This window comes from Hymenobacter sp. GOD-10R (genome assembly GCF_035609205.1).
In the GTDB taxonomy this organism is placed as follows: Bacteria; Bacteroidota; Bacteroidia; order Cytophagales; family Hymenobacteraceae; genus Hymenobacter.
In genome coordinates, this window is the sequence record NZ_CP141184.1 from 3,259,076 (window position 1) to 3,373,887 (window position 114,812).

Sequence of the window (114,812 nt, forward strand, 5' to 3'; positions counted from 1 at the left end):
GGGAGCCATATCAGCGGCGGCGCTGTCGGTAGCGCTTTCTACGGCGTCGCCTGCTTTTTCAGTGGCGTTAGCAGCATCAGTAGCGGCGCTTTCGGCGGTGTTTTCAGCATTTTCCTGCGTCTTCTCGGAGCAAGAAGTTAGAGCTAAAGGAGCGAAAGCAGCAAGAATCACGAGCGATTTGAAAGAGAATTTCATGATAGGTAATTGATTGTTGGTGAATGGATCTGGCTTTTATACGCCTTTCCATAAAAGGTAACCCTGCTGTGCTGCTTAGCTACCTAGGTCCTAGGAGCCGTATACAGCTAGCAAAACCACGCAGGGCGTGGGCCTGCCCGTAGCTCCTTGCGCGTCAGTAGCTACGGGAGCCGGCGCGCCCCCAACATCGATATGCCTGATTGTTCGCTAAGTAAGTTGAGCGCTAGTGTCGTTTTGCTCGCCTGGGCGTTGCTGCTATCCGCCTGCTCCGATTTTCCCAAGGACCCCGCGAAAACGCTGAAGAAAGTAGAAAACGGAACACTGGTGGTGGGCTATTCCGAGAACCCACCGTGGGTTGTTCAGGGGAGTCCGGAGCCAACCGGTATCGAGCCCGCGCTGGTGAAAGCCTTTGCCCAAACGCTGCACGCCCGCGTGCAGTGGCGCAAGGGTACGGAACAAACGCTGTTTGAAGACCTGGAAAAGCGAAAGATAGATTTGCTGATAGCGGGCCTGACCGATGAGAGTCCGTGGAAAAACGAAAAAGCAGGTTTCACCCGCCCATTTGTTGAACACCGGAAAAAGAAACACGTTATGGCGACCATCCAAGGAGAAAATGCCTTCGTCGTGCGCCTAGAAGAGTTTCTATACCAGCGGGAAGCCGCTATAGCCCAGCGCACGCAGCCATGAAAAAGCTAGCCCAGTTTGAGTTTCCGCCCGAGTTGGTGCCGGATTTTGAGAAGGCCAAGCGCCTGGAGTGGATTACCATTGCCTACTTCATCTCGTCGGCCCTGGTAATTTTTCTGGCCATGGGCAACTCGCAAACGATGAAAACGGCCTGGTACGACGATGTATTGAGCCTCACGCCGCCCATTGCCTTTCAGGTGGCGTCGCGGGTGTTTATGAAAGCCCCCAACAAGCAGTTTCCCTACGGCTACCATCGTGTGGCCAACATTGCCTACTTGTGCAGCGCAGTAGCATTATTCGCCCTCGGCGCCTTTCTGGTGATTGATTCCACCCTGTCGTTGGTGAAAACGGAGCACCCCACCATTGGCACCGTCATCGTGGGTGGGCACCAGATCTGGCTAGGGTACCTGATGATTGCGGCCTTGCTGTGGAGCACGATACCGTCGGTGATCCTAGGTCGGAAAAAGTTGCCGCTGGCTAAGCACTTGCACGAGAAGAACTTGTACACCGATGCCGACATGAACAAAGCCGACTGGATGTCGGGGATTGCCGCCATGCTGGGCATTGTGGGCATCGGGCTGGGCTGGTGGTGGGCCGACTCCGCGGCGGCGCTGCTGATTTCCGTTGATATCGTGCACGATGGCTTTACCAGCCTGAAACAAGCCGTGTTCGATCTAATGGACCAGATCCCCAAAACGGTAGCCACTGAGCAGCCTGATCCGCTGCTGGAGCAAGTGCGCGAAACGCTCGCAGGTCAATCTTGGGTAAAGGATTTCTCATTCCGAATGCGCGAATGCGGGCACATTTACCTAGGAGAGGGTTTTGTGGTGCCCGCTCAGGAAGAAAATTTGATCCAGCATATTGCTAACACCGCCCAAACTATTGAACAGCTCAACTGGCGCATCCAAGAGTTCGTTATTACGCCCGTGCCGGAGCTGCCTGATGATGAAAGCGCCTAGGTGGTAAGTACATTCTGGGTGACTTTGTACGGTAATGAAGCTGATACCTAGGTAGGCGCCGGGAGCTTGTAATTCGCCGATTGCTGGCTATGTAACTGTTTAGTGGAATGCTAGTTGTCTTGTAAAAATTAGGTAAGGAACATATCGATAGTACCCGGCCCCAACAGTAAAACTGTGTAGAGCCGGTAAAAACGCTGTAGTATTGGAGCACAACTTCTTCTCCATCTGTTGGCCCGAAACGGGATACGAAACGGCGATTTCCTTATGATTTTTTCTACGCGCTTGTCGCTCGTCCTGGGGCGAGTGGTTCCGGTTGGGCTGCTTGGCCTAGCGTTGGTCGGCTGCCAAAGCCAGTCTTCCTCCAAAACGACTTCCACGCCAGCTACTACGGGCGAAGCCACTGCCACCGCACCGACCGAAGCTGCTGCCTCTGGCATCACTACTGCTACCATCAGCAACTACTTGCAGGCCGTTTCCTCCGACGAAATGCAAGGCCGTAAGCCATTTACGGTAGGAGAGGAGCGTGCCACCCAATACTTAGCCGACCAGTTCAAAAACCTAGGTCTGAAGCCCGGCCCTGACGGCAGCTACTTCCAGCCGGTGCCCATGGTGGAAATCACGGCCACGCCTTCGGCTACCATGCAAATCAAGGGCAACGGCCAAAATCTAGCTTTCCAATACAAAACCGACTTTGTGGCCTTCACCCAGCGTGAGCAGCCGCAGGTGGCCGTCACGAATTCGCCGTTGGTATTTGCCGGCTACGGCGTAGTAGCCCCCGAGTACAAGTGGGATGACTACGCTGGCCTCGACGTGAAGGGCAAAACCGTGGTGGTGCTGGTGAATGACCCTGGCAACGCCGCTAACGATACCACCTTCTTCAAAGGCAAGGCCATGACCTACTACGGCCGCTGGACCTACAAATACGAGGAGGCCGCCCGCCACGGCGCGGCCGGTTTGCTCATCGTGCACGACACAAAGCCCGCCGCTTACCCCTGGTCGGTGGTGCTCAGCGGGGCTATTAGCCCGAAGCTGCGCGCTCAGCTGCCCGACAAAGGCGCCAGCAAGTGCGCGCTGGAAGGCTGGCTGACGCTCGACGCGGCCAAGAAGCTGTTCCAAGCCGCTGGTCAGAACTACGAGCAGCTCTACGCGGCGGCCAACAAGCCCGGCTTCAAAGCTAGGCCGCTCGGCGACCTGAAGCTGACGGCAAGCATCCAGAACAAGCTCCGCCGCCAAACCTCGAAAAACGTGCTAGCCGTGCTGCCCGGCACCACACGCGCCAACGAATACATCATCTACTCGGCCCACTGGGACCATTTTGGGGTGGGCAAAACCATTGCTGGCGATTCCATCTACAACGGCGCCGTAGACGATGGCACCGGCCTGGCCGCCCTGCTCAGCATCGCCGAAGCCTTCCAGAAAGCCAAGGAGAAACCCGCCCGTAGCATCATATTCCTGGCCGTGACGGGCGAGGAGCAAGGCTTGCTCGGCTCGGCTTACTACGCTCAGCATCCGCCATTTCCGCTGAATAAAACCGTGGCCGACCTGAACATGGACATGCTCTGGCCTTATGGCGAGATGAAAGACCTCACGGTTATCGGCTACGGCCAATCGGAGCTGGAAGAATACGCCCGTGCTGCGGCCAAGGAGCAAGACCGCTACGTGCTGCCCGACCAAACGCCAGAAACTGGCATGTTCTACCGCTCCGACCACTTCAGCTTCGCTCACGTGGGCGTGCCCTCGCTCTACGCCAGCGGCGGCTACGAAAGCCGCACCCGCGGCAAAGAATACATTGCCCAGCAGCGCCAGCAGTTCACCAGCGAGCATTACCACAAGCCCTCCGACCAGATAGACCTCAACTGGGACCTAGCCGGCATCGCCCAGGATGCGCAGCTGTACTACCGCGTGGGGCAGCGGCTGGCGGGCGAAACCACGTTCCCGCAGTGGAAAGCGGGTTCGGAGTTTAAGGAAGCGCGGGACAAGAGTATGGCGGGGCGGTAACCCTAGGTAGTACATGACAACAGAGGAAGTAGTACAGCAATTAACAGCACCTGACATTGAAGAGCAGCTTAACATTCTGAGAGACATGCCGCATTTGAGCGCTGTGCCTGAGGTGTATCGTATCCTCGTCGCTAATCTTGCTAGTGCTGATAGCAGAGTAGTTTTTCTTAGTCTGGATTTGCTCATTAAACGGTACCGCTCGCAACTACAGGAAGCCGCTGACACCTTTATCCCGCAGTTTATTCACCTTCTATCTACCAACGACGGTCCCGTTGTCGACCGATGTATTTGGGCGTTGAGCGTCACGGGAGAGAAAGCATTGCATGCGCTAATTACCTGCATTATTACGGCTACAGACGAACGCCGTAAAGAAGCGTGCATATGGGCCCTAGGCCGGAATGCGCACCTTCGACTTCAGCCCAAAGTAGTAGTGGACACATTACGCACGCAGCTACAAGAGGCAAATCCGCGGATTCGATATGCTGCCGTGAATGCACTCATGGATATGAGTCCGCTACGTCCTTTTGAGCGACTAACAAGTACTGAGTACGACTTTGAACCACTATATGGCGAGCTACAAGTAGTTGCACAGACCTTGGCTGAAACGCAGCCTGACTATTCGGAGTGGATGGAGCAGTACCTAGAACTACTTCGTGACCGTAAAACTTACGACGGGTAAGAGTATGCTGCTTCGCGTCCCAGAGGATTCCGCCATCCCAAAACAACCCTCCGCCGAGAATCAGCATCTGTGCGGCATGAAGAAACTTGTATTACTCGTGCTCTTTCTCGTTGCTTCGCACGCGGCCCGTTGCCAAGCTGTTACTACTTCGCTACCCGATTCCGTTAAGACGTTTCTCGATAAAAGTCTGACGCTACTGGAGACGTATTCGCTGGAACGCGCCTCTGTCGACTGGCCCCAGCTGCGCCAGACGGTGTACCAAAAAGCCCAGGGTGCCCAGTCGGTGCACGATTTGCTGCCGATCTATCCGTATGTGTTTGAGCAGTTGAAAGACGACCACGGCTGGCTTACCTATCAGGGTAAAACGTATAAATGGCGTAACCCGGCGCGCCCTGTCTATCCCAATGCCGTCGTGAAGGCAGCGCTGGCAAAGAGGCCCGGCCTTCGGGTGAAGATGCTGCCGGGCAATATTGGTTACGTTCAACTGCCGGGCATCAACGGTAGCCTCCAGCAGATGCGCGACGCGGCCAAGGTGGTGCAAGACTCGCTCTGCCGCATTAATCCGGACAAAGCCACCGCCTGGATTATTGACCTGCGCCTGAATGACGGCGGCGCGATGGCACCCATGCTGGCCGGAATGGCGCCCTTGCTCGGCGACGGGCACCTAGGGGGCTTCGTTGACAAAGACGGTCAGCCCGACCAGCAATGGTATCTGCGCCAAGGCAATTTTTACCTGGACACGCTGCAAGTGACGACCCTGCAAAACCGCTGTCCTGTTCGGAAGACCAACAAACCCATTGCCGTGCTGCTCAGCGGCCTAACGGCTAGCTCCGGCGAAATCGTGGCTATTAGCTTAAAGGGGCGAGCTAGCACGCGCTTCTTCGGCGAGCCTACGTATGGCGCCACCACCGCCAACGAAAGCTACCGGATCAGCGGCACCACTTACCTCACCATTGCCGGCACGCAGGAAACCGACCGCAACCGGGTCGTGTACCGTTCCAACGTCGCCCCCGACGTGCTTGTCACCGGCGGCGACAACTTCAGTGACCTAGGTAAGGATGCCAAAATAGCCGCCGCTTTGAAGTGGTTGAAGAAAGTAAAGTGACAAGAGCAGTTAGGAATGTTGAGCAACCAGTTGGAGCTTCAGAAGCTAGCTTACTTCGACGAGGTGCCGTTGCTCCTTAAGGAGCAACGGCACCTCGTTATTTCTTCACCCAGGTGGTTATCTTGGCAAAACCAAACGTAGCCTGGGCGTAGTACGTGGCGCTAGGTTTCGCATAAGCTCGGCAAATCAAGGTTATCTAACGGACGGATGAGACTTTATCGAATTAGTGTATGTGCTTTAGTACTAAGCTGTACGGCGGTGATGCCTGCCGCTGCACAATCGCAGCCCATCACGGGGGAGCTAGGCCGGCTTTATGTAAGCGGGCAGCTAGATGCTGTAATTTCCCTGGGCGATAAGGACCTTCGTGCGCACGGCGAGCAGAACGGAACTAGCATGTTCGTAGGACGAGCGTACGCCGACAAACAACAGTTTCAGACGGCCATTCCTTATTTGACTAAGAGCCTTGCTTCTACGAGCAGCTCGGCCGATGTGAAGGCCTGGAGCGAGGCCTACCTAGGTACCTGCTATTACGCCTTGCAGGAGTACCCGAAAGCCAAGCAGGCCTTCGAACATGTGGTAGCCGCGGCGGCCACCAAAAACGTGACGGCTTATGCGACCAAACGGCTAGGCATGCTGCGCGCCCAGGAAATGGCGGCCAATTGGAAGCTGATCGAGACCGCCCACTTTCGCTTTCATTTGCAAGCGCCCGAAAACCTAGGGGTTGCGCCCGAAGCTTATGCAGCGGCGCATGAGCAAGCCTATGAAACGGAGAATCGCTTTTTCCAGGCGACGCTGCCGCGTAAGATAGAGTACTACGTGTGGGATGAGCGAGCCGCCGCGGTTCAGGTTTTAAGCCAGAACCTAGGCTTCACCGTGTCGGAGTTGCTTACCATCCATGCGTTGAAGAACCAGACCAAAGGTCACGAAACGGCCCACATGCTCGTAGCATACGGCCTGCGCCCTGGCCCGCAAAGTCGCCTCATCAACGAGGGTATTGCCGTGTGCTTCGACCAAAGCCATCGTAACCGCTTGCAGGAAGCCCGCCAAGCGATTCGCGGCACGGTCGATATCTGGAAGATGTGGGAGCAGCCTCAGACCTACTCCGATGAGCAGCTTTACCCCGTCGGCGGCGCGCTGCTGGAGTACCTGCTGGCCCACGCCCCCGAAGCCGATGTAAAGCAACTGCTACGGGAGCAAACCCCGCAGCTCGGGCGCAAGCTGTTTAGCAAGCAAATTGCCGAATTTGAAAAGGAGCTAGCGAAGCCCGACCCGACGCTGGCTGCTAAGGCGGCCTCCTTGCCCAATACCACGCCGGCTGCCCCTGTAAAGCTCACCGCGGCAGCTGTTAATGCGGCAGTGGAGCGCAACAACACGGCTGATAAGTTCTACAAGGTCCTAATCTTGGTGAACGGCGTGCCCGTGACCGGAACGCAGTTACAGCAGATCAACCCGCAGAAAATTCGCGACGTGAAAGTGCTGAAGACCAAAGAAGAACTGCAAGCCTACACGGAAGTAGAGCTGAACGGCATTGTGCTGGTGCAGGTAGAAAGCTAGGTGCTGTGCATAAGGCTTTGGTAGAAAGAGTATTCAGGCCTCTATAAACGTAACTGCCTGCCCGGCGCTACGAAATGAAGCGCCAGGCAGGCAGCAGATAAGAAGCACAGGGTCTTCGTAAGGCTACAGCTGGCTGACCAGTTCCCGCCAAGCTTCCTGCTCGGGGATGCCAGGCTTGCGCTTGCCGAAGAACAGCAACAAGTTGCGCCCTTGTGCGTCGTACAGTTCCAGGGAGTGCACAAGCCCTTCGGTGGTCGGTTTTTTCACGAGCCACGTTTCGGCTATGTCTTCCAGCTTCAGGTGCAGGTTGAAATCGGGGTCGAGCACGTTGAACCACGGGCCAGTTGCTACTAAGCGTTTCACCAGACCCGTGTGGATCTGGATGCAGCCGCGGCTGGCCACGAACAGCATGATATTCAGGCCCGCCGCTACGGCGTTTTCCAGGCCGCGCACGATGGCGTCGTTGTCGAGGCGCTGCACCAGTTCGGGCGGACCTAGGCGCAGGGCTTGGGTGCGGCTCACCCCAAATTGGCGCAGCAAGCCGAAGAAGTCGTGGGTGTCCTGCAAAGCGCGCCAGCCTTCGCGGAAGCCGGCCACGTCGATATCCGCGTCCGGGACTTCGAGGGCGGAAGTGGGAGCGGGCTGCGTAGCTAGGTCGCTGGACTGCTCGGTGGCGCGGTAGCGGCTCACTAGCTCATCGTAAGCCGCGGTGTTGCTGTCTTCAGTGAGGTAGATTTTGTGCACGGCCTCGCCGTCGTCGGCGAAAAACTGCAAGCTGCGGCGGCCATTTTCGTCCACGGCAAAGCCGAAGTGCCAGTGGCTCATGAACAAGCGCAGGTCGATGTCGTCGCCCAGCACCAAGCCCATGGCGCCTTTGATGGACACTTTCTGGTAAGAACCCTTGCGCTCGTGTACCACGCTGTCGTTGCGCGTGAGGGCCATCACCCGACCTAGGTTCGGAACTTCGGCGAGCAGGGCGGCAAAGTCATCGGTGAGGCGCACCACGGCAGCGTCGGGCTGGCCGGTGCACTGGGTGGCGAGCAGCTCGGCCTCGCTGCTGCCGAGCTGGCGAGCAGCGTCGCGGATGCGGATTTTGGGGTTGTCGAGCTTGAACTGGGTCCAGCGTTCGGCGAGCGAGGTGGCGGTGGAAGGCAGATCGGTGATGGCCATAAGCAAAGAAAGAATGAGAAAGCGAGAGAAGGTACGAAGCCCGCGGTTAGAAAGTCGGTTAGCGGGGCACGGGTACGATGAGCGGAAAGCCCAGGCTAGGGTGGGCAAGCAGCTCCACCGAGATGTCGAAAGCGTGCTGGATGTGGTCGGGCGTGAGCACCTGAGCGGGCGGACCATACGCCACCGTTTGGCCCTGGCGTAGCAGCAGGACTTGGTCGGCGTACTGGGCGGCTAGGTTGAGGTCGTGGAGCACGGCGATGACCCCGAAGCCGCGCTTTACCAGGGCTTTAGCCACAGCTAGCGTGTGGTGCTGGTGGTTGAGGTCGAGGCCCGTCAGGGGTTCGTCGAGCAAGAGAAAACCACCTTCGGCCTCCCACACTTGGGCCAGCACGCGGGCTAGCTGGGCTCGCTGCTGTTCGCCGCCCGAAAGCGTGGGGTAGCTGCGTTCGGCTAGGTCGCTCAGCCCTACGGTAGCCAGAGCCTGCTGCACCACAGCGTGGTCGTGGGCGCTCGGCTGCCCGCGGAAATATGGGTAACGCCCCATGAGCACCAGCTCGCGCACCTTAAAAGCCAGCGCTAAGCTGTGCTGTTGGGTAAGCACGGCGCGGTGGCGAGCAAGCTCGGCGGCGGGAATATCGGTCAGCGGCTGGTTGTCAAACCACAGCTCCCCCCAGCTCGGGGTAAGGTCGCCGCTGAGCAGGCGCAACAGCGTGGATTTGCCGGCGCCGTTGGCACCCACCACGGCCAGCAGCTCACCCGGCCAGGCGGCAAACGACACATCCTGCAGCAATAATTTGCGGCCGACTTGGTAACTCAGGTGTTGGACGTTGAACATGGATTTGAGAAGAAAGTGCTGCGTATTTAGTAAGGAGAGGAAGTCGGCTAGTTGATTGATAGCTAGGTCTGTCAGTGGCGTACGCGCGAGGTATAATGCATGCCTTCGGATACTTGCCTACGCCAGCCGGAGCCGCTTCTCCCGCAGCAAAATCCAGAGAAATACTGGGGTGCCAAGCAAGGCGGTGAGAATGCCGATCGGCAGCTCAGCTGGCGCGACGACGGTGCGCGCTAAAGTGTCAGCTAAGGTCAGGACCAAGGCGCCACCCAGCGCGGCGCCGGGCAGCACCACGCGGTGGTCGGGGCCGGCCGCCAAGCGGACCAGGTGCGGCACTACCAAGCCCAGAAACCCAATGCTGCCCGCCACGGCCACCGACGTACCCACAGCCAATGTCGCCAGCACGATGAGCTGGCGCTTCAGGCGCGTAACCGGCAGACCTAGGTGCGCGGCTTGATCCTCCCCCAACGCCAACAAGTTCAGCTGCTTCCCTAGGCGCGGCAACAGCAACAGGGGCAAAGCGAGCAGCGGCAACACACCGATCACCGTAGGCCAGCTAGCACCTCCTAAGCTACCTAGGCCCCAAAACGTGATGCTGCGCAGCTGCTCATCAGTGGCGGCGTAGGTGAGCAGGCCCGTTAGAGCGCCAGCGAGGGCATTAACGGCAATACCGGCGAGCAGCATGGTGGCAACCACGGCCCGGCCTGCTTCTTTCGAGAGTTGATAGACGAGCAGCGTCGTGCCGCAAGCCCCGGCGAAGGCGGCCACGGCGAGCGTGTAAAAACCTAGCCATTCGCGCAAAGCCGACAAAAGCGTGACCTCCAGCACAATCGTCGTAACGGCGGCCAGCGAGGCCCCCGCCGACACGCCAATCAACCCCGGATCGGCCAGCGGATTACGAAACAAGCCCTGCATGGCCGCGCCCGCTAGCCCCAACGCCGCCCCGATGAGGACGCCCAGGCACACCCGTGGCAAGCGAATAGCCCACAACACCGCTTCTTGCTGCGACTCGAAAGCTAGCCCGCTACTCAGGCCTAGCTTGTGGAGCAAAATGCCCACCACCGCCGGTACCGGAATGTGCACGGCGCCCGCGCCCGCGCTTACCAACACGGCTACTACCAATAGCCCAACCAGAAGGGGCAGCAACAAGCGTCGGCGCAGCTCCACCGGCGGCGTGGCGGGTGGGGCAGTGGTCGTGGGAGAAGGAAGCTCGGCGACAGCAGGCATGGAAAGGAAGAAGAAAGTGGAGCGATGTAGCGCGGACTTTGTGGTCCGCGCCTGGGGAAACGGGGGTGCAGAGTGGCAAGCGCAGACTACAAAGTCCGCGTTACTACCTTACTGGCTCAGCTGGCGAGCTAGCTCGGACGTGGCAAGACCTAGGCGGGGACCAAAGCCGGAGAGTAGCTGCCCGTCCATTTCCACCACGCGGCCGGTGCGGCCGGCGGTTGTTTGGGCAATGCCGGGCACTTTCAGCAGGCCCGCCTTGCCACCTAAGCTTTCTAGACCGCTATCGAAGAGCAACAGCACGTCGGGGTTGGCGGCCACTAAGGCCTCGGCAGTCAGGGGCTTGAAGTCGGTGAAACCCGTGGCGGCATTCTGCCCCCCGGCGAGGCCGATGACTTTTTCCAGCGGCGTGCCCTGGCCCGCCACCATCATGGTGCCGGTACCGCGGGCGTAGATGAAGAGGACCTTAGGCGATTTCGCGGGTTTGTGGGCCTTGGCTAGATCGGCGTCAAGCTGCTTAAGCAAAGCGGGCGCCTTGGCCGACGCCTGAAATGCCGCGGCCACCTGCTGAATCAGCTTCTTGGTGCCCGCTACCGAGTATTCCTGCGGAAACAGCTGCACCGTCACGCCCGCCGATTTCAGCTGGCTGGTCACCTCCGGCTTCAACGATTCGGTGGTGCCCACCACGATAGTCGGGGACAAGGCCAGCACACCTTCGGCCGAAATGTTACGGTTGTGGCCCACCTTGGGCAGCTTGGTAAGGGCGCCTGGGTAAGTACTGGTCACGTCGACGCCCACCACCTGGCTTTGCAAACCTAGCTGGCAGAGAATTTCGCTGATGGTACCGTTGAGCGACACGATGCGCGGCGCGGGTGCGGCCAGGCTGCGGAGCCCCACGAGGAGGAGCAACAGCAACAGGCTGGCTTTGGAGAGAAAAGAAGAACGCATTTTCATATTCGGAAAAGAGTAGTGGCCCATAGTGCCGGCAGCAGGCAACCCGAGGCATAAAAGCTAGGTGCGTCGGGGCGCCGCAGGTTACCCGCGCCGGACTTTTGACGGTTATTGCAGATTGCGGCTGCCGTCGGGTTGGTACAAGTAGCGGAAAGAGTAGTAGCCACTGGGCGTGCTGAGCGTGGGCGAAGCAGGCGCGTCTTTGTAGTAGCTGGTCACTTCCATCTTGGCGTATTTGCCAGTAGCCGTGCGAATTACTAGTACTTTACCGGCAATAGGCGTCACGAGGTGGGTGGTGGAGTTGTAGTTATACCAGCCCTGGCCTGAGCCCGTCGGAATGGCTTTCGTGGCCGCAGCATCAACGGCAAACGCGGTTTCGGGCACTGCCTTCAGCTCGTCGAAGAGGCCGGTGTACACTTGCGCGCCGCCTTGACCGGGGCCGCTTGCGCCCCCGTTAGTTAGGATGGTTGTGCTGCGAAAGGCCACGTCCCATTTGGTGCTAGCCGAGTCGGTGTAAGGCACTTCCTTGTTGTCGGCTAGGCTGTAGAAGGTGAAGTGCTTGGCCGTGCCGGGCTGGCCGGTGCTGGTAGTGGCGGCCGGCTGCGGGGCTAGGCTGCCCACCTTTTGGGTTTCCAGCGCGGGCGTTACGGTTTCTTCGTTATCGTTGTCGTCATTGCAAGCGGTGAGGCTCAAAGACGAAGCGGCCAAGAAGGCGAGGGCAGGGCGGAGAAACAGGTGTCTCATAGAAGGAGTGAAGAGAAAAGGAATGGACAGTTTGTTCGTTGCGCTGAGTAGCGCGGCCTCTGTAGTCCGCGCTTGATATGCCTTATCGCATTCGTTTCCAGGCGCGGACTACAAAGTCCGCGCTACAGCCTCTTAGCGCGTTTTGCCCAGGGCAAGGGTGAGGCTAGCGTAGGCGAGGCGGCCGGGCAGGGTGCTGATGTAAGTCGGGTTGGTGTAGCCGAGCACGTTATCGAGGCCGGCTTGCAGGGTGAGGCGCTGATGGAAGGTTTTGGCCGCGGCCATGTTCACGAGCCAGTAGCCGGGCACGTACTCGTTATCCGCATCCAAGATGGCGTTGCCGTTCGTGTCGCCGAAGCCGTAGCGGCCCCGGTAAATTCCCCGCAGGCTCGCCGACCAGCCGGCCTTCGGGTTTTCGTAGAACGCCTTGAGATTGAAGGAGTGGCGCGAGCGATTATAGAGGCCTCCGTAGTCTTGCGGCTGCACGCGCTTGGTTTGCTGCGTTTGCGGGTCTTTGCGAAATACTTCACCAGCTTCGATGTTGTTTATCACCGATTTATCCTTGGCAAACAGCAGCTGGTAGCCGCCGCTCAGCGTCAGTTCGGGGCGCAGCTGGTAGCGGGCGTCTACCTCCGCACCTTGCGTGAAAGCCCGCGTCACGTTGCGGTAGGAGTACACCGATTGGCCGTTGGTTTTCAGCGCCACCACGGCCGTTTCGATCAGGTTGCGCAGGTCGTTGCGGAAAGCGTTGGCGGTGAGTTGCAGCTTAGCGGTCGGGTCGAGTTGCACCCCTAGGTTGTAGGCCAGGGAGCTTTCGGCAGTGAGGCCGCTGGCTTGGGCAAGCACCGCGTCGTAGATCACCGGCTGCCTGGTCTCGGGGTCGGTTGCTAGTTGCCCTTGCGCGGCAAGTTGGGCTACTTTCGCCTGTACTTGGTTGGTGCCAAACACGCTGTAGCCGACTGTCGGATTGGAGAAGTTAAGGTACAGTTGCCGGAAGTCGGGTGCCCGGTAGCCGCGCCCCGCCGACCCCCGCACCGCTAGCCGCGACCGCAGCTGGTAGCGCGCCGAAAGCTTCGGGCTCAGCTGCCCCACGTACTGGCTGTGCCCATCATAGCGCACGCCCGTCACCACATTCAGGCGCGGCGTGGGCGACCAGTCGTGTTGGGCAAACACGTAGTGGGCGCGTAGCTGCTGCTGTTGGTCGTAGCGGGTGGCTTCTACAGCTTCGAGCACGTAGCCGGCACCACTGGTGAGCACCTGCGTAGGCCGAAGCTGCCAATCAACTTGCACCTCGGGCCGGGTAAAGGTTTGGTTGAAATACGTGGCGTCGTAGGGGCTGCCGTCGGCGCGGTAGGTGTATTCTTCGCGGGTGCGGTAGCCGCTGTGATAGAAGCGGGCCGTGGCGAAGAGCTTGTCAGAAAAGCGATGGGTGAGCACCGGATTCAAGTTGTAGTCGTGCTGGCGAGAGGCGTAGCGCACCACGGCCATTTCGCCAGTTTCGGCTGTCACGCGTAGGTCGCTTTTCTGGCTTTCTGTGTAGTAGCGGCCGCTCAGGCTCAAGGTGGTACGCGTGCCCAGCTGGTAGCTCAAGCGGCCCTGGGCGGTGTAGCTGGCGAAGGGTGGCACCGTCGGGCTTTCTGCATGATCTAGGGTATAACCCGCCGAACTGTAGCGATTTACAAACAGCGTGAGACCTAGCTTTTTGCCCTTGGCGTTGAAGGTGCCCCCTAGGTCGGCGGTGCGGTTGGTGCCGTAGCGCAGGCGGATGTCGCCGCTCGTGCCCGGTTGCGGCTTCTGGGTGATAATGTTCACCACGCCCGCCAGCGCCTCCGAACCCCACAAAGCCGACGCCGGACCTTTCACCACTTCCACCCGCTGAATGTTGCCGACCGCCACGCGGGAGAGTTCGAGCGTGCCGGCCGTGCGCCCAATCAGCGGCTCGCCGTCCACCAAAATCAGGGTGTACTCGGGATTAAGCCCTTGCAACTGGACGCCCTGGCCGTGGTCGTTGACGGTGGTGAGGCCGGTTTGTTCGCGCAGCACGTCGCCCAAGCGCAGGGCACCCATCGCCTTAATCTGTGGCTGGCCCACAACCAACACCGGAATCGGCACGTCGGTGATGCTGCGCTCGGTGCGAGTGGCCGTGACCACCACCTCGCCTAGCTGCCGGGGCTGCAACCGCAACGTGCTATCCTGCAAAGCAGCTGGCGCTTGGGCCAGTGCCTGCGTCAGCACGAAAGTCGAGCAGCTAAGCAGTAAGCAAAACGGAGTGCGGCGCATACAGGTGAGCGTAGTTTTAGCGTGGAGCGAAAGCAACGGCGGGGGTAAAGCCTCTTCGTCGCGTTGCACTCGTTTAGGTATTTGTTTAGATAAATTCTAAACAGTGCTCAAATGTATAGCTCGTACCCTAGGCTCCAAACTTTATTTAGAATAATTTTAAATAAAGTTTCTTTTGCTTGCCGTCGGCGTTTACCTTCGCCTCACTGATTTTGCTCCACCACCTGTTCACGGTTTGCGAATCGCGAATTCCGAACTCCTAGCCCCGTTTTTGCCATGCGCAAACACAACGGTATGCGGCCTCAGGATGTGGTAGTTCTGCTGAAAATTTCAACATTAGCTACGACTCCCTGGCAGGGTAAAGACCTCGCTGCCGCCTTACTGATTAGCCCCGCCGAAATTTCCGACGCCCTGCGTCGCTGCCAGTACGCGCGCCTGCTCCAGCCCGACGGGCGCACGCTGCATCAGCGAGAGTTGCTCAAGTTTCTGTTCTACGGCTTGCCGTTCGTATTTCCTGCCCACCCCGGCAGCATCGTGCAGGGTACGCCCACCGCGCACAGCGCCATGCCCGCAGTGCAAGCCGAGGAATCTCTATTGCCCTACGTGTGGCCAAACCCGGAGGGAAAGGACATTATACAGGGGTTGGCGGTGGAGCCGCTTTATCCTAGCCTCCCGCAGGTAGCCGCCCACGATGCTGCTTGCTACCAGCTGTTTGCCTTAGTAGATGTGCTGCGGCTGGGAAATCAGCCACAACGGCAAACCGCTCGGCTCCTGCTCCGAGAGCGGCTGCTAATCGTGTAGCGCGGACTTAGTAGTTCGCGTATAATAATGCCGCGTAGGTAGGGTATAAAAGCCAGCGCAGCCTTGGCAACTTACCCTACGGGGTAGGTTGCCAAGGCTGCGCTACGCGGCTGATAGGCTAGGTTAGCCGGTAGCTAGCAGCTCATGGTTGATGAGCGCACCGGCGGTGGTGCCGCCTGCCACGGCAATACTGACAGTCCGCATCATCGTGGTGGCGTCGCCTGCGGCGTAAATGCCTGGTACGGTGGTTTTCTGCATGCTGTCGACCACAATACGTCCTACTTCGTTGTGGTCACAACCCAGCAGGCGCGGTAAATGGCAGTGCTGCTCAAACTCTGGGCGGGCGTAAAAAGCGGTGAGCGGCACTTGGCGGCCATCCGCTAGCCCGATGTGCGTAAGGTAGCCGTTATGGTGAATAATTTCCTGCACGGGCGTTTCCTCCACGGCGATCTGGCGGGCAGCCAGCTGGGCGCGTTGCTCGGGCAAAAAGCTAGCTTCGCCGTTGGTGAAGATGGTCAGCTGATCGGTCCAGTTGCGGATGAGTTGGCTCCATTCCATAGCAACGGGGCCATTGGTTAGCATACCCGTCGGTTGACCGCGGTACTCGTAGCCGTGGCAATAGGGGCAGTGAATCACCGAAATTCCCCAACTTTCCACAAAGCCCGGAATGGCGGGCATCAGGTCGCGCACGCCGGTGGCAAATAGCAGCTTGCGCGCCTGGACTTGCGCGCCCGTATCCGTGGTAACGGTGAAGTGATTATCCTCGCCCGTCACGTCTACGGCGGCTTCATTGCGAAACTGTACCGTGGGGTAAGCTAGGACCTGCGCCTTGGCCTGCGCCGCAATGGCGGCCGGCGTGCTGCCGTCCTGAGTTAGGAAGTTGTGCGAGTGCGGCGTTTGGTAGTTGCACGGCTTACCAGTATCCAGCACCAGCACCTGCTGAATGGCGCGGCCTAGCGCCATTGCTGCCGACAATCCCGCGTAGCTTCCCCCGACGATAACCACATCAAACTGTTCTTGATTTTTCATAGTGAGGAATTTGTGTGTCGCAAACGTAAGTCAAATGTCTCAAAAATGAGACATGCAAAAACAAAAAAATATCAAAGGCCAATTCCCTTACTAAATGAGAACCAAGCAAACTGCTTAAGGCTGTTCTTCGCCACGGCTCCAAAGGAATCCGCATTGATGGTAGCCGCCACCACGCCGCTAAACAGCATCATCACCCACTCCGCCGTGATGTGTGGACTAATGGCGCCTTGTTCCTGAAGCTTCGCAATAACCGCCCGGTAGCGGTTGTACATGGTGTCGTACTCGGCGCAGTCGGCGTTGTGCGTCGAATGGTGGTGCTCGGGTCGGGTATGCAGCTTGCTGAAAAATGAGTACTTCGCGCCGCACTCCACGCCGGCGTACAGCATCCGTTCGAGTTGCGTGAGCGGGTTGTCGGAGCTGTTCAAGGCCTCCGTCATGGCTAGGTTGCAGCTGCGCCGCATCTCCTGCTCGCAGCACGTTAGCAATTCGTCGCGTCCCTTAAAGTAGCGGTGCAGTGTCCGCCGAGTGACGGAGGCCTTTTCCGCTACTTTCTCCAGCGGCGCCGAGTAATCCTCGTTGAACACGAGAATAGCGGCTTCGACGATCTGTTGCTGGGTGTCTTGCATCATTGTGGACTACAAAGCTAGGTAAAAAGTCTCAGATGTGAGACGTGTTTGAATGCTAACACTTGGCTAAGCATCCACGCTACTTGCATTCCGACTGTCGTTCACTGGCATTAAATTGCGTTTTCTACCTAGCTATTATAATTCGTGCTTGCCCCTGACCCGACATTAGCAATAATGCTTAGCGCACTGTCTGCCTTTTGGAAGCAGCAGGCTATTACATGCCCACCGGTAGAATTGCCGTACGTGCAGGCAATAGCAGAGGCCAATAAAGTCATACTGCCACCGGACTTTGAACAATTATATCGTACTGTTAACGGTACGCCCGACCTCTACCCTAATTTTCTTGATGATAGGTACTGTTCTTTTCTCCCCGTGGAAGCACTTCGTACCGAAGAAAAAGAGGTATTAGTGATTGCCTGCAACACCGCAACTCTGAAAACAGAGCGAGTAACCGTGTTCGTTGACTATATGCACCGCAGTTGGGAGTACGGGTTCATTGTGAATGATAATGAGAATTATCAGATTGGTATTATACCAACTAATGACGTATTCAAAGTTATAACTACTTCGTTAGCAACTTTCTTGGAGTGGTACATAGCGGATGCAGATGTTCTCTATGACTATAGGTATCCTGATGCATGAGGAAGCTTTCAATAGGATCTACAACCTAGGGTCCACGGCCTTACTCTCTAATGTCAGCATACCAAACGCGCACTGATGCACCATCCGCAGTGGCTGGCCCACCACCAGGTGATCTAAATATTCCACACCCAGAACAAATTTCCGTGATTGGACACGCCTGCGTGCTTAGACTTGTCCTCAATGTTTGCAAGAAAGTTGAGGCGATACTGCTCGCCGGCTCGCGCTTGTTGCTATGAGGTTACCTTTGCCCAAACTACAACCCAACCGACCTTGTTGCTGGAACTCGCTGCAACAGGGCATTTCTGCTCATCAAGTGAGGCTAGAAATAGTATTCTCCGGGCTCCTTTTGCTTACGCCACCTTATGGAACACATCTTAGATAATCCTATCTGGAACGCGCTAACAACTGGCAACAAACACCTAGCTGTTGGCAACGAGCAGGCTCGCTACCTACCCAAAGATATCGGTGCCTTCGCGGGCCTGTCTGACTACTCGGAAAATGCCTTTGCCAGGCTACACGAAATATCCCCGTTCGGAGCGCCTGCGGTACTCTTCACGGCTGATACCGCCATTCCTGCCGGCTGGAAGCTGTTGATGCAAAAGGAGTTGTTGCAGATGGTGTATGAACAGCCGACGACTCCTGATCTGGGTCCTACGGAAGTAAAGGCCTTGCACGACCAAGACATACCGGCTATGATTGCCCTCACGGCCCTAACCAATCCTGGCCCTTTTCTGGCCCGCACCATCGCGTTTGGGGGCTACCACGGCATCTTCCAAGACGGGCAGCTAGTCGCCATGGCCGGGCAGCGGCTGCAACCAACGCCCTACACCGAAATAAGCGCGGTGTGCACCCACCCCGATTACCTCGGGAAAGGCTATGCTGGCCAGCTATTACGGCACCAGATAGGCATTATTCGCGCAGCAGGAAACACGCCATTTCTGCACGTATTTGCTGATAACACCAACGCCTGCGGTTTGTACGAAAAGCTAGGTTTTCAAACGCGCAAGCAGTTGCAGGTGTACGTGCTCGAAAAACAAGCGTACTAATGTGGCAAGGCAGAATGGCTACAACCTAGGGTCCACGGCCTCACTCTCCAGCGCTAGCACCCCGAACACGCACTGGTGCACTGCCCGCAGCGGCTGACCTGACACGAAGCGCTCTAAGCCTTCCACGCCCAGGGTGAATTCGCGCAAAGCTAGGTTGCGCTTGGCTTTCACGGACCGTTCGCGCAGGCGCTCTAGGTTGCCGGGCAGGAGGTAGTCGGGGCCGTAGATGATGCGCAGGTACTCGCGGCCGCGGCACTTGAGGGCAGGCTGCACCAGGCCCTTGCGACTAGCGGGAATGAAGTCGTAGGGCTTCACCACCATACCTTCGCCGCCGGCCGCCGTGAGATCAGTCCACCACTGGGTGGCGGCTTCCACGTCGGCTAGGTCATCTAGGCGTACCACCCGGTAGGGCGTGGCGCGGAGCAGGCCTTCGTCGGCGCGGCAGATGGCGCGCAGGGTTTCCATGTGCCAAGCGTGGTCTTTCCCAAAATACGTGTGTCCCTCGGTGGCAAGCAGGTGGAAAGGAGCTAGGCGCAAATCGGCGAGGCTCTCCACCGGCCAGCAGTAGCGGCGGTAAGCCTCGGCGTACTGCTCAGCGGCGGTTTGGCGAGCCGTGGTGCGAGCTAGCAATTCCTCAATCCCGTCGAGGCCGCGGGAGCTAGCTTGGCTAAGCACGGCCGCGGCTTCGGGCAGGGCAGCCGTGGCCGCTGCGGCGACAGCAGCGTATTGGTCCTTGATCAACTGCTGCGCCTTGGCCGACCACGGCAGCAACTCGGCATCGAGGCAGAGCCAGTCGGTGTGGAACTGGTCCCAAAAGCCGGATTTTGTCAAGGCTTCTTGCAGGCGAGCTAGGAAAGCGGCTTCCAGGGTCGAGTCGTTGAAGAAGTTGCGGCCCGTGCGGGTATAGCAGCGGCCGGGACCTTCCCCAATTACGCCGAAGCGTCGCCGGGCGGCTTCTTCGTCGCGGGCCAGCACTACGACTACGCGGCTGCCCATGTGCTTTTCCTCGCAAACGACGCGTTCCACACCCTGACGCCGGAAGTAGTCGAAGGCTTCGGCGGGGTGCTCCAACATATCGGGCAGGGCGCTGGTCTCCGAAGGCGACATCGTCGGCGGCAGGTACAGCAGCCACTTCGGATTCAGCGCAAACCGCGACATCACCTCCAAGGCCGCCACGGCATTCTCTTCCCGAATGGTCACCGACGGCAGCAAGCGCGTCTTAATAATCTGCTTGCCAGTCACGTCGCGGATATCGAGTACGTCGTCGTGCTGCTGTTGGGCCGTGAGTTGGCTAGTGCCTTCTTGACTTTGGGCATTGGCTTCGGCCAACTGGCGTAGGTAGTCCAACGGGCGCACCGGCTCGCAGTACACCTGGGCGGCGGGCACGCTTACTAGCTCGCGCTCGGGGTAGCGCAACGCCGTGAGGCGACCACCGAACACGCAACCCGTGTCGATATCAATGGTGTTATTGAGCCACTCGGGGGCGGGCACGGGCGTGTGGCCGTACACCACCATGGCGCGGCCGCGGTACTCGGCGGCCCAATTGTAGCGCACTGGCAGACCAAACTCGTCGATTTCGCCCGTGGTCTCGCCATACAAAGCAAAGGCGCGCACAGCTCCCGAGCCGCGGCCCTGCATTTCTTCGCGCATGCCAGCGTGGGCTACCACCAGCTTGCCGCCATCCAGCACGTAGTGGCTCACCAGGCCATCAATGAACTGCCGCACTTGGTTCTTGAACGTATCCGACTCGCCGGCAAGTTGGGCCAGCGTTTCGGCGAAGCCATGTTGCTCGTTCACATGCTTACCATAGAGGTGGCGGAGCAGCTTACTATCGTGGTTGCCGGGTACGCACAGGGCTAGGCCATCCTGCACCATGCGCATTACCAAGCGTAGCACGGCAGGCGAATCGGGGCCGCGGTCAACAAGGTCACCCAGGAATAAAGCCCGCCGACCAGCGGGAGCCGTTACGCGGACCCCTAGGTCACGGGCGTCTTGCGTGGGTTCGGTTTCGACGGTATAGCCGAGGTCGGTGAGCAGCTGCACTAGCTCTAGGTAGCAGCCGTGCACGTCGCCGATAATATCGAAGGGACCGGTATCCTGTTTGCGGTTGCTGTAGAGCGGGTCGCGCACGATAGTCTGCACTGCGTCAATTTCCTCGGTATTGTGCAGGTGATAGATGTGGCGAAAGCCTTCCTGTTTGAGGAATTTAAGGCTGCGGCGTAGCTGCTGACGCTGCTGCGGTACTACGTGCCGACCTAGGTGTTGCCGCTCCGCGCGGGCGCGGTTACGGTTTTCGGCCACGTAGTCGGGCACGTCGAGGATGATGGCGGCGGGCAGCACGTGGTACTCGCGGGCTAGCTGAATGAGGCTCTTGCGGGCTTCGGGCTGCACGTTGGTCGCATCGACGACGGTGAGCAGGCCGCGCTTCAAGCGCATGCCTACTAAGTAGTGCAGCAGCGCAAACGCATCGGGCGTGGCTGTTTGGTCGTTTTCGTCATCGGATACTAGGCCGCGACAGTGGTCCGACGACACGATTTCCGTTGGCTTAAATAAGCGGCGGGCAAACGTACTCTTCCCCGAGCCGGAAGTGCCGATGAGTAGGACTAAGGAGAGTTCGGGAAGCTTAATAGTGGTGAGCGACATTGGACTAGTAACGTGTAATTTCGCCTAGATGATAAGACTTTATTTGGATATCGACGGGGTGTTGCTGACGACCAAACATACACAGGCTGCGGTTGGCGTCGATGCATTTATTGATTTTGTTACGAGCAACTTTGATTGCTATTGGCTGACAACCCATTGCAAAGGAGATAGTGCCACTGCCTTACGCTATGTCGCGCGGTTTTTGGAGCCTACTATCGTTGAGAAACTTAGCAAAGCGGTTCAGCCAACCAATTGGGATGCGCTAAAGACCGACGCTGTTGATATGCGTTCCGATTTCTACTGGCTAGATGATTGCCCCTTACAGGTAGAAGTAGCACAGATGCGAGCCAATGGTGTCGATGCTAGACTGATCTTGGTTGATCTAAATCGCACTGATGAGCTTCTCAAAATTCAAATGCATTTGCAGGGAATACACCAACTAAATGATTGATAATCATATGTCACAACCGGGCCGATGGTGCGGTTCGTGTCACTGTGAGATGATTGCGCATTCTCCACGAAGCCACTATTAAACAATTAGGGTAAGATCTCTGGTTAGAACTTAGATAGAGTTTCTCAATTGCAGAAAGCGTAAGCCTTAGGCATAGGATTAACACAATTTAAATCAGTAAAAACTAGATGGATACTCCTTTAATAGTTGAGCAGATTTACGCCACTCCGATTGAAGAAGTCTGGCAAGCGCTAACGGATAAAAACAAAATGCGCGTATGGTATTTCCCTCAATTGCAAGCTTTTGAGCCTGTGGTTGGCTCCCAGTTTGTGTTTACCCATGATGGATCACCTTATCAGAAAGAATGGCGGGTGACGCAAGTCGTAGCGGGAAGAAAACTAGCCCATAGCTGGGTGTATCAAGGGTACCCCGGCTGGTCTGAAGTAATCTTTGCCTTAGTGGCGGAAGGCGATAAAACCAGACTGACGCTTACGCATACTGGGTTGGCTAGCTTTCCGCACGATCCTCACTTTGCACGACATCGGTTTGAAGATGGCTGGCACCGAATTATTGGAACCACCCTGAAAAATTACCTCGGTAAAAATCACAATTAACACCTTGGTGATGGAATCCGTATGGTTCGTTTCCCCGTTTGAGAGGAGGGAAGCTATAGCCTAAGCGGTAATGAATTGTACATCGGAAGATTTAGCCGAAATTGTTTTCAAGAAATTAGAAAACGCCAAAACAGATTATCCGCATCCTAGCGCAGGAATATTAAATAAGCTGTTTTCGGATCTGTTTTTTGCCAGCCTGAAAACCGAAGAAGGGCAGCTAACGAAAGTAACCATCACGTTAATTGATCCGAAAGATCCGGACCCGAGTCCGCCGGAGCGCATTGTAGCGCACCGGTGGAACTATATCAACTTTGAAGAACGAATTCCCTTCACGGTTAAGAATTTAGTGAAGCTCTCGAAAGCGGCCGACCCGCTCAGTTCTTCATTGGCCGTGTACTACGAGAATAACTCGCTTTTTATTTGGGGAATGATCGACCAGGCGATTCATTATCAAAGCTTCCTGAACTACGAAGGCGATTCGGAACCCGAGCAGCCCGGACTTTTCCAGGCCACCATTGCAGACGTAGGAAATATCTACGTCATGTTCGATTACGAATTAATTGCTACGCTCAAGCAAAATGTACTGATTAGTAATTATATCGATGTTTTCCGGCAAGGACCAATTAATGGTATTTTGAAAAAAAGCGCGGAACTCTACAAAAAAGAAATTAGAAGCTACGTGCAACAAGAGTTTCCCGGTGAGAAGCTAGAGGAGTGGGAAAAGTACACGGAAGATTCTATAAGCGAGGCTATTTCGCGTATTCTGCTGGTCATGCAAGAGTACCAACACGGGGGCGCTTTCCTGATAACCGCCAATGCGTTGCGCTCTGGTCTGAGCATCAAGCATGCGTTATCTTACGATCGGTTGTTCAAGACGATTACCAATAATATAAAATTGGAAGTTGCCAATTACACGTATACCAACGCTATTGTTACGGAATTCTTGGAACCCGAAAAGGATACTATTCCAACGGCCGCGTATTTAAAAGAGAATATTGCGGATTATGAGAAAAAAGAAGCATACGACGAGCTAAAAGGTACTATTCGATTTATTGCTTCTTTGTCGTGCATTGATGGGTTGGTAGTATTTGACCCTGATTTAAAAGTAAGAGGGTTTGGAGCTGTTATAAAAGTTAAATCGTTGCCGGAGGAAGTATTTGTTTCTAAAACAGCAACGGCTTCGCAAAGTGCTCTTTCGTCTATTACGCCCAATCATTTTGGCACCCGCCACCGGTCGATGTTCTCCTATTGCTGGAATAACATGGGCAGTCTAGGTTTTGTGGTGTCGCAGGACGGGGATATTCGAGCTATTACGCGCGTCGATGATAAACTAGTTATGTGGGAAAACATTAAAGTGCAGCGCTTTATTAAAAGCGAAAAGCTGAACCGCTCGATGCGGCTCAGAATTCGAAAATAAACGACAGGGTTTACTGCTCGAAGATGGCGAGTTGGGAAGGCGCGCCCACTTCCGAGCCGATCGGACCTAGGGGTTCGATCCATGCGCGGTAGCCGTGCCGCTCGGCTACGCCGTTGGCCCACTCCGCAAACTGCGCCCGCGTCCACTCGAAGCGGTGGTCGAGGTGGCGAAACTCGCCGGCGGAGAGCTGCGCGTACCGTTGGTTGTAGTCGGCGTTGGGCGTGGTGATGAGCACGGCGCCGGGGCGGGCTCGGGCAAATACCACTTGCTCAAACGCAGCTAGGCGGCTCTCGTCGAGGTGCTCAATAACTTCTACGACGGCCGCCGCGTCGTAGCCTACTAGGCGCGGGTCGTGGTAGAGCAGAGAGCCCTGCGTGAGGGTGAGCCGCTCGCGCTGGCGCGGTGGCATCTCCGCTACGTGTAGCCGTTCTTGCGCCCGCTGCAACTCCTGCCACGATACATCCAACGCTAGAATGTGCTCGATTCGTGGGTTCTTGAGCAGGCGCCGCACCAGTTTGCCTTCGCCACAACCTAGGTCTAGCACACGTTGCGCGCCCAGCTGGCTGATTGCCTCGGCTACGCGGTCTAAGCGCAAGTCGTGAAGGTTTTGCTTCGGGGAAGCTGGTGTGTGTGCGTCATTGACTACGCTGGTTGGCGTATACGTATCTGTCGTTTCTCCCGCAGGCAGCGCTTCCGTGGGAAGATCATCCGTGGGTGCGCTCTCGCCTTCCAGCAGGCGTTCGAGCGTCGGGTTCACGTACTGGGCTAAGTTGCGCAAGTAACGGCGCGTAATAAATTCTCGTTGGGGGTGTTGCGGGAGCCAGGTGGCGCCGCGGTGCAGGAGCTTTTCGGCTTCGGCCTCGTTGATCCAATAGTGTTTGTCGCCACGGTCGAGTACGGGAATGAGCACGTAGAGATGGGAGAGTAAGTCGCGCAAGCGCACCGCCGGATGGCGTAGACGTAAGGTAAAGTAGCGGCTATTTCCCCAGGCAGGCACGGTTGGGTCGAGCAAGTGGGCTTCCGTTTCCACTTCGTAGCCCAGGGGTGCGAATAGCCCTTGCAGTTGCTCGGCGCTGGCGGCGGGTATCACTGCCACAGTAGCTTCTAGGGGCAACAGGGCGTCGGGTAGGTCGGGGCGGTCCTTACAGGTGCCGTTCATGGCCGTGTTGAACGCCTTACTCAGGGCAGTGCTGAGGAAGGAGGACGCCACGTAGGGCCGGTCGTTGACGTACTGCTCCAGGGCAAATCCCTCGCCGGCCGGTCCGCGGTGGTTGCGCACCAGCGCAATCGGGTCGATGTCGAGTAGCAGGGCCGCGGTGCAGCGCTCGGAGCTAGCTTCGGGGTAGAAAATATGGGCTTGCCCGGCAGCGATGTCAATGGTTTGCAGGCGGGCCGGATTCTTGTGTAACAAATAACCTAGGTCGGTAGCAGGCTGGTGGGTAGTGGTGATGGTAAGCAGCATTTCTGGATAAAAACAATAGAATAGGAAGTTGCCTTGAGGGGCGCGCCACAAGATACGGAAGTCGCAAACGTGAAAAGTTGACTTGTAAGAAAATCCTGGAAGCTACCTTTGCCCCAAAAACCTTATCAGCAGGGCCAAGTATAGGACCTTATTATTATAGTGTGTGCTCTGAATTCGTGTCTATGAAATTACCTTTCTCCCGGGCCACAGTGGTAATTATGGGTCTAGGGCTTGGGCTGACAATAGCGTCGCGCAGCCACGCGCAAACCGCCGATAAAAAGACGACAATTAGCGTGTATGGCAGTACTCTACAGTATCATGGCGACCTAGGCTCAGAGTGGTTTACGCGCAACAAAATAGAGTACGGCGGTGGTCTCACCTTTAGCCGCTACCTAGTGAAGGGAGTAGACCTAGGGCTGGCGCTAAGCTACGGCAACCTGAAGTTCAACGCTGATCCGCCCAAAAACGAGCAGTTCTATTTGGAAGGCCAAGCGGTGCGGGGCTTTGCGGCCAGCGTAGCGAATGTGGGTGTTCCCATCAAGCTGAAGCTGAACAATGGTACGTGGGCCTTGAAGGAAGATGCCTTCTTTGCCCCGTACCTGCTAGTGCAGCCGGGCGCGTTCTTGGCCCGCACGAGCCGCCGTTTTGCCGACGAGTTAGCGCCCAACTCCACTGCCGATATCTACGCCTTCGACGTGATGGCCGCGGCCGGAATCAAGCTGCAGTTTTCTCCTGGCTTTTCTGTGTTCGTGCAAACGGGCCAGCATTACTCCCTCAGCGACCGGATTGATGGGGTAGCGCTGGCGGGCAACTATAGCGACCGGTACCTGCAGCATACCGCTGGCCTGAGCTTTGGCTTAGGCAAGGTGAAAGACGAAGACCAAGACGGGGTGCCCGACCGTAAGGATAAGTGCGCCAGTACGCCGAAGGGCGTAGCCGTAGACCTGAACGGTTGTCCGCTCGATGGGGATGGGGACGGGGTGCCGGATGCACAAGATAAATGTCCCACCGAAAAAGGTTTAGTTTCCCTGCAAGGCTGCCCCGATTCTGATGGTGACGGTATTACCGACAGGGAAGATACATGTCCTGAAATACCCGGCCGCGTTCAACTGCAAGGCTGCCCGGACTCTGACGGTGACGGAGTAATTGACCCCAACGACAAGTGCCCCCGTACGCCCGCTGACACGCCCGTTGATGCCAGTGGCTGCCCACTCGACCGCGACGGTGACGGCGTACCCGACCGTTCCGACCGATGCCCCGACCGTCCTGGCTCGGCTGCAAATAAGGGGTGCCCCGGAGTAACACCGCAACCTAGGCTCAACCCAGGCCCTAAGCGAAAGCTACCCCTGATGCCTGCTAAGTATGGGGCCGCCGCCAAATGGCGGGTACCAGTTGCGGCCGGTAAGAAAGTCCCTCTACGTCCTTTGCCCGCTCGGAAGGTGGTCCCCGCGCAAAAATGGCCGGCTTCTAAATGGTCGAAGCCGGCGAAAGTGGGGCCTGTGAAGAAGCTAGCTCCGAAGAAGCAATGATGCAGATACAACGAAAACGGCACGCCAGGTAGGCGTGCCGTTTTCGTTGTATTAGGACTGTAAACAAACTTCTAAATAAGACGGCGGCTTAGTTTAGCCATACGGTGTACAGCAGCTCGAAGCGGTGTGGGGCGTAGGCATTGTAGTAAGGAGCTTCGCCCTGAAAACCTAGCACGTGTACTAGGGGTAGGCCTTCTAGGTGAGAGTCAACGACGCGCACCGGATAAAACTGGCCTTCCTCGGGCCAGTCGCCCACGTGGTTGCCAGGACGCTGGCTAGCATCTAGGCAGCGGGCGTACTCAATGACAGGCGCATGGCGCGTGGCTTCGGCGAGCGTGAGGTTGGCTACTTCGTGTGGCATGAGGTGAAGATATAGATTTCTACCGGATAGCAAGCGCAATTGACTTGCCAAGTGGAGCTACCGGTTCACTGCGTTCTAGGAGAGTAAACCCCCTAGCCTTCGAACGGTTCCCGAAAAGCTACAAATCCATGAAATACTAAACTGGGGACTGCTTTGCTATACTAAGATCCTTCCTGTGTACGCTAACCTTAGAAAGATGCCTTTTAGCAGGCGAAATGCTATGCTGGTCTGCTACTCTCACTTATATGACTAAAACTATTTTAATTATTATAATATAAATAGTAATATACTTAAGTTTGAGTCTTGCATTACCTCTTCTGACAGTTCGGTGCCATGACAGACAGAGTTTTCTACGCGCGCACCACCCGAGTTCACACACCTTTTGCCCTTTTTCATGCCCTCATTCGAAATAGGCGATTTAGTTCGCCTTAAATCCGATGACAGTGGTGAGTTGCTGCAAGTAATGCTCATCGACCCAACTGTCGAAAAATCCATTAAGTGTCTGCCACATGCACAGTTGCACCAAGGCCTTCGCGGATTTCTCTCCTTCTCCGACCATTATCCTGATGAGTTGGAACACGTAACACCTCCTGGTAACTAAAAAAGGCCCGTCTTATAGACGGGCCTTTTTTAATTGGTGCAATAAACGTCTGCCATGGTGGTCGCAAACGAAACGAATTTGACTTATTTTAAGTCTAAAAGCCTTCCTAGTATAACTGTCGGACGCTTATATAATGTCACAAAATAGTAGTGGCTTGAGCACAGGATGAGCTTATATATGCTTAAATGTTAGCTCATAACGCTATACGGAACGGAATAGTCTATAATTAATAGAAGAATAATAGTGGTCACAAATGGGCACCACCCGGCATTGGCTGTGCTGCTGAGCAAGGCTACATTTGAGTACTAATCTGGCTCATGCCTGTTTCCTATGACTACTACCTATACTACTGCACCCGGCACATCGTCTTCCCAGCAAGGCTTGCTCTCCGTCTTAGCGCTTATGTTGGTTGCTCCTAGTGTCCTAAAGCCTGCCAAAGCGTAACGCTTTCTCCTGCATCATACTTGCTGCCTCCTGAACGTATAGTAGATACGTGACGATCTGGGGCAGATAACCGTTTGCCGCATTGCAATTAGCATCCTAGCTCATGTGCCCTTTGAGCTAAAACTTACTACCATACCACACAAAACCCCGCTGCCAAAAGCAGCGGGGTTTTGTGTTTTTAAATAAAGAGGAATACTGCCCTAAGTTAGGGCATCAGCACTTTGTCAATCACGTGAATCACACCATTGCTTTGTAGCACATCGTAGGTCGAGATAGTCGACACATTGCCTTTCTCGTCTTGCAGTACGATATTCTTGGGACCATTCATCATGGCTTTCAGCGTACCGCCACTCACCGTTTTGAGCGAGGCGGTGCCTTTACCGGCCTTAATAGCCGCCATGATCTTGTCGGCGGTCATGTTGCCGGCTACTACGTGGTAGGTCAGGATCTTGGTTAATGTTGCTTTGCTCTCCGGCTTTACTAATGTTTCCACCGTGCCAGCAGGCAGCGCACTGAAGGCTGCGTTGGTAGGAGCGAATACCGTGAACGGACCTTTACCTTGCAACGTCTCTACCAAGCCAGCGGCTTTCACGGCGGCTACCAGTGTGGTGTGGTCTTTCGAGTTAACGGCGTTTTCAACGATGTTCTTGTTTGGGTACATGGCCTCACCACCTACCATCACGGTGCCAGGAGTCATCTTGGCTTGGGCGTTAGCCGATTGTACAGTGGCGCCGCCAAGGAGGGTGATGAAAGCGAGAGCAGACAGATACTTTTTCATGTAAGAGGGGGAAAGAAGGGTTAAGAGTAAGTTGCTGGCATCTACGCCACAGCTCAACCGTTCGGATTTATAGCCAAACGAAAATATTTTTACCCAACTAGGCATGAGTGCCGCCGATCTTCTTCCAAACCCCTCATCTTCAAAGCGCTGCTCTATGAAGTGCTACTGTCTATTTTCTAACCTAGGCCAGTCAGAATCATGTGACTGTTGCAAAATGCCAGAAGGGCGCAAAAGGGCCTACTTATACTGCCCCTTTCTGGCTTCTGAATACGTAAAAAATAGTCTATTGCAGAGGCTCACCTAAGTAGATACTGACTTTTGCAACAGCCACATCATGCTATGGGACAGACCCTAGGTTTGAGCCCTTCGTGTTAGGGAACAATTACGCTGCGGAAACCACGAACTCAACGTAGTCCCGAGAACTGCTGGCGTTTTCAGCGCGGCTGCACAAAAAAATGATCCGAATTACATTCGGCGGTTTGATCAGGATATAAAGAGGATGTGCGAGTTGGCTATGTTCAGTATGGTGCCGGAGCAAGTATTAACGGTATAGCGTTAAGTTGGTACTGATGAATGTGATGTTTGCCTAGCGCAAGCACAAGATGAAACCGAACACTGGTTCCTTATCTGATTGCACGCGAGCGTTTAGGTTATCGGGTCCTTGAGTATTTATAAACAAATGTAAATACCGTTGAAAAACAGGATTTAAACAAATGAATAAAAGTAGAAAGGTTAGCCTTAGTAAATTCTTAAGCAAGTATTTACGACACGAGCCGGAGATGCTAGGTTTACACCTGAGCGAAGGTGGCTGGGTAGCAGTAGCTGATTTGTTGGAAGCCTGCCAGCGGCATGGGCAAGCGTTAACCCATTTGGAGCTATCGGAGATTGTGGCTGATAGTGACAAAAAACGCTTTGCTTTCGATGCCACGGGCACGCTAATTCGGGCGCAGCAAGGACATAGTGTGTCCGTTGATTTGCAGCTAGCTCCCGCTACACCACCGGCGGTTCTGTACCATGGCACTGTTGGGGCGGCGTTAGCAGCTATTCGGCGCGAAGGATTGCAGAAGATGAACCGACACCATGTGCATCTTTCCCCCGATGTAGAAACGGCTCGTCGGGTAGGAGCACGCCGCGGCAAGCCGGTTATACTAGCAGTAGATGCTGCGGCTTTGCATAGCGCGGGAGCTGTATTCTACGAGTCGGGGAATGGAGTTTGGTTGGTAGACCAGGTGCCGCCTTCCTACTTACGGGAGCTGACCGACTAACCTTAACCTAGGTTGCCTGAGTGCCCGCAATTCAGCTAGTTCTTTAACCGGGGATCAAAGGGGTGAGGCTCCACGGCAATTACTTGTAGCTGGGCATGGTCTGGGTGCAGCGGATTGAATAGATAATTCCACTCCGTTGGCGAGTGCGCCGATGGCACGCGCATCAGCCAGTACTTCCCCTGCTCAATCCACTCGCGGGTAATGAGGGCTAGCTCCTGCGGGTAAGGCATAGCTGCCCAGTTCGGCGGCAGATCAGCCACCGCTACCGTCTTCACGGATGCATCGGTGGGAACTTCCAGGGTGAGGGCAAAGTAATTTTTGGGCAGCGTTGAGGCATTGGCTAGCACCTCCAATTTTGCCAGGGAAAGGTGCTCAGAGGTGTAAAGAATACGGGTGCCTTGCTCGTGCCAACGGCCATTGTGGAAGAGGCCGCCCTGGCCTGTCGTATCCAGAATATATGGGTGCTTGCCTAGTCGGTACAGCCGCATAGGGGAGCTAGGAGTAAATACCGTACTGAATGCGTCCAAGTAAGTCGCGCACCTGGTCGCGCCCGATAGCGGAGGTGAGCAGGTCCTTTGGGCGAATGCCACCTAGGGCCACATTGTCGGTTTCGAGCCAATGGCGGAAATCCTCTTCATCCTCAAATACCTCTAGGCCCTTGGCCATCACAGCAGAAAGCTGGATCGTCTTCTCGGCTTCATCGCGGGTAAGGGCACGTTTGCTTTGCTCCCGGCGAGCTAGGGTACTCTCCGAAATGGACAACAACTCACTGATCTCCTTATTAGAGAACTGCATCCGCCGCTGTAAGGTCCGTAGTGCTTGCACGGAAAGGCCTTTTACAGCGACCATCAGCAGGTCCAACTCGTTGTGAACCAACTGTGGAATAACGTTGCCGCCGCCCATCAGCTCGACCATCGTGGCAACTGGGGTTTTACGAATGGCTGTCATTTGCGTGTTTTGAAACTGTCATTTGAAGGCAATATACGGAACAACGGCGACTTGTTACGGATGATTCAAAAAAGAGCTAAAAGAGTGGAAAGCTAGGTTAGTGTCATTTCTATGGTGTTGCTTTGTGGAGCGGCGGCTTTCTGCTTTTATCCGTTTATGGCCGCCTACTTGTTTCTCATGGAAGCTCAAGACCTCATTACTTGCACAGCTGACTTTGTCCGCGAAAAATTTTTACACGAAGGCTCCGGCCACGATTGGGAGCACATCCGGCGGGTGTGGCAAACCAGCCGGGCCCTGGCCATCCGTGTGCCCGGCGCCGATTCCCTCGTAACGGAGCTAGGGGCCTTGCTGCACGACGTGGCCGATTGGAAATTTCATGGTGGAGATGAGGAAGCAGGCCCGCGCGAGGCCCGGCGCTGGCTCCTGAGCCTAGGTACCGCCGAGGACGTCATCCAGCGCGTAGAGACGATTATCCGTGAAATCAGCTTCAAGGGGCTAGGGGTTCCCACGCCCATGAGCACGCCGGAAGGGGAGGTGGTGCAGGATGCCGACCGTCTCGACGCTATCGGGGCTATTGGGGTGGCACGGGCCTTTGCCTATGGTGGTCACAAAGGCCGACCTTTGCACGACCCCAGCGTGCCGCCTGTGCAGCATGACTCTTTCGAGAGCTACAAGAAGAACAATGGCCCTACCATCAATCACTTCTACGAGAAGCTGCTGCACCTGCGGGAGCGGCTGCACACGGCGGCGGCTCGCGAGGTGGCCGAGGAACGGCAGCAGTTTATGGAGGCCTTTCTAGCTCAGTTTCTCAGAGAGTGGGAAGGGGAAGATATAAAGTAGCTCTCATAATAATTCTACTAGCGTAAGCTTTTTCTACAAGTAGACGAGGCTGAGCTCAGGAAGAAACCTTACCTCACTAAAGCGCAGCCGGCCCGGCTTTTGCGCAGGGTGCGCGTCACCTCCCTACCTTTGACGCTTAATGAACCTACGCTTACTCCTAACCCGGTTGGTATTGTCGCTTACCGTTCTGCTGACAGTGGCTTCCTGCCGGACCTGTCCTATTGCTTCCTGCCACACCCGGAAGGTGCATTTGCACGACGGGGCCAAGTACCGTGGGCAGCCGCTGTGGAAAAAACAGAACCCCGCTATTGGCGAAAAAATCAAGGTGCACACCCAGAAAACTGATCGCCACAAAACGGACAAAAGCAAGTCGCTGAAGTAGGCCGGAGCTAGGTAAAATCGGGGTTTTTTCGTATCTTGCGGGCTTCTCGCAGTACTTAATTCACCGGTGCCGAAAGCTCCTTACTGGGAGCCTAGGCCGACTCAGATTTCTCTATGGCGGAAGGCGAAAAGATCATTCCGATTAACATTGAAGACGAGATGCGTGGCGCCTACATCGATTACTCGATGTCGGTTATCATCTCCCGGGCCCTGCCCGACGTGCGCGACGGCCTGAAGCCCGTGCACCGGCGCGTGCTCTACGGCATGAGCGAGTTGGGCGTATCCTATAACAAATCGTATAAAAAGAGTGCCCGTATCGTAGGGGAGGTGTTGGGTAAGTATCACCCGCACGGTGACTCCTCCGTGTACGACACGATGGTGCGTATGGCCCAGGACTGGAGCCTACGCTACCCGCTCGTCGATGGCCAGGGTAACTTCGGTAGCATCGACGGCGACTCGCCGGCGGCCATGCGTTATACCGAAGCTCGGTTGAAGCGCCTTGCCGACGAGCTCATGGGCGACTTGGACAAAGAGACGGTTGACTTCCAACCCAACTTTGACGACTCGCTGGAAGAGCCAAGCGTGATGCCGGCCAAGTTTCCAAACCTGTTGGTAAACGGTACTTCCGGTATTGCCGTGGGTATGGCTACCAACATGGCACCCCATAACCTGACGGAAGTGGTTAACGGCATTATCGCTTACCTCGATAATACCGACATCACCATCCCAGAGTTAATGGAGTACATCACCGCGCCGGACTTTCCAACGGGTGGCACCATCTACGGTTACGAGGGCGTCAAGCAGGCGTTCGAAACCGGCCGTGGGCGCATCGTGGTGCGCGCTAAAGCGCACTACGAAACCACGCCAACGGGTAAGGAGCAGATCGTCATCACCGAAATTCCCTATATGGTGAATAAGGCGTCGATGATCGAAAAAACGGCGGCTCTCATCAACGAGAAGCGTATTGAAGGTATTGCCGACTTACGCGACGAGTCGGACCGCGACGGGATGCGCATCGTGTATGACCTGAAGCGCGACGCCATGCCCAACGTGGTGCTCAACCAGCTGTACAAGTACACGCAGTTGCAATCCTCGTTTGGGGTGAACAACGTGGCGCTGGTGAAAGGCCGGCCCATGACGTTGAACCTGCGCGACCTGATTCAGCACTTCGTGGAGCACCGCGAAGAAGTAGTGGTGCGTCGCACTCGCTTCGAGCTAGCAGAAGCGCAAAAGCGGGCCCATATCTTGGAAGGCCTGCTGATTGCCCTCGACCACCTAGATGAAGTAATTGCCCTGATTCGTAGCTCGCGTGACCCTGAAGTGGCACGCGTCGATCTGATCGAGCGCTTCAAGCTGAGTGAGGTACAAGCCCGTGCGATTCTGGACATGCGTTTGCAGCGCCTCACGGGCCTGGAGCGCGACAAGATCGTGAAGGAATACGACGAACTCACCCGCCTGATTGATCATCTCAACGATGTGCTGGCTTCCGCTGAGCTGCAACGCCAGATCATTAAGGATGAGCTAACGGATATTCGGGAGCGGTACGGTGATGCCCGCCGCACGCAGATTGAATACGCCGGCGGCGACTTCTCGATGGAGGATATGATAGCTGACGAGAGCATGGTTATCACCATCTCGAGCGAAGGCTACATTAAGCGCACCCCGCTGGACGAATATCGTTCGCAAGGTCGGGGAGGTGTTGGTTCGCGCGGAGCGGCTTCCAAGCAGGATGACTTCACGGAGCACCTGTTCGTGGCAACTACGCACGAATACCTGTTGTTCTTTACCGAGCTAGGTCGCGTGTTCTGGCTTAAAGTATACGAGGTGCCGGAAGGAGGGAAGAACGCCAAAGGGCGCCCGATCCAGAACCTCATTGAGATTCCACGGGAAGACAACGTGCGCTCAGTACTGAACGTGCGTGGTCTGCGTGACCCCGATTACCTGGAGAACACCTATCTGATGTTCTGCACGGAGCAGGGTACGGTAAAGAAGACGCCATTGGAGGCTTACTCGCGTCCGCGGACGGCCGGTATCAATGCCATCACCATCAATGAAGGTGACCGGTTACTGGACGTGCAGCTCACCACGGGCAATAGCGAAGTGGTTGTGGCGTTGCGTTCAGGTCGGGCGGTGCGTTTCCACGAAGGCAAAGTGCGTTCTATGGGCCGCAGTGCCGCCGGGGTGCGGGGCATTACGCTAACCGATGAAAATGATCGGGTAGTTGGAATGGTCTGCATTTCTGACACAAGCCAGGAGCTACTTGTTGTATCAGAGAATGGTTATGGCAAGCGTTCCGAGCTAGACGAGTACCGCATCACCAACCGCGGTGGTAAAGGAGTACAGGCCATGAAAGTCACGGAGAAAACCGGGGCGTTGGTGGCCATCAAGGATGTAAACGACGGCGATGATTTGATGATCATCAACAAGTCGGGTATCATGATCCGGTTGCGCGTGGCCGACCTGCGTACCATTGGACGGGCTACGCAAGGCGTGCGTCTGCTTAAGATCAATGAGCGTGATGAAATCTCCTCAGTAGCTAAAGTGGCCGCCGAAGAGAAAGATCCAGAAGATGAAACGCTGGACCTAAACCCAACGGATGCAGGTCCCGATGCTACCCCAGATGCGGACGTAGCAGCGCTCACCGATCCAGATGCGCTAAGTGCAAACTAGCTAGCGTAAGGAGTATTTCGGGGATTGGTAGTAGTATTGCAGGACGAAACCTGTCGGCTACCAATCCCCAACTTCTCCGACATAAACGTTCTACAAGCTGAACTAAACCGGCAATTATTGCCGTTAGGGCAGCAATTCCACTCACTTCACCTGTTCTTCAGTCACAACCTCATGAAGAAGATTATTCTGACCTTGGCCGCTGCGGCCGCTTTACACACCGCCTCAGCGCAGAACTCAGCCGTTACCAACGCACAGCTTTTTGAAAAGCAGGGTACCTTGGATAAGGCGCGTACTGAAATCGACAAAGCTATCACCAACGAGAAGACGTCGGGTAAAGCAAAGACTTGGTACACGCGCGGTGAGATTTACGAAGGCATCGCCGGTAGCCCAATTTATAAGAAAACCGTAACGGATGTAGATCCGACTAAGGTTGCTATCGAGTCGTACAAGAAAGCCGTTGAGGTAGAAGGCAAAGACAGCGAATTCGGCAAGCAGGCTACTACTAAGTTAGAAGGCCTGAATAAGAATGCGTATGGTATGGCGTTGAACGCTGGCGTGGAAAGCTATAATGCCAAGAACTTCGACGAGGCTATCAAGGCGTATCGTCAGGCTCAGGCGTATATGCCGCAAGACACGACGGCCTATGTATATGCCGCCTATGCAGCGGAAGGTAAACAAGACTTTGGTACTGCTAAAGAAGAGTACAATAAGCTGTTAGCTATTCCAAACTACAAAGCTTCGCCGCAGGTTTACGAGCGTTTGCTCCAAATCGCTCGTCAAGAGAAGAATGATGCAGATGCTTCCAAAGTATTGCAGCAAGCTTTACAAGCGTATCCTAACCGGAAGTCGTTTGTACTAGAAGATTTGAACCAGTTGATTAGCTCGGGTCAGGATAAGCAAGCTATTGATAAGCTGAACCACGCCATTGAACTGGATCCTCAGAACTCAAACCTGTACACAGTGCGCGGCTCAGTTTATGATAAACTGAAGCAGCCTGAACAAGCACTGGCTTCGTACCAGAAAGCGGTTGAAGTAGATCCTAAAAATTTTGACGCGCAGTTTAACGTTGGTGTGTATTACTTCAACAAAGGCGCAGACATTCTCAAAAATGTCAATAAAATGAACCTGGCCACATACCAGAAACAAGGCAAAGCCAAGGAAACTGAAGCCAAGAAGTATGTACAACAAGCCGTTCCTTACTTCGAAGCTGCTTTGACTGCAAACCCAAATGATCGTGCAACGATGGGCGCCCTGCAGAAAGCCTACACCCAACTAGGTCGTTCGGCAGATGCTGAGAAGATGAATGCAAAAATGAGTTCTGCAAAATAATCGAGCTGTCAATAGCTAGGAGTGAAGTAAAAGGACCCGCGTATGATACGCGGGTCCTTTTTTACAAAATCTACTTAACATAATATAAATTATAAGACAAATGGCTACTTAGGAAAACCCAGCGCCTGAAGCCTGTGAACTTCGTGCTCTGTTACCCATTAACGGTCAGATCTGCTCTTGCTATGTAATCGTGGTGATGATCAAAGCTCATGTAAAGAAGCTCCTATGAGCAGTTCCTTGCCAGGATTGGCAAGTGAATAGACAATTATGGCTTAAACAGCTTAAAATAACTTAGCGAAAGATTATATCAGTTGGTTGGTTGCTGGTTGTTGGGTCTGGTATAAAAAGTTCTTTAAGAATGATGGCCAGTTGTTTTAATTAGCAGTTTGTCACCTTAATCAATGTGGTTGTCTTGCAGGCTCAAACAGCCGTTGTACTCTGTTCTCTTTTTATACTTGAGCCAAGCTCATCTTATCATTTGTCTCCTTCAAGTAAATGTAAATAAGAATCATCTCCTAAAAAGAATCTGGTGCCAGGGTTCCTGAGTGTTTATTGTACAGGGTACTCGTTCATCTAATATCAGAACGTGTTGCACAATCGGCCTTGACCATTTTGGCCACGCAACAATCGAGCGCTTCGCGGTAACCTAGACTATTCAAAAAGAGCAAAGTGCCAGTCTTCTAATTTAAGGTGGTGTAGCTGCTGTGTATTACTATCTTGAATTAGAAGCTTAATTATCTGGTTTAGATACTTTAGATGAGTCTAGAAGAGCTATAATACCCTCAAAAGAAACTTGTACTCCTACCCTGTCACCCAGCCCCAGTAATATGATTGGTATTGTTAATATAACGAGCAATTAGTTATATACAATCACATTAAAAGTAATACAGAGTATAAAAAAGTACAAAAACAATATATACTTTCGTACTTTTTTATACTATTTACCACTTATATATACTTTTATTGTTTATACTCGTATACTCATCCTCTATTACTCACCTTAATTATTGTTGTACCTCCATGCCTAAAACCATAGACTACCCGCGCACTAGTTACACAGGAGCTTGGGAAGTAGCCGAAGTAGTAGATGATACAGGGGGCAAATGCGCCATAGATACCTGTGCGCGCAAGCTTAATCGGAAAGTCAGTGGCTCTTTCAAAGCTATTATTGGCTCTGCCGTTAAGTTCGGGCTAGTAACTAGCAAACGTGAACTACTAACTACCACTAACTTATTTCGTCGGATCAAGCATGCTTATGACAAGCAAGAAGAAAAGATATACCACCGCGAAGCCTTCTTAAATCCGCCTTTATTCACGCAGATCTGTCGGAAGTTTCGTAATAGAGAGCTTCCGATTCATATGTTCGATGTGATTCTGATTCGGGAGTTCGGTGTGGAAGAAATCAACGCTCAGAATGTAGCAAAAGCCTTTGTTGATGGTGCTCGGATGGTAAGCATTCTTGACGAGCGTAACATCATGGCAGATATTGATCAGCTAGCCGCTCAGCAAGCCCCGCGTCGAGAATTGGCTAGTACCGAGATGCCCCTAAATGCACTCAGGCCGCCACTTGCAAATGCAAGTACAAGCGTGCTTAATAATGCCAGCAACGTAGTACAGGCTCACCAGGCATCGGCAGCACCTGCTAACCCTCAACCCAAACCCTCGCCTACTCCTATCACTGCACCAGATTTTGTGCCGCCACTTAGAGGCAGAGATGCTATATCTAGCTTATTTGGACTAGATACGGATGATATAGATGAAGAAGAAACAGTTTCTGAATCCCTGGAACCGACGAGTCCTCAAGCATCTTCAGTACAACGAACGCAACCTAGCATTATAGACTCACCGAATCTGCCAGAAACACCTGTTCCTAGCACACCTGTAACACAGGTAAGGCAAATAGATACCGGATCTACGATAGAATCTACTCGCAGTGACAACAGACTCAATGGGGTTAGCACGTACTCAGTGCATATTACAGGCCCAGGTATTGACTCTAACTTAATGATTCAGGACACAGACGATCTTGACATTGTAAATATTCTGCTGGAGAAGATACGAAAGCAGTTAAACCGCTAATTGATAGCGGCAACATACAAAAAGAGGTGGGCACCCCTACTCGGAGTACCCACCTCTTTTTGTATTTGTTTATATATTATGTTAAGCAGAATTCCTACCTATGCTTCACTACTGAGATGTACCATTTTCCATCTTTTCGCTCGCGACCTAGGTAAAAACTGTCGATTAAGTCGATCTGTAATTGCTGCTGCCAGCGGGCAGGAAGCTCACTTAGACTCCGCCTGTCAGAGAAAGTAGCAAATGGAAGCCGTTCTAAGGGCAGCGAATCGGTGGGTATACGCCAGAGCGGAACGGCCTGCCCAGCGGCCCATACTTGCTTTACATGCATCTCTTGCATACTATACCACGGCATTCCCGCTATTGCCGGAAGTTGGCGCACATGGCGCAGGTGATGCAAACCGGCCTCCTCGCGCCGAGCTTCCCACAGTGGATAGGCTGGTAGCAGCAGCGTAATCAGCAGTGCTACCAACGTGAGTGACCCTCCTACTACTACAGGAGGACGAAGTTGCTGCCCTCCCCCACGAACCACCAGCACGGCCAACAGTCCGCATAAAACTGTGCCGATACTGAACCGCAAGGTTGCGGGTCCGAACCCCGGGAGTTTAGCCAGAGCCATAGCAACGGGTGCGGCCACACAAACCAGCGTAAACACCCCTACCCAAAAACGCAAGAGTCGCCGGTCGGTGCGGGTTGCCTGCTGCTGCGCGAAAGCCGTTTCCCAATATCGCAGTATCCCGGTTGCTAATAAGGCCAGCGGTGGCAATAAAGGCAGCATATACCGCTCCTTTTTCTCCGGTACCAAGCTCAGCAACACCAACGAGGACAGCAGCCAGCCGAGCGCCAGCGCATAAGGTAAAAACGGCGTTAGCCGGCGCCGGGCGTATGGCACCGCTAGGGAGGCCAAGGCAGCAACCACCCACACCCCACTGAAAACAAAGAAATTCCAGTAGTACCACGGCGGCTGCACATGCCGCTCACGCCAAGCCGTTACCTCCGTTTGAGCCACCGCCAGCGCAGCCGGCTGCACGTGATAAAGAATATACAGGGGCCAAGCACACCCCACTCCCAAGGCCACAACAGCGGCCAGTAGCGCTCCGCGGCCGTGCGTGCGCATGCCGGCTCGCGCTTCATTCAACCGGGAGGCATAACACCCCACAAACGGAAGCAAGCCCCCATAGAGGGCTACCGGGCCTTTACTCAAAATAGATAACCCCAGCAGCAAACCAGCCCCGGCAAAGCTAGCATACCCCGCACCCGTACTCCGCCAGCCCCGCACCAGCAGCCATAGAGCACCCACTAGAAAGCTGTTCGCAAAAATATCCCACTGTCCTTCGCGCCCAGTTGTGATGATGAGCAAACTACTCGCGAGCACCAACGCGCTGAGCCACGCCGTCCGACCAGGGTCTGCTCGTTCAGCCGGACGACCGGCCGTTAGTTCGCGTACCAACCCCCAAAAGAACAGCACGAGCAGCGTGGCGATTATCGCGGCGGGTAACCGCAACAAGGCAAGGTTTTCCGTGGGGCCTACTACTTCTTGCACCGCCGCCACGGCCCAGGTGGGCAGCGGCGGCTTGGCCAAGCGCAGTTCCTGGTTCATGGTGGGAATAAGCCAGGAGCCCCCCGCTACCATCTCCCGAGCTGCCACAAAATTGCGCGATTCCATCAGGCTGACTTCTGGGGCCGAGCCGTGCACAAAAAAACTAAAGCCACATACAGCGAGTACGGAAACTAGCCGACCAAGCGCCCACTTGCGCGCTCCAGGTTGAATCAAAGACACAGGAAAAACAGCTAAACCACCATCATCAAGCCGTCACCCGACGACCCACGACAGCAAGTAACAATTAAAAACGACGATGGTCTACGCAGGAAACTGTACGGCCCCTCCCCGCTCTACTCCTGCTCCACGGGCCGGCCTAGCTGCGTGAGTAGCTCCGGAACGTTGTCTACTTCAATGGCATCTGGGTGGCAGCGCACGAGCCGGGCCACTGCCTTTGCCGAACGACCACCGAACACAACTACCTGCAGCCCGGCTGCTTGCGCCTGCGTAGAGCGTTCGGGCGTAATCACGTCTTTACTGACTACCACGGCTTGCATCTTCTCTCGGATAGCCCGTTGTAGGCCCGCGTCGAAGTTCTGCGTGATTTCGAGGCCCAACGGCACCTGGGGCAACAGCGTACGAAGCTGCCGCAAAGTTGCGGGGCGGCCACTCAAAACCAGGAGACGATCAGGCGGAATAGAATACGTGCGCAGCAAACGAGCCAGCGCCCGCGCCAGGACGGGCGAACGGGAAGGCGACCTAGGGGCGGCGCATACCTCATCTTCGTGCAAGTCCACGTGAATTGCGGGGGCTTGCGCCCCACTCGGTAGTTGATCGAGCACCGTTTGTAGCCGCATCAGGTGCTCATCATGGAACAAATCGTAGATCATCCCGCCCCGGTATGCTAACTTTTCCAACTCAGCGGCGGTGTATTGGCTTACGCACCCCTCACCCGTTGACATAGAATTTAGGGTTGGATCGTGGTACACGAAAGGGACACTGTCGCGGCTCAGGCGCACGTCTATTTCGATGCCGTCGGCCCCACGGGCTAATGCCCGCTGCAACCCCGCTAGGCTGCTCGGAGGCAAGGGGTTAAACGGATTAATTGGCGTAAAAAAACCGGAACCAGCGTGACCCAATACCATAATAGGCCGCGCCGGCACCTGGCGGGACGCGCCTGGGTCATCACCCAGCAGGTGCTTGTGCCCGCCCAAGCCAACCGTTGCTAGCAGACCGGCTACCAATAACTTATTCTTCAGTAGCATGTTTTTCTCGCTTTGAGGCCCTATCGAAGCTCAACAAAACCTTTGCTGGCCCCACTTAAACTGACTTTCGGGCCAGATAGTTATTTCTCCTACCTTTGGCGCCCCACCCGCGGTGGGGTTTCTTTTCAGTGCTTGTCTCTTCTTTATGCCTTCTATTCTGGTCACTGGCTGCGCGGGTTTTATTGGCTCACACGTCTGCGAACGGCTCTTAGCGGATGGATACCGCGTTGTAGGGCTCGATAACTTTGATCCGTTCTACGACCGCGCCCTAAAGCTGGCCAACATGGCTGGTTTCGCGCATCATCCGCGCTTCAGCTTCCACGAAGTAGAGCTCCAGCGCGGCGCCGAAGCCCTGGCCGACGCCCTGCCTGCTGAACCGATCGACCTGGTCGTGCACCTAGCTGCCAAAGCCGGCGTGGGTCCCTCGGTACGCCAGCCCATAGCGTACCTGGAGAACAATGTTATTGGTACTACCCACCTACTGGAGTGGATGCGCCAGCGTGGGATTGGTAAGCTGTTCTTTGCTTCCTCCTCGTCGGTGTACGGCAACACGCCCGAGCGGCCGTTCCGCGAAGACATGCCCTTGCTGCAAGCCTGCATTTCACCTTATGCCGCTTCCAAGTTAGCCGGCGAGCAGCTGACCGCCACCTACCACCATCTCTACGGCCTCGACGTGCTCAACGCACGCTTCTTCACCGTGTATGGCCCGCGCCAGCGCCCCGACCTAGCAATTCACAAGTTTGTGCGTTTGATGCGGGCCGGACAGCCAATTCCAGTATTTGGCGACGGCACAACCGCGCGTGATTATACGTTCGTGGCTGACACTGTGGATGGCATTGCCCGCGGCGTGCATTACCTACTCACGAGTACCAACGTGTACGAGACCGTCAACCTAGGCAACAACAGTCCCGTCACCCTGCTTGACCTCATTCAAGCCATTGGCGACGCCCTAGGTGTTACGCCACAGCTCCAGTTCCAACCCATGCAGGCCGGGGACGTGGACGTGACCTACGCTGCAATCAGCAAGGCTCGCCACCTACTCGGCTACGCTCCCCAGACCTCTCTGGCCGACGGTCTAGCCCAGTTCGTACAATGGGAACGGACCCAGGCGGTGAATGCCGACTAGGTTTCCAGGATTTCCTAACTAGGTATAGCTAATTAACACAACGCGAAGGGCCGCCAACTGTATTGTTGGCGGCCCTTCGCGTTGTGTCCTATCGCTTCTCTTGGCTTTCTTAGCGAAACTACTTTTCTATTTCCTCGACCTTCAGACCTTTTATTTCGCGGCGCAGGAGGACCACGTTGCGGGCGTACACCACCAGGCCCGGCACGTTACCCAGGATCAACACGATATCGACCGGACGGCGCAGCAAGGCGTAGGTTAAGATCAGGGCCGAGCCAATGAGACTTACCACCCAAAAGCCCAGCGGCAGCACCGACTCTCCCTTTCGCTCGGAATACAGCCATTGGTAAACGAAGCGCAGCAAAAAGATGGTTTGCCCCACGGCTCCTAGCACGAGCACTCCCCGTGGAATGCGGCTATTCAGCATGGTTTGCAGACTAAAGAACGAGGTTCCCATCACAAACCACCCGAGCATAGCGAGGGGAAATACGTACGCGCCGGCCCGAAACAGGCCATTCAGTTTGCGCCATTCGCCCAGCAGTTGCAGGTTGCGGATGTAGATAGCATAGCTGATCAGCTGCGCGCTCAGAATTACCGGGTCGTGGCGCAACATACCGTACACGATCATCAGAAACGACGACACCAGGCTAATCTGCCAGAACAAGGTGGGCACCAGCACACGCTTGGCCCGCTCGCTTTGAATCCATTGCAGAATGATGCGGCTGGAAAACAGCAGCTGCGAGGTCAAACCAATGGCATTGGCGACCAGAGAAACATCTAGCTTCATGGTGAGCAGCCCTTACGCGGCTGGGTTGGCGCTGCCCCCGCGGTGCTGCTCCCCAATTTCGTAGTTCTTCCAGCGCGAGCGAATCCAGCGGAAGCCGAACGTATCCACCAGCGGCTTCCAGGCCCGGTTCCACAGGTTGTACTTGGCCGTACCAGCGAAACGCGGAAAGTGCTGCACCGGAATCTGCTTCACCTTGCCGCCTTGTAATTGGATTAGCGCCCCTAGGAAGCGGTGCATGCCATGAAAAAGCGGAATACGGCGCGCGTACTCAATCTTCATGATCTTCAAGGGGCAGCCCGTGTCCTGAATGCCGTCGTTGATAAGGGTACGGCGCACGGTATTGGCAATCTTCGACGATAGTTTCTTCACCACCGTATCCTGGCGCTTGGCCCGAATGCCGTTGACCATGTCAAACTGCGGAAAGAACTCGAAGAAGCGCAAGAAATCCAGCGGCGTAGTCTGAATGTCGGAATCGATGTAGCCTAGCAGCGTAGAGCGGCAGTGGTCGATGCCCGCCTTGATGGCTGTGCTCAGACCACTGTTCTTGGCCAGGGAAATAAACTCGTAGCGACTATCCTGCCGGCAAATGTCGCGCAGCAAGGCCAAGGACTTGTCCGTGGAGCCATCATTGACAAACAGCACCGTCGTAGCCACGGGTGTTTTCTCGAGAAACTTGTTCATTTCCACCACAAACTGCGGCAGGCTTTCTTCCTCGTTGTACACGGGGACCAGCACGGTGAGGGTTTGGGTAGCTAGGTAAGCGTTGGTGGTGGCAGTTGTGGGCATAGAAGCTAGGCAAATCGGGGCGCAAGGTAGCGAGAAAACCCGGCACTAAAGGCGGAGACTAGCTTCTGCATTAGACACAAGCTAGGTTTCTTCGTCGAGTTCAGCCGGATGTATTTGTTCCGTTTCCACGGACTTGCTGCCAAGTTATACGGGCAGCGTTTCCCACCTGGTAACACCTTGCGCAGTTGCACCCGCACTTACTTTGCGCATGCTGTGCTAGCCGCTATAAACGATGAACGCGCCTATGGGCGCGTTCTATTCTTAAATTACGCCTTATAGACGCTTAGTTCAGCCCTACCTGCTTCAGGGCTACGGTCTGCCACTTGGCAAAAGTCTGCCACTGCCGGCGCCAGTAGGTATAATCACCTAGCACGCAAATCACCTTATCGCCTTTGAAGTAGATCCGAGTTTTGGCGTCCTCATTCTTCCACTCAATCGGGCCCGCCTCATCCGGCTCCATGTCTTCTACATTCTCCCACAGAAAGGAACGGGGCGTCTCGTGTTGTTGGCCCAGCATATCTTGCCAGAACCGCATAGCATGTGCAACAGGGGAAGGAAACATAATAGCCAATATGAGAATGAGTGAGCAAGCCAGCAGCAACCTAGGTTCAGCTGCAAGCAAGATAATTACATTCATTCAAAAAGCCAACCAATTATAAATACATATATTATTCAAGCATTTTTCTACTGATCTTATGCTATGATAGACTGTTTACTATGATAACTATCAACACATCTAACGTTTCATAGCTGCTATTCTAATTAACAATCTTGATTATACCCGCTATCTACATTATAAAAGTGATAAAAATCAGTTTGATCATAGCAGTTACTCAAGTTGCACCTACTGCTAGCAGCTGTGCCGCCGAACCAGCGCTAGCTACTAGCTACGGCTCGGCGGCAGTTCAGCTATCTTCACGCCGTACGCCAGCCGAAATAGTCGTGTGCCGCTGACGGAGCACCGCTATAATATCTTCCAAGGTGAGCCCCGAGCCAGCTAGCAACACCAGCAAATGATACAGCAAATCAGCGGCTTCGCCTTTGAGGCCTTCGATGTTGCCACCGACCGCGTCAATCACCGTCTCGACGGCCTCCTCTCCTACCTTTTGCGCAATTTTGGGCATGCCTTTGCGAAAAAGCGATGCCGTGTACGACTTGGGGTCTTCCTCGGGAAAGTCGCGGCGGCGCTGCACGAGGCGTTCTAGCTCGGCAAGGAAACCAACCGGCGCCGTAGGCAAGGCCGTCTGCTCCGGCTGCTCGAAGCAACTAGTGGTGCCGCGGTGGCACGTGGGGCCGTCGGGAATGGCGCGGATGAGCACGGCGTCGCCGTCGCAATCCTCGTGCGTGCTTACGACATGTAGGAAGTTGCCGGAAGTTTCGCCCTTCGTCCAGAGTCGATTCTTAGAGCGCGAAAAGAACGTGACACGACCTTCGCGCTGGGTTTTTTCCCAGGCTTCTTCGTTCACATAGCCCACCATCAGCACCTGCCCGGTCGCCGCATCCTGCACCACTGCCGGCAGCAGGCCATTCATTTTTTCAAAATCGAGTGTCATCAACGTTTCTTAATTGTATGTAATAGACGGTCATGCTGAGCTTGTCGAAGCATCTCTACCGCTTCGTCCTCATGGTAAGGCTTATAGCATTGCGGTAGAGATGCTTCGACAAGCTCAGCATGACCTAACCGTCTTACGATATTCCCCCTTAACTACAGCCGCACCGGAATACCATCAGCACGCAGGTGCTGCTTGAGCTCGGCAATGCCAATTTCGCCGAAGTGAAAGATGCTAGCAGCTAGGCCCGCATCGGCATTGGCTTGCTGAAAAACGGCGGTAAAGTCCTGCTTGCTGCCGGCCCCACCAGAGGCAACGACGGGTATGGAAACTGCCTGAGCTACCGCGCCAGTCAGATCCAGCGCAAAGCCGTCTTTGGTGCCGTCGTTACTCATAGAAGTCAGTAGGATCTCGCCGGCGCCGCGCGCCGCCACCTCGCGTGACCATTCAACCGCATCATGGCCCGTGTTGTGGGTGCCGGCGCGGGTGTATACCTGCCAGCCATTCTCCGGCGTATAGCGCGCATCCACCGCTACCACGATGCATTGCGAGCCGAAACGACGCGCTAGCTCATCAATCAGCTCGGGGCGGTGCAGCGCAGCCGAATTGATGCTCACTTTGTCGGCGCCGTTCAGCAGCAGCGCCTCCACATCGGCTACCGTACCAATCCCGCCCCCCACGGTGAACGGAATATCCAGTTCCCGGGCCACGTCGCGCACCAGCGCTACCAGCGTCTGCCGCTTCTGATTGGTGGCCGTGATGTCGAGGAACACGAGTTCATCGGCGCCTTCGCGGGCGTAGCGCGAAGCGAGGGCAACTGGGTCACCGGCATCGCGCAAGCCTTCGAAGCGCACCCCTTTCACGGTGCGGCCGTCTTTCACATCGAGACAGGGAATAATGCGTTTAGTTAACATTTAGGTTAGGCTGTAGCGCGAAGCTTCCGCTTCGCGCATCGTTGAACGATACTTGTTGCGTCAGCTTATATACCGACGAGCAACGAGGTGCGAAGCAGGAGCTTCGCGCTACATTTTGGGCGCTACAGAAACCGGCGCAACTCTTCTAATTGAATCGTGCCTTCGTAAATCGCCTTGCCAATGATAGCGCCGTATAGACCCGCCTCGGCCAACGCCTCCACATCCGCGATGGTAGTCACCCCGCCGCTGGCTACCAGTTGCGCGGCCGGGAACTGCGTCCGCAGAGTCTGGTAGCTAGCTAAAGCGGGGCCTTGCAGCTTACCGTCTTTGCTCACGTCGGTACACACAAAGGTAGTGGCCCCAACTGCTAGGTATTCCCCGATAAACTCAGCTAGCGTCCGCTCACTTTGCTCGGCCCAGGCGTTGATGGAAATATAATTATTCCGAAAGTCAGCGCCCACAATAACCTTCTCCGCGCCGAAGGTTTGGAGCCAGGTCCGCACCGTTTCGGGCTCGCGCACGGCAATGCTGCCGGCCGTGATTTGGGCCGCGCCAGCGTCGAACGCTTGGCGTACGGCCTGCTCACTTTGCAGCCCGCCGCCAAAGTCAATCGTCAGTTGGGTGTGGCGGGCAATGCGCTCCAGCACCGGCAAGTTTACCGGCTGCTTGGCCCGGGCTCCATCCAAGTCCACCAGGTGCAGGCGCCGCACGCCGTGCTGCTCGAAGCGCTGCGCGACGGCCAGCGGGTCATTGTCGTAGGTGGTTTGCTGGGCAAAATCGCCCTCGGTCAGTCGTACACACTGGCCATTTATCAAGTCAATAGCGGGTATTATTTCCATTCGAGTTTGGTGCTTGTGCTTGGTGCTTAGCCTAGGTCTCCCTGCTTACAAGCTAGGACGAACAACTAGGCACTAGGCCCCATTTTACAGCTTCAGGAAGTTCTCTAGTATGCGCGTGCCGACGGGGCCACTCTTCTCGGTGTGAAACTGCACCGCGTAGAAATTACGGTGCTGCACGGCGGCGCTGAAGGGCGCTGGGTACTCCGCTTCGGCAATGGTGTAGTCACCTACCGGGGCGTAGTAGCTATGCACGAAGTAGACGTAGTCTTCGGCTTGCAGGCCCTCGAACAACGGCGAGCGGAGGCGCTGCAAGGTATTCCATCCCATATGCGGCACCTTGTGTTGGGCGTCGGCGGGGAAGCGTTTTACCTCGAACGGCAGGATGTTCAGTAGGTCAGTGTCGTTCTCTTCACTGTACGTGCCGAGTAGTTGCATGCCCAGGCAGATACCTAGGAAAGGCTGCGTCAGCGTGGGCAGCAACTTGTCGAGACCTTGGGCGCGTAGCTCGCTCATAGCTGAGGCCGCTTCGCCTTCGCCGGGGAACAGAATCTTATCGGCCCGGCGAATCACCTCTTCATCCGAGGTCAAAGTAGCCTGCACACCTAGCCGCTCCAGGGCAAACAAAACCGACTGCACATTGCCGCCTTTGTAATCAATAACCGCTATTTCCATTTGAGAAATAATCAGTGTTTATTCATTTGTTTATACACTCTTTGATCTTATTGCCTTCTCTTTTCTCGGCTACTTGCTGCATCTTTCACTCGCTCGCTTGTAGAAACCCCGCAGCTTATTAATGACAGTAGATCAATATGATCTGTGTTTATCCATTTGTTATAACAAATGGATAAACACTACAAGATACCCTTCGTGCTAGGTATCTCCATCTTGGCTGCATCACGCACCAGCGCCATCTTAATCGACTTAGCTACGGCTTTGAAAATGGACTCGATCTTATGGTGCTCGTTCTCTCCTTCACACTTAATGTTGAGGTTGCAACGGGCCGCATCAGAGAAGCTCTTGAAGAAATGGTAAAACATTTCGGTGGGCATATCGCCTACTCGCTCGCGCTTAAATTCAGCATCCCACACCAGCCACGGCCGGCCCGAAAAATCGATAGCAGCTTGGGCGAGGGCGTCGTCCATGGGGAGTAAAAAACCGTAGCGGGCGAGGCCACGCTTGTCGCCGAGGGCTTGCGTGAAAGCTTCGCCCAAGGCAATGGCCGTATCCTCGATGGTGTGGTGCTCGTCGATGTGCAGGTCGCCTTGCACGTCAATCTTCATGTCGACGCCCGAGTGCTTGCTGAGTTGATCGAGCATGTGATCGAAGAAACCTAGGCCAGTGTGCATCTGAGGGCGACCGGCGCCGTCGAGGTTCAGCTCCACGCGAATCTTGGTTTCGTTTGTGTCGCGCTGCACGACGGCACGACGAGCAGGCAACCGCAGGAACTGAAAAATTTCATTCCAGCTCGTAGTGGTGAGGGCGGCGCGCGGGTCAGCTTCTTCGCGCAGCAAAATCGATTGACACCCTAGGTTCTGGGCGAGTTCCACGTCGGTGAGCCGGTCGCCGATGACGAAGGAGTTTTGCAGGTCGTAGTTGTGCTCGGCCTCGAAGTAACGGCCTAGCATGCCGATGCCGGGCTTGCGCGTGGCTAGGTTTTCGTGCGGGAAGCTGCGGTCGATGTGCTCGCGCGCAAACTCCACTCCTTCCCCGCGCAGAATGTCGAGCATCAGGTTATGGGCCGGCCAGAAGGTATCTTCCGGAAAGCTGTCGGTGCCGAGGCCATCCTGGTTGCTCACCAGCACCAGCTCGTAGTCGAGCTCACCGGCAATGCGGGCTAGGTTGGAAATAGCACCCGGCAAAAACTGAAATTTATCCGGCGTCAGCGCGTCGATCTGCTGGCTTGGCTGCGGCTCAATGAGGATGGTGCCGTCGCGGTCGATAAAAAGGACTTTTTTCATATGAAGCGCGAATGGAATAGTTCGCGTTGTGGCTGTAGCGCGAAGCTACGGCTTCGCATGTTGTTAGTCGGCACACGGCCGAGTTTTTCTCTGGGCGGGTTGTCATTCCGAGCGGCGCGAGGAATCTGAGGTTATATCCCGGAGGATAACCCAGGTTCTTTACCCAGATTCCTCGCGCCACTCGGAATAACAAACGACCGACACCTAGCTTTCCTGCCCTTGCTCCTGGTGCAGCAGGGTTTGGATGAACGAAGCATACGCTTCTCCTAGCGGCAACTCCAAATCAGTTTTCAGCCGGCGGCGAACCGTATGCACCGTTTCCTGGGTGAGCGGGTTGAAGCCGGGTTTGTCGTAGGTTTCCCAGTACAACCCCACGCCGCGTTTCTGCCAAGCGGGCACGCTGTTGTAGTTGATGCCGTGCGCGAACAGCAGATCGTGCTTGGCCGCAGTGCCTATCCCCAGTACTTGACCGGTCGCCTCCGCCACTGACTGACCTTGTTTCCGCAGCGCCCAATAGCAATGGGCGTTTAGGGCATTGCGGCCAGCATCTTCCTGACGCCACCGGAAATAATCGACGACATCTTGTTCGCGTGGTAATTGCGAAATGCGGCAGTCGAACACGCCGACTGCACCTAGCTTCAGCGAAAACGCCGCGGAGGCTTCGCCGGCCAAAACGGAGTTATACTTGCGCAGCTTCCGGCCGAAGGTATTTTCCTCGGGATGCAGGAGCAGCGAAATTTCGTCGCTCTGCGTGTAGCCGTACGAGATGCGGAAGCCGCAGCCGAGCAAGTGCGTCACGGTACTGGTCATCAACTCGCGCATGCGTTCATCGAACGGCGCTTCAAACGGGTGCACTTCCTTGGTGAGGCGCGTGAAGCCGCGACCATCCAGACGAGCAACTAGGTAAAGGCCCGGCAGAACACAATGGTCGTGGGCCGTTTCAAACACGCGCATGCGGGTGTCTAGCTCATCAAACTTCATCTCGCCACTCGGTTACAACAAATTCCTGATCCGCGCCAATGCGCACAAAGTACAAATGGTCAAATCCTTCCGCCCGGCTTGGCGGCTCCAGCCGGTTGCGCGTGCCTTTAATACCGCGGTCCGGTACCTGCCGTTCAGGCGGGCGCTGCTGGTTTCGCACCAAGGCTTCGGCGGCTATTGACTGAAAGAAGTACCCAACCACCTCAAACCCCGCAGCCCGCGCCGGCTCGATGTAAACGGCGCGCTCGGCACGGGTCGGGTTGGTATTGTCGATGACGCAACGCATCTTGGTTTCCAGGCACAATTCGAGCATTCGCCGCTCCCGATTGCGCGTGCGCAACAGATCCATACTGATGCGCACGTGCGAATGGAAGAACTGACGCTGGTAAAAGGTTGACTTTCCCGTTGCCTGAATGCCGCAGAAAACCACGAGCTGCATACCCGGTTGAACCTAGCCCTCGAACTGCTGGAGCGCCGCGAGCAACGCTTCGTTTTCCTCGGGGCTACCTACCGTTAGGCGCAGGCAACCGGCGCAACCGGGCTGGGTCGTGCGGTTGCGGACCACGATTCCTTTTTCCAGCAAGTAGTCGTACACGGCCGTGGCGTCGGGGCGGAAGCGGGCGAGCAGGAAGTTGGCATCCGAAGGGAATACTTCTTCCACAATGCTTACCGCCGGCAAGCGCTCCGCGAGCCAGTCGCGGCCTTTCAGCAGTTCGGTGCGCATGGCCTCGAAGCGTGCGGCATCCTTCAATGCAGCCAGCGCATGCTGCTGCGTTGCCTCCGATATATTATAAGGAGGCTTGATCTTGTTCAGGTAGCCGATGATTTCCGGCGAGGAGAAAGCCATACCCAGGCGCAAACCGGCGAGGCCCCACGCTTTGGAGAAGGTTTGCATCACCACCAGGTTCGGAAACTCCGCTAGGCGCGTCGTCCAACTCGGGGCCGTGGTAAAGTCGGCGTACGCTTCATCTACAACGACCAAACCGCCAAAACCGCGCAGAATTTCTTCCACCCCCTCGGCGTGGAGTAAGTTGCCGGTGGGGTTGTTGGGCGAGCAGATGAACACCAGCTTCGCCTTCGAGGCCACCACCTGCGCCACGATTTCGGGCGACAACTGGAAGTCGGCGGTGAGGGGCAGGCGCTCCACGGCCACATCGTTGAGGTTGGCGGCCACCTCGTACATACCGTAGGTCGGCGGCAAAATCAAGATGCTGTCCTGGCCGGGTACGCAGGTCAGGCGCACGAGCAAGTCAATGGCTTCATCAGAACCGTTACCGAGGAAGATTTGCGCGGGTGCCACACCTTTCAGCGGAGCTAGGTCTGCTTTCACGGCGCGCTGGTGCGGGTCGGGGTAACGGTTGAACCGGTCGGGGCCGGCGCTGCCGAGGCTGTTCTCGTTGGCATCGAGCATTACGCGGGCTTCCCCCTCAAATTCGTCGCGGGCCGACGAGTACGGTTTCATCGCCCGCACATTGGAACGGACCAGGCTTTCTAGATCAAATACCATTTCGTTTTTCATTTAACATCTACCATGTAACAAGGGCTGTCGAAGCGGTGGGCAAGCCGCCGAAGCTAGGTCGCCTCTGTTGGAGCGAGACCCTAGCTTGCCCTAGCTATGCAGCATTCTGGTGGTCATTGTGCGTTACTGGTTAAATGATCAATGTTAACGGCTTACGGCAATAGATTCCAGCCGCAAGGTCACGGCGCGGGCGTGGGCGCGTAGGCCTTCCGCTTCGGCCATCGTTTCCACCACCGGACCCACGTGCAACAAGCCTTCGGGGGTGATGCGCTGGAAGGTAATTTTCTTCAGAAACGAATCGAGCGACACGCCGCTGTAGTTGCGGGCGTAACCGCCGGTGGGCAGCGTGTGGTTCGTGCCGGAGGCGTAGTCGCCGGCGGCTTCGGGCGTGAGGTGACCCAGGAACACCGAGCCGGCGCTGGTTACTCCCCCGGCTAGTGCCTCTGGGTCCTGTACCGACAGAATAAGGTGCTCGGGCGCGTACTGGTTCGAGAAGAACAGCATTTCCTCCGGCGTGCGCAGCAAGATGGCGCGGCTCTCGGCCAGGGCGCGAGCGGCTACGTCGCGGCGCGGCAACTCGGCTAGCTGGCGTTCTACCTCGGCCGTTACTAGCGGCAGCAACTCCACGGAGTCGGTCAGCAGCAACACCTGCGAATCGGGGCCGTGCTCGGCCTGGCTCAGCAGATCGGCCGCGACAAAGGCCGGATTGGCTGTGCGGTCAGCAATGACAAGCACTTCTGAGGGGCCCGCCGGCATGTCGATAGCCACGCCGTGCTGGGTGGCCAGTTGCTTGGCGGCCGTCACGTAGCGGTTGCCGGGCCCGAAAATTTTATCCACGGCCGGCACGCTATCGGTACCACCGGCTAGAGCCGCAATGGCTTGCGCGCCGCCAGCTTTCACGATGGTTTGGATGCCGAGCAATTGGGCGGTGAACAGAATCACGGGGTTCACCGAGCCATCTTTCTGGGGCGGCGTAGTCAGCACCACTTCCGGACAAGCCGCCAATCGGGCCGGCACCCCTAGCATTAATAAGGTGCTGAACAGCGGCGCCGAGCCTCCAGGAATGTACAAACCTACCCGCTGCACCGGCACCGACTTTCGCCAGCACGTCACGCCCGGCATCGTTTCGACCCGAGGTTCTTCCGTGCGCTGGGTGGCGTGAAACTTCCACAAGTTGTCGTACGCCTGCCGGATGGCCGCTTGCAGCTCGGCTGGCACTTGCGCCACGGCCGCAGCTATTTCGGCCGGACTTACGCGCAATTCGGTGAGCGTGGCGCCGTCGAGCTCGGCGGCGTACTGGCGCAGGGCTTCGTCGCCGCGCTGGCGCACGTCGTCAAAAATCTGGCGAACCCGCTCTTCCACCTGGCGGGCTTCGCCAGCCGCGGCGCGCTGCTGAAGCGCAGGCCACTCGGCCGGAACAGGATATTGAAAGACTTGCATGAGCTTAAATGGCTGAATGAGTAAATGGCTGATTGTTCTCGCTTCATGCGAGCAACTGACCATTCACCGCATCTGACAGCATTATTTAAAGTGTACACTCGTGAATTATTAAAGGCCTGCCTGAACGACCAGCCCTTTGACAATTCAACGTTCAACCATTTAACTGATCATTTTCTCAATCGGAAGCACCAGGATGCCTTCGGCACCCACGGCTTTAAGCTGATCCGTTACGTGCCAGAAGTCGTCTTCGTTTACCACCGACTGCACCGACACCCAACCTTCTTCGGCTAGCTTGGTCACGGTGGGCGACTTGATGCCGGGCAGCAGGGCTTTCACTTGGTCGAGGGCCGCAACGGGCGCATTCAAGATAATGTACTTGTTGCGGCGGGCGCGGCGTACAGCTTGCATGCGGAAGCGAAGCTTCTCTAATAAGTGCTGCTTTTCCGCATCTAGGTTTTGGTTGGCAATAAGCACAGCCTCGGAGCGGAAAACCGTTTCTACTTCGCGCAAGCCATTACCTAGCAGCGTTGAGCCCGACGACACAATGTCGCAGATAGCATCGGCTAGGCCAATGCTCGGCGCAATTTCCACCGACCCGCTAATAGTGTGCAACTGGGCTTGCACGCCCTCGCCGGCCAAATAACGGCCTAGGATTTCGGGGTAGGAAGTTGCAATGTTCTTGCCCTGCAAGCTCGCTACGGAGCTGTACTCCGCGCCGCGCGGCACGGCAAGCGACAGGCGGCACTTGCTGAACCCTAGGGCTTCCACTTCCAGCGCCGGGAAACCGGCTTCCACTAGCACGTTCTGACCCACGATACCTAGGTCGGCTACGCCGTCCTGCACGTAGCCGGGAATGTCGTCGTCGCGCAGGAACAGGATTTCGAGCGGGAAATTGGTGGCTTCGGTCTTGAGCTTGTAGGTGCTGCTGACAAACGAAATACCGCACTCACGAATCAGATTCAGGGAATCTTCGCTCAGGCGGCCCGACTTCTGGATGGCCAGACGGATCATAGGGAAAGGTTGAAGGATGAGGGTTGAATGTTGGTTGGACTTCAGAACAGCTCAACACCCAGAATGCAAGAAGAAAAGGAAAGCGCTTGGGGCCAGCAACGGCAAAGGCAAGCGAGGCCGCCTTTTCGGGCGACCAGGGAACCAGAGCGATTCCCCAACGGGGCAATATGATTGTGTGCTTCCTCTAGAAAGAGGAATGATGCCCGTGCTCATGATGGTGCGGCGCGCGCAGGTCGCTGGTAGCCGTGCCCACTGCGGGGGCGGCCCAAAAACCAGGAGTGCGAAAGAGTGGCGCGGCGAGAGACATAGGACTGAATTGCGCAGCAAAAGTAAGCGCTACGGCGAGGCTATAAAATTTTTCCTTCAAAAAATTACGCAAAACCGGATATTTGTCGTTTCCAAACTTGTCGGGCTGGTTTCTGGCGTTCTTGTTCCTTGCGAGCTAGCTGACTTGTGCTGCTGCTCTTCACCTACTTGCATTTGCCCATGATGTTTTCTCGTCTGCTCGCTGGTTGTTGTCTGGGTTTCACATTAGGCAGCTTGCCAGCCCTAGCACAGACCCAAACTCCAGCGGCGGTTACCACGCCTCCTACCCAGCAGCCCCAGGGCGTGCAGCTGCCCTTGCCGCAGGCTAGCCCCCACGTTGTCTTGCAGCAGAATATTGGCCTTACTTCCGTTACCGTCGATTATCATGCCCCTGGCGTAAAGGGCCGCCCTGTATGGGGGCAGTTAGTACCCTGGGAAGAAGTGTGGCGGGCGGGCGCCAACGAAAACACCTTGCTGACCTTTTCCGACACGCTGACGGTCAACGGGCAGGTGGTACCGGCCGGTAAGTACTCGTTTTATGTGTTGCCCCACGCCGAGCGCGACTGGGAATTGATCCTGAACCGCGTCACCACGCACTGGGGTAGCGAAGGCTACGACCCCAAGGACGACCTCGTGCGCTTACCCATTGCCTCGGAGCCCGCGCCCTTCCACGAAACCCTGCTGTACTGGTTTTCGGACGTGGTACCCGCCGGCGGTAAGCTCAACCTAACCTGGGAGAAGCGCACCGTGAGCATGCTCGTTGAGAGCGACGTGCACGGCAAAGTACTAGCGGGCATCACGCAAACGCTAACCCAAAACCCCGGTAACTGGCAGCTCTTAGCCCAGGCAGCCGAGTACCTGGTGCAGAATAATCTCCAGGCCGAGCTAGCCCTGCGCTACATCAACGAATCCATCCGCCTGCACGATGTGTACAGCAACAACTGGATCAAGGCGCGGCTTTTAGCTTCGCAGAAAGACTACACCACCGCCATTGAGTTCGGCCGCAAAGCCCTCAAAATGGGTGACAAAAGCGATGTAGCCTTCAAAAACCAGCTCCCCGACATGCGTGTCCGCCTGACCGAGTGGCAAGGTAAAGCTTATTAAAAGAGCTAGGTTATAACTAAAAGCTCCCCTCCTTTTTTAAGGAGGGGTTGGGGGTTGTCAAACTAGAGCTAGAAGACTAGAACTAGTATCGTTCAACGATTGGAACCACCCCCAACTCCTCCTTAAAAAAGGAGGGGAGCTTTTTAGTTAAAACCTAGCTATGACGCGCAGGTTTACGACGCGCTGCGAAAGGTAATTGGGCACGGAATACGTGACGGAATTAATGTCTTGCACGTAGCTGTAGCCGCCCACGTTATTGGCCGCTAGTACGTTCAGGATTTCTAGGCCCAGCCACAGACTTTCAAACTGACCAGCCCGGCGGCTAGCTTCAGGGCTGTTGCCGAGGGCAATGACCTTAGAAAAACCTAGGTCGACGCGCTTGTAGGAGCGGCTAAGCTTGCTCGTGCCACGCTGCTCGGGGGCGCTGGGGGGCGAGAACGGCAGGCCGGAGCCAAATACCAAGTTCACGTAGCCGCGCACCGACGGATTATTAGGCAAATGGTCCTGGAAGAACACACCTAGGTTTACCCGTTGATCGGTGGGACGGCGAATGTAGCCTTTGGGCTCCTTCCCAATAGGGTTGTTCTCCGCGTTAAAAATGGTGATGGAATCCCCCACCAGGTTTTCGCGGGTGGTTTGCACCCCTAGACTAAACCACGACTCGGCACCTTTTACGAACTCCCCGGCCAAGCGGCCTTCCAACCCGGCGGCGTAGGCCTTGGCGTTGTTCTGGGCAAAGTAGCGCAGCCGCACGTTGTCGACGTCGTAGGGTACCACGTCGGTGAGGTACTTGTAATAGGCTTCGCCGGTAAACTTGAAGTCGCGGCCGGCCTTGTTTTTGAAGCGAATTTCATTGCCCACAATAAAATGCAGGGAACGTTGCGCCCGTAGCTCGGGGTTAAGCTGCGCTTGTTGCACGAATACGCCTTGTGCATCGCGGCCACCGATTTGGTTGCGTAGCTCGCGGTAAAACGGCGGCTGATTGTACACGCCGGTGGCAAACTTATAGGAGACGTTCGGCCGGCGACGCGGCGTGAAGGCGTACTGCACCCGCGGGCTCACAGTCAGCTGCCGGTTCACCGTCCAGTAGTTGGCCCGCATGCCGTAGGTCAGCGTGTGCAACGAATCGAGGTCGATGGTGTGCTGGGCATACCCCTGGTAGCGGTAGCTAGCTAGGTTCAGATCAGAGCGCAGCAACGAACGCCGACGGTCGGGCACGTAGTCAGCCGAGTCAATGAAGCTGTATTCGTCGAGCGTGTCGTGAATCTTTTCGCGGCCCCCTTTCACGCCCCAACGCACAGTATGTTGGCGGCCGGGCGTCCAGCGGCCCCTTGCTTCCAGCGTGGCAATGCGAGCGGTGAGATTGTTGCGCGAGTGGTCGAAGCGGGAGCCCACATCGCGCTGGCGCACGGCCTGGTTGAAGTCCTCGGAGTTGGGGTCGCGGTTGATGTCGGCGAATGTATAGGCGGCTTCCACGTCGCGGTACTCAAACTCGCGCGAAATCAGGGCGCTGGCCAGCAGTTCGCCTTGCAGATTTGGGGTGAAGTTGTGGCGCAGGTTAAGTCCCCCTTGGTACGTATCATACTGCATTCGCTCCCGACCGGAGTAGGCAATAAACACCCGCGTCAGCTGATTGGTAGCCGTACTGAACGTCGCCTGACCCGTTTCGGGCGTGAAGCGGTAGTCGTTGTGGGCAAAGGTGGTAAGCAGACCGAGGGTGGTACGGTCCAGGTTGTCCTGCGGGCCGAGGGCTAGGTTGATATTGGCCTGGCCGTCGTAGAAGGTTGGGTTGTAGCCGCCGCGGGCCTGCTTCAGCGAGTTGAGCACGTACTGGGCATTCTTGTAGCGAATACCGGCCAGATAGCTCACACGCTTGTTGGCCGAGGCCGCGCCCACGTGCGCCGTGCCGCCCACTAGGCTAGCCGTAGCAGAGGCCTCAAACTTCACCGGCCGCTTATAGTCAATGCTCAGCACCGAGGACAGCTTGTCGCCGTACTTGGGTTGCCAACCCCCGGTCGAGAATTCAATCTTACTAACCAAATCCGGGTTCACGAAGCTCAACCCTTCCTGCTGCGCCGCCGTGACCAGAAAGGGCCGATAGATTTCGAACCCATTCACATACACCAGGTTCTCTTCGTAGTTGCCACCCCGCACCGAGTACGTACTCGTCAACTCGTTGTTGGCCACTACGCCGGGCAGCGTAGTCAGGATCTTGTTGAAGTCACCAAAGGCCGAGGGGATTTCCTTGGCCGCGCGCGGGTCCAGGTGCGTGACGCTCACCTGCTCGCGGGTGTCGGCCTCGTCGGAGCGGCCCCGCACAACTACGTTGTTCAGACGGTTGTCGGTGGCCAGGATAATCACTAGGTTTTGGGCGGCGGCTAGGTTCAACGGCAGTCGCTGGCTTTGAAAGCCCACGCGCCGCGCAATAAGCACCAGCGGCTTGGCACCGGCGGCGGGGCGCGTTACGCTAAAAGAAAAGCGCCCACCCGCATCGGTCGTGGCGCCGCCGGGTTGCCCCTCCACGCCTACTACCACCAACTCCAGCGGTTGGCCAGCCGCGTCGCGCACGGCCCCCGCTACGAGCGCCCGCGCTACCTGTTGCGCTACTGCGGCGGGCAAGGGTGCCAGCAACAACAGCAGCCCGAGCACGGACAACCGCTTTTTCACTCCACTACGATATAGGTGCTGCATTAGCCTATTTCTTGTTCTGCTGCGTCAATGCTAGCCGATAATTGCGTCCGCATGTTGGCCAGGGTAGCCACGGGACCTTCGGCTGAGTTGAAGACAAAGCTTCCCGCCACGAGGACATTCGCACCGGCCTCCACCAGGGCTCCCGCGTTATCAAGAGTCACGCCACCATCGACCTCGATCAGCGCCGACGAGCCGCAATCGATTAGCAACTCTTTCAGCGCGGCCACTTTACGCAATGTATTCGGGATGAATGTTTGTCCGCCAAAGCCAGGGTTTACCGACATCACCAGCACGACATCCAGGTCGGCGGCAATATCCTCTAATAAGCCGACGGGCGTATGCGGGTTGAGCGCGACGCCAGCCCGGCAACCTAGGTGCTTGATTTGCTGCACCACGCGGTGTAGGTGCGGGCACGCCTCGTAATGCACCGTGATGCTCGCCGCGCCCGCGTCGCGGAAGGCAGCTAGGTAGTTTTGCGGCTCCTCAATCATCAGGTGCACATCGAAGGGCTGCCGGGCGTGGCGGTGCACGGCTTGCAGTACGCCGGGCCCAAAGGATATATTCGGCACAAAGCGACCGTCCATTACATCATAGTGCAGCCAGTCGGCGGCACTGTCCGCCAGGCCTTCTACTGCAGCTTGTAAGTTGCCATAATCAGCAGCGAGCAGCGACGGAGCGAGCAAAGGCGCCATCCGGCGAGTAGTAGTATCATTCATAGCACGAAAATAAGGAGTTGGTCGTTGCCGGTTTGCAACTAATTCGCGGGGCAGGGCGCCGCGCGGGCAGCCACAGGCGCGTGAGCCACCCAACAACCCTACCGCTAACGCGGCACAGCACCTAGCATTGTGGACCTTACCCATAAAAAAGCAGAAGCCTCGTGCGAAGCTTCTGCTTTTTTATGGGTAACCTAAGTGGCGACGTTTACAGCTTCAGGAAGCGGGCAGCACGCGGCGCAGCATTCGTGGCTTGCACCGTGCAGTTGTACATGCCCTGGCTCAGCGTCCCAGTTTGCAATATCACGCTGGCCGCGGCGGAAGCGCGCACTTGCTGTTCGGCTACCAGCGCCCCGCGCCCATCATAGATGCGCACGAATAAGGCCTTGCCTTGCAGCTCCGTCGGCAGCACCAGCGTGAGCGCCTCGTCGGTGCTCGGGTTGGGGTACACGGCTAGCTGGGGCTGGGCCGAAGCACGGTTTTTGGTGGCCAACGGCGTGTTGGGGTTCGCCAAGTTATAGGCCCGCACAAAATCGGGGATACCAAAACCTAGGCTGTTATCTGGGGCGTTTACCTGGGTGCCGGAGCGCTTTAGGTAAAAGATTACTTGCTGGGCCGTGAGTCGAGGGTTGGCCTGCCAAAAGTCGGCGGCCATGCCCGCCAGGATGGGGCACGAGAACGAAGTACCGCTGCTGCGCACGGAAGTGCCGGTGGCCGAAATAACCGCCGCCGACGTACCGAGCGCCGCCAAATCTGGCTTGATACGCCCGTCGGCCGTAGGGCCGAAGGAGCTAAAGGACGAGCGCACCATGGTTGACGTCACCGAGCCCACGCTGATAATGGAATCGGCGTCGGCGGGGGCGCCGATGTAGCGCCAGGCACCGGCGCCATCGTTACCGGCCGAATTACACACCAGCATGCCGACGCGGGCAGCCACGGAGGCGGCTCGTGATACGATGGTGGTGCGGCCGTTCATATCCGCGTAGGTATGACTCAGAGCCGTGTTGTCGAAGGTAGTGTAGCCCAGCGACGAGCTGATGACGTCAACCCCAGCCGAATCGGCGTACTCGGCGGCAATCAGCCAGTTAGCTTCTTCCACCGGGCTTTCCGTATCCGTATCCTCCGTGATGAGCAGCCGGTACGTCGCGTTGGGCGCCGTCCCGATAAACAACCCGGTCTGGTTGGCGCCCATGGTTGATAACGTATTGGTGCCGTGGCTGCTGCGCGTGTACACCGCGGTGTTCTTCTCCACAAAGTTGAACACACTGGCAATGCGGTTTTCGTTGCGGAGCGCTGCGAAGGGTGAAGCCGTGTTCACCCCCGGAAATCCACCGTCGAACACGGCAATCTGTATGCCTTCGCCCCGGAAGCCCGCGTCGTGCGCGCGCACGGCCCCAATCATGTTGGCCTGCACGTAGGCATTGCCGTAATCAGCGGGGACGGCGGCTACCGACGCCGTTGTAGCGGCTAGGTTTTCTTCTACCTCCTCCTTTATGATGCCGGATTCGGTATCGGTGAGGTTCAGCACCTGGCTGCTGCGCACAAACGGCAACCCATTCAGGGCCGCTAGCACACTTTCGTCGCAGGATACCACGGCGGCGTTGAACCAGCGCGAGGTGTACCACACCTGTACGCCAGGCACGGCTTTCACCTGCGTCACGTAGCTAGGATTCACCGGTAGGTCGCGGGACAGCACGGCAATGCCTTGCTTGGTGCGCCGCGCAATGGCCCGCGCCGACAAGTACGCCTGCGGCTGCGCCGTGCTGTAGGGCGAGTTGGCCTTGTCCTTGAAGTAAATCAGATACTTGTGCACGGCCGTGGGTTCTACACGCACAGAAAGCGGCGCGGCGGTCCCCACAGTGGGCGCCAGAGCCTCCAGCAAAAGCCCGGAGGATACAAGAAGAGTAGAAATTCGCATAAGATGGTGATTGGTTGGTGGTTAAATATAGCTGCCAATTCGAGAATACTTCTACTACGTTCACTTTTAAATCCGCCGCCATCTTTTCCTGCTATGAACAAAAAAAAGTGGCCGGATGCATCCGGCCACTTTCTCTTGCGTTGTGTTTCTCTGTGCGGCCTATAAGCGGCCCGAGTCGACTAGCGTCTCCGAGCGCACACGACCTAGGTAGATGTAAGACTTATTGGGTGAGCAGTTGCCCGAGGATGGGCAATATTGGTAGCGCCGCCGCACCCGGTACACCAAGCCAACTCCACGGGCATATACCTGCCGGTATTTGGCCACCTGCCGGATACCGTCGTCGATGATTTGCCCGTAGGAGTTCACACCGCTGTCGTCCGTGGTTACAGTTTGGTCATAGTGTCGCGGCTGCCCATTGGTGATGATGTCGAACGGCTGGCCCGCCCGCTTGTAGCTTCGGTTTTGGAACGTCACCGTATCCAGGGTGTTGTAAGCATCACGGTTCCAAGACGTTCCTTCCTGCACCGGAAACACTAGTTCCACCGTCCGCCGATTGTTGCGCGTTAGCAGTACGGTCTGCGCGGAGGGATTAACCAGCATTACGCTGTCGTCTTGCCAGGCATCGGTTGTGGCGTTGCGCTTGGAGCGCACCACGCGGTAAGCTAGCTGCCCGGCCGCATCCGTGAAGCTCTCCGTGATTCGCTCCCGAAACTGAAAGCGCGTCACCCCGATCACATTGTTGTTCCAGGTGCTGTCGATAACGTTGTAGGTACGGTAAGTACCTACTTCCACTGGGTAATAATCGGTGCCAGCTTCCAGACCAGGTTCCGTTTCCGTTTTGCACGCCGTTACAGCTAAGGCAAGCAAACCGGCGCCTACGAAACCGTAGCGCAACACAGAAGAAAAAGTAAACCGTTGGGGCATAGAGGGAATTCTGGATAGAACGCTCAATAGCCCAGGCTTTACCCCCAGGCTATTGAGTAATCTATATATAAATCAGACCGTCAGCGCCGTAGCACCCGTCGTGGCAACCGGAACCTCGCCAATAACGTGCCGTTCTATCCAACCGCCGCCGAGCACGTCGTTGCCTTCGTAAAAGACGGCTGCTTGGCCCGGTGTAATAGCGTGCACGGGCTCCTCGAAGTACACGTGGATTTTGTCGCCAATCTGCTCCAGGAATGCCGGCGCGCCGTCGTGGTTGTAGCGGATCTTGGTTATGCTAGGCACCAGACCCCGGCCTTCCAGCGAGGCGTACTTACCTAGGTTTAGCTTGCCGACTACCGTTTGGGAGCTCGCTAGCTCGTCGTAGTTGCCGAGCACGACCTGGTTGGTTTCGGGGCGAATTTCGGTCACGTACACCGGAAAGCCCAAGGCAATACCGAGGCCTTTGCGCTGCCCAATGGTGTAGAATGGGTAGCCTTCGTGCTTGCCGACCACGGTACCATCGCGCAAAATGAACTCGCCGCCAGCCACGCGCGCTTCCAGCCCTTCCACGCGCCGCCGCAGGAACCCACGGTAGTCATTGTCAGGGATAAAGCAGATTTCGTAGCTCTCGGGCTTGTTCACCAGCGCGGTGAAGCCACGCCGCCGGGCCTCGTCGTAAATCTCGGTTTTGCGCATGCCGCCTAGTGGAAATAGCGTGCGCGATAAGCTAGCTTGTGAGATGCCCCACAGCGCGTAGCTCTGGTCTTTGTTCTCGTCGAGCCCTTTGCTAATTACGTAGCGGCCATCTTCCAGGCGCACGTTGGCGTAGTGGCCGGTAGCAATAAACTCGCAGCCGAGCTGGTCGGCGCGGCGCAACAAGGCGTCCCACTTGATGTGGGTGTTGCAGAGCACGCACGGGTTGGGCGTGCGGCCGGCGAGGTACTCGTCGGTGAAGTTGTTGATCACGAAGTCGCCGAACTCGTCGCGGATGTCAATGATGTAGTGCGGGAAGCCTAGCTCCACGGCAATGGCCCGCGCATCATTGATCGAGTCGAGCGAGCAGCAGCCCGTCTCTTTCTTGGAACCGCCCGCCGAGGCGTAGTCCCAGGTTTTCATAGTCATGCCGACTACTTCGTAGCCTTGCTCGTGCAGCAATACCGCTGCCACCGAGCTGTCGATGCCGCCGCTCATAGCGACAAGCACCCGTCCTTTGGTCGTATTCATAAGAATTTAAAAAACGCCCGGAAGTCCAAAGTTTCCGGCCGCATTGTGAGACCTACCAAGAAAAAGCGCGTTTGCATTCAACTTCTGAGTAGTACATAGAAGAAGCTTTCTCCTAAAAACGAGAGCTTTCCCTTTCATACCTCTGCAAAACGCTTTTAGCAGGAAGACGACAACGCAACACCGACCGTGTTGGTGCCCTTTCTAGATGGCAAAGTTAACGCTACGCTACCAAACGGCTTCACTTAAATAACACCATATGATTCTGTAGCGCGCCGCGCCGCACGACCATGTTATGTTGCTCACTGCCCACAGACCCTAGTTCAAGAATTGAGTGCGGTACTCGTGGGGTGTGAGGCCAACTTCTTTTTTGAAGAGCCGCGTAAAGTAAGGTGGATTATTGAAGCCGAGCTGGTAGGCGGTTTGCGCAATCGTGTTATCGGTGCTGATAAGCAAATTTTTGGCTTCGCCTAGCAAAAACAGATGCAAGTGGTCGAGCGCCGTTTTGCCCGTTTCCTGCTTCAGCAAATCGGTGAGGTAGCGGGGTGAGGTGTTCAACTGATCGGCTAGGTATTTCACGGTTGGCAGGCCTTCTTCCTGCAGCTTTCCACCTTCAAAATAGGCCGTCAGCAACGCCGTAAACCGGGCTACCGTGCTGCCCGATAAGGCAGTGCGATTTAGAAACTGACGCTTGTAGAAGCGTTGCGAATACTTCAGAATGGAGGCTAGGTGCGTTAGGATAATATCGCGGCTGTACTCGTCCGGGTTGTTGCCATACTCAAAACCAATCTGGTGGTACAAGTCCCAGAGAATCTGCTCTTCGCGCGGGGCTAGGTGCAGGGCCTCGTTGACTTCGTAGTCGAAGAAACCATACTTTTTTATTTCGGCGTGCAGCGGGTGCCCGAGCAGGTAGTCTTCGTGAATGATGAGCACGAAGGCCATCTCGATAAGCTGTAAGTCCGTGATTTGCATCACCTGCCGGGGCTTTACAAACGACAGGGCGCCGGCCTCGTGGTCGTAGCTGGTTTTGCCGTAGAGGAAAAGCCCGCCCGCTTTCATCTTCCGAAAGCTAATCATGTAGAAATCCGTGGTCAGTGGGGCCTCACCAAAGGAACAGTGCAACAGCTGTTGGCACGTGAGCAGACTCAATAACGGATGCGCAGGCGGCGGGTAGCCACAGGCGCGGTGAAACTCGCTGATGCTCTTGAAATGTCTCATGGCTAGGGCCCGTAACAGGCAAGTAGATACAAAAATAAAGATAGCGCAAACGGCCCCTACCCCTTGCAGGCAGGGGCCGCGTTCGGGCAGCTACAGCCGCTAGGGGCGGCCCTAGCCGTGGGCTTGCTCGGCCACGGGTTGCCACTCGGCCCAGCTAGCGAGGCGCTCGGCGTACACTTGTTGCGCCCAGGGATAGGCAGCGCGCCCCATAAACAGGCGCAGCGGCGGGTTATCCGTATCGACCAGCTGCAGGATAGCTGGCACAGTGGCCTGCGGCTCGCCATAGTTGGCGGGCTGGAAAGCGGGCAAGGCATAGAGCGAGGCCTTCACTTGGTCGTAGGCGGCAATGGGTTGGCTGTGCACGGCGGAGGCGCCGCCAAAGTCAGTTTTGAAGACGTTGGGCTCGACCAGCGTGACGTGAATGCCGAAGCCTTTCACTTCGTGGTAAAGGGCCTCGCTCAAGCCCTCCACGGCAAACTTGGTGGCGCTGTAGATGCTGGAGCCCGGCGAGCTGGTAATCCCCAACACACTGGACAGCTGAATGATATGGCCGCTACCCTGGGCCCGCATGATGGGAAGGGCGGCCTGCGTCACCCAGAGCGTGCCTAGCAGGTTGGCATCGATAATATCGTGCACGGCCTGCTCGCTCAGCTCCTCCACGGCCCCGAATAGGCCATAGCCGGCGTTGTTGATCACCACGTCGAGCGAGCCGAACTGGTCGTGGGCTTGCTGCACGGCGGCAACGCATTGGGCACGGTCGGTGATGTCGAGGGCCAGGGGCAGGAAGGCCGCGCCATAGGTGTCGGCTAGGTCCTGCAGGCCGGCCACGTTGCGGGAAGTAGCGACTACATGATCGCCGCGTTTTAAGAAAGCGTCGGCCCAAAGTTTACCGAATCCGCGGGAAGCGCCGGTGATGAAGATTGTCTTTGCCATCTCTGTTTTAGTAGTTAAGTGACGGCACAAAGTTCCGGCGTCGACTATCCGCTGGTCTGCTACAAAAAGCGGAAAACGTGATACAGATCAACGTAAGGGCAGCGCGGATTACTAGCTCAGACTACCCTCCCCTAGGTAGGCAGCTACACGCTACACCAACGACGCTAGCTGCTCCGCGTTAAAAAATGGTGGTTTCGCGAAAATGGCTGTAGACAAGAAACTGCGTACTTCCCTTCGTGTGGTTTGGTGCTTCCCCCATTGCGTTGTTCTTTTGCGGCAGGCGCGTTTCTATTCCGCCTTCTCTGCGCGTGCGTCAAGCTGTTGCTCTTTTGCTGCTGTTTTCCCTCTCGGTGCACTGTGCCGGGCGGCTGGGCATTGTGGCGGGCTGGTGGCTCAACCAGGACTACATTGCCCGGGTGCTGTGCATCAACCGCGACAAGCCCCAGCTGAAGTGTAACGGCAAATGCCACCTGCGCAAGCAGCTTAAGGCGGTGGAGCAAGCCGAGCGCAAGCAGCAGCCGGACAGCAAGCAGGCGTTTCAGGAAATTACCCTGTTCTGCGCCGCCATGCTGCCCCTGCGCTTGACGGCCCCGACGTGGTTGGCCACGCTGCCCCTTTACGCGGAGTTGCGCGTCGGCTCCTACGGCTGGGATGGTACCAGCCCCGACCACCCACCGGCGTAAGTCCGTCCTTTTTCCTGGTTTCTGCTAGGCTGCGCGGGCGACCGGGTTTGCTACGTGCTGTCTATAGGTAGCGACGGAAGAGCCGTGCGAACTAGCTGGGCAGCATTTAACGAAGAAAGCGGGCGCCTTTTGCTAGGCTTATTTGGTCCCTAGCCCCCTTGTTCTGCCTGGTGGCTAGGTCGCCTAACGGCTGCTGATAATCAGCAGGCGAACTCCCGTACGCCTGCTTAGCGCTTCTCCCTGCCATGGTCAGGCAAGAGCCAGACGTGCTAAACCGGCACGCCCACCCGCACTTACTGCTTTCTCTTTTCCCTTCTGTTTCCTGGCCTTACCTGTTTCTGGCCCTGGGCAGCCGGCCCCGGCATCACCGGAGCATATCCGTACCGACCACCGGATGCCAGCAGCTTTGCGGCTGCCGCTAGCCCTACTGTGGCTGCTGGTGTAGCCTGCTGGCTACCTAGCTTTTCTATTCACTTGTTTTTCTCCTTCGACTTATGAAACAGCATCTGTCTGTTTTTTGTGTTTTCCAGTGGCTATTCCCGCTACTTGCCTTGCTGACTGCTTGCCAGCCTGATTCCACTTCTCAAACAGCTTCCGGCGTGGCTACCACGGGTCCCACGCGCGCTAGCGTCATGCAGCATCACGACTCCCTCATGAGCCGCATGGATGCGCTCAATACCGAGCGCCAGCGCTTGCAACACCAGCTCACCACGCTTGACACCACCGGCGTAGCGGGTCGTGACGCGGCCCCGACGTTGCGGCGCCGCACCCAGGCCCTAGTACAGGCCGACGCGGCCATGATGGACTGGATGCACCATTACCAGGAACCCGACACCACCCGCTTGAGCGCGCACCAACTCGCCGACTTCTGGGCCGACCAAGCCTATCAACTCACTCAGTTGGACCGTCAAATAACCACGGCCCTGGACTCCGCCCAACAACTTCGTTAAGGTATGCGCTACTTCACATCACTGGCGCAACTGCGCGCCCTAACTATCGGGCTTGTGGCCCTCTCCTACCTCATCACAGGCTGCACTGATGCGCCTGCTACCAAGCGCCTGCCCCATCTGGGTGAGGCGGAGGTAACCGCCCCCGGTGACACCACCTGGCCCACCGTCCCGACCTTCCACGTGTTGAATCAGGACAGCGTGATAGTGACGCCGGCCACTTTCGCGGGCAAGGTATACCTAGCCGATTTCTTCTTCACGACCTGCCCAACCATTTGCCCCGGCATGCAGCGGCAGATGCTGCGCGTGTACAAGCAATACAAGGGTAATACACGGGTGGCGTTTCTCTCCCATACCATCGACCCCGACCACGACACGCTGCCGGTGCTACGCGAGTATGCCGGGCGCCTAGGTATTACCAGTGCCCGGCAGTGGCACTTTGCCACGGCTCCGCGCGACTCCATCTTTGCGTTGGCCCGGCAGTACATGGTGGCGGCCCAACTAGACCCCACCGCTCCCGGCGGGGCCGTGCACAGCGGCGCCTTCGTGCTGGTAGATCCGCAGCATCACATCCGGGGTATGTACGACGGCACCCAGCCGGCCGAGGTAGACCGGCTCTTGCAAGAGTTGCCCCTGTTACTGGCCGAATTTAGCCTGGAAGCTCCAGCTGACGGCCGCTAGGGTCAGAAATCGTTCCCGCTGCAGGGCAATCATATAGCGGTTGCCTTGTAGCGGGACAAGCCGTTTACCCGGAAAGCACTCACGGATCTTCTTCAAATGGCCATTATGGCCTCACCAAGCCTCATAACTTGCCGCAACCGACAAATTCCTTGCTTACCCGCTACAGTTTAGCTTTCTGGGGCACGAGGAGCTGCGGGTGCTGTAATGAGTCGAACTGATCTGGGTTCGTCAAGAAGTATTTGCCCAGGTAATTCCTGTGCTCGTAGCGGCTGGGGGCTCGGCTAGCCGTGCTGCCCAGTCGTTCCGTACATTTAGTCGTATGAAACCAGATTCCCTAGCCGACTTTTATGCTGCGTGCGCTCCCAATGCGGAGGCGGTAACTGGCGTCTTGCCACCGCCGGATATGACGCAGGGAGTCGGCCATTTTAATGTCTTTTCGTTAGCCGACCTCCCTCAAGCGCCCCCTATGCCCTTTACCCGGCGGGCTTACCACAAGATTACGCTCTGCCGCAGCCGCAGCCAGGTGGAATATGCAGACCGGGACCCGCACTGCGCGTCCAACACCTTGTTTCTGGTAACCCCGCGCGTGCCCTATCGATGGCTACCGCTTACGGAAACGCCCCAGGGATATAGCTGCCTCTTCGACGACGCCTTTCTGCTACCCGCCCGAGCCGGGATAGTAGTGGCCGAACTACCGATTTTTCAGCCCGAGGCCTACCCAGTGTGGGAGGCAACCGAGGCCGAGTGCGCCGCGGTCGAAGCCATTTTTCACAAGATGGCGCACGAGCTCACCTCCGGCTACGCCTACAAGCACGACCTATTGCGCACCTATTTGTGGGAATTGATTCATCTGGTGCAGAAACTACAGCCCGCGCCTGCCCGGCTGAACACGCACAGCGCGGCCGAACGGGTAGCGGCCCAGTTCGCCGACTTGCTGGAGCGCCAGTTTCCCCGCCAAAGCCCGCAGCCGCCGCTCTCCCTGCGCACCGCCGCCGACTATGCCACCCAACTGGCCGTGCACGTCAACCACCTCAATCGGGTACTGAAAGAGGCGACGGGCCACACCACCACGACCCTGCTGAGCCAGCGCCTGACGCAAGAAGCCAAACTATTGCTGCGGCAAACAAGCTGGAGCATTTCGGAGGTTGCCGATAGCCTAGGCTTTGCCGACGTGGCGCACTTCTGCACTTTCTTTAAGCGCCACACGACCCAAACGCCGGGTGATTTTCGCAGCTCGGTTGTGTTTGAAATCTAAAACAATTGGGTTGATTGGCGAAGTTTGCCTGTTGCCTTCCTGCCAGACCTTTGCGGAGCAGTTCCGCATCACGCTGGTGCGGAGAAAACATGAACAGGCAACATGGAGAACAAGAAAATCGCGCTGGTTTCCGGCGGCAACAAAGGCATTGGATTAGCGATTGTGCGGGGGCTGCTACAGGCGGGCTGCCGGGTCTATCTGGGAACCCGCCAGGTGGCGAACGGTCAGCAAACCGCTGCTGAGCTAGCCGCCGAAGGAGACATATTAGTCATTGAGTTGGACCTGACGAGCCAAGCGACGCTCGACGCGGCCGCCGCGCGCATCAAGCGTGAGGTAGGCCACCTCGACATCCTGGTAAACAACGCAGGTATCAATGCAGAAGGAGACGGCCTGCCGAGTGAAGCGACGCTCCAAAGCGTAGAGCAGGTAATGAAGACTAATTTTCTAGGTACACTGGCGGCTACTCAGGCCTTTTTGCCGCTGCTCCGGCGGGCTGCGGCAGGGCGCATTGTCAACGTATCCAGTCCACTAGGCTCGCTTACCCTCAGTGGGCAGAACGACTGGGGCTTGCTAGGGTACTCGGCCTCGAAAGCCGCGCTGAACATGCTCACCGTGCAATTGGCCCAGGAGCTGCGCGCAACGGCCATCAAAGTCAACTCGGCCAACCCCGGCTACACGGCCACCGACCTGAACGGCTTTGCGGGCACGGATACCCCTGAGCAAGGAGCCGCGGAGGCCATCCGGCTGGCCCTGCTCCCCGCCAATGGTCCTACCGGCACGAGTTCTTCTGCTACGGCTGCCCTACCCTGGTGAGCACCTACTAATCAACCGCATGTGATATTTCCTCAGCGGTCAGTTTCACGGGCGAGGCAGCTAGGGCCTGCCCGCCGCGCCAGAGAGCTACCTGGACGGCAGGCCCTAGCTGTTGGCTACTTGCTGCAAGTGGTTAGTGACGGTAAACACCACATCGATACTGTAGAAGCTAGCCTAAGTAGCGCATACCTAGCTTGCCCATCGAGGCTGGCGAGAATCTAGAAGGTACTCCAGTCATGCGTGTATAGACCAGAGGCGGACTGCTGATGGTAGCGGTGAAGGTAATTTCAGGGAAAGCGGTGCTGGTATTTGGGCCGGAGATGCGCCTTGCAGGAGTTGCGATTCCGTGGTCAGGAGGCTAAACAAGTGCCGCCCGCGGCACGACTAAGCAGACAAATATTTTCGTCGCCCGTTGGGGGTGCGACTACTTCGTGGCTTTTATCCTTCAGTGAGAAGCGCTTAGCCTAGGTTATGACTTAGTGCGGCCTCACTAAAGTTATTGCCCTTTCAAACCCTAAAAAACCCACCACTCAAACCCCAAACGCATGCGTACGAACGATTCTACTTGCCACCCCGCGAACCTTACCACGGTGCCCGCCGGGCGAAAGCAGCAAACTAGTCGATTTATCTTACCCGCTGCTACCTTGCTCTTGAGCCTGCTCGCGGGCTGCCAAAAGGAGGACTTCCACGATACCCTAGGGGCAAGTTTGCCATCCACTCAAGTAAGCTCGTCGGCGGTAGTGGCTAAGAGCGAAGCCCTGTTGGCTTTGAGCAGCTATGATAACAAGTATTATAACCAGTACGGAACCTACGGCCCCTCATTCAAAGCCAACTACTGGTTCGATATCGCCAAAACCAAGCGGATGGACTTCTGGACCCAAGCCGAGGCCATCGAAACCGTTATCGATGCTTACAATGTGAATCCCACCCCCGAATACAAAAACAAAATCCAGTACCTCTACAACGGCATGCGCGATGCGTACGGCTTACTATGGAGCAGCAACGAGTTCAACGACGACGTCATTTGGGGCTCGCTGATGTGTGTCCGCGCTTACGAAATCTGGAACGATGGGGGCATGCTCGACATGGCCCGCCAGAACTTTGACTTGGTGTGGGCCAGAGGCTGGGACACCACGCTAGGCGGTGGCTTGTGGTGGAAAACCGATAAGCTGTCGAAAAACACCTGCGTCAACGCCCCAGCCGCTATTTGCGCCATGCGGCTATACAAAGCCACCGGTAATACCGCCTACCGCGACAAAGCCAAGCTAATCATGGACTGGCTGGCCTCTCGCATGTACGTGGCCTCTACGGGGGAAGTGAAAGGTGCTATGAACCAGGCGGGCCAAATCACGGAAGGCTCCTTGTTGTATACGCAAGGCACTTTTATTGGGGCGGCCAATGAACTGCGCCCCTACTACACTAGCCCCGACTACCGGGCCATGGGCCTTAAGGCCATGGACTATGCCAGCAACAGTTTGTCAAAATCGCCCGGTGGCATCTTGCAGGATGAAGACGCAGTGCTGGACATTCAGGGCGGGAAGTCCATTTTTGCGCGGTGGGCCTGCATTTTTGTAAAGGAAACCGGCACCGCCGCCACGTATGGCCCCTGGCTGGACCTAAATGCGACCCAAGCGTGGTCAATCCGCAACTCGAACGGGATTATGTGGAATCTGTGGAGCACACGCACCTCCGACACGGATAATCTGAACTCGTGGCGCACCAACGGTGGCGTGTCCATGATGCTCAACCTGTACCGCTTCCGCTAGCATACCTGGGAGAAAGCCTATAGTAGCCGATAGCCAGCTTTTTGGTCCGGGAAAAAGTTGACCCTAGCTAGGTTGACTTCATCCTAGGCAAGATAAGCTGGTTATCTTGCTCCCGACTTAGTTCGTATGAGATACCTATTCCTGTTTGCCTGCCTGTTGTTTGCCGTTGCGAGTGTTGCCCAGCAGCGTGCTATTGTTACCTACGAGGTAAAATACCACGGTAAGGAAGTGCCCGGAGGCCGCCTGAAGTTAGTTATTGACGGACAGCGGGCGCACCTGCAAAGAGTCGCTGATACGAAGGCACGGGAACAGCTGTATCTGGACTACGCCGCCAATCGCACCATGCAGGTACTCACCTTGCAGGACAATGCCCACGTCACGCAGCTAAAAGAGTTCAAGGAGTATGAACAGCCGGAACTGCTGCCAGGCACGGAGACCATCCTAGGGTACCCGTGCAAGAAGGCCAAAGTGATTATCCGCTCCAATACGGTGGAGGTATGGTACACCAACGCCCTGCCCCTGAAAGGCACCCCTATTGGCGTCACGCCGGGCCTAGGGCTGGTCCTGAAAATGGTCCGCAACGGAGAGCAGGAAACCATTGCCACCCAAATTCAGACCAGCAAGGTAAAAAGCACCGACCTCGACTGGCCCACTCCCGCCCAGATGGGCCCCGTGGTCGATGCGGCTACCTATAACCAGCAGGTGATTGAAAGCCGATTTAAGACCGTATCGGTTTTCGATCGGGAACAGCTTTCCTTCGGGAATAACCCGCCAAACTCAGCGGAAGGGCAAACCAACCTCACCTACCACTACGCCGCAGGCACGGTGATCCTGAAGAAGATCCGGGTGCCCGAGTACCTAGCTGGCACGCAGGTGTTTGCAGAACTGACCCAGTATTCCAATGGCGACGCGTATGACCGTACGGGTTCGGTGTTTATGATTCCACTGGATAAGCAGCAATCTTTTTTGAACGGGTTGCAACAAGGCGTAAAAGCCTTGCCCGTGTACAAAGAAAAGTATCAAGGAGTGGTGGCAACCGACCAGTATCTGCCCCCGCTGGAGCTAATGCGGTTTTTTACGCCGTTTGGCGTGCGTAAGTACAACGCAGCTTCGACGATCAAAGGCTATACCTGGGCAGACTCGGCCGTATTTCGGCAAGACCTGACCGAGCTTCACTCCCGCTTGCAGGGCGACGTTTGGATCGGCGTGTTCATTGGCAACTACGACAAAGGCGGGCATATCGTGAGCCTGCGCCTGAAATACTATCCCGGCAGTGGGGAAGAAAATCAAAAGCTAGGTCAGGTGGTGCTCCCCCTCTTCAACACCACCAACCTGATGGAGATGGCCGGTCAGGAATACGGTACCATGTTCGAGCATGACTCCCTGACCGTAACCGTCGATATTCCGCCGGGGCTGAAGAACCTCCAGCTACGCTATATCACCACCGGCCACGGAGGTTGGGGTGGCGGCGATGAGTTCAACCAGAAGCTGAATGAGCTCTTTGTCGATGGGAAACGGGTATATCATTTCATTCCCTGGCGAACCGATTGTGGCACGTATCGGCTGCTCAACCCTTCTTCCGGCAACTTTGGCACTGGCATGTCTTCTTCCGACCTAAGCCGCTCCAACTGGTGCCCCGGTAGCTTAACCCCACCGGTGTACATCCCCCTACCCGACTTACCCGCTGGTAAGCATACATTCAAAGTTGCTATTCCGCTCGGGAAACGAGAAGGCAGTGCGTTTAGCGCCTGGAATGTATCGGGTTGTCTGCTCGGAACAACGGAAGGAGGACCTAGGCCAAGCACCAAGTAAGATGGGCTACAACAAGAAAGCACCCGCCAATGGCCGGTGCTTTCTCAACGTTCTCCAAAACCAAACTAGGAGAAACTAGATGGGAAGCCGGTTGCAGCCGGACTCCCGATACCTTGCTAGGTTTACCGCACGCTCGTGGGGAAGGTCACTTCCACATCGGTGTCGCCGGGGGCGAAAGAGCCGTTTTTCACGCCGGGCTGGTGGCGCAGCGTGATTTTGAGCGTACCACTCGCCGCCGCCGTGGTGACCAAGCGGGTTTGTAGGCCCACCTCTAGGTTATTCTTGTCCTTGTCCGTGCGCGTCACCGTTACCAGGTTCGTGGGCGTGGGTTCGAAGAAGAAAATGTGCTCATCGGCTTCCTGCTGAATCTCGGCCGACGTATTGACGGCTGGGGTTTTCGTCTCGTCTAGCAAGGTCAGCACGCCGGTGTAGGTGGTGTTGGCGGCCAGCGTCAGCGAACCGATGGTGGGGGCTGCGCCACCGTCGCCGTCCGGGTCCTTATAGGTGACGGACACGGGTGTACCGCCGCTCACAGGGGTTAGCGTGTAGGTCACCGTCGTGATCTGCTCGTTATCATCGTCGGGCGTGGGATCATCCTTATCGTTGTCCTTTTTGCAGGCGCTGAACAGGGTTGTGGCAGCGAGCAGGGCGAATAGCGCCAAGCGGGAAAAAGCGTTATTGTGCGGCGTGTGCATGGTTGAAAAATGAAAAAGTTGGAAGAAGTAAAAGTCAATGGTTCGCTACCGCGCCCGGCTCAGCTCCAGCGGCACGCGCACGCGCAGCGTCACATTGCGGCCCATTTCGTCGGCGAAGTAGCGGTAGCGATTCAGGTAGTCGCGGTAGCGCTGGTTGAGCAGGTTGGAGCCGGCTAGGCTTACCTCCAGCGGCTGGCGGCCCCAGTGCAGAGTGGTGCCAGCCTCCAGCCCGAGCAGCGCATAGCCGGCGGGCGGCAGCTTGTAGTCCTGTTCGGCATAATTATCCGGTACCCGGGTCTGCCGGGCTACGGCGTAGCCCCCTAGCTGCACGTAGCTCTGGCGCAGGCGCGCAGCCGGCTGCGGCGCAATCTCGTAGCGGAGCGACACTTCCGCCCGGTCGGCGGGCATGAAGATCTGCCATTGATCCTGGCGAGTGTCGCGGGCTCGCACAATGGAGCCTTTGGCCCCCAAGAGCCAGCGGGGTGCCAGCTGGTAGGTGCCGGCTAGGTCTACGCCCCGAAACGTGGCATCCGTCTGCTGGTACACCCAACTAATGAGTGCCCCCCGAATCGTAATCACGGGCGGCAGAATGGGCACCTGGTAGATAAAGTCGGTGATACGCGTCTGGTACACCGTGATTTCCCCGTTCAGGCGGGGGTTGTCGTGCCAGGTAGCTGTCAGGCTGACGTTCAGCGCCGTTTCGGGGACCAGCGCCCCGTTGCCCGGCACCAGGTCATACCCTAGCTCGTACTGGGCGTTGTGCACGCCGTCGCTGAAGCGTTCATTGGCGGCGGGTGCGCGGCGCGTCAGGCCCGAGGCGAGGTTCAGCGTCAGGTGGGCCGTGGGGTCGAAAGTGGCCCCGAGGGAAGCCGCCGGCGTGGTGTATTGGAAGCGGCTGCGATCCACAAAGAAGGCGCCCGTCGTATCCCGGTCGCCCCGCTTCACCTGAAGGTCGCGGCGGTCCAGCCGCAGGCCAGCTTCCAGCAGCCACTTCTTGCGCTGCCATTTCTCCAGCCAAAAGGTCCCGAGGGTATGGTTGGTGTAAAAGGGAATGAACTGCCGGCTGCCCGCCGCGTAGCGGTTAAATTGATCTGTACCTGCCACCCCAATGCTGCCGATTAGGTTGTGCCAGCGCCGATGCTCCCACAGGAGTTCGGCCGTGGTGGTACGGTTGGTGTAGCTCAGTTCGGGTTTATTCAGGGCCGCTAGGTTATCGTTGCGGGGCCGGTATTTATCGTACTCATCGCGGAAATCCGTCTGCTGAGCGACGGTGGCCGTCAAGCGGCCCGCAGTCCCAGTTTGCACGAAACCGGTAAGCTTGGCTACGTCGTGGCGCACCTGCTGGTAGGCGCGGTCAATGTCGTAGTTGAAGCCCGAAGTTTCTAGTGGGCGCGGGCGGGCAATAGCAAGCTCCAAGTCTGTGGGGCTGCCTACGTGTGCGGCGGGCAGAATGCCGATCTGCGTGTTATACTGGCTATAAAAAGCCTCAACGCCGTATTTTTCCTTCCGCCAGCCGGCCGCCGCGGAGAAGTCCATCTCCTGAAAGCCAGAGTTCTTGAGGTAGTAACCAGGGGCCCGCATGGTGCCGGCCCGCTTGGCCGTACCCTGCACCCGCCAGCTCAAGGCCGGCAACGTACGCAGGTTACCTTCTACGGTGCCCGAGGCAGCACCTAGGCCATTATTGCTCATGCCCACCAGGTTCAGCTCGGCGCCGGTGCCCGCGGAGTCGCGTAGCGGCTTCGGCTCCACTAGCACTACGCCCCCAATGGCATCGGAGCCGTAGCGGACGCTAGCGGCGCCCTTTACCACCGTCAGGCGGGAGGCAATAAAAGGGTCGATTTCCGGCCCGTGCTCCTGGCCCCACTGCTGCCCCTCCTGCCGCACCCCGTTGTTGAGGATAGTCAGGCGGTTGGAGTGCAGTCCGTGAATCATGGGCTTGAAGATGCTCGGGCCCGTCTGAATGGCCGTCACGCCCGCAATCTTCTGCAAGGCTTCGCCTAGTGCTTGCCCCCGGGTTTGCTGCAGGGCCGAGCCGCTGAGTGTGGCGGTGGGCTGGGTGGGGGCTAGCACCCGCTGGCCGCGCACGGTGGCGCCACGCAGCACAACAGCACTGGGGTGTAGTTGAAAGTTGCGCACCACGGCGCGCTCGACGCGCAGTTCCGCCGTCTCGGTTTCGTAGCCGAGAAAGGTGACCTGTACGTGGTAGAGGCCGGCGCAAAGGTGCAGGTGAAAGTTGCCGGCCGCGTCGGTTTGGGTGGCTTGCTGGGTTTCCAGCACGACCACGGTAGCCCCCGACAGGTCCGCCCGCGACTCATGGTCAGCGACGCGGCCGCTCAGCGACAGCGCACATTCAGCGGGGGCTTGGGCGTGGCCTAGGCGCGCTATACTCAGTAGGAGTAGCAGCCAAAAGCCTGGTCGCCCAATCCCCGGTGTGCCCAGAAATAGGAAAGACATACAAGAAAGGAGAGCCGGTAAAAACTAAACCAGCCGCCGTACTTCGCACGCTACTAAGGCATGCGGAAGAACTATTCCATAAGAAATGAGGAAGTAGGCTTCGAAATCTACTAGCAAAAAGACACGAAGCGGCTATCCGACGGCTATTGGGATTTAGCTCTCGGATGGTGGCCCGCGCAGGTAGTCAATGGCTGGGGGCGTGACTTCGCCCGCCCGGATCAGCGCCACGGCTGTAGCGCGCTGGTAGGCCTGTAGCACCCGCTCTTTCAGCTCCAAAAACGGAGCAGGCTGGAAAGGCACGTTGTAAAAATGATCAACGTCGCAGTGCAGGTGCTGGGCACTGAGCACCTGCTTACCGTGCAAGGCGCCCGGTGCCTGCGTTGGCTCCTCGGTGGTGTGCTGGTGACGATGCAAGCTCAAGACCCATGCCTCCGGCAGCAGCACCCGCACGAAGCAGAGCAGCAGCACCAAAGCCAGCCAAGAACGAAGCATTTTCATTTGCAACAATGTAGCGTATACAAACAAAGGTAAGCGCCGAACTTGAATTAGATTGCATCTCAGCAATAAAAATCACTTTATGCAAAGAACAGATCGTGAAAAATAGCCTGTTGATGACAATCAAAACATACAGGGTAAATATCAAGCTCTAGTGAACACAATAGAAAAGTAAGTACTAGTTCGTTTTGGAAACCCAAAGACCGGCTAGGTTATTTGCAACATAATTACAAATAACCCAGCCGGTCTATACTTTTGCCTTAATCAACTGTGGATCTAAAAAGCGGCTTCTATACAAAACCAAATTCTAGCTCTGGCAATGCAGCAGCACGTTCGCGGATCTATAGCCTCAACTTTAGCCTTGTGAAAAGCATATGGATTCGCTTGGCCGCTGATTATGGCGGGGTCCTCAACAGCGGCCTATGCTTGCTGCACTGTGCTATTAGCCCGCTGTTGCTCGCTTTTTGGGGCGTGCACCAGCACACTATGGAACAGTGGGAAAGTGCTTTTCTACTTGTCAGTGGCTTGTTGGTAGTGGGGGCGACCTGGCGCATGTCTACCAAGAGCTTGCGCGTGGCTATTTGGGGCTTTTTCACCCTGTTTGTGAGTGCTGAATTTTGGCAGCATTCCTACCCTTGGCTAGAGCTGGTGCAGTATATGGCCTCTGCAGGGCTGATTGCCACGCATCTTCTAAATATGCGTTATTGCCACCGGGCATGTGCTTAGGTGTATGCAGCCGCCAGCCTGTTCCTTTTAATGAGCATCAACCTAGCAGAGGCCTCTGTATTCCTTTTTAAAAAGCCTAATCCTAGACGCTGCTATTTTGAACAACCTAGCTAACACGCATGAAGCCCTGGAATAGCAACGGGAAACTCTTCAAGTACGACTGTTGCCGTTCTCGCAGGCTAGTACTTAATGCAAATACGGGCGCGCAGTAGCTGGCCGCGTTGCCACTAGCGGAGCCTACTGATTACCCGTTCTGCATATAGGGCGCTAAGTCCCGCACGATTGAGTCGTCGCTGCTTGCTAGGTGCTCCATGATAGCAGCGCGTTCGACCGCTGAGCGGCTTTGGCTGAGTTTCTTTTGACCTTGTAGCGTAGTTACTTCTACCTCAAAAGCCACCAGGGCGCGCCGCAGACCTGCTTTATACTTCTCCGGCAGCGTGTCCCATTGCCCTTGGTAGGCTGGCTCATGGATGGCGATAAGTTGCTGCAGCACTTGTTCCGTGGCAGTTGCATCTTCTAAGAGGCGCACCCGACCATAGGCATGCACTGCCACGTAGTCCCACGTCGGGACACTTTCCCGCTGCTGGTAGAGCGTGGGCGAAATGTAGGCGTGGGGGCCCGTAAACAGCACCATCACCTCCTGTTCTCCCCAGCTCCGCCACTGCGAATTGGCACGCGCCAGATGGGCGGTGAGGCAGACGCGCGAACCGTCACTCGTCACGCTGAAAGGCAGGTGCGAGGCAACTGGTACGCCCTGCTCCACGCTGACCAGGGTAGCGAAACTGTAGCGTTGCATGAAGGCCACCGCTTCGGCCTGATCAGTGAGTTGGAACTCGGCGGGAATGTACATAGACAGAAGACTGTTCGGATGAAAATCGAGGTAAAGTAATGCTTGACGAGCTAGGTAGGATGGTCCAGTTTGGCGAAAGCCTATCTACCAATCTCGGCGGATACCCGTTGCGTTGGAACAGCCATAGTATACAGTAGCTAGACGCCCATTGTCGCCGGCCCAAACTCCTCAAAGTGAATGGATTCACGCGGCACGCCTAGCCGTGACAGGTCCTGCACCTGCTTGCGAATAAAAGGCATCGGACCGCACACATAGTAGTCGGCTTTTGGCAGGAGCGTACCGCCATTGAGCTTTTGCAGCTCGACAATCCCTGCGTAGTACCCTTCCCGTTCCAGACCAGGAGCTAGGGTGTCGTAGAAAATATGGTGCTGTACGTTCTCGTGGCAAGAGGCTAGGTCGGCTACCGCCTCCCGAAAAGCGTGTACTTGCTCGTTGCGGCTGCCGTGCACCCACACCACTTGGCGGGACTTGTTGGTCAGCGTGAGGTAGTCGAGCATGCTCAACAGGGGCGTTTGGCCTACGCCGCCGCTCACCAGCACCACCGGTGTTTGCTTGGTCGTCTCCAGGGTAAAGTCGCCGGCTGGCGCGGCTAGCTCCACGATGGCGCCTTCCTGCACAAAGTCGTGGAGGCGGTTGCTGATCATGCCATTGGGGTGCTGACTGCCCGCTTCCTTTTTCACCGAGATGCGGTAATATTCCCCGTTTGGCGCACTGGAGAGGCTGTATTGCCGGGGCTGAAACAGGTTCAGTTCGGGCAGAAATAGACGCAGGCTCACGTACTGGCCGGGCAAATAGTCGGCTACTTGGCCTCCATCGGCAGGATACAGGTAGAAGGAGGTAATCTCACTCGACTCAGCGACTTTTTGCTTCACCGTGAAGGGGCGCCAACCCGTCCAGCCTCCCGGCTGACTGACCGCTTTTTGGTACAAGCCACTTTCTAGTCCACTCATCAGCCTAGCTAATTCGCCATACGCGGTAGTCCAGGCGTCGAGGAGCGCGGGCGTGGCCGCTTCGCCCAGCACCTCGCCAATGGAGGCAATGAGGTGCCGGCCCACAATGGCATAGTGCTCAGGGCGAATGTCGAGGCTGACGTGCTTGTGGCCGATTTTGGTGATGGCCTGCACCAGCACCGAAGGGTCTTCGATGTTTTCGGCGTAGGCTAGCACGGCCATGGCTAGGGCCGTTTGCTGCTTGCCGTTTTGCTGGTTGCCCATGTTAAAGACGTTCTTCAACTCGGGGTTGTGCTCAAACATCCGGCGGTAAAAGTGGCTGGTGAGGGCTACGCCGTGCGCTCTGAGGGTGCTTACGGTAGCGGTAACGAGGGACTTTTGCTCAGGGGTCATAGAAATGGATGTAAGTAACGGACAAAATTGTCCTGTATTAAAATAAAAAAAATGTCAACTGAATTGCTTTAAAAAACCTAGGCCGTCGTGCACTTTGCTCGCCAGTTCGCCAATTGTGTGCGTGCGCAACAACTCGTTGAGTTGGTCGCGAATGGGCAAGAATTGGTAGTGCATGGGACAGGGTTGCTTGGCCGAGCACTGGGGCAAACCGAGGGCGCAGCCTTGCAGCATCGCTCCACCGTCGATAGCTACGACGATCTGGCGGAGCGTGACGGTGCGCAACTGCTCGGGAGTGAGCTCAAAGCCGCCGGTAGGACCTTTCACGGAGGTCACTAGTTGGGCGCGCACTAGCTGTTGCAGGACCTTGGCCGTAAAGGCTTCCGGCGAACCAATTTCGGCAGCAATGTCCTTCAGGCCCACCCGGCGACCATTGGTCGACTGCTGCCCTATGTAGATCGAGGCCCGGATTCCATATTCACATGCTTTCGAAAACATACCGCTTGGCTTTGACCCAAAGGTAGAGGACGATTTAATAACGGACAAAATTATCCTGTATATTTTTTCTCACCTTTCTTCGGCTTCTGAGCTAGCCCCAAGGCTCGCGCAACTATTACCCTGCTCCCTATCTGCATTAGGATAGCAGCGCCGCTTAGGTTCTCTTGTTACCTAGCTTACTGCTGGGCGAAACAAGTTTTTAGTGCACGAAAACATTGCTTAGGCGCAAGAAGCGCGGGTCATCTGCTCAAACTGGGCCAGTATTTATATGCAGTCTGGTCCAATGGTGAAACATGACTATACGGTTAGGAGTGCCAACTACTTTTGTCGGGTAATCTAACAACAAGTTATGCACGTCATGAAACGACCCATGCTTACCCTAGCGCTACTTAGCGCTCTGACTACCAGTGGCTTCGCGCAATCTTCGGGCGCAGCCTACAACAATGCCGACTACACCCCTAAGAAGGCAGCCGTTAAGTATCTGCCGGAGCTGGAAACTCTCGTTTTTGAGTTTCAGGTGGCGGGCAACGCGGGCAAAACCCAACCCAAACCCGCTGGCAAAACCGATGGCGCGCCAGTGCTAGGTTACGTTTTCCCTACCACCCTTAAGTCGACTGACATCGGCATGGGTGCCACCGATGGCATTGTGGCTTTGGCCCTTACCTCCCACCCCGACTTTGAGGATACGCCGCTGTGGGATGAGAATGGCGACGGCGATTATGCCAACGACGGGCTGGTGTGGCACGCGCACTGGGTAGTCCTGATCAAGGACAGCCGCGTGGCCGGTGGCTTTTCGGTGAAGGAGTTCGACCATATGGGAGCCGCGCCCAAGCTGCCGCCCACTAGCGCCCCCGGCATGCACATGTACATGGATTCGCCCGGCTTCACCGTCACGATGCAGGGCAGCACTGGTCGCGCTGTCGTGCCGCTCGACCGCATCAACCGCAAGCGAGACTTCAAATTCGACCTCGTGACTTGCTACATGGAGGTCAACGCCTCCGATAAGAAGCGGCCCATGCTAGGGGTGTATCAAGTGTACGGAGTGATGTCGGGCAACCTTTCGTTGCCCTATACGGTGGCTTCTAAATAACGCCTGCGCCATGTCTGACCTGCAACTTGTACCCGGCAATAGCCTGCTCACGGCTACCCCGGAAGAAGGACGCCAGCTTGCCGTCAAGCTCGCCCGCCTCATCATTAAGCTCACCCAGCCCGACGACGAAAAACGCCGCCAGCAGCGCGCCATCTACGCCGACAACCCGATGATGCTCATCAGCATCTGCCAAACCGTCGCCGCCGAGTTTGCGACCATCGCCGCCGCTAACAACTACTGGCGCGACCGGCCCTAGGCTAGGTATCTCCCCTTCTCTTTTAAGTGAATTCAAGCCCACTTTTCTGCTGGGCCAGCCACCGCTTTGCCTTTCACCATTTACTTTTTACTGCTCCTACATTCATGGAAACTTCCAACATTCCTGGCTACGCTTACGGTCAAGTCGGGCGCTCCCCGGTCACCCTCGAAGAGCTAGAATTACTTAAGCAAACGGTTCTGTTTTCGGATGCGGATGTGGCGGCACTCGCGCAAGCGGGCCAGGTGCTTGCTCCGCAGACCGATGCCGTTCTCGACGTGTGGTACGGCTTTGTGGGGGCGCACCCGCATCTGCTGCGCTACTTCTCCCTGCACGGGCAACCCGACGGCGACTACCTAGCCCGCGTTCGGGCCCGCTTCGGACAGTGGATTGCCGATCTCTGCACCCGCCCCTACGACCAAGCGTGGCTCGACTACCAGCACGAAATCGGCTTGCGGCACACCAGCACCAAGAAGAACGTGACCGACGGCGCCGCGGCCGAGCCGCTCATTCACCTGCGCTATCTCACTGCGTTCATTGTGCCGCTCACGGCTACCATCAAGCCTTTTCTGCAAAACGATGGGCACACCGCCGCCGAGGTAGAAGCCATGCACGCGGCTTGGTTCAAGGCCGTCACGCTCACGGCTACGCTCTGGTCCTACCCCTACGTCAAAGAGGGTCAATTTTAGATTTTGCCCTGCTTCGACCAGCGCAGCAGGACACGAAATCTAGTTTCTAAGTCTCAACAAATTATTTACTTCTCAACGTTTACACTCATGGAAGTCGCCGTTTATGACACCTACGTTCCCAAGAAGGACGGCTCAGTAATGCACTTCGACATTTTGGTATCCGACGAAACTGCTAGCAAGGAGCTGGTGTACCAATTTGGCCGCCAGTACCTAGCCCAGAAAGGTCAGCAGGGCCAACCCCTAACCGCCAAGGAATGCCGCTTCTGCCATATTGCAGAGTCTGCTCAGGAAATTGTGGACGTTATCAGTGCCCAAGGGTACTATATAATTGAAATGCAGGGGTGCCAGTAGGCACCTCTATTTTCTACCTAGCTCATGGAAACCGTTGCCTACAAGCCCATTGATTGCAGCTTCCACGACTTGCTGGAGGCGACCATCACCCTGCGCACGTACTCGCACTTACAGTACTTCACCGACCTTTGGGAGTTCACCACCGTTACCGGTTTGCTGAAGAACCTAGTCAGTGAGCGGGAGCCGGATGGCCTCTCTGAATACCTCGTTATTGATACCGGCGAGCGTATCCGCCTCGACCGGGTAGTGAACGTAAACGGTACCTTTGCGCCGCCTTTTCGCCACTACCTCGATTTCACCTGTGACTGCTGATTCCGCTGCCAGCCCGTTCGACCCGTTGCAACAGAACAATCCGCCGGACTTGGACCACAAGATTGTGGCCTCGCTCGAACGGCTGGCAGGCGTGTTTCGCCACTTGCTCTGGCAAGAGGCTACTCATAGTGGTTTGAGCCCCTTGCAATTGCAAGTGGTAGTGTTTTTACGCTTTCACCTACCGAGCCAGTGTACGGTGAGTAACCTAGCCCGCGAGTATCACGTGAGCCGCGCCACCATTAGTGATGCAGTCAAGACACTCGCTCAAAAATCCTTGATCAGTCGGCACCCTGATCCGGTCGACCTGCGCAGCCATTTCCTGAAGCTTACCCCCGCCGGCGAGCGGCTGGCCGACCAGACCAGCCGCTTTGCTGCGCCCCTTGGTCAGCCCGTAGCTGGTTTGCCTACCCGACAAAAGCAGAGCCTATATCTGAGCCTGCTCACGCTCCTGTACGAGTTGCAGGCAGCGGGCACCATCCCGGTGCAGCGCATGTGTTTCTCCTGCCGCCACTATGGTTGGAGGCCCGGTCAGCACTTCTGCCATTTGCTCAACATTCCTCTCGAAGGTCCTCAACTACGCATCGATTGCCCCGAGCACGACGCGGCGCTTTAGTAGCGCGGCGCAAGCGTTGATGCGGTTTCTCTAGGCAACAGGGTATTGCATTTCGAACGTCTCACCCGCTTTTTCATTCTAGCTCCGCTGCTCAGCTTTCGTACTGGCGCAGGACGAGCCCTAGCTGCTCTACACCGTGGGCTAGCTCGGCGGGCGTCAGCGCCGCGTAGCCCATGCGCACGGAGTTGGTGGCGGGCCCACTCAGGTAATAGCGGCTACCCGGCGTAATGACCACCTTGCGACGAGCTAGCTCCTCCGTTATTTGCTCCACGTCAACGTCTTCCCGGAAGGTCACCCACAGGGCCATACCACCACCGGGTAACACAAAATCTACCACGTTGCCCGGCAGCTGGCGCAGGGCATCAGCCAGTGCGTCGCGGCGGGCGTGGTACTCGGCGTGGGCCTTGCGCGTGTGCCGCTTGATTTCTCCTTCATCAATCAGGTCGGCTACGGCCTGTTCCAAGACGGTGTCGCCCTGCCGGTCCACTAGCGTCCGCAGCCGACCTAGCGCCGTTACAAACGCAGCCGGACCTGTTACATAGCCCACGCGTAGAGCCGGGGCAATCAGCTTAGAGAGCGAGCTGATGTAGATGACCACACCGTGCGGATCAGCGCTGGCCAACGGCAGCATGGGTTGGTAGTGGAAGTGAAACTCATGATCGTAGTCGTCCTCGATGAGGGCTACACCGTAGCGGGCGGCTAGGGCTAGCAACTGCACTCGTCGCGCCGCTTTCAGCGTCACGGTGGTCGGAAACTGATGGTGGGGCGTCAGGTACAGGGCCCGCACGGTGCGGCGCTGGCATAGTGCTTCCAGCGCGTCTACGCACAAGCCTTCTTCGTCCACCGGCACGGGGGCTAGCTCAGCACCTAGTAGCCGAAAGGTTTGCCAAGCGGGCGGGTAGCCGGGGTTTTCCACCGCCACCACGTCGCCCGGTTGGATCAGCAGTCGGGCGGTCAGGTACAAGGCCATTTGGGTGCCCCGCGTCAGGCAGATACCGGCTGGGGTTGTGCTCAAGCCCCGGTCGTGGTTGAGCATCCGCGATAATGCCTCGCGCAGGGGCAGGCTACCTAGGGGGCTGTCGTAGCCTAGCTGGTTGCGGCGGCCTCGGCCCTGCATCACCCGGCGGTAGGCGCTGGCCAGTGTGGCTACGGGCGCGAGCCGAGCATCGGGCGTGCCATCGTTGAACACCAGCGCCCCGGGCGGCACCACAGGCAGGTGCTCCAAGTTAAATGGGTCTTGCCACTGAAAGCCAGGCGCTTCTACTTGACCACTCGTGGCGGGCGCAAACGCCGTCGGGGTGCTCTCGGGCAGCCGGCTCGATACGAAGGTACCGCGGGTAGTTTGCGACTCCAGCCAGCCTTGGGCGAGCAGCTCCTCGTAGGCCAGCACCGCCGTTTTACGGTTCACGCCCAGCTGCTTAGCTAGCTCTCGGGTGCCAGGCAGCGCCGTACCCGGCTGCAAGCGGCCGCGGCGGATTTCGGCGGCAATCAGCTCACTGATTTGTAGGTACACGGCCCGGCCCGCCGCGAAGGTTGGATGAAAGTTGGTATCCCAAGCACGTAGCATAACTGGACCCGTTTGTTTGCAAAAACTGGATGAATTCAGGGGGCCAAACTACAAACACTTTTGCATAGTCGGGAGCTGGCACCCACCCTGACCCGGGATGTAAAACAGGGTATTGCCAGCGCCCCCTGATGGTTTCACCACTTTTCAATCTTGCTCATGGACCCTATTGCCATTCACAACCTAGCTAAGCCCACAGACCAATTCCAATCAGCGGATTTTCACCGCACCTACGCCCGGCCCGAAGTTCGGATGCCCGAGAGGCTCCACCACGCCAACGTGGAGCAAGCCGGTGCCCACGATCAGTTCTCGACCGAGCGCAAGCATCCCGTCTTCTTTGTGGACCTGCCAACCGTGGCGCTGAGCATGACCATCGGCGGACTCTTGCCGGGCCAAGTCACCAACCAGCACCGCCACACCTACGAAACGGTGATTTACGTCATCGAAGGCGAGGGCTACACCCAGATTGAAGACCGCATAGTGGAGTGGAAAGCGGGCGACGCCATCTACATCCCCATCTGGGCCTGGCACAACCACGGCAACCGCAGCGAAACGGTGGGCGCCCGCTACATCGCTTGCGAAAATGCGCCCCTGCTGCAAAACCTAGGGGTGGCCCTGCGCGAGGAGCGCGGCCGCGACTTGTAAGTCACTTATTTAACTCCCTTTCGATGAATACGAACGTCCCTTTTCGCGGCATCATTGCCTATCCTATTACGCCATTCACCGCCGATAACACGGTGGACCTACCCACCTACCGCCGCCTGGTGGAGCGGCTGGTGACCAGCGGCTCGCATGGCATTGCCCCGCTCGGCAGCACCGGCGTGTTGCCCTACCTCACCGACGAGGAACGCGACGCCGTAACCGAGGCCACCTTGCAGCAAGTAGCCGGCCGCTTACCGGTGCTGGTGGGCGTCTCGCACCTGACGACGGCCGGCGTGGTGCGCCACGCCCGCTTTGCCGAGCAGGCCGGCGCGGCCGCGGTGATGGTCATCCCGATGAGCTACTGGAAGCTCACGGACGATGAAATCTTTCAGCATTTCGACCGGGTAGCCAGCGCTGTATCGGTGCCGATAATGGCCTACAACAACCCCGCTACGGGCGGCCTGGATATGTCGCCGACGCTGCTTAAGCGCCTGTTGGAAATTCCCAACGTGACCATGATCAAGGAAAGCACCGGCGACGTGCAGCGCATGCAGGCCTTGCGTCAGCTGCTAGGTGAGGATGTGGCGTTCTATAATGGCTCCAACCCCCTAGCCTTGGCCGCTTTTGCCGCTGGTGCCACGGGCTGGTGCACGGCGGCCCCCAACCTTATTCCGGAGCTGAATGTGGACCTGTACGAGGCAGTACAGCGCCAGGACCTTACCGAAGCTAGGCAGCTATTTTACCAGCAATTAGCGCTGCTTCAGTTCATTGTAGCCAAAGGCTTGCCCCGCGCTATTAAGGCTGGGCTGGAGCTGCTAGGTGAGAAAGCTGGCGAGCTACGAGCCCCACTGCAGCCCCTCAGCGGGGCGGAACAGCAAGAGCTAGGCCGTATTCTAACCCAGGTGCAACTGCCTGCCAGTGTGGGCTAACGAAGGGCTTGACACTGGCAACCTACGCTAACTGCCCACCAACTGGTGAAGCGCACCGTGTGCGACACGCAACCCGTGACGGTCGAGTACGAGAGCACGGCGCACAGCCGCACCTTGCTGCAAGTGGTGCAAGCCATGAGCGATTGGTGCTACCTGCACCACGAAACAATAGTGGGCCACAAAAGGGCTGACGACCCGTCCTTAGCCACTTCCGCTACAGCTAGCAGCGAAGTAGCAGACTCGTGATGAACGGGTAGCAAAAGTATTGGAGAGCAGATAGCATCTGGGGCGGTATTGCCGCCTCCGAAATAACCTTGTACGCCCTAGCCTTCGGAACATGGCTAGGGCGCTAGTGGGTACTCCCTCTATGTTCCGCCCAGCAGGCTGACATTTAGGCACCTCTACAGCGCTAAATTGCGTTAAGGTAGTTTTCCTCTGCCCTAAACCGAGAAAACTACCACTTGCTCGGGCGCGCTAGGCAGCGGTTTTCGGCTCCTCACCTAGAAGCATCCTTATGAGAAAATCGACGACCCTTTTGCTTTTTAGTAGCTTTTGCCTCCTGCAGCTGGGAAATATTAGCTGCACCAGCAAGCAAAGCTCGGACGAGAGAAATACGACCGAGCCTTCCTCAACGGCCTTTTTAGCCGACGAACCTTCCGCCGACGATGGCCCAAAAAGCACTGCCTCCGCGGGTATGGGCAACTTTGTCAAGGCTTCTAAAGCGGCGACGCCCGCGGTCGTACACATCAAAACCACATATGGAGCTTCCGAGGAGTATGATGACCCGTTTGGTCAGTCGTACGACTCACCTTCCGGGGGCGGCACGGCCATGGCTTCCGGCTCCGGGGTTCTGCTCACTGGCAACGGCTACATCGCCACCAACAATCACGTGGTGGAAAATGCCGCCAAGATTGACGTGGTCTTGCCTGACAACCGACAGTTTTCCGCGGAGTTGATCGGCCGGGACCCCAACACGGACCTAGCCCTCATCAAAATCAAAGCCGACCACCTGCCCAGCATCAAACTCGGCAACTCCGATAGTGTGCAGGTTGGGGAATGGGTGGTCGCTGTGGGGTATCCTTTTTCGCTGAATACCACCGTCACGGCGGGCATCGTCAGTGCGAAAGCGCGCAGCATCGGGATTATCAACCGGCCCAGCAGCAACGGCTATGCGGAGCCTAGGGGCAACTTAGGCGTGGAATCATTCATCCAAACCGATGCCGCCATCAACCCCGGCAACAGCGGGGGCGCGCTAGTCAATACCAATGGCGAATTGATTGGCATTAACTCGGCCATTGCCTCACAAACTGGCAGCTACGCGGGCTATGCGTTTGCCATCCCGGTGAATCTAGCCAAGAAGATCCTAGGAGATTTACGAGAATTTGGCGCGGTAAAACGCGGGCTGCTCGGCGTGTCTTACCCTTCCCCCACCGCCGAGGCGCAATACTTACAGCAGCAGGGGCTGCAGCCCGGAGCGGTACGAGGCGTTTACATCACGGGGGTGCTAGACAACAGCGCCGCTGCTGCGGCCGGCTTACAGGCCGGTGATATTATCCAGAGCATCGACGGCTTAGCCTTGAATTCGTCGGCTGAATTTTCCGAACGCATTGCCCGGCACCGCCCCGGCGACGTAGTCAAGCTCACCTACTTACGTAATAAGAATAGCCGCTCCACCTCAGCCACGCTCAAAGGCGAGGCCACCACGGCGACAGCGAAAAGCAATGCCGACCTAGATAAAATCTATAATCGACTCGGGGCTAGCTTCTCTCCGTTGCCTGGCTCGCTGAAACAGCGCCTGAATCTGCGGGCGGGCGTATTGGTGAGTGAGGTCCGGCAAGGTGGCTTCTTTGAGCACATCGGCATTCCCAGCGGCACGATCATCGCCTTCATCAATGGTAAATCCATCGACACGCCCCAGGATATTGACCGCGCCTTGCTGTCGGCCCAAAGCGGCACCATCCAGATGCTAGCAATTGCACCGGATGGCTCACGGGTGGTCTTTAATTTCTCGCTCGGCGCCTAGGCTAGCCGGCAAGAGAAAGCACAAATCGACTCACTCGCTGGTGGGGTAGCTGAACTTGAACGCCAGCCTATGGTTTGTGCCCACCCTGATGGTGGCCAGAGCCATCTTACTAGCTTTCGCACTAATCTTCGTAGATGTACGCCTCAACCTGGGTACAAGAGCACTCGACTGTTGTTTAAATTGTCTAGCAAAATAACGGCTTCAAAAACGCAGTTTTTATGGTACTGTTAGGGCGGGCCTACTAACTAAAAGATAGTCACCAGCATCCGTAGTATATGCCGTAGAATTAGTAGTACTTAATGGCACATTCATCGACGCTGCTCGAGGCAAGATGAGCTAGGATCAATTGTGTTGCTATTCGCCGTGTACTATGCCTTCTTATGCTAACCTCAAGACTACTATTTCCATTGAAGGAAAGGCTATTGCAACGTTCCAAACCCTTTCCATCACGCAATCCATTCACACACAGCACCGATTTGAAGTAGCATTTGAATACGAGCAGGTGGAAGCTAGCTTCACCTTCAAATCAAATGCAATACAGGAGCTAGCTGGCAAAAACATTAGCCTGAAGATTGAAAGCACAGACTCCGCGACTGCCAAGCTAACATTCAATGGCGTTATCGCGGAGGTAGAGCTGGTGCAGCCCGATACAGCCTTTTTGGGTTCAATGGTAGTGCGAGGATACGGGCTACCGTACAAGCTAGCTACTGTACCGGGGATCAGCGCCTACTACGGTATGAACGTGACGGATCTGGTGACCAACTGCCTGAGTGCCTATTCCGACCCCAAAGAAGTAAGCGCGCCCCTAGGTCCTAGCCACGTTCTGCCCTATGCGGTGCGCTACCGCGAAACCTACTGGAACTTTCTACGCCGCCTAGCTTACGACTATGGTGCTTGGTTTTATTATGATGGTGTAAAGCTGCATTTTACGACCACGCCGGGCGGCACGCCTGTTCCGCTAACCTTCGGTCTTAATCTAAGCCATTTACGATCAGGCACACGGGCCGCTCCTCAGTTTGTGAGCCAATACGACTATTTCTCAGCCGATGATACCGACGCTTCTGCCGAGGGTACGGCCAATGCGTCGCTCTTTGTAGCCGCTGCGGGAAATAATCAGCCTGGGTATCGGCGCTCATTGGCGGCGGCGGATGTCAAGCAGTTCGCGAGCAACCGCAGTGCCTCCTTCGGGGCCGATAGCAGCTATGTCGCCGGCGATTCGGAAGTACCGGGTATCTCCGTAGGCACGACGGTGCGCATCAGTGACCAGCGCTCCGGCGCGCCCTTGGGCGACTTCAACGTGATTGAAGTGACCCACCACATTGACAAAACGCAACGCTACCACAATCATTTTGAGGCTATTCCAGCCACCGTGAAGGTGATGCCCCCAGGGCCGCTTGAGCGACCAATGTGCGCACCGCAGCTCGGGAAGGTGATGGATAACAAGGACCCTAAAAAGCTAGGGAGGGTTCAGGTACAGCTGCAATGGATGAAAGACTCCGAGAAGACGCCCTGGCTACGCGTGCTAGCACCACATTATGGCCTAGATGCTAAACAGAAGAAAAGCCGGGGCTTCCTATTCGTACCTGAAGTAAACGACCAAGTGATGGTTGGTTTTCAGCACGGCGACCCCGAACGGCCTTTTGTGTTCGGGGCTATGCCGCACGGCAAGAATGCCGCCGTGCCTGATCCGGCGAAAGAGCGTCACCTCAGCGTCAACAGCGGTACAACCATCACGTTTTTGGATACAGAAACCAAGCACGAGCTGCACCTGCAAGTCGACGACAAGAACTTGATTACTATTGTGGTAGACAATGGGCAAGGCACTATTACGCTCAATGCCAGCAAAAGCCTCGTCCTGAAAGCCACTCAGGAGATTACGCTCGACGCGCCCAAAATTGCTATTACCGGCGACAACGTCACGATCAAAGGCACCGCCAAGACGGCCATTAGTGGAGCGGCTGTTGAAGTGAAGGCCGATGCCGAGTTGAAGGCCTCGGGTGCCACAGTGAAGATAGCAGGCACAGGCATGGCCACACTGGAAAGCTCGGGGGTTACGACGGTAAAGGGCTCGGTGGTCATGATTAACTAGCAGACCATGCACCCTAGCCCTCAGCCTATTGTCGTCGCACAGCTGCCACTGGTTAGCCACTGGCAGGCCTTCTACCAGACCCCTTCCCTACGCCTGAACCGCTGGCTAACGACCGAAGCCAACCGGCCTTTGCTGCACGACTACTTAGTTGGGCTAAGTAGCGGATCAGAAGCACCGGTTTATAAGGTCTTAAGTCAGAATTGGACCGCCGTAAAAGAGCAACAAGCTAGCTTGCCAGCCGCTGTTGTATGGCTTGATTTGAGTGTACCCGAAACGTGGACAAGCACGGAAGAAGCATTACGTACTAGTCTTGCTAGTGTAGGTCCACAGCGTTTTATTGTGCTGGAAGATGCGGAGAAAGTACCGTTGCAGCGGCTTGCTCGCTGGTTCCCTGGCATGGTGCACACAGCTACGCCAGCCGTGTCGATGGGTAGCCTACTAGCTGACCTAGCTACCAAAGCTGCCAGCCCCGATGCTTCCTTTCAGCAGCAATTTCACCAACTCAGTGCAGCTATTACCCGCGCCGATTCGAAGGCTGTTGAGCATTGGGCGGCTACTTGCCTGCACACTTGTCAGAACGCGGGGTTGCTGCTGGCCGAAATTATGGTGTGGCTCACGGTGGCCAACTACTTCCTCGCTGGTCGGCAGCCGGACGAGGCGCGCCTACGGTTTGCGCAGGCTGCCGAGCGGAGTGAATCTGCTTTCGCCCTCGGCGACACTACGGCCGGGCTTTTAAGTATTCAGGCGTGGCTAGGTGCGGCCGCCGCCTGGCAACAGCGGAGCCAAGCGGTGAAAAGTATTGCGCTGCTTCAACAAGCGGTTGACCGAGCCGAATACCTAGGCGCCGACATGCTCGGGGTGGAAGCGGCCCGGCAGCTTGGCGTAGCCTTCGAGCAAGTGGGTCAGCACCGAGCGGCGGTAGCTTCTTACCAACGAGCCTTGCAGTTTGCCGAACGCCAGCCACCTGATCAGCGACCTAGGGCCTCTATTCAGGCAGTAGGCAAGGCGTACCTACAGCGCCTAAACACAGCGCCTGAGCGGCAAGCGCTTCGCCTGCGTCTTGCTCAGATAATAGACTAATAATAAGAGCACTATCCGTATTTACGTCAAGCAAATTCTACCATGCCGCCTGCTGCCCGCCTCACTGATATGCATACCTGCCCCATGCAAACGCCCGCCGTTCCCCCGATTCCACACGTTGGCGGGCCCATCGTGGGGCCGGGTTGCCCGACCGTGCTGATTGGCAAAATGCCCGCTGCCATCGTGGGGGATTTGCTAACCTGCGTGGGCCCACCCGACACCATCATCAAGGGTTCGGCAACCGTGCTAATCGGCGGAATGCCAGCTGCTCGTCTGGGTGATCTGACGGCGCATGGCGGCTCCATTGTCGCGGGTTTTCCTACCGTTATCATTGGCGGATAACCTAGGTAAAAAGCTGGCTCTAAATAGTTAGCATTTCCGCACGCTTATTCCTTATCTTTTCGAGAGAATAGGGAAAAGCCTACTTATTAGTTGATACCTTCTATTTACGTCTATTAGCTATTATCCCGTATTCCAGTGCCGAAAGCGATACCCGATCATTTCTTCCTGCAATACTTGCTGCTACCTGTCCTAGCCTTGGCAGTGCTCGTCGCGCTGGTGGCCGTTAACCAGAAAAAGGGACTGCTCAGTGGCCGCCAAGTGGTGGTGTTGGTGCTGGTTTTCATGTTGCCCATGGCGCTGGCCGGGCTCTTCGGGCTTGTGTACCTCTGGTTTATTCCTTGGTATTACGTCCTGATGCAAGCTATCTTCTTCGGTATCGGGGTGCTTTATCTGCGCCAGCTCGATAAGGTACTGGGCGAGGATCGACGTACCCAGCTTGTTTTCGTCTACCTGCTGACGAGCCTGATTCTTTTGCTAGGGAGCTACTGCTTTAGCTTGATTTTCAATTTACTTAGCTCACTGCCGTACGGGCTGTGGGCCGCTACCTGCCTGCTAGCTTTTGTCGTTCCGCTGCTGTTTTCTCAGACGTTCGAGGCGCTTGTTGCCATCCCGAATGAGATTCGTAAGGTGTGGCACTACCCACGGCCAGCGCCGGAAGTCGTGCTGGATGGAATGGACCCATTTCGTCTGATGATCCTGGAAGTGGAGCTGCGTAAGCGCCCCGGCATTACGGAGCCTCCCGTGAAAGTGAAAGCCCGGGCGGCGCAGGAGTTACCCTTTGGCGTCTGGTTCCAGAAGTTCATCGACGACTACAACTACAAGTTTCCCCACGATCCGATTCACACGGCGACGGCCGACGCAACGGAATACGGCTGGCTATTTTACTATGTGCGCGCCTCCCCTTTTCGGCTGCGGCGCTACATCGACGCGGATCTGAGTATTGCCCACAACTACCTGAATGAACGCTGCCTGATCGTCGCCAAACGCGTGGAGGAGAGCTAAATCCAATCTATATGCTAGTCGCTAAAAATTACTTTGCCGTGAACTGGGTCGATGGCATGAAGCTCTCCCAGCAGCATTTCCTCGACACAGATTTACAGGTGCAGGATTTGGTGCGCGATACTGCGTCGTTGTTTCTAACGGACTACAACTTCGGCTTGCTCCCGCCGGTCAAGGGCGCCACGGTATCCAGTGAGATTGAGCTGCTGGAGAAAGTAGGTAATAGCGTAGAGGTTCGGCTGGCGCGCTGCAATGCCATTACGGCGGGCGGCTGCCGCATTGCGATAAATCCGGAATCAGCCAAATACACGGCTTTGCGGGCCGCCTTCCGGGTAGATACGACAGTGGAGGAAGCCCAGCGCGCTAGCTATGATATCATCCTCACCGTGAACCCTTTCCGGAGGGTACCACTCGGTACGCCGGACCCCGAGGAATCGCCCATGCGGCACCCCTTCACTGATTCCTACTACGACCTAAAAGTGGTGCATACCGCCCAGATCAACGCCGATGAGCTAGGGGCACATTTCCTGACCATCGGGCGCATTATGCTGCGCGAAGGCCGCTACGTGGTGGATGAAAACTTTATTCCGCCCTGCACTTCCATGAACAGCCATAGCCGGCTGATGAAGTACTACAAGGATTTTGGCTATCAGCTCAACCAGCTGCAAATCAACTCCTTCAAGATTGTTCGTAAGATTTACGACCGCCAGCAGGCATCTACGATCAGTCGCAGCATCGAAGCGATGTGCACGAAGGTGCTCGACTACCTCTGTCAGATCTTTTTCAACTACCGCAGCCTCGACTATCAGCACCCACCGGTACACCTCCTCGACTACTTTAACAACCTAGCTAGCATGGTGTATACGGGCTTGTACTGCATGCCTGCTAAAGACAAGGAGGAGCTGCTGAACTACTTCTACGAGTGGACGGATGTGACCCCGAACTACTTTGAGAGCATGCTGCTGAACCTGGTGGAGATGACGTACACCCACCACAACATCGGCGCGTCGATGCAGACTGTAGAGGATTTCTTGGCGGTAATGGTCAAGCTATGGGCTCGGCTCAGCGGCCTTGAGTATATCGGGCAGCATAAAGAAAACATCCTAATCCGGGAGGAAGCCCCTAGCCGCCCCACCCTGACCACGCGCAACTGGAGCCTACTCGATTAGCCCAGCAGCCGGTATGAGCCATTTGTTCTACAAATACCCCATGCAGGTCAGCAAGCTGATGAGCCGGCAACCGCCGGTTGCTCTCTTCAACCGCCCCACTCCTGCTGCTCGCCTCGGCGACGAGCACCCCACCTGCTCTTTGGCGGCTTCCATTGCGCAGTTCTTGCACCTGATGCTACACACGCGGCCCGGCGAACTGAGAAGCGCCCCCGACTTTGGATGTGCTATTTGGGAGATAGAGTTCGACAACGACATCAACCTAGCTGGTTGGGAAGAGTCGCTAACCCGCTCGCTGCTCGCTTCTATTCGTCGGCATGAGCCGCGCTTGCGCGAGGTAAGTGTGCAAGTCGACTTTCTTACAGTGGCACCGCAACAGGATGGTGCCCAACAACCGACGGCGCGGCGACGAGCCAACATCAGCGTGCGGGGCGTTGTGCAGCTCACCGATGAGGCCTTCTCCTATGCGACCCAGCTTCAGCTAGGTCAACTTACTTCCTCCTAACGGCTTAGCTCGCCCGTATGCCCTTCCAAGACAAACGCAAGCAGTTTACCCTAGATGCGATTCGGCAACGGATGGCTCAGCACATCCTGCACTTGTGGGGGGTAAAAAACTTGCAGAGCCTTGACCCGTTCGTCCGGTTGGTCATGGATGCCTTGGCCAGTGAGTTGCACAAGCTCAGTCAGGAGTTCATTGATTCGGAAGCGGGCTTGCTCGACCGGCTAGCTAGCTTACTGACGCCGGACTTGCTGACGGTGCCTCGCCCCGCGCACGCTGTGGTGCAGGTGCAGCCCGCCGACCCCATTGCCTACATGGCCCCGACGGAAAGCCTGTTCTATACCAAGCGGTTTGCCTCCAAGCCCTACGGGGAACTAGATACACGCCACGACCTTTTCCTGAGCGCCGTCGATACGGTCAAGCTGTTTCAGGGGCGAGTGGTGTGGCTGGCGGCGGGTGAGAACCTGTTTCGCATGGACCCAGCCCTGGGCAAACTGGCCGAAGGTTTCACTGGCAAAGACCATAAGCTGCCCGCCCATACTTTCTGGCTCGGCGTAGCCTTGCACCCCGATATCACGTCACTAGACCGGCTCGGGTTCTACCTAGAATTACCACACGTGCTAGAGGCGGAAACGTTGTTTAACCTCTTGCACTTGAGCCGCTGGTCGCTCAATAGTCAGCCGCTGGACATGCGCCCGGGACTGTGCTATGAGCCGCAGCCCGGCGAAAACAATCCCTTGGCAGACGACCCTCGCCGATTGTTGGCCGGCTACAGCATCGATCAGCTGTTGGAGCAAGATGTGAAGAACACGTATCACAGCCGGTTTATGCACCTGCGGCGACCGGACAACATCGACTTAGCGGCGCTTACTATTGGTTATCCGGCCACGTTTGCTGAGCACTTTCCGCCAGAAACCCTTGAGGTTTTGCGGGCCGAACCGATGCTGTGGTTGCAGGTAACGCTGCCCGCCAACTTCAACGAGGCCGTATTGAACCAGCTTACGGTTCGACTGAATGCTCTGCCTGTGATGAACCGGCGCCTACATCGACTTACGTACCGTACCCGCGTGATGCACAACATTTTGCCCTTACCCGTGGGCCAAATGGAAACCTTCCTGACGGTGCGGACGCTGCTAGACAGCCGCAATCGGGTGTTCACGGCGCACCCGCTGCGTCAAGCCGATCAGGTTGCTAGTGGTTCTTACTCGGTGCGGCGCAGCGGCATCGAGCGTTTCGATGCCCGCGATGCCCGCGAACAGCTCCACTACCTGCTGGAAGTACTGCGGGACGAATCCGTTGCCTTTGCGGCCTATGGTCACGACACGGTACAACTCGAAGCCCAGCGCCTTACGCAGCAAATCAACCAGCTTGAGCGCCTGCTCACGCAGCAAGAAGGGGCCGTGCGCGAGCTGCCCCACTACCTTTTAGTGCAGCCCTACGAGGAAGCCGATACGCTCGAAGTAAGCTACTGGACAACGGATTGCGAATACGGCAACAACCTGCAAGCCGGCACAGCCTTGCAGCCTTACGACATCACCTACCTCCTAGGTCCTGAGTCGGTACTGCTGACGACCACCACGGGGGGCCAAAACCGGCGCGGGGCTGCCAGTCAGTTGGAAGCCTACCGGTATGCGCTGATGAGCCACGAGCGCATCGTCACGAGTGAGGACATCCGGTCGTTTGTGCACGTGGAGCTAGGTCACCTAATCCGTGACGTCAGCATTCGCAGAGGCGTGATGGTGGGCGACTCGGCCAAGCAAGGCTTTATCCGCACGATTGATGTATGCCTCACCCCCGCCCCCGATTGCATGCTGGGCGAAGCTGACTGGGAAGTGCTTTGCACGGGCTTGAAAACCAAGCTAGTCAGCCGGTCTGGCCAAGTTAGCCCCTACCGCATCATTCGGTTAGAGCTTACTTGAGCCAACCAGCAACATAACGAACATAGGTCCAAACCTTATTAGTACTATCTCTTGTGATTATACACGCCGCTTTTAAACCAGAACTATCTCGCGCCCAAATAGCTATTGTAGCCCAAGTAGCTTGTCACCGCTTGCGACTGCTTGGGTGCGGCACGTTCGATCGTGACGAACGGAATGACCTCGGCGGTAACCGGCACGAAGTAAGCCAGCACTTCCCCTAGCAAGGAACGTGCGGCGCCGTGCGGTAGAAATTCAGCGGTGCGTGCTTCCGGCACGGGACCTAGGTGCAGGTAAATGGCCCCATCCCCCTCATCGGCTGCGCTGCCCGCAATGGCATCAATCCCGAGCCGCGACTGACCCAGGCGAAGCGTTGGTTCGGTGGTCGTCTGCTGAAGGCTAGGCCGCTCGGTTTCGAACCGGGCGGGGACGCCGAAGAAGACGGCCAGCAACTGCTCCAGCCAAGGCAAGTTGCCGCGCAACTGATGAATAAGAGGCAGGCACTGAATGAACAAGCTAGCCCGGGCAGCATCGAGGCGATGCAGAATGGGCCATGCTTCGGCAAACTGAGCCAGCAGCGCCGGCGCGTATTCGAGATGATCGTGCTGGCGCTCCTGCCAGCTGCGCAGCACGCGCAGGTAGTGCAGCTCCGTATCGAAGGGCAAAAAAAACTGCCGGGTTTCCTGTTCTACCGCGTGCGCCTGCTGCACCTGCTCAAGCAACGATTCTGCATCGGCAGCATCGCCGGGTGTAGGCTGAATAGGATGGAATAGGAATGGCGGCAGCTGATCGTACAGCCCTTCACGGGGTATGTCGAGGCGCCAATAGGGCACCTCGCTTCCCTCGGCAGCCAAAAACTGCGGGGGCGTAAAGTCAGTGGCATAGGGCCGGGTAGTAGGTCCTAACGGGTTGAAAATGAACCTAGCCAACGGCAGTGCTTCTCCCTGTTCATTGGCCAGCAGCTCAGCCGCCACTACTTCGGAGCGGTAATCCAACTCCAGCTGATTGAGTAAGTACGCCGGCCGAGAAGCAGCAGAATCGGGTGGGAACATCGGAGCAGATACAGGTAGTCGGGGAAGCTTCTAACTTAGGCAAAACCGAGCAGTAGATCTAGCAATTATCTATAAATGAAGCTACTTAACGAAAAGGATATCACCAGGGCTTACTGGCGCTTCCTAGGGCACTTTCTGCTGCTGCTCGGTATTCTGGTCCTCGCTGCGTTCATGTTTATCCAGACGGCGGCCAAGCAGCTAGCCCTGCTTCGGGCCGACCAAGTTCAGTATCAGAAGGCGCTCTTTACGCAGCAGGCCATGGCGCAAAAAGCCGATTTGCTTTACCAGGATCTGCGCACCCTCAACCCCAAGTTAGTTGGTTCACCGGCGAGCCTGGAAGCGCGAATTGTCCGTGAAAACGAGGAGTTGAAAGCGGAATTAGTAGCGAAGCTGTTTGAGCGGCGCCCCCACGAGGTATATCGCAAGCTTACCCGTTATGTGGATGAGCTGCTGCTGCTGAAAGCCTCCATCCGTGAAGTAGATGCCCAGATCAAGGACAAGCAGCAGGAATTGGAAGAATGTATAAGCACGCACAAAAAAAAGTAAGTTTTTATGCTCACGATTCTAGGGCTACGCTTTAGCGAACGACAAATTCTATTCTTCTACTTACTGCTGGCGACTTTACTGCTTACGGGTCTTGCTAGTTGGGGCTTGTACCATGCTTATGGCTTTCCGGTAGCAAACGCCCGGTCTTTATCCGTCGAGATAAAGCGTAACCAACAGCTTTTCGAGAAGCAACAACAGTATTTGTATCTACTCGATTCGACCTACCTCGCTATTGCCGCTTATCAGCCTGGTATCAAGGCCAGTTTTGTGGAAGGCGATATAAAAAATCAGATTGCTGAGGTTCGCCGAATCTATTCTATCGATACACTACAACTATTTCGAACCACTGATGAAGTAGCCAAAGACTCGCTGCAGTTCTTCAAAGCCTTCGAGCAGGCAGCTGACTTTTACCAAATGATGTATGACGACAAAGAAATCCTAGCCAGCAAGCAGGCAAACTCCGAGCTGTTTACCAAAGAGTTAGAAGAGTGCTCGATCAGCTTGCAACCTGCTCCCGCCCCACAGCAAGCTACCCAAACGGCATCATTGCCTGCTTCTTCTACGAAGCCTTAAATACGCATCATGCAACGCAAATGGCTTCTGACGGGTGGCACGTTCGCTCTGACTGGCGGGCTGCTTTTACTGCTTCATCACCACAGCAGCAAGATGGTCCTGCAAGCCCAAGTGAGTCCGCTGGGGCTAGCCGTCGGGGAGCCGTTGTACTTTGCCGATAGCACGGCCGAGGCCACCAAGTGGCGCTGGCAATTTGGGCAAGGCTCCACCTCGACGCAGCCGCAAGGCACGTTTCATTACAAAACACCCGGTACGCACATGATCCGGCTCACGGTAACGGATACGGTCACGCACGATTCTGTGTCGAGCCAGTTTACGGTGCAAGTGCTGCCCCGCTCGGTATTGTCCGCTCCCTTCGTCCGGCTCTTGGCGGATACGGTTGGCCACGAAGGGCAGCAACTAACGTTTCAGACAGCAGGTGCTCCGGTCCACAGCTTTGCGTGGCAGTTTGGTGAAACAAAGCAGGTTGATTCACACGATCCGACTGCTTTTTACACCTATACAAAACCCGGCTGGTACAAGGTCACGCTCAATACAGACGCGACCATGCAGCCACTGACGCAGTGGATTCATATTCTGCCCCACTTTCGGCCGTTTGTAAAACCAGTGGATCATGCAGCCGAAAAGCGGACGCACGACATTCAATGGCGTTTGCAGCGCATTGCCAACGGCCGCCAAGTGAATCAGCAGTACTCCTATTTACTCAAGCGCTACTTCTGTGGCAAGCCCAACACGCTAGTGGTAGCGGGCAGCCTTCCACCCAACGATTTTTATTCCTACTGCATGAATCTGCAATTCGACCCTGGCTGGACTATCGACGCGGTGGCTGTTGAACCTGACACCGTTACGCAGTGCATTACCAAGCTCTTGGTCACGCAGCATAAAGGCGAGTAGGGATGGGCAAGATCATCTGCCTACTCGGGGTGTGGCTAGCCTTGCTGCCGAGCAGTGCTGGCTGGGCGCAAGTACCGCTACTCGCTTTCCTCAAGCCTCAGCCCGCTGCCCAACACGCTGCGAACACGAAAGCGCCCTGGGTGGTGTACTCCGACCGCGACAATAACTCCACGTACCGGCAAGCTAGCTTGGCCACACGCTTCCAGAAAGCGCAATTTCGGGAGGCGTTCTATGTACTGGCAGAACGAAAAGGCTTCTTGAAGCTGGTGCGCTACGATCCAGCGCTGAAAGTCGGAACGTTCTACGCCCGTCGTTTACTCAAGGATCGGAAAGCTGCTCAGTATGCTGGGTGGGCGCCCAAGAGCCACTTTTTGCTCGCCAGCCAAGCGCCTGCTGACTCACTGGGTACCACGCCCGCCCTCTACTGTCCGGCACTGGTCAATGCCGCCGTTTTATCTAACCTTAACAACTATCTAAGCCACGACAGCCTGCGCTTATTCGCGGGTCCAAATCTAGCATCGCCGCTCACTACGCGCCTGAAGCTGTATGACCTAGCGTACCTCTACAAGCTTTCTGATTCTGGCACCGAAGCCTTAGTGGGCAAGACCGACTGGTTTGCGGCCGATAGCGCAGCCACTACCCTGCTCGGCTGGGCGCCCGTGGCGGCGTTGCAACGCCTAGGCCAGGGCTGGTTTGTGGAAGCGGATTCTGCAGCAGCTGGTCGCGCCGCCCAACCGTCTGTTGCTTCCCCAACCACTGCGCTGCTCAATAAGCCTGACTCACTCGGTTTTTCCTTCGCCTTCCCGATGGTGTCGTGGTCCGGTGCTAGCCGGTTTCCTGTCCTCAAAAAAACGCAGGTTAATTCTAGTAGGCCAACTCTCTGGCAATTAGGGCTTCTCACGCCGCTGCTAGCCTCCGACAACTACGTACTAAACGCGAACGGCCAGCGCATCACGCAGCAGCAAATGATGAACTGGCAGGCTCATTCACTGTCCTACAACCTGCTCTACGTTGTGGAGGACAGCCGGGCGATGCGCCCTTTTTGGGGCGAGCTAGTGAACACCGCGCAAGCTACCATCAGCCGGTTGCAATCCCAGAATCAAGGCGCAGCGATTCGCCTGGGCGCCGTGCTCTACCATCGGATGCCAACTGCTACGCCAGCGGCGGCTCGCGTCAATCACATTACCACCCAGCCCCTGACGCGCGACCTAGGTCGGGCCGTTGATCGGCTGAGCCGGCTGAAGCTCGACAGCGTTGCTCGTGTAGCGAGTACCTCCCAACCCATCCGCGCGGGGCTCGAACAAGCCTTCAAAATGTTCGCCGACTACCCCGGCGAAAACAACGTGGTGGTCCTCGTCGGCATCAACGGCGACGCGAGCAATGTGGCGCAGACTAGGGCCATCCGCACCGGTATGCAGCGTTCAGAAGCTAGGTTACTCTCCTTTCAGGTGTCCGCACCAGCTGATACCCTAGCTAATAGCTTCGTGTTGCAGTCGCAGCAACTTGTTTTTCAGTCGGCACTAGAAGAAGGCAAGGCAAAGCGTGATCGGTTGGTAAATCCGGGCCAGGTGGTGCCAAAGCCCGTGTACGACTTGCAACTGGGCGCCCAAAACGTGTACCGTCTCGCATTTCCTAAGCAAAGCATGATTCCAGGCTGGGTGCTTTTCCCGACCAAAAACAAAACCTTGCCGATCAGCCTGCTTCAGTCGACTACGGACAGCTTGCTGGCGCAAATGCGCTTCGACACGCGTCAAACGCAAGCGGCGCTCGAACGAACATTCGCGGCGATGTTGCCCCTGCGTAGCCGCTTTAGCCCGCAGGTGAGTCGGGCCTTTGTGGCCCGAAAGGAAGCACTAATGCCCACGCTAACGCCTGCGGCCTTTGGGCTGCGCACTTACCCATTCTTCGACCGAGTTTACACTGGTTCTTTCGGTTCCACTACTGGTTTTCGGCAATTACGCCTAATAACTCTCGACACCTATGATGTTCTCGGGCAATGGCTTACCTTGTTGGCAGCGGATGACCTTACGCCTACCCGCTCAGCAGCTCGTCGGCAGTTGCTGGGCCGCTTTCGGCAGCTGGGCAAGCACACCGGCTCAGCCCTATCTGATACGGTACGCCTCAGCTTTCCGATAAGCCAACTGCTCGGCTTACCCGTTCGCCATCCTTTGCTCAATCAACTTCGAATGGCGGACCTGAACCAACCTAGCCGCCTGCCCCAAGAAACCTTTTTGCAATTGCTGGCCCTGCTGCGCGAACGGCGCGACTGGTACCAGCGGGTGCCTACCACGCCGCATGGTCGCTTAACCTCCAATGGCAATACCTACTACTGGTTGCGGGAGGATCTATTTCGGTAACCCCTATCCTTAGTTGCTTTATTCAAACCTATGATACCGACCGTCTTACTGCCCGATGGAATCCAAGACGCGTTGCATGTAGCTCGGGCTCTGGCGCGCGAGTACCGCAACGAGCGTTATACCGCCGCGCACCTGATGCGGGCCCTGCTGCAAAACGATACGCCCGGAACGGCCCTGCTCAAGACGCTGCGCAAAGACGTTGCGTATTTGCGTGAGTGGGCGGAGGTTCGCATCGAAGACCTGCCGCGCGTGGCGTTTGCGCCCATCGAGCTGTTAGGTGACGATTCGGTGACCCGCGTGTTGGAAGAAGCCAACTTCATTCGGGTCCGGTTGGGGTTAGATCAGCTCCACCCAATTTGCGTGCTGGCGGCGCTTACCAAACCAAATGTAGGCTTCCCGCCCGAGCAGCTCCGGTCCTTGCCCTTACAGGAGCGCGACCTGCTGGCCAACTTCTTACGCGACCTAGCTCCTACCAGCCCTGACTCGGCCTCGCAAGAATTCTCCGATACCTCCACTACGGGCTCCACGGGCAAGGCTCCGACTAGCAACGGCCTAGAGGGCGTCTTGCAGAAATATTGCCGCGACAAAACTGCGCTGGCGCGGGAGGGCCGTTTCGATCCTATCATTGGTCGGGAGCGGGAGCTGCGCCTAATCATGGAAATCCTGGGTCGCCGCAGCAAGCCCAACGTCATTCTGACGGGCGACCCCGGCGTGGGTAAAACCGCTCTGATTGATGGCCTGGCGCAGCAGCTCATTACTGGGCCAGTGCCTTACTGGCTGAAGGATGCCGTACTGCTCGAACTCGACCCGAGTGCGCTCGTAGCGGGTGCCTCTTACAAAGGAGAGATAGAAGACCGGCTCAAAAACGTGCTGAAGGAGGTCAAGAAATTCGAGCGCTGCATCTTGTTTATCGACGAGATTCATGTGTTGCTGGACCCCAAAGGCACAGCTGGCAGCGGCGCCGCTAACCTGCTGAAGCCCGAGCTAGCCCGCGGGGAGCTGATTTTGCTAGGTGCTACCACCCGCGACGAGTACCGCAAGCTCATCGAACCCGATCAAGCCCTAAGTCGCCGCTTTGAACTACTTGATGTTGAGGAGCCCACCGTGAAAGTAGCGGAGCGTATGCTACACGGCTTGGTTATGGCCTACGAGCAGCACCACCAGCTAACGGTGGCCGACGATGTAGTGCCAGAATGCGTGCGGCTAGCCAAGCGCTACGTGAAAGATCGGCGCCTGCCCGACGCGGCTCTAGACCTGCTGGACCGCACCATGGCTGCCATCCGTACCGTGACGGAAATTGCGGGTACGGACCTCACTACGTTCCGGCAAACCCTCAACGAATGCGTAATTGCCGAACTCACGCCCACCGAGCGCCTCGAGGAATACCAATGGCTCGATCAGCAGCTACAGCACCAGACCAACCCTGTGCTGATGGGCCAGTGGCAACCTAGCCTCGACCCCGCGGAACTCGTGACACCGGAGGCTTACCTAGCTTACCTGACGGAGAAGCTGAACTTTCTACACGACCTAGCCCGCGCCCGCCAGAAGCACGTCACCAAAACTGACTTGGCGGCGGTGGTAGCTTACAAAACCGGCATCCCGATGGGCCGCGTGCAGGAGCGCGAAAAGGAGAAGCTGCTGGCCATCGAGGACCACCTGCGCCAGCGCGTCGTCGGGCAGGACCATGCGCTTAAAGCGCTATCAGATGCTATTTTGGAGTCGCGGAGTGGACTGCAAAAAGTGGGGCACCCCATCGGTACGTTCTTCCTGCTGGGCCCTACTGGAACCGGTAAAACCGAGCTATCGAAGACTTTGGCCGACTTCCTGTTCAACGACGAACGCGCTATGATTCGGTTCGACATGTCGGAATTTAAAGAGGAGCACGCCGCTGCCTTGCTCTACGGCGCTCCGCCCGGCTACGTCGGCTACGAAGAGGGCGGCTTGCTCGTCAACCGCATCCGTCAGCAACCCTACGCGGTGGTCTTGTTCGACGAGATTGAGAAAGCACACGCCTCTATCTTCGATGTGTTTCTGCAAATCATGGACGAAGGACGCTTACACGACAAGCTCGGCAAGGAAGGCGACTTTTCGAACGCCCTACTCATTTTCACCTCCAACATCGGCAGCGAGTGGGTAGGCGAGCAATTCCGGCGCGGGCATATTCCTAGCTCCCAGCAGCTGATGGAGCGCATGAGCGGCAGCTTTCGGCCCGAGTTTCTGGCGCGCATCACCGAGATTGTCCCGTTTGGCCCGATCAGTGAGCAGCATGTGCTCCGCATCTTCGATATTCAGCTTCAGCATCTTATCGACAGCCTGCACCACTTAGGTATTCAACTCGATGTAAGCACAGAAGCCCGGCAGCAGCTCGCGTACAGCGGCTACTCACCCCAGTACGGCGCGCGCCCGTTGGCCGGCGTAATTCGAAATCGGCTGCGGCGGCCCATCTCTCGAATGATCATCGCCGGCGAGTTGGCAGCGGGTCAGGAACTGCGCGTGGAGTGGTCGAATGGAGGTGAACTTACGTGGACTATTCGGGAGGAACCATTGGAAGAAATTGCACTTTCCTAGGGCTATTGAATAAACCCACTTCCTTGCAGAAATAATTCTGTATTAGGTAGTTAGTTAATAACAAATACTTTAATTTATTGCCCTGTTATCCAGTATTTCCGCCCTGATTCGAGTGTCTAGTTCCTATTTGCTAATTAGTTGATCCCGAACCTTTTAACCATACCATTTATGTTTGAATTTGAAATTGGCGGAAATGAAATTAAACCTGAAGCGTCCGAAGGCATTAACGCCATTGCCTTCAACCGCTCCTTATTAGCCCTACAACTCACTGACAAGGAGCCCGTTTCGCCGGAATTTGTTTACAAGCTCAAAACGGTAGAGGAAGTTTTTGATCAATTCAAACCCAGCGTAGAAGTTGAATTTGAAGACGAAAACGGCGCGGCGGTGAAAGAAACGCTACAGTTTGGCAGCGTAGCCGACTTCAAAGCCAAGAGCCTAAGCATGCAGAGCCCCTTTCTGCGTCTGCTCGATGGGCAGTACAACGAGTACACCCAGATTAGCCGTCGGCTCAAAGGGCACCGCGTCCTCCAAACGGCCCTCGACAACCCCGAAGCAAAAACGGCTCTGTTAGAAGCTTTGAAGGCCCTCGTGCAAGAATTAGAAGAAAACGAGCAAGCGTGATCCTATCCTAGAAGCCTTATCCTTTTTCGCGTATTTACATGGCAACTCAAAAGAACACCGGGGCGGAACTCGCCACCCGTACCGCACCTGCGCCCCTACCCGGCTTAAGCACCCTAGCCTCCTACGGCGGCTTTCCCTTCATGGAAAGCTTTATCGATGGGGTACAAAACATTAGCCCTGAGCGCAAAGCCCGCAAAAATATCTTCATGACCGATGAGTCGAAGCAGCTCGATCGGTCGATGCTCAAGCAGAAGCTAAACCTCTGGATTGACCTACTCGAGTCGAGTGCCGACCAGACCGAAATGCTGGCCAAAACGGAGGAGAAAGCAGAGCTAGCAGATTCGCTGTTGCGTAAAAACCTGTTGCGCGCCCTGACTACTTCCCGCAACTTAGAGCGTAGTTACCGGGCCTTATCGCTATTCTATAAGAACACGGAAGCGGAAAAAGTACCCAACGTGACAATCCTTAATGCGTCCTTGGACCAACTCACGGACCTCGATAATCCGCTCTTTATTGATAAGGTGGCAGCGGAGTTCAAGCAGAACTACGACCGCCTCGATCTACGCGGCAATTACTCGCTGTTGATCGTGCCAGGCTTCATGCGCAGCAACAGCATTTTGGAGAAGTGGGCCAAGGTGGCACATGCTAACAAAGTGATGCTCATCACGGACTTCGCCGACCTAGAAAGCTCGGAAGATACCATTGAGCTCTTCAGCGCGGCCAACCTTACCGGCGGCGACCTATACCGCTCCAACGTGATTATGGCCTGCAACTGGCTGGCGGGCCGGGGCAAAGTAGCCGATGTAGGCGAGGAAGAAGATCTGTTTGTGCCGCCCTCCACCGCCCTAGGTGGTAAGATCTACTATACGCTGATGTCGCAGGTGACGGCAGGCAAGAAGCACGGCAGCATGAACGAAGTGGACGGTGTGCGCTTTCCGTTGATGAAAAGTGAGCTGTCGAGCCTAGAGCGGCTTGGGCTGGTGCCGATGATTAACGAGTACGGCAAGGTGATGGCCTTCTCAGCCAAAACCCTGTTCAACGGCGACAACATGGGCCTGAAGACCTACTCGGTGGTGCGCGTGTTCGACTACATCGTGAAGGTGCTATTTGATTTCCTCAACCGCCGCGCCTTCGAGAATTGGAACTCTCAGATTGAGGCTGACTTACGCGGGCAGATTGTCAACTTTCTGGATAGCGTGAAGGGGCCATCGAAGCTGATTGAGAAATTCAAGATCGTGCGCTTCGAGCGCGACGATAAAATTAAGGATCAGATTTACCTAGATATCCGCATCACTCCTTATTTCCCAGCCAAGAGTTTTGTCATCCGGTTGGATGGTCGCAAGGGTGATGATGTAGACAGCCCAGTTTGGGCTTCTGACTACAGCGAAGCCTAAACGCTATGCGCGTAGCGTCACCAAGCAATTACCTCTTAAAGCTCTCATCCAAATCAATCGAATACGTTTAACTCATGGCACAGGAAAAATTTCAAGCGGTACTGACAGGTGTACCGGGCGAGCCTTATCAAATTACATCTTGCAGCGTTTCGTTTAGCCGCGACACCAGCGCTGATGGCCGGCCCTCTTCGATGGTGTATGGGGGTCAAATAGCCCTTACTGCCGCGACAACAGCTGAGTCGAAGCTAGTCGAAGCGATGATTAATGCCCAGAACAAGCCTTTTGGTGACGGCACAATCAAGATTACGACGGCGCAAACTGAGGGCGTATTTCGGACGATATCGTTCAAGAAGGGCTATATCACGAGCTACTCGGAGGCTTTCGATATGCAAGGAGGCAGTGAATTCTCCTGCTCCTTCAATATCTCAGCCGAAGAGATAACCGTTGGTGCCGCTACCCTCATCAACAAGTGGCCTACCACGAGCTAGGTAGTAGCTAGAATGGCTGCTTTCCATTCGCTTTGTTCTTCAATCGCATGAGTAAAGCACTGTTATGGTGGTTATTAAGCTTTTGGGTAAGCGGGTCAGTCGTGACGCATGTGGTATATATCAAGCACATCGGCTGGACGGAAACGGCGCGGCTTGCTCCTATTCAGGTGATCAACATCCCCCGGCGGCAATTGCTGCTGCCGGGGGCTTTGTTTGCCCGCGCCCAGACGGCGCTAGCCCCGACCGCCCACCTACCGCTGGCGCAAACAGGCGCCTACCTGCATCTGCACCCAAGCTACCAGCTAACCGTGACGGGAACGTATACCCGCAGCGAAGCTTCGGCTACTGTAGTCCCTGACCTAGGTCGGTCCCGCGCCGCGGCTGTAGCAACGTACTTGGGGAAAGAGGGTGCATCCGCCCACCAGCTGCGCATCCGCAGCCAGCGTGACGATGCACTCCGGTTTGCAGACGATTCAACAGGTGCGTTGGTATTCGCGCTTGATTCGGTAGTAGTGCCACCGGTATCGAGTCCCGTTACGGTACAGAGGTTAGCCAACACGCAGCAGTACATCAGTCTGCGCCACCCAATGGAACTGTACTTTCCCCTAGGCAGCGTGAACTTCCTACAGACATCCCAGAACGACCGCTTTATCAAGGAAGCGGCGGCTTACTTACGCACGCATCCAAAGGCCTTTCTCCTGACTACCACGCACACCGACTCGCTTGGCCAGACTGGATGGAATCTGGATATGGCGCTGGCTCGAGCTACCGAGGTGAAAGCACACCTAACTAAACAAGGAATTCGGGCAGCGCAGATTCGAGTGGAACAACGTGGAGCGGCTAGCCCTATTGCGCCCAATCGGACGCCAGAAGGACGGCTGGCAAATCGTCGTGTATCCGTTGTGGTTCGTCCCTGATGCTATGTTTGAGCTGAACCCGTATCATCTCCCCTACGCTACCCCGCTGCATGTTCTAATGATGCTAGGCACGGCGTTATTGGCTTACGGCATTGGGCAAGTCGCTTGCCGGCAGAAACAACAACAGCTGAAGCAGCAACTACAGCAGCTTCAGCAGCAACTAGCCAAACGTCGGCAGCAACCCGTAGTGCCGCTTATACAAAACGAGCAGACAGGGAGTAATGATCTGGAAGAAATACTCGGTATCACCATCGCGGTGAAGTACATGCTCCAGCAAAACGGTATTCATACATTCAGCCAACTAGGGCAAGTATCTACCTGGACGATTCAACTCCTGGTCACTGAACACGGCCCTGTGAACTACCTCTACGATCCCGCCACGTGGCCCGCGCAGGCGCGCTTGGCTGCCGACAACCGCTGGCACGACCTGCGTACCTATCAGGAGCAACTGCGCCGGGGTGCCCTCACCGACCTGATTATGTAATTCTATCTACCTCATGCCCATGAACCCACTCGACCCTTACGTGGCCATCACGGAAATAGCTGTGCTGCTACTAGCCAGCTTCGGCATAGGTTACGGCTGGGCCTGCTGGCAAAATCGAATAATCATAAGTCGCCTAAAACAAGCCATACTAAGAGTAAAAGAGGAATTAACAAATAGTATATAATTCCTTATTTGCTAACTATACATATGCAACCATGGAGTCTTCAGATATCCTAGCAAATAGCCATACCATCAACGCAGAACTTGCTTGGCTTAAACTTGTAATCGATACGCGTTTTAAACTGTATTTTAAGAAATATTGCGATTATGAAGATATAAATGAAATAGAACAGCCAGATATCACTAAAGACCAATCCTACTATAGCCAGTTCATTATTGAACACGGATTAAACAATCTTGATAGGTTAATATTAATTCTAACGCTAACACCACATATTCAACCTCATATTCTCGATTATTTTTTTCTACGTAATAGCTCCTACGATCGAGATTTTACAGAGTTTGGTGGCACTAAAGCTAAGAACCATAGTGGCTTCCTCCCTACTGGAGAGACCATACTATTTTTATTAACAGGTGACAATCTTTTTGAACGTATTCGTGTTCAAACCTATCTACTTCATGAATCAATTTTGTTTCGTAATAAGATTATTCAAATAGGCATATCTAGTATCGAAGAGCCTTTCTTAAGTGCTCCAATATTCTTAACACCAGATTATGTATCATATCTCACAACTGGTGAACTAAGCAAGCCCAATTTCAGTCCCGACTTTCCAGCTAGTTTAGTCTATACACCTATGGATTGGGATGATCTAGTTGTAGATTACCAAATAATGTCGGAAATTATGGAAATCAAAGCTTGGATTGATAACGCCAATAATATTTTAAATGATCCGCACTTGAAAAAATATTTAAAACCTGGATATCGAGCACTATTTTACGGTCCACCAGGTACTGGCAAAACTCTAACGGCTAGTTTGCTTGGTCGTTCAACAAACTTAGATGTTTATAAAGTAGATTTGTCAATGCTAGTATCAAAATATATTGGTGAAACAGAGAAAAACCTAGGACGCGTATTTGATATGGCGCAGAACAGACAATGGATTTTATTTTTCGACGAAGCTGATGCGTTATTTAGTAAGCGAACAGAAACCGCATCATCTAATGACCGTTATGCTAATCAAGAAGTTGCTTATTTATTACAACGGATAGAAGAATTTCCCGGAGTAATTATTTTAGCTACTAATTTAAAGGACAATATTGACTCGGCCTTCATCAGGAGGTTTCAATCAATCATTTATTTTCCCACCCCCAACATTAATAAACGTACAAAGCTATGGAAGCAAGCATTCAATGGATCATATGAATTGCATAAAGATATAAATTTTGAGCTATTAGCTGAAAAATATGATATATCAGGTGGCGTCATTATTAATGTCCTGCGGTATTGCATACTTTCAGCTATGCAACATAAGCGAGCTATTCGTCAAGATGATATACTAACAGGATTAAAAAAAGAATTTTATAAAGAAGGAAAAACCTTAGAGCAAGTAGAAAAGGAGACTGAAAGGAAAAATTAGATCCTATAGCAATATTTTTTTGCAAAAAGTCTACTTGCTTCTTAAAACAACGCAAAAGTTACAATCTTCTATATTATCACACTTACTCCTGATTGAATAATGTATTATAAATTTCTTCTGCGCATTTTATTCTATGTTCATCAATTGTCTTTTTTATCTCATCCTGCTCAGAGCTACTGGGCATATTATTAGTATTCATATTTTTAATATTACGGTTGACATTAGCCCAAGACATATGTGATTGTCTCACGTCTTCAATAACTTTACTTATTTCTTTAATAAAGCTACTTTTATCTAATTTATATCTATTATCTCCCTGATTTTTACATAATTTTTTTATAACAGCGAATATATTTTCAAAATATGTTTTAAGTGGCTTTGTCGTTTTAAATGCTGAACCGTATTTTTTAATCAAATCTTCGTTTGTATAGAAATAACTCTCCCCTTGTTGAACTTTTTCTGTTCTAGCTTCTCCGCTAAAGTTTTTCAGTTTTTCAGCACCAATTTCTCTGGTACTTAAATCAGAATAAAAATTAGGCTCAGGAAAATAAACATAAGCAGGATTAGATTTAAAAAGTGCTATTCTTAGCAAGGTTTCATACTTATTGATATTGGCGACAATATCTTTTTGTTTATCATCTAACCTTTCATCGTTCATATCCCAATCGTAACCACCAGTAAAAATATTAAATTCTCCAGATGCTAACGATTTTATCAAAATCTTTACTTTATCTATGTTAGCAACATCGAGCAAAGGATCATTAATAACATCTATATCCATACCACGTACAGCTATTGATGCTCCATCTAGACTTTTATATACATACTGTGCTCCATCATCTAAAGTAAGTAGACTCCGACCGTCAAAAAAAGGATAATTATAGCTTACAGCCTGTCCTTCTGTTTGAGGCTGCGTATTTGTTGATGTCCATACGTAAGGAATTACTGTCCCTAACACGCCATTTAGCCCATTCTTTGTATCTTCTCTTTCTAAATAGCTAATCAATTTTGTAGCCGGGCCTTCTAAACCCTGCAGTTTACTTTCTACTTTCTTTCTTAAATCCTTGGTTTTATACTCATTTATATCAGAAGGAGAATGCTGATCGAATTTATCAACAGGAGCATTTAGCCCTATAATTATTGATATAACTATTTTATTTCCCTTGTTTACTTCTTTTATTTTATCTATTATTTGCTCTAATTCTTTGATTTTGTTAAGAGGAACATTTACTTCTATTACTATCTGAGGTATTTCTTTATTTACTTGTATACGTTTAGTTGTTTTTGCATCAGCCGTTTTAATAAAGAAGTAACCGGAGTCAAATGTATTGTTTGCTTTTTGAGATTTTTCGCCAGTTCTGTGTGAAGCTTTGGCTGTTTCACTCTTCGAATCACGAGCTGGTACTGACATAGGATTATATTGGTTTTTTAATAAGAAGAACACTAACCTGCAACAAATCACAAAGTCCTTATGTAACTGCTTAAAAATAAGACACTTATTTGATTTAGCAAAAGAAAGTGGCAGTTTATTTAACTATGCATTACGACCATACGTTTTAGTGAGCTTTATAATTCTTTGTCGGTTCATAGTAGCTTATTGTACTCAGGCATTCTTGTCTCGACGGATTAATCCGTTCTTCTGGCTTCAAGCGTGGTACCTAGGTTTAGTCTTGCCAAACAGCACACAAGTTTCCTCTACCCATTGAGACAGGTTTACTATCCTCTAGTTACAAGTTCCCCCAACTTCTGAATGGCCTCCTGCCCATAGCCATGGGCCACCATGGCTTCATACACTGCCGTGGACAAGCGTATCTCTCGCAGCAAGCAGCCTTCCTAGTCTTTGCTACCTGTTACCACCCAGCCCGACAATCCCTTTTGCGCGTGAGCATGGTGGTGAGGTTCCGCAATGCTTTCTGGTAGTGGCTCAGTAAGTGTTGGAGTGCTAACTTAAGTTGTTGGCTCAGTTCTTCTGTTAGCTGGGGCTGCTGTTAGCTCAGCGTGTAGCCGAGCCGCAGTGCTTTGCGCAATTGCTCCACGGCACCTCGCGCGGCCATCCAGAGCTGGTTCGTGACGCGGCCCTGTATATACCGCAGAAGGAGTGCACCGCCAAGATAAATGAGCCCATATTCTTAGCAAACTGACACACCACCTACGTTTCCAGCGACTGGCGGGACCAGTCGCTGGAAATGCAAACGAGTCTCCTGCTTCTTAATCCGTGCTAGCCACATTTCGACTTCAATGGAGTCAGCCGGCACGGGCAGCAGGTGCAGCGCGATGAGAGCCGCTTACGCAAAGACCATATGCGAAGAACCATCCAGGCCTATGTGCAGCAAAAGAATGAGGACCCACTAGTGCTTGGCACTGGTAATCTGAAAAGACTAGCTCTCAGTTACGTTCGGGGCACCAGGTGAGGCCGCAAGCAGCGGTTCCAGGGTGGCTCGGTGCTCATTACCCCATTGCTCCATCACGTCAATTACGGGCAGCAGCGACTCTCCCAACTGGGTGAGGTGGTACTCTACTTTGGGAGGAAGCTGCGGAAAGATGGTTTTGCCAATCAGGCCGTGCTGCTCTAGCTCGTTGAGCTGGATGGTGAGCACCCGCCGGGTTGCACTAGGGATGGACCGCTGTAAATCGCTCGGGCGCCGCACGCCGCGGGCAATAAAGTGAAGCAGCGTTGACTTCCACTTTCCATGCAGCACTTCCTTAGTCAAGACCACCCCGCAATCTAGGGTACGTTCTATTTTTTTCTGATACATAGGTAGTAGGGTTGACGACGGCACGGGTGCCAGCGCGGCACAGAGAACAAAACAGCCCAATGCGCTAAAGTTATCAGTACCCGAATAACTTTTCCCGTGTTGCCTGCCCTATTCCCCTTCCAGACCTTTGTTGCGCCGGCGAGACATTGCCTAGGCATTCCATCTTAACTATAAAGCAATGAAAGGTTTATCAAATAAAGCCGCCTTCGTCACGGGAGGTAGCCGGGGTATTGGCGCCGGGATTGTGCGGGCCTTAGCCGCTGAAGGCGTGCGCGTGGCTTTTACTTACGTGCGGGGCGTGGAACCAGCTCAGGCGCTGGTTTCAGAACTAGCACTGGCCGGCGCCCAAGTACTGGCCCTGCAAGCCGATACAGCCCAGCCCATTGAAGTTCAACAAGCCATCAGCACGGCAGTAGCGCACTTTGGCCAGTTGGATATTCTGGTCAACAACGCCGGTGTATACGTGCACAGCCCGGTCGATGAGGCTGCGCCCGATGAGGAGGCCCTAGCCCACCTGTGGCAGGTCAATACCTACGGCACCGCCCAGACGGTGCGGGCGGCCGTTCAGCACATGGCCCCAGGTGGGCGCATTATCACCATTGGGTCGGGGTCAAATATTCGCACTCCGTATGCTGGTACTAGTGACTACGCGGCCTCGAAAGGCGCGCTGGCTGCCTACACTCGCGGCTGGGCCCGCGACCTAGCTCCGCGCCACATTACGGCTAATATCATCCAGCCAGGCCTCATCGATACGGACATGACCCCAACTGACCCTGCAACGGTGGCTAGCCTGCTGCAACCTATTGCCCTAGGCCGGTTTGGCACAGCGCAGGAAGTAGGCGAAGTGGTTGCCTTTCTGGCCAGTGAGGCGGCCGGCTACATTACGGGCGCCACCCTGAACGTGGATGGCGGCTGGTCGGTCTAGCTAGTCAGTGCTGAGGTGAGCATCAGCTAGGACTGGCACTCAAAAGTGCAAGATGCCGCTAGCATATCGCAAGATGCCGCAAAACGTGCTATTACTGACCTCGTTTGAGCAAAGGATAACTTTTTCTTCACTTCTACACGCCGTTTCTTGTGCCAGTCTTAAGCGATAAAGTAGTCCTCATCACCGGTTCTTCGCGCGGCATTGGCGCGGCCATTGCCCACGCCGCCTTTCAAGCTGGAGCCCAGGTTATCGTCAACTACGCCGGGAGTCAAGCCGAAGCCGAGGCCGTAGTGGCCGCTATCGAACAAGCTGGTGGACAAGCCCTAGCCGTGCAGGCCGATGTGAGCCAGGCAGGTGATGTGCGCCGCTTATTTGCCGAGGCCATTGCTCGCTTCGGCCGGGTGGATGTGCTGGTGAATAACGCCGGTATCATGAAGCTGAGCTTGCTGAAGGACACCACCGACGAGGACTTGCAGCGCACCCTAGCCATCAACGTGACGGGCGTGTTCAACACTCTGCGTGAGGCGGCTACGAAATTAGCCGACGGAGGTAGCATCATCAATTTCTCCAGCTCCGTGACACGGCTCATGTTGCCCACCTACGCGGCATAATGCGCCAGCAAAGGCGCTGTGGAGCAGCTCACGCGCGTGTTTGCCAAAGAAATGGGCGGGCGCGGCATCCGCGTCAATAGCATCTCGCCTGGGCCAGTCAATACGGAACTCTTCACGAAGGGCAAGCCACAGGAGGTGATTGACCGTCTAGGGGCGATGGCAGCATTCAACCGCATCGGTGAGCCGGAAGACATCGCCCGCATGGTGCTGCTGCTAGCCAGCGACGAGAGCAGCTGGGTTACGGGCCAGAACATCGGGGCTAACGGCGGCTTTGCTTAATCTACCGTCTGGTTCACAAGCGCTTGCCGAGCGTTTCTTCTGCTCTTTAAACATGTTGCCTTATGTGAAATGAGAAAGAAATAACCCAACGCAGCCTATGAGCTAAGCAACCCA

The 114,812-nt window shown here is 55.8% G+C and carries 108 protein-coding genes and 1 pseudogene (1 of these 109 cut by a window edge); 59 read left to right on the forward strand and 50 right to left on the reverse strand.

Annotated elements, in window-relative coordinates; genetic code table 11:
- Positions 1-195 carry the 5' portion of a hypothetical protein gene (locus tag SD425_RS13015; RefSeq protein ID WP_324679247.1) on the reverse strand. It extends 30 nt beyond the left edge of the window, so the window shows 195 of its 225 coding nt (coding positions 1-195); the start codon lies at positions 193-195; its stop codon lies beyond the left edge, outside the window.
- A 192-nt stretch (positions 196-387) separates the two neighbouring features.
- Between SD425_RS13015 and SD425_RS13020 the strand changes: the two genes are divergently transcribed.
- The 6 genes from SD425_RS13020 (at position 388) to SD425_RS13045 (ending at position 7,174) form a co-directional block, all read left to right on the forward strand.
- Positions 388-882 (forward strand): transporter substrate-binding domain-containing protein, encoded by a 495-nt coding sequence (locus SD425_RS13020; protein WP_324679249.1) that lies wholly within the window; start codon positions 388-390, stop codon positions 880-882.
- Positions 879-1,838 (forward strand): cation diffusion facilitator family transporter, encoded by a 960-nt coding sequence (locus tag SD425_RS13025; RefSeq protein ID WP_324679251.1) that lies wholly within the window; start codon positions 879-881, stop codon positions 1,836-1,838. The genes SD425_RS13020 and SD425_RS13025 overlap by 4 nt, the downstream gene beginning before the upstream one ends.
- Positions 1,839-2,102: 264 nt before the next feature.
- Positions 2,103-3,836 (forward strand): M28 family metallopeptidase, encoded by a 1,734-nt coding sequence (locus SD425_RS13030; RefSeq protein WP_324679253.1) that lies wholly within the window; start codon positions 2,103-2,105, stop codon positions 3,834-3,836.
- Between the two features lie 13 nt (positions 3,837-3,849).
- On the forward strand, positions 3,850-4,515 hold the full coding sequence (locus SD425_RS13035) for a HEAT repeat domain-containing protein (protein WP_324679255.1): 666 nt from the start codon (positions 3,850-3,852) through the stop codon (positions 4,513-4,515).
- A 76-nt stretch (positions 4,516-4,591) separates the two neighbouring features.
- On the forward strand, positions 4,592-5,620 hold the full coding sequence (locus tag SD425_RS13040; protein WP_324679257.1) for a S41 family peptidase: 1,029 nt from the start codon (positions 4,592-4,594) through the stop codon (positions 5,618-5,620).
- A gap of 261 nt (positions 5,621-5,881) precedes the next feature.
- Positions 5,882-7,174: a hypothetical protein gene (locus tag SD425_RS13045; protein ID WP_324679258.1), complete on the forward strand. Its 1,293-nt coding sequence runs from the start codon at positions 5,882-5,884 to the stop codon at positions 7,172-7,174.
- Between the two features lie 123 nt (positions 7,175-7,297).
- Here SD425_RS13045 and SD425_RS13050 read toward each other — a convergent pair whose 3' ends face one another.
- The 6 genes from SD425_RS13050 to SD425_RS13075 all read right to left on the reverse strand — a co-directional run bounded on the left by SD425_RS13050 (position 7,298) and on the right by SD425_RS13075 (position 14,372).
- A complete protein-coding gene (locus SD425_RS13050; protein WP_324679260.1) occupies positions 7,298-8,344 on the reverse strand; it encodes a hemin-degrading factor in 1,047 nt (348 codons plus the stop codon).
- A gap of 58 nt (positions 8,345-8,402) precedes the next feature.
- Positions 8,403-9,179: a heme ABC transporter ATP-binding protein gene (locus SD425_RS13055; RefSeq protein WP_324679262.1), complete on the reverse strand. Its 777-nt coding sequence runs from the start codon at positions 9,177-9,179 to the stop codon at positions 8,403-8,405.
- A gap of 117 nt (positions 9,180-9,296) precedes the next feature.
- Positions 9,297-10,403, reverse strand: coding sequence for an iron ABC transporter permease (locus tag SD425_RS13060; RefSeq protein ID WP_324679264.1), 1,107 nt, complete (start codon positions 10,401-10,403; stop codon positions 9,297-9,299).
- 108 nt (positions 10,404-10,511) lie between these two features.
- Positions 10,512-11,348, reverse strand: coding sequence for a heme/hemin ABC transporter substrate-binding protein (locus SD425_RS13065; protein ID WP_324679267.1), 837 nt, complete (start codon positions 11,346-11,348; stop codon positions 10,512-10,514).
- Between the two features lie 111 nt (positions 11,349-11,459).
- Positions 11,460-12,095 (reverse strand): HmuY family protein, encoded by a 636-nt coding sequence (locus SD425_RS13070; RefSeq protein ID WP_324679269.1) that lies wholly within the window; start codon positions 12,093-12,095, stop codon positions 11,460-11,462.
- A gap of 132 nt (positions 12,096-12,227) precedes the next feature.
- On the reverse strand, positions 12,228-14,372 hold the full coding sequence (locus SD425_RS13075; protein ID WP_324679271.1) for a TonB-dependent receptor: 2,145 nt from the start codon (positions 14,370-14,372) through the stop codon (positions 12,228-12,230).
- Positions 14,373-14,645: 273 nt separating this feature from the next.
- On the opposite strand from SD425_RS13075, the gene SD425_RS13080 reads away from it, so the two are divergent.
- Positions 14,646-15,170 (forward strand): hypothetical protein, encoded by a 525-nt coding sequence (locus SD425_RS13080; protein WP_324679273.1) that lies wholly within the window; start codon positions 14,646-14,648, stop codon positions 15,168-15,170.
- 123 nt (positions 15,171-15,293) lie between these two features.
- Here SD425_RS13080 and SD425_RS13085 read toward each other — a convergent pair whose 3' ends face one another.
- Together SD425_RS13085 and SD425_RS13090 are read right to left on the reverse strand one after the other, a co-directional pair.
- Positions 15,294-16,199: an NAD(P)/FAD-dependent oxidoreductase gene (locus SD425_RS13085; protein WP_324679276.1), complete on the reverse strand. Its 906-nt coding sequence runs from the start codon at positions 16,197-16,199 to the stop codon at positions 15,294-15,296.
- Between the two features lie 71 nt (positions 16,200-16,270).
- Complete coding sequence (locus SD425_RS13090; RefSeq protein ID WP_324679279.1) at positions 16,271-16,828, reverse strand: helix-turn-helix domain-containing protein; 558 nt, start codon at positions 16,826-16,828, stop codon at positions 16,271-16,273.
- A 141-nt stretch (positions 16,829-16,969) separates the two neighbouring features.
- Here SD425_RS13090 and SD425_RS13095 point away from each other — a divergent pair, with 141 nt between their 5' ends.
- Positions 16,970-17,467: a hypothetical protein gene (locus tag SD425_RS13095; RefSeq protein ID WP_324679281.1), complete on the forward strand. Its 498-nt coding sequence runs from the start codon at positions 16,970-16,972 to the stop codon at positions 17,465-17,467.
- Positions 17,468-17,485: 18 nt separating this feature from the next.
- Here the strand turns inward: SD425_RS13095 and SD425_RS30015 are convergent, their stop codons facing one another.
- Complete coding sequence (locus tag SD425_RS30015) at positions 17,486-17,593, reverse strand: hypothetical protein (RefSeq protein WP_416381032.1); 108 nt, start codon at positions 17,591-17,593, stop codon at positions 17,486-17,488.
- A 236-nt stretch (positions 17,594-17,829) separates the two neighbouring features.
- On the opposite strand from SD425_RS30015, the gene SD425_RS13100 reads away from it, so the two are divergent.
- Positions 17,830-18,513: a GNAT family N-acetyltransferase gene (locus SD425_RS13100; protein ID WP_324679283.1), complete on the forward strand. Its 684-nt coding sequence runs from the start codon at positions 17,830-17,832 to the stop codon at positions 18,511-18,513.
- Positions 18,514-18,531: 18 nt separating this feature from the next.
- Here the strand turns inward: SD425_RS13100 and SD425_RS13105 are convergent, their stop codons facing one another.
- The gene (locus SD425_RS13105; RefSeq protein WP_324679285.1) at positions 18,532-21,156 is read right to left on the reverse strand and encodes a polynucleotide kinase-phosphatase; all 2,625 of its coding nucleotides are present in this window, start codon (positions 21,154-21,156) and stop codon (positions 18,532-18,534) included.
- Positions 21,157-21,184: 28 nt separating this feature from the next.
- On the opposite strand from SD425_RS13105, the gene SD425_RS13110 reads away from it, so the two are divergent.
- From SD425_RS13110 to SD425_RS13120, 3 genes are all read left to right on the forward strand, one after another.
- Positions 21,185-21,607 carry a hypothetical protein gene (locus SD425_RS13110; protein ID WP_324679287.1) on the forward strand — a complete coding sequence of 141 codons (423 nt, stop codon included), beginning with the start codon at positions 21,185-21,187 and terminating at the stop codon, positions 21,605-21,607.
- Positions 21,608-21,795: 188 nt separating this feature from the next.
- A complete protein-coding gene (locus tag SD425_RS13115) occupies positions 21,796-22,221 on the forward strand; it encodes an SRPBCC domain-containing protein (RefSeq protein WP_324679289.1) in 426 nt (141 codons plus the stop codon).
- 70 nt (positions 22,222-22,291) lie between these two features.
- Complete coding sequence (locus tag SD425_RS13120) at positions 22,292-23,638, forward strand: putative sensor domain DACNV-containing protein (protein WP_324679291.1); 1,347 nt, start codon at positions 22,292-22,294, stop codon at positions 23,636-23,638.
- A gap of 10 nt (positions 23,639-23,648) precedes the next feature.
- Here the strand turns inward: SD425_RS13120 and SD425_RS13125 are convergent, their stop codons facing one another.
- Positions 23,649-25,100 (reverse strand): 3' terminal RNA ribose 2'-O-methyltransferase Hen1, encoded by a 1,452-nt coding sequence (locus tag SD425_RS13125; RefSeq protein ID WP_324679294.1) that lies wholly within the window; start codon positions 25,098-25,100, stop codon positions 23,649-23,651.
- Positions 25,101-25,282: 182 nt separating this feature from the next.
- Between SD425_RS13125 and SD425_RS13130 the strand changes: the two genes are divergently transcribed.
- Entirely contained in the window at positions 25,283-26,629 is a 1,347-nt protein-coding gene (locus SD425_RS13130; protein ID WP_324679296.1) for a thrombospondin type 3 repeat-containing protein, read from the forward strand.
- A gap of 88 nt (positions 26,630-26,717) precedes the next feature.
- Here the strand turns inward: SD425_RS13130 and SD425_RS13135 are convergent, their stop codons facing one another.
- From SD425_RS13135 to SD425_RS13145, 3 genes are all read right to left on the reverse strand, one after another.
- The gene (locus SD425_RS13135; RefSeq protein ID WP_324679298.1) at positions 26,718-26,990 is read right to left on the reverse strand and encodes a hypothetical protein; all 273 of its coding nucleotides are present in this window, start codon (positions 26,988-26,990) and stop codon (positions 26,718-26,720) included.
- A gap of 418 nt (positions 26,991-27,408) precedes the next feature.
- Complete coding sequence (locus tag SD425_RS13140; RefSeq protein ID WP_324679301.1) at positions 27,409-27,549, reverse strand: hypothetical protein; 141 nt, start codon at positions 27,547-27,549, stop codon at positions 27,409-27,411.
- A gap of 691 nt (positions 27,550-28,240) precedes the next feature.
- Complete coding sequence (locus SD425_RS13145; RefSeq protein ID WP_324679303.1) at positions 28,241-28,813, reverse strand: fasciclin domain-containing protein; 573 nt, start codon at positions 28,811-28,813, stop codon at positions 28,241-28,243.
- A gap of 713 nt (positions 28,814-29,526) precedes the next feature.
- Between SD425_RS13145 and SD425_RS13150 the strand changes: the two genes are divergently transcribed.
- Positions 29,527-30,078: an RNA 2'-phosphotransferase gene (locus SD425_RS13150; protein WP_324679305.1), complete on the forward strand. Its 552-nt coding sequence runs from the start codon at positions 29,527-29,529 to the stop codon at positions 30,076-30,078.
- Positions 30,079-30,113: 35 nt separating this feature from the next.
- Here the strand turns inward: SD425_RS13150 and SD425_RS13155 are convergent, their stop codons facing one another.
- Positions 30,114-30,566, reverse strand: a complete 453-nt coding sequence (locus SD425_RS13155; RefSeq protein WP_324679307.1) for an RES family NAD+ phosphorylase — start codon at positions 30,564-30,566, stop codon at positions 30,114-30,116.
- A 7-nt stretch (positions 30,567-30,573) separates the two neighbouring features.
- Complete coding sequence (locus tag SD425_RS13160) at positions 30,574-31,026, reverse strand: antitoxin Xre/MbcA/ParS toxin-binding domain-containing protein (RefSeq protein WP_324679309.1); 453 nt, start codon at positions 31,024-31,026, stop codon at positions 30,574-30,576.
- A 177-nt stretch (positions 31,027-31,203) separates the two neighbouring features.
- Here SD425_RS13160 and SD425_RS13165 point away from each other — a divergent pair, with 177 nt between their 5' ends.
- The 5 genes from SD425_RS13165 to SD425_RS13185 all read left to right on the forward strand — a co-directional run bounded on the left by SD425_RS13165 (position 31,204) and on the right by SD425_RS13185 (position 38,325).
- Positions 31,204-31,866 carry an HD domain-containing protein gene (locus SD425_RS13165; protein WP_324679311.1) on the forward strand — a complete coding sequence of 221 codons (663 nt, stop codon included), beginning with the start codon at positions 31,204-31,206 and terminating at the stop codon, positions 31,864-31,866.
- Positions 31,867-32,005: 139 nt separating this feature from the next.
- Positions 32,006-32,248 carry a hypothetical protein gene (locus SD425_RS13170; protein WP_324679313.1) on the forward strand — a complete coding sequence of 81 codons (243 nt, stop codon included), beginning with the start codon at positions 32,006-32,008 and terminating at the stop codon, positions 32,246-32,248.
- A 113-nt stretch (positions 32,249-32,361) separates the two neighbouring features.
- A complete protein-coding gene (gene gyrA, locus SD425_RS13175) occupies positions 32,362-34,917 on the forward strand; it encodes a DNA gyrase subunit A (protein WP_324679315.1) in 2,556 nt (851 codons plus the stop codon).
- Between the two features lie 171 nt (positions 34,918-35,088).
- Positions 35,089-36,246 (forward strand): tetratricopeptide repeat protein, encoded by a 1,158-nt coding sequence (locus tag SD425_RS13180; RefSeq protein WP_324679318.1) that lies wholly within the window; start codon positions 35,089-35,091, stop codon positions 36,244-36,246.
- Positions 36,247-37,266: 1,020 nt separating this feature from the next.
- Positions 37,267-38,325 (forward strand): hypothetical protein, encoded by a 1,059-nt coding sequence (locus SD425_RS13185; protein WP_324679320.1) that lies wholly within the window; start codon positions 37,267-37,269, stop codon positions 38,323-38,325.
- 94 nt (positions 38,326-38,419) lie between these two features.
- Here SD425_RS13185 and SD425_RS13190 read toward each other — a convergent pair whose 3' ends face one another.
- Together SD425_RS13190 and SD425_RS13195 are read right to left on the reverse strand one after the other, a co-directional pair.
- Positions 38,420-39,988: an ArnT family glycosyltransferase gene (locus SD425_RS13190; RefSeq protein WP_324679322.1), complete on the reverse strand. Its 1,569-nt coding sequence runs from the start codon at positions 39,986-39,988 to the stop codon at positions 38,420-38,422.
- A 227-nt stretch (positions 39,989-40,215) separates the two neighbouring features.
- A complete protein-coding gene (locus tag SD425_RS13195; protein WP_324679324.1) occupies positions 40,216-41,127 on the reverse strand; it encodes a glycerophosphodiester phosphodiesterase in 912 nt (303 codons plus the stop codon).
- 145 nt (positions 41,128-41,272) lie between these two features.
- On the opposite strand from SD425_RS13195, the gene SD425_RS13200 reads away from it, so the two are divergent.
- On the forward strand, positions 41,273-42,253 hold the full coding sequence (locus tag SD425_RS13200) for a GDP-mannose 4,6-dehydratase (protein ID WP_324679326.1): 981 nt from the start codon (positions 41,273-41,275) through the stop codon (positions 42,251-42,253).
- 118 nt (positions 42,254-42,371) lie between these two features.
- Here SD425_RS13200 and SD425_RS13205 read toward each other — a convergent pair whose 3' ends face one another.
- From SD425_RS13205 to SD425_RS13270, 14 genes are all read right to left on the reverse strand, one after another.
- Positions 42,372-43,037 carry a lipid-A-disaccharide synthase N-terminal domain-containing protein gene (locus tag SD425_RS13205; protein ID WP_324679328.1) on the reverse strand — a complete coding sequence of 222 codons (666 nt, stop codon included), beginning with the start codon at positions 43,035-43,037 and terminating at the stop codon, positions 42,372-42,374.
- 12 nt (positions 43,038-43,049) lie between these two features.
- On the reverse strand, positions 43,050-43,823 hold the full coding sequence (locus tag SD425_RS13210) for a glycosyltransferase (RefSeq protein WP_324679330.1): 774 nt from the start codon (positions 43,821-43,823) through the stop codon (positions 43,050-43,052).
- 283 nt (positions 43,824-44,106) lie between these two features.
- Positions 44,107-44,358: a hypothetical protein gene (locus SD425_RS13215; protein ID WP_324679332.1), complete on the reverse strand. Its 252-nt coding sequence runs from the start codon at positions 44,356-44,358 to the stop codon at positions 44,107-44,109.
- A gap of 370 nt (positions 44,359-44,728) precedes the next feature.
- On the reverse strand, positions 44,729-45,376 hold the full coding sequence (gene hisIE / locus SD425_RS13220; RefSeq protein ID WP_324679334.1) for a bifunctional phosphoribosyl-AMP cyclohydrolase/phosphoribosyl-ATP diphosphatase HisIE: 648 nt from the start codon (positions 45,374-45,376) through the stop codon (positions 44,729-44,731).
- A gap of 152 nt (positions 45,377-45,528) precedes the next feature.
- A complete protein-coding gene (gene hisF / locus SD425_RS13225; RefSeq protein WP_324679336.1) occupies positions 45,529-46,287 on the reverse strand; it encodes an imidazole glycerol phosphate synthase subunit HisF in 759 nt (252 codons plus the stop codon).
- A gap of 122 nt (positions 46,288-46,409) precedes the next feature.
- The gene (hisA, locus tag SD425_RS13230) at positions 46,410-47,126 is read right to left on the reverse strand and encodes a 1-(5-phosphoribosyl)-5-[(5-phosphoribosylamino)methylideneamino]imidazole-4-carboxamide isomerase (protein ID WP_324679338.1); all 717 of its coding nucleotides are present in this window, start codon (positions 47,124-47,126) and stop codon (positions 46,410-46,412) included.
- Between the two features lie 84 nt (positions 47,127-47,210).
- Positions 47,211-47,798, reverse strand: coding sequence for an imidazole glycerol phosphate synthase subunit HisH (gene hisH, locus SD425_RS13235; protein ID WP_324679340.1), 588 nt, complete (start codon positions 47,796-47,798; stop codon positions 47,211-47,213).
- A gap of 179 nt (positions 47,799-47,977) precedes the next feature.
- Positions 47,978-49,084, reverse strand: coding sequence for a bifunctional histidinol-phosphatase/imidazoleglycerol-phosphate dehydratase HisB (gene hisB, locus SD425_RS13240; RefSeq protein ID WP_324679342.1), 1,107 nt, complete (start codon positions 49,082-49,084; stop codon positions 47,978-47,980).
- A gap of 204 nt (positions 49,085-49,288) precedes the next feature.
- The gene (locus SD425_RS13245; RefSeq protein WP_324679344.1) at positions 49,289-50,065 is read right to left on the reverse strand and encodes a tRNA(His) guanylyltransferase Thg1 family protein; all 777 of its coding nucleotides are present in this window, start codon (positions 50,063-50,065) and stop codon (positions 49,289-49,291) included.
- The gene (locus tag SD425_RS13250) at positions 50,055-50,504 is read right to left on the reverse strand and encodes an AAA family ATPase (protein ID WP_324679346.1); all 450 of its coding nucleotides are present in this window, start codon (positions 50,502-50,504) and stop codon (positions 50,055-50,057) included. The genes SD425_RS13245 and SD425_RS13250 overlap by 11 nt, the downstream gene beginning before the upstream one ends.
- Before the next feature lie 12 nt (positions 50,505-50,516).
- Positions 50,517-51,584, reverse strand: coding sequence for a histidinol-phosphate transaminase (hisC, locus tag SD425_RS13255; protein WP_324679348.1), 1,068 nt, complete (start codon positions 51,582-51,584; stop codon positions 50,517-50,519).
- 144 nt (positions 51,585-51,728) lie between these two features.
- Complete coding sequence (gene hisD / locus SD425_RS13260) at positions 51,729-53,024, reverse strand: histidinol dehydrogenase (protein ID WP_324679350.1); 1,296 nt, start codon at positions 53,022-53,024, stop codon at positions 51,729-51,731.
- Positions 53,025-53,183: 159 nt separating this feature from the next.
- A complete protein-coding gene (gene hisG, locus SD425_RS13265; RefSeq protein WP_324679352.1) occupies positions 53,184-54,035 on the reverse strand; it encodes an ATP phosphoribosyltransferase in 852 nt (283 codons plus the stop codon).
- Between the two features lie 184 nt (positions 54,036-54,219).
- Entirely contained in the window at positions 54,220-54,342 is a 123-nt protein-coding gene (locus tag SD425_RS13270; protein WP_324679354.1) for a hypothetical protein, read from the reverse strand.
- A 179-nt stretch (positions 54,343-54,521) separates the two neighbouring features.
- Here SD425_RS13270 and SD425_RS13275 point away from each other — a divergent pair, with 179 nt between their 5' ends.
- Positions 54,522-55,445: a DUF2911 domain-containing protein gene (locus SD425_RS13275; RefSeq protein ID WP_324679357.1), complete on the forward strand. Its 924-nt coding sequence runs from the start codon at positions 54,522-54,524 to the stop codon at positions 55,443-55,445.
- 147 nt (positions 55,446-55,592) lie between these two features.
- Here SD425_RS13275 and SD425_RS13280 read toward each other — a convergent pair whose 3' ends face one another.
- From SD425_RS13280 to SD425_RS13310, 7 genes are all read right to left on the reverse strand, one after another.
- On the reverse strand, positions 55,593-58,112 hold the full coding sequence (locus SD425_RS13280; RefSeq protein WP_324679359.1) for a TonB-dependent receptor: 2,520 nt from the start codon (positions 58,110-58,112) through the stop codon (positions 55,593-55,595).
- A gap of 23 nt (positions 58,113-58,135) precedes the next feature.
- Positions 58,136-58,828 (reverse strand): ribulose-phosphate 3-epimerase, encoded by a 693-nt coding sequence (gene rpe, locus SD425_RS13285; RefSeq protein WP_324679541.1) that lies wholly within the window; start codon positions 58,826-58,828, stop codon positions 58,136-58,138.
- Positions 58,829-59,057: 229 nt separating this feature from the next.
- Positions 59,058-60,767: a S8 family serine peptidase gene (locus SD425_RS13290; RefSeq protein WP_324679362.1), complete on the reverse strand. Its 1,710-nt coding sequence runs from the start codon at positions 60,765-60,767 to the stop codon at positions 59,058-59,060.
- A gap of 159 nt (positions 60,768-60,926) precedes the next feature.
- The gene (locus tag SD425_RS13295; RefSeq protein WP_324679365.1) at positions 60,927-61,691 is read right to left on the reverse strand and encodes a hypothetical protein; all 765 of its coding nucleotides are present in this window, start codon (positions 61,689-61,691) and stop codon (positions 60,927-60,929) included.
- A 72-nt stretch (positions 61,692-61,763) separates the two neighbouring features.
- Complete coding sequence (mnmA, locus tag SD425_RS13300) at positions 61,764-62,915, reverse strand: tRNA 2-thiouridine(34) synthase MnmA (protein WP_324679367.1); 1,152 nt, start codon at positions 62,913-62,915, stop codon at positions 61,764-61,766.
- A gap of 315 nt (positions 62,916-63,230) precedes the next feature.
- Positions 63,231-64,130, reverse strand: coding sequence for a helix-turn-helix transcriptional regulator (locus SD425_RS13305; RefSeq protein WP_324679369.1), 900 nt, complete (start codon positions 64,128-64,130; stop codon positions 63,231-63,233).
- Positions 64,131-64,241: 111 nt separating this feature from the next.
- Positions 64,242-65,063 carry an SDR family NAD(P)-dependent oxidoreductase gene (locus tag SD425_RS13310; protein WP_324679372.1) on the reverse strand — a complete coding sequence of 274 codons (822 nt, stop codon included), beginning with the start codon at positions 65,061-65,063 and terminating at the stop codon, positions 64,242-64,244.
- Between the two features lie 329 nt (positions 65,064-65,392).
- On the opposite strand from SD425_RS13310, the gene SD425_RS13315 reads away from it, so the two are divergent.
- From SD425_RS13315 to SD425_RS13345, 7 genes are all read left to right on the forward strand, one after another.
- The gene (locus SD425_RS13315; RefSeq protein WP_324679374.1) at positions 65,393-65,746 is read left to right on the forward strand and encodes a hypothetical protein; all 354 of its coding nucleotides are present in this window, start codon (positions 65,393-65,395) and stop codon (positions 65,744-65,746) included.
- A 494-nt stretch (positions 65,747-66,240) separates the two neighbouring features.
- Entirely contained in the window at positions 66,241-66,696 is a 456-nt protein-coding gene (locus tag SD425_RS13320; protein WP_324679375.1) for a hypothetical protein, read from the forward strand.
- Between the two features lie 3 nt (positions 66,697-66,699).
- A complete protein-coding gene (locus tag SD425_RS13325) occupies positions 66,700-67,374 on the forward strand; it encodes an SCO family protein (protein WP_324679377.1) in 675 nt (224 codons plus the stop codon).
- A gap of 319 nt (positions 67,375-67,693) precedes the next feature.
- Complete coding sequence (locus SD425_RS13330; RefSeq protein WP_324679380.1) at positions 67,694-68,629, forward strand: helix-turn-helix transcriptional regulator; 936 nt, start codon at positions 67,694-67,696, stop codon at positions 68,627-68,629.
- 102 nt (positions 68,630-68,731) lie between these two features.
- Entirely contained in the window at positions 68,732-69,442 is a 711-nt protein-coding gene (locus SD425_RS13335; RefSeq protein ID WP_324679382.1) for an SDR family oxidoreductase, read from the forward strand.
- A gap of 545 nt (positions 69,443-69,987) precedes the next feature.
- Positions 69,988-71,208 (forward strand): glycoside hydrolase family 76 protein, encoded by a 1,221-nt coding sequence (locus SD425_RS13340; protein WP_324679384.1) that lies wholly within the window; start codon positions 69,988-69,990, stop codon positions 71,206-71,208.
- Positions 71,209-71,334: 126 nt separating this feature from the next.
- A complete protein-coding gene (locus SD425_RS13345) occupies positions 71,335-73,020 on the forward strand; it encodes a PNGase F N-terminal domain-containing protein (protein ID WP_324679386.1) in 1,686 nt (561 codons plus the stop codon).
- A 122-nt stretch (positions 73,021-73,142) separates the two neighbouring features.
- On the opposite strand, the gene SD425_RS13350 is transcribed toward SD425_RS13345, so the two are convergent.
- From SD425_RS13350 to SD425_RS13360, 3 genes are all read right to left on the reverse strand, one after another.
- Positions 73,143-73,715: a hypothetical protein gene (locus SD425_RS13350; protein ID WP_324679387.1), complete on the reverse strand. Its 573-nt coding sequence runs from the start codon at positions 73,713-73,715 to the stop codon at positions 73,143-73,145.
- Positions 73,716-73,760: 45 nt separating this feature from the next.
- Positions 73,761-76,169, reverse strand: a complete 2,409-nt coding sequence (locus tag SD425_RS13355) for a TonB-dependent receptor (RefSeq protein ID WP_324679389.1) — start codon at positions 76,167-76,169, stop codon at positions 73,761-73,763.
- Between the two features lie 153 nt (positions 76,170-76,322).
- Positions 76,323-76,661 carry a hypothetical protein gene (locus SD425_RS13360; RefSeq protein WP_324679392.1) on the reverse strand — a complete coding sequence of 113 codons (339 nt, stop codon included), beginning with the start codon at positions 76,659-76,661 and terminating at the stop codon, positions 76,323-76,325.
- A 366-nt stretch (positions 76,662-77,027) separates the two neighbouring features.
- Here SD425_RS13360 and SD425_RS13365 point away from each other — a divergent pair, with 366 nt between their 5' ends.
- A complete protein-coding gene (locus SD425_RS13365; protein ID WP_324679395.1) occupies positions 77,028-77,390 on the forward strand; it encodes a MerC domain-containing protein in 363 nt (120 codons plus the stop codon).
- Between the two features lie 244 nt (positions 77,391-77,634).
- Here SD425_RS13365 and SD425_RS13370 read toward each other — a convergent pair whose 3' ends face one another.
- From SD425_RS13370 to SD425_RS13380, 3 genes are all read right to left on the reverse strand, one after another.
- Positions 77,635-78,240 carry an FMN-binding negative transcriptional regulator gene (locus SD425_RS13370; protein ID WP_324679397.1) on the reverse strand — a complete coding sequence of 202 codons (606 nt, stop codon included), beginning with the start codon at positions 78,238-78,240 and terminating at the stop codon, positions 77,635-77,637.
- A gap of 137 nt (positions 78,241-78,377) precedes the next feature.
- A complete protein-coding gene (gene hmpA / locus SD425_RS13375) occupies positions 78,378-79,583 on the reverse strand; it encodes an NO-inducible flavohemoprotein (RefSeq protein ID WP_324679399.1) in 1,206 nt (401 codons plus the stop codon).
- Between the two features lie 54 nt (positions 79,584-79,637).
- Positions 79,638-80,078 (reverse strand): Rrf2 family transcriptional regulator, encoded by a 441-nt coding sequence (locus tag SD425_RS13380; RefSeq protein ID WP_324679401.1) that lies wholly within the window; start codon positions 80,076-80,078, stop codon positions 79,638-79,640.
- A 358-nt stretch (positions 80,079-80,436) separates the two neighbouring features.
- On the opposite strand from SD425_RS13380, the gene SD425_RS13385 reads away from it, so the two are divergent.
- The 6 genes from SD425_RS13385 to SD425_RS13410 all read left to right on the forward strand — a co-directional run bounded on the left by SD425_RS13385 (position 80,437) and on the right by SD425_RS13410 (position 83,386).
- Positions 80,437-81,168, forward strand: coding sequence for a hypothetical protein (locus SD425_RS13385; protein ID WP_324679403.1), 732 nt, complete (start codon positions 80,437-80,439; stop codon positions 81,166-81,168).
- A 10-nt stretch (positions 81,169-81,178) separates the two neighbouring features.
- Positions 81,179-81,424 carry a hexameric tyrosine-coordinated heme protein gene (locus tag SD425_RS13390; protein WP_324679405.1) on the forward strand — a complete coding sequence of 82 codons (246 nt, stop codon included), beginning with the start codon at positions 81,179-81,181 and terminating at the stop codon, positions 81,422-81,424.
- 104 nt (positions 81,425-81,528) lie between these two features.
- Positions 81,529-82,110 (forward strand): protoglobin domain-containing protein, encoded by a 582-nt coding sequence (locus SD425_RS13395; protein ID WP_324679407.1) that lies wholly within the window; start codon positions 81,529-81,531, stop codon positions 82,108-82,110.
- A gap of 87 nt (positions 82,111-82,197) precedes the next feature.
- Entirely contained in the window at positions 82,198-82,461 is a 264-nt protein-coding gene (locus SD425_RS13400; protein WP_324679409.1) for a DUF2024 family protein, read from the forward strand.
- 24 nt (positions 82,462-82,485) lie between these two features.
- A complete protein-coding gene (locus SD425_RS13405; RefSeq protein WP_324679411.1) occupies positions 82,486-82,773 on the forward strand; it encodes a hypothetical protein in 288 nt (95 codons plus the stop codon).
- A complete protein-coding gene (locus SD425_RS13410) occupies positions 82,763-83,386 on the forward strand; it encodes a MarR family winged helix-turn-helix transcriptional regulator (protein ID WP_324679413.1) in 624 nt (207 codons plus the stop codon). The genes SD425_RS13405 and SD425_RS13410 overlap by 11 nt, the downstream gene beginning before the upstream one ends.
- A 91-nt stretch (positions 83,387-83,477) precedes the next feature.
- Here SD425_RS13410 and SD425_RS13415 read toward each other — a convergent pair whose 3' ends face one another.
- Positions 83,478-84,953: a PLP-dependent aminotransferase family protein gene (locus tag SD425_RS13415; RefSeq protein ID WP_324679414.1), complete on the reverse strand. Its 1,476-nt coding sequence runs from the start codon at positions 84,951-84,953 to the stop codon at positions 83,478-83,480.
- A 156-nt stretch (positions 84,954-85,109) separates the two neighbouring features.
- On the opposite strand from SD425_RS13415, the gene SD425_RS13420 reads away from it, so the two are divergent.
- From SD425_RS13420 to SD425_RS13470, 11 genes are all read left to right on the forward strand, one after another.
- Entirely contained in the window at positions 85,110-85,595 is a 486-nt protein-coding gene (locus SD425_RS13420) for a cupin domain-containing protein (protein WP_324679416.1), read from the forward strand.
- Between the two features lie 23 nt (positions 85,596-85,618).
- The gene (locus SD425_RS13425; RefSeq protein WP_324679418.1) at positions 85,619-86,521 is read left to right on the forward strand and encodes a dihydrodipicolinate synthase family protein; all 903 of its coding nucleotides are present in this window, start codon (positions 85,619-85,621) and stop codon (positions 86,519-86,521) included.
- Between the two features lie 45 nt (positions 86,522-86,566).
- Positions 86,567-86,767, forward strand: a complete 201-nt coding sequence (locus SD425_RS13430; protein ID WP_324679420.1) for a winged helix-turn-helix transcriptional regulator — start codon at positions 86,567-86,569, stop codon at positions 86,765-86,767.
- Between the two features lie 448 nt (positions 86,768-87,215).
- Entirely contained in the window at positions 87,216-88,544 is a 1,329-nt protein-coding gene (locus tag SD425_RS13435) for a trypsin-like peptidase domain-containing protein (protein WP_324679422.1), read from the forward strand.
- Between the two features lie 370 nt (positions 88,545-88,914).
- Positions 88,915-90,633 carry a type VI secretion system Vgr family protein gene (locus SD425_RS13440; RefSeq protein ID WP_324679424.1) on the forward strand — a complete coding sequence of 573 codons (1,719 nt, stop codon included), beginning with the start codon at positions 88,915-88,917 and terminating at the stop codon, positions 90,631-90,633.
- A 6-nt stretch (positions 90,634-90,639) separates the two neighbouring features.
- Positions 90,640-91,713 (forward strand): hypothetical protein, encoded by a 1,074-nt coding sequence (locus SD425_RS13445; RefSeq protein WP_324679428.1) that lies wholly within the window; start codon positions 90,640-90,642, stop codon positions 91,711-91,713.
- A 42-nt stretch (positions 91,714-91,755) separates the two neighbouring features.
- A complete protein-coding gene (locus tag SD425_RS13450; protein ID WP_086593605.1) occupies positions 91,756-92,055 on the forward strand; it encodes a PAAR domain-containing protein in 300 nt (99 codons plus the stop codon).
- 135 nt (positions 92,056-92,190) lie between these two features.
- Positions 92,191-93,057, forward strand: a complete 867-nt coding sequence (locus SD425_RS13455; RefSeq protein WP_324679431.1) for a TssN family type VI secretion system protein — start codon at positions 92,191-92,193, stop codon at positions 93,055-93,057.
- 11 nt (positions 93,058-93,068) lie between these two features.
- Positions 93,069-94,223, forward strand: coding sequence for a type VI secretion system baseplate subunit TssK (gene tssK, locus SD425_RS13460; RefSeq protein ID WP_324679433.1), 1,155 nt, complete (start codon positions 93,069-93,071; stop codon positions 94,221-94,223).
- Between the two features lie 13 nt (positions 94,224-94,236).
- Positions 94,237-94,725 carry a GPW/gp25 family protein gene (locus tag SD425_RS13465; RefSeq protein WP_324679435.1) on the forward strand — a complete coding sequence of 163 codons (489 nt, stop codon included), beginning with the start codon at positions 94,237-94,239 and terminating at the stop codon, positions 94,723-94,725.
- Between the two features lie 17 nt (positions 94,726-94,742).
- Positions 94,743-96,638 (forward strand): hypothetical protein, encoded by a 1,896-nt coding sequence (locus tag SD425_RS13470; RefSeq protein ID WP_324679437.1) that lies wholly within the window; start codon positions 94,743-94,745, stop codon positions 96,636-96,638.
- Positions 96,639-96,721: 83 nt separating this feature from the next.
- On the opposite strand, the gene SD425_RS13475 is transcribed toward SD425_RS13470, so the two are convergent.
- Positions 96,722-97,687, reverse strand: coding sequence for a type VI secretion system baseplate subunit TssG (locus tag SD425_RS13475; protein ID WP_324679439.1), 966 nt, complete (start codon positions 97,685-97,687; stop codon positions 96,722-96,724).
- A 75-nt stretch (positions 97,688-97,762) separates the two neighbouring features.
- Between SD425_RS13475 and tssO (SD425_RS13480) the strand changes: the two genes are divergently transcribed.
- The 11 genes from tssO (SD425_RS13480) (at position 97,763) to SD425_RS13530 (ending at position 110,127) form a co-directional block, all read left to right on the forward strand.
- Entirely contained in the window at positions 97,763-98,233 is a 471-nt protein-coding gene (gene tssO / locus SD425_RS13480) for a type VI secretion system TssO (RefSeq protein ID WP_324679442.1), read from the forward strand.
- 6 nt (positions 98,234-98,239) lie between these two features.
- A complete protein-coding gene (gene tssO / locus SD425_RS13485) occupies positions 98,240-98,806 on the forward strand; it encodes a type VI secretion system TssO (protein WP_324679444.1) in 567 nt (188 codons plus the stop codon).
- Between the two features lie 9 nt (positions 98,807-98,815).
- The gene (locus tag SD425_RS13490; RefSeq protein ID WP_324679446.1) at positions 98,816-99,700 is read left to right on the forward strand and encodes a PKD domain-containing protein; all 885 of its coding nucleotides are present in this window, start codon (positions 98,816-98,818) and stop codon (positions 99,698-99,700) included.
- A 2-nt stretch (positions 99,701-99,702) separates the two neighbouring features.
- Positions 99,703-102,057, forward strand: coding sequence for a type VI secretion system protein TssR domain-containing protein (tssR, locus tag SD425_RS13495; protein WP_324679448.1), 2,355 nt, complete (start codon positions 99,703-99,705; stop codon positions 102,055-102,057).
- A 30-nt stretch (positions 102,058-102,087) separates the two neighbouring features.
- Positions 102,088-104,625: an ATP-dependent Clp protease ATP-binding subunit gene (locus tag SD425_RS13500; RefSeq protein ID WP_324679450.1), complete on the forward strand. Its 2,538-nt coding sequence runs from the start codon at positions 102,088-102,090 to the stop codon at positions 104,623-104,625.
- Positions 104,626-104,793: 168 nt separating this feature from the next.
- Positions 104,794-105,246: a hypothetical protein gene (locus SD425_RS13505; protein ID WP_324679452.1), complete on the forward strand. Its 453-nt coding sequence runs from the start codon at positions 104,794-104,796 to the stop codon at positions 105,244-105,246.
- Positions 105,247-105,284: 38 nt separating this feature from the next.
- Positions 105,285-106,640, forward strand: coding sequence for a DUF5458 family protein (locus SD425_RS13510; RefSeq protein WP_324679454.1), 1,356 nt, complete (start codon positions 105,285-105,287; stop codon positions 106,638-106,640).
- A gap of 74 nt (positions 106,641-106,714) precedes the next feature.
- Complete coding sequence (gene tssD / locus SD425_RS13515; protein WP_324679456.1) at positions 106,715-107,128, forward strand: type VI secretion system tube protein TssD; 414 nt, start codon at positions 106,715-106,717, stop codon at positions 107,126-107,128.
- A 47-nt stretch (positions 107,129-107,175) separates the two neighbouring features.
- On the forward strand, positions 107,176-108,045 hold the full coding sequence (locus SD425_RS13520; protein WP_324679458.1) for an OmpA family protein: 870 nt from the start codon (positions 107,176-107,178) through the stop codon (positions 108,043-108,045).
- A gap of 4 nt (positions 108,046-108,049) precedes the next feature.
- The gene (locus SD425_RS13525) at positions 108,050-108,529 is read left to right on the forward strand and encodes a hypothetical protein (RefSeq protein WP_324679460.1); all 480 of its coding nucleotides are present in this window, start codon (positions 108,050-108,052) and stop codon (positions 108,527-108,529) included.
- 215 nt (positions 108,530-108,744) lie between these two features.
- The gene (locus SD425_RS13530; RefSeq protein ID WP_324679462.1) at positions 108,745-110,127 is read left to right on the forward strand and encodes an ATP-binding protein; all 1,383 of its coding nucleotides are present in this window, start codon (positions 108,745-108,747) and stop codon (positions 110,125-110,127) included.
- Between the two features lie 82 nt (positions 110,128-110,209).
- On the opposite strand, the gene SD425_RS13535 is transcribed toward SD425_RS13530, so the two are convergent.
- Both SD425_RS13535 and SD425_RS13540 read right to left on the reverse strand, forming a co-directional pair.
- On the reverse strand, positions 110,210-111,538 hold the full coding sequence (locus tag SD425_RS13535; RefSeq protein ID WP_324679464.1) for a hypothetical protein: 1,329 nt from the start codon (positions 111,536-111,538) through the stop codon (positions 110,210-110,212).
- A gap of 967 nt (positions 111,539-112,505) precedes the next feature.
- Positions 112,506-112,883, reverse strand: coding sequence for a helix-turn-helix domain-containing protein (locus tag SD425_RS13540; protein WP_324679466.1), 378 nt, complete (start codon positions 112,881-112,883; stop codon positions 112,506-112,508).
- A 178-nt stretch (positions 112,884-113,061) separates the two neighbouring features.
- Here SD425_RS13540 and SD425_RS13545 point away from each other — a divergent pair, with 178 nt between their 5' ends.
- Both SD425_RS13545 and SD425_RS13550 read left to right on the forward strand, forming a co-directional pair.
- Positions 113,062-113,808: an SDR family NAD(P)-dependent oxidoreductase gene (locus SD425_RS13545; protein WP_324679468.1), complete on the forward strand. Its 747-nt coding sequence runs from the start codon at positions 113,062-113,064 to the stop codon at positions 113,806-113,808.
- Between the two features lie 149 nt (positions 113,809-113,957).
- Positions 113,958-114,698: pseudogene (locus SD425_RS13550) on the forward strand (SDR family oxidoreductase).
- Positions 114,699-114,812: the final 114 nt, after the last annotated feature.

Coding starts and splice junctions, on each gene's coding strand:
- SD425_RS13145 (WP_324679303.1), bottom strand. CDS start 28,813: ATGAAAAAGTATCTGTCTGCTCTCGCTTTCATCACCCTCCTTGGCGGC.
- SD425_RS13140 (WP_324679301.1), bottom strand. CDS start 27,549: ATGGTCGGAGAAGGAGAGAAATCCGCGAAGGCCTTGGTGCAACTGTGC.
- SD425_RS13040 (WP_324679257.1), top strand. CDS start 4,592: ATGAAGAAACTTGTATTACTCGTGCTCTTTCTCGTTGCTTCGCACGCG.
- SD425_RS13045 (WP_324679258.1), top strand. CDS start 5,882: ATGCCTGCCGCTGCACAATCGCAGCCCATCACGGGGGAGCTAGGCCGG.
- SD425_RS13050 (WP_324679260.1), bottom strand. CDS start 8,344: ATGGCCATCACCGATCTGCCTTCCACCGCCACCTCGCTCGCCGAACGC.
- SD425_RS13340 (WP_324679384.1), top strand. CDS start 69,988: ATGCGTACGAACGATTCTACTTGCCACCCCGCGAACCTTACCACGGTG.
- SD425_RS13035 (WP_324679255.1), top strand. CDS start 3,850: ATGACAACAGAGGAAGTAGTACAGCAATTAACAGCACCTGACATTGAA.
- SD425_RS13510 (WP_324679454.1), top strand. CDS start 105,285: ATGGCAACTCAAAAGAACACCGGGGCGGAACTCGCCACCCGTACCGCA.
- SD425_RS13440 (WP_324679424.1), top strand. CDS start 88,915: ATGCCTTCTTATGCTAACCTCAAGACTACTATTTCCATTGAAGGAAAG.
- SD425_RS13520 (WP_324679458.1), top strand. CDS start 107,176: ATGAGTAAAGCACTGTTATGGTGGTTATTAAGCTTTTGGGTAAGCGGG.
- SD425_RS13125 (WP_324679294.1), bottom strand. CDS start 25,100: ATGCTGCTTACCATCACCACTACCCACCAGCCTGCTACCGACCTAGGT.
- SD425_RS13210 (WP_324679330.1), bottom strand. CDS start 43,823: ATGCCCACAACTGCCACCACCAACGCTTACCTAGCTACCCAAACCCTC.
- SD425_RS13425 (WP_324679418.1), top strand. CDS start 85,619: ATGAATACGAACGTCCCTTTTCGCGGCATCATTGCCTATCCTATTACG.
- gyrA (WP_324679315.1), top strand. CDS start 32,362: ATGGCGGAAGGCGAAAAGATCATTCCGATTAACATTGAAGACGAGATG.
- tssD (WP_324679456.1), top strand. CDS start 106,715: ATGGCACAGGAAAAATTTCAAGCGGTACTGACAGGTGTACCGGGCGAG.
- SD425_RS13395 (WP_324679407.1), top strand. CDS start 81,529: ATGGAAACTTCCAACATTCCTGGCTACGCTTACGGTCAAGTCGGGCGC.
- SD425_RS13120 (WP_324679291.1), top strand. CDS start 22,292: ATGAATTGTACATCGGAAGATTTAGCCGAAATTGTTTTCAAGAAATTA.
- SD425_RS13385 (WP_324679403.1), top strand. CDS start 80,437: ATGAAACGACCCATGCTTACCCTAGCGCTACTTAGCGCTCTGACTACC.
- SD425_RS13130 (WP_324679296.1), top strand. CDS start 25,283: ATGAAATTACCTTTCTCCCGGGCCACAGTGGTAATTATGGGTCTAGGG.
- SD425_RS13100 (WP_324679283.1), top strand. CDS start 17,830: ATGGAACACATCTTAGATAATCCTATCTGGAACGCGCTAACAACTGGC.
- SD425_RS13420 (WP_324679416.1), top strand. CDS start 85,110: ATGGACCCTATTGCCATTCACAACCTAGCTAAGCCCACAGACCAATTC.
- SD425_RS13170 (WP_324679313.1), top strand. CDS start 32,006: ATGAACCTACGCTTACTCCTAACCCGGTTGGTATTGTCGCTTACCGTT.
- SD425_RS13545 (WP_324679468.1), top strand. CDS start 113,062: ATGAAAGGTTTATCAAATAAAGCCGCCTTCGTCACGGGAGGTAGCCGG.
- SD425_RS13320 (WP_324679375.1), top strand. CDS start 66,241: ATGAAACAGCATCTGTCTGTTTTTTGTGTTTTCCAGTGGCTATTCCCG.
- mnmA (WP_324679367.1), bottom strand. CDS start 62,915: ATGAATACGACCAAAGGACGGGTGCTTGTCGCTATGAGCGGCGGCATC.
- hisIE (WP_324679334.1), bottom strand. CDS start 45,376: ATGACACTCGATTTTGAAAAAATGAATGGCCTGCTGCCGGCAGTGGTG.
- SD425_RS13290 (WP_324679362.1), bottom strand. CDS start 60,767: ATGCGAATTTCTACTCTTCTTGTATCCTCCGGGCTTTTGCTGGAGGCT.
- SD425_RS13325 (WP_324679377.1), top strand. CDS start 66,700: ATGCGCTACTTCACATCACTGGCGCAACTGCGCGCCCTAACTATCGGG.
- SD425_RS13205 (WP_324679328.1), bottom strand. CDS start 43,037: ATGAAGCTAGATGTTTCTCTGGTCGCCAATGCCATTGGTTTGACCTCG.
- hisG (WP_324679352.1), bottom strand. CDS start 54,035: ATGATCCGTCTGGCCATCCAGAAGTCGGGCCGCCTGAGCGAAGATTCC.
- SD425_RS13275 (WP_324679357.1), top strand. CDS start 54,522: ATGATGTTTTCTCGTCTGCTCGCTGGTTGTTGTCTGGGTTTCACATTA.
- SD425_RS13380 (WP_324679401.1), bottom strand. CDS start 80,078: ATGTTTTCGAAAGCATGTGAATATGGAATCCGGGCCTCGATCTACATA.
- SD425_RS13030 (WP_324679253.1), top strand. CDS start 2,103: ATGATTTTTTCTACGCGCTTGTCGCTCGTCCTGGGGCGAGTGGTTCCG.
- hisC (WP_324679348.1), bottom strand. CDS start 51,584: ATGAAAAACGAAATGGTATTTGATCTAGAAAGCCTGGTCCGTTCCAAT.
- SD425_RS13215 (WP_324679332.1), bottom strand. CDS start 44,358: ATGCGGTTCTGGCAAGATATGCTGGGCCAACAACACGAGACGCCCCGT.
- SD425_RS13540 (WP_324679466.1), bottom strand. CDS start 112,883: ATGTATCAGAAAAAAATAGAACGTACCCTAGATTGCGGGGTGGTCTTG.
- SD425_RS13445 (WP_324679428.1), top strand. CDS start 90,640: ATGCACCCTAGCCCTCAGCCTATTGTCGTCGCACAGCTGCCACTGGTT.
- SD425_RS13025 (WP_324679251.1), top strand. CDS start 879: ATGAAAAAGCTAGCCCAGTTTGAGTTTCCGCCCGAGTTGGTGCCGGAT.
- SD425_RS13390 (WP_324679405.1), top strand. CDS start 81,179: ATGTCTGACCTGCAACTTGTACCCGGCAATAGCCTGCTCACGGCTACC.
- SD425_RS13465 (WP_324679435.1), top strand. CDS start 94,237: ATGAGCCATTTGTTCTACAAATACCCCATGCAGGTCAGCAAGCTGATG.
- SD425_RS13530 (WP_324679462.1), top strand. CDS start 108,745: ATGGAGTCTTCAGATATCCTAGCAAATAGCCATACCATCAACGCAGAA.
- SD425_RS13450 (WP_086593605.1), top strand. CDS start 91,756: ATGCCGCCTGCTGCCCGCCTCACTGATATGCATACCTGCCCCATGCAA.
- hisF (WP_324679336.1), bottom strand. CDS start 46,287: ATGTTAACTAAACGCATTATTCCCTGTCTCGATGTGAAAGACGGCCGC.
- SD425_RS13085 (WP_324679276.1), bottom strand. CDS start 16,199: ATGAAAAATCAAGAACAGTTTGATGTGGTTATCGTCGGGGGAAGCTAC.
- SD425_RS13090 (WP_324679279.1), bottom strand. CDS start 16,828: ATGATGCAAGACACCCAGCAACAGATCGTCGAAGCCGCTATTCTCGTG.
- SD425_RS13150 (WP_324679305.1), top strand. CDS start 29,527: ATGAATAAAAGTAGAAAGGTTAGCCTTAGTAAATTCTTAAGCAAGTAT.
- tssR (WP_324679448.1), top strand. CDS start 99,703: ATGGGCAAGATCATCTGCCTACTCGGGGTGTGGCTAGCCTTGCTGCCG.
- hisH (WP_324679340.1), bottom strand. CDS start 47,798: ATGGAAATAGCGGTTATTGATTACAAAGGCGGCAATGTGCAGTCGGTT.
- SD425_RS13165 (WP_324679311.1), top strand. CDS start 31,204: ATGGAAGCTCAAGACCTCATTACTTGCACAGCTGACTTTGTCCGCGAA.
- SD425_RS13020 (WP_324679249.1), top strand. CDS start 388: ATGCCTGATTGTTCGCTAAGTAAGTTGAGCGCTAGTGTCGTTTTGCTC.
- SD425_RS13535 (WP_324679464.1), bottom strand. CDS start 111,538: ATGTCAGTACCAGCTCGTGATTCGAAGAGTGAAACAGCCAAAGCTTCA.
- SD425_RS13355 (WP_324679389.1), bottom strand. CDS start 76,169: ATGTCTTTCCTATTTCTGGGCACACCGGGGATTGGGCGACCAGGCTTT.
- SD425_RS13135 (WP_324679298.1), bottom strand. CDS start 26,990: ATGCCACACGAAGTAGCCAACCTCACGCTCGCCGAAGCCACGCGCCAT.
- SD425_RS13505 (WP_324679452.1), top strand. CDS start 104,794: ATGTTTGAATTTGAAATTGGCGGAAATGAAATTAAACCTGAAGCGTCC.
- SD425_RS13405 (WP_324679411.1), top strand. CDS start 82,486: ATGGAAACCGTTGCCTACAAGCCCATTGATTGCAGCTTCCACGACTTG.
- SD425_RS13490 (WP_324679446.1), top strand. CDS start 98,816: ATGCAACGCAAATGGCTTCTGACGGGTGGCACGTTCGCTCTGACTGGC.
- SD425_RS13295 (WP_324679365.1), bottom strand. CDS start 61,691: ATGCCCCAACGGTTTACTTTTTCTTCTGTGTTGCGCTACGGTTTCGTA.
- hisB (WP_324679342.1), bottom strand. CDS start 49,084: ATGAAAAAAGTCCTTTTTATCGACCGCGACGGCACCATCCTCATTGAG.
- SD425_RS13080 (WP_324679273.1), top strand. CDS start 14,646: ATGCGCAAACACAACGGTATGCGGCCTCAGGATGTGGTAGTTCTGCTG.
- SD425_RS13180 (WP_324679318.1), top strand. CDS start 35,089: ATGAAGAAGATTATTCTGACCTTGGCCGCTGCGGCCGCTTTACACACC.
- SD425_RS13075 (WP_324679271.1), bottom strand. CDS start 14,372: ATGCGCCGCACTCCGTTTTGCTTACTGCTTAGCTGCTCGACTTTCGTG.
- SD425_RS13415 (WP_324679414.1), bottom strand. CDS start 84,953: ATGCTACGTGCTTGGGATACCAACTTTCATCCAACCTTCGCGGCGGGC.
- SD425_RS13245 (WP_324679344.1), bottom strand. CDS start 50,065: ATGAAGTTTGATGAGCTAGACACCCGCATGCGCGTGTTTGAAACGGCC.
- SD425_RS13500 (WP_324679450.1), top strand. CDS start 102,088: ATGATACCGACCGTCTTACTGCCCGATGGAATCCAAGACGCGTTGCAT.
- SD425_RS13330 (WP_324679380.1), top strand. CDS start 67,694: ATGAAACCAGATTCCCTAGCCGACTTTTATGCTGCGTGCGCTCCCAAT.
- hisD (WP_324679350.1), bottom strand. CDS start 53,024: ATGCAAGTCTTTCAATATCCTGTTCCGGCCGAGTGGCCTGCGCTTCAG.
- SD425_RS13070 (WP_324679269.1), bottom strand. CDS start 12,095: ATGAGACACCTGTTTCTCCGCCCTGCCCTCGCCTTCTTGGCCGCTTCG.
- SD425_RS13065 (WP_324679267.1), bottom strand. CDS start 11,348: ATGCGTTCTTCTTTTCTCTCCAAAGCCAGCCTGTTGCTGTTGCTCCTC.
- tssO (WP_324679442.1), top strand. CDS start 97,763: ATGAAGCTACTTAACGAAAAGGATATCACCAGGGCTTACTGGCGCTTC.
- tssO (WP_324679444.1), top strand. CDS start 98,240: ATGCTCACGATTCTAGGGCTACGCTTTAGCGAACGACAAATTCTATTC.
- SD425_RS13195 (WP_324679324.1), bottom strand. CDS start 41,127: ATGCTACTGAAGAATAAGTTATTGGTAGCCGGTCTGCTAGCAACGGTT.
- SD425_RS13525 (WP_324679460.1), top strand. CDS start 108,050: ATGTTTGAGCTGAACCCGTATCATCTCCCCTACGCTACCCCGCTGCAT.
- SD425_RS13305 (WP_324679369.1), bottom strand. CDS start 64,130: ATGAGACATTTCAAGAGCATCAGCGAGTTTCACCGCGCCTGTGGCTAC.
- SD425_RS13155 (WP_324679307.1), bottom strand. CDS start 30,566: ATGCGGCTGTACCGACTAGGCAAGCACCCATATATTCTGGATACGACA.
- SD425_RS13160 (WP_324679309.1), bottom strand. CDS start 31,026: ATGACAGCCATTCGTAAAACCCCAGTTGCCACGATGGTCGAGCTGATG.
- SD425_RS13400 (WP_324679409.1), top strand. CDS start 82,198: ATGGAAGTCGCCGTTTATGACACCTACGTTCCCAAGAAGGACGGCTCA.
- SD425_RS13435 (WP_324679422.1), top strand. CDS start 87,216: ATGGGCAACTTTGTCAAGGCTTCTAAAGCGGCGACGCCCGCGGTCGTA.
- SD425_RS13335 (WP_324679382.1), top strand. CDS start 68,732: ATGGAGAACAAGAAAATCGCGCTGGTTTCCGGCGGCAACAAAGGCATT.
- SD425_RS13345 (WP_324679386.1), top strand. CDS start 71,335: ATGAGATACCTATTCCTGTTTGCCTGCCTGTTGTTTGCCGTTGCGAGT.
- SD425_RS13475 (WP_324679439.1), bottom strand. CDS start 97,687: ATGTTCCCACCCGATTCTGCTGCTTCTCGGCCGGCGTACTTACTCAAT.
- SD425_RS13470 (WP_324679437.1), top strand. CDS start 94,743: ATGCCCTTCCAAGACAAACGCAAGCAGTTTACCCTAGATGCGATTCGG.
- tssK (WP_324679433.1), top strand. CDS start 93,069: ATGCTAGTCGCTAAAAATTACTTTGCCGTGAACTGGGTCGATGGCATG.
- SD425_RS13360 (WP_324679392.1), bottom strand. CDS start 76,661: ATGCTTCGTTCTTGGCTGGCTTTGGTGCTGCTGCTCTGCTTCGTGCGG.
- SD425_RS13110 (WP_324679287.1), top strand. CDS start 21,185: ATGATAAGACTTTATTTGGATATCGACGGGGTGTTGCTGACGACCAAA.
- SD425_RS13055 (WP_324679262.1), bottom strand. CDS start 9,179: ATGTTCAACGTCCAACACCTGAGTTACCAAGTCGGCCGCAAATTATTG.
- SD425_RS13105 (WP_324679285.1), bottom strand. CDS start 21,156: ATGTCGCTCACCACTATTAAGCTTCCCGAACTCTCCTTAGTCCTACTC.
- hisA (WP_324679338.1), bottom strand. CDS start 47,126: ATGGAAATAATACCCGCTATTGACTTGATAAATGGCCAGTGTGTACGA.
- SD425_RS13060 (WP_324679264.1), bottom strand. CDS start 10,403: ATGCCTGCTGTCGCCGAGCTTCCTTCTCCCACGACCACTGCCCCACCC.
- SD425_RS13270 (WP_324679354.1), bottom strand. CDS start 54,342: ATGTCTCTCGCCGCGCCACTCTTTCGCACTCCTGGTTTTTGGGCCGCC.
- SD425_RS13370 (WP_324679397.1), bottom strand. CDS start 78,240: ATGTACATTCCCGCCGAGTTCCAACTCACTGATCAGGCCGAAGCGGTG.
- SD425_RS13185 (WP_324679320.1), top strand. CDS start 37,267: ATGCCTAAAACCATAGACTACCCGCGCACTAGTTACACAGGAGCTTGG.
- SD425_RS13115 (WP_324679289.1), top strand. CDS start 21,796: ATGGATACTCCTTTAATAGTTGAGCAGATTTACGCCACTCCGATTGAA.
- SD425_RS13200 (WP_324679326.1), top strand. CDS start 41,273: ATGCCTTCTATTCTGGTCACTGGCTGCGCGGGTTTTATTGGCTCACAC.
- SD425_RS13190 (WP_324679322.1), bottom strand. CDS start 39,988: ATGGAATCGCGCAATTTTGTGGCAGCTCGGGAGATGGTAGCGGGGGGC.
- rpe (WP_324679541.1), bottom strand. CDS start 58,828: ATGGCGCCTTTGCTCGCTCCGTCGCTGCTCGCTGCTGATTATGGCAAC.
- SD425_RS13310 (WP_324679372.1), bottom strand. CDS start 65,063: ATGGCAAAGACAATCTTCATCACCGGCGCTTCCCGCGGATTCGGTAAA.
- SD425_RS13250 (WP_324679346.1), bottom strand. CDS start 50,504: ATGCAGCTCGTGGTTTTCTGCGGCATTCAGGCAACGGGAAAGTCAACC.
- SD425_RS13350 (WP_324679387.1), bottom strand. CDS start 73,715: ATGCACACGCCGCACAATAACGCTTTTTCCCGCTTGGCGCTATTCGCC.
- hmpA (WP_324679399.1), bottom strand. CDS start 79,583: ATGACCCCTGAGCAAAAGTCCCTCGTTACCGCTACCGTAAGCACCCTC.